Source organism: Agrobacterium pusense, from assembly GCF_900102105.1.
GTDB classification, from domain to species: domain Bacteria; phylum Pseudomonadota; class Alphaproteobacteria; order Rhizobiales; family Rhizobiaceae; genus Agrobacterium; species Agrobacterium pusense.
The window spans coordinates 1-113915 of the sequence record NZ_FNBB01000012.1 but is presented as its reverse complement, the minus strand read 5'-3'; the positions used below and the strand labels follow the sequence as shown (position 1 = coordinate 113915).

Genomic DNA, 113915 nt, shown 5'->3' with positions numbered 1-113915 from the left:
GCGCGGGTCCCACCTTGGGCCTTATGGCCGGAAGATCAGAAATAATTGCGCGAGGGTCGATGACCCCTCTCACCGTCAGGACAAACGCTTCAGCGAGCTGGCTTCCGGCTGGGGGCCGGCATTGGTCTTGTCGTTATTGTCGGCAGACCTGTTACGCAGCGCCGCGTAATAGGCATTTTTCTGCTCGTACATATTCATATCGGCGCGGCGCACCAACGATTCCATCGTCTCGCCTGCCTCGCTGGTCGCCACACCCAACGACAGGCTGAGCGGTGCGCTGGAATAGAACTGGTTGTTGATCTTCAGCAGCTCATAAACGGTTTCGACCATGGCGGCGGCCACCTGCTTGTCGGCGCCGGGAAGAAGAATGGCGAATTCGTCGCCGCCGATGCGGGCTGCGTGGTTCGGCGCGGTCACCACGCCGTTCAGCACCTCGCCCATGCGTCGCAACAGGGCGTCGCCGGCATCGTGCCCAAGCTTGTCATTCGCGTCCTTCAAGCCGTTGAGATCGATCACGATCGCCGATACGGGCCGCAACGCGCTGCGCTCCAGCCTGTTCAACTCGTCGGAATAGAAGGCGCGGTTGTGCAGCTTGGTCAGCACATCGTGCTTGCCGAGATATTCGAGGTACGCTTCGGCTTTCTTGCGCGCGGTAATATCCGTCAGCGCCACCTGCACCAGAGACCAGTCCCGCTCATACCCGGGAAAAACCGAAAAATGCAAAAGCAGATGCCGCTCGGAACCGTCCAGCGCGTAGTTCACCACCTCGCGGTGATGGCTGAGATTACCGTTCCAGAGTTCCATCAGCTGTTCGCGGAACGGCTTTTCCATCTCGTCGCGGAAAATATCGCCTAGTCGCTGCAGCAGAACCTGCCGGTCCGGCGCACAGAACAGGTCGAGCGTCGCGCGATTGACGTCGATGACGCGGATTTCGCTCATGCATTGCCGCACGAATTCCGGATGCACATCCATGAAGACCCGGAAATCGATGATGCCGCGCTCCCTGACCTCCTCGATCAGGCGCCTTACCCGGCTGAAATCCTCCACCCACAGGGACACAGGCGAATGTTTGAACATGCCCTCGGCATAACGGCGGTTGAGCAGCTCCTTGCGGCGGGCCTCCTCCCGCTCCGTCACATCCTCGGTGGTCAGAAGCAGCCGGTCGAGCGTGTCCTCGTGGCCGGGTATCACCGCGCCGCGCAACTGAATGTCCAGCCGCTTGCCACCGATCGAATAATTGACAGCATTGCTGGTGAATTCCGTCTTGCCGGCCCAGAGTTCGGAAAGCTCGTTCACATGGCTCTCTAGCATGTCATCGCGAAATATGCGGTGCAGATTGTCGACGAGATGGTTCTGGTCGTGCGCCTCGAACAGTTCCAGCGTCCTGGCGTTGACCTGGATGACGCGGATCTTCTGCGAACAGGCCGCCACCCTTGTCAGATCGTCCAGAAGAAACGCCCTGAGATCCTCTACGCCCTCCGCCCGCCAGATATCGAACTGGCGCTTTACCTCGCTGAAATCCTCGATCCACATCGCCACGGGCGCAAGATTGAAGACATTGGCATCGATCGTCTCAGTCATACGGGCAAGTCTTCTCAAGGATAGGTGCAGGCGGATCACCAAACGGAGCGGCGCAGCACTAGCCGCCGCCTACGGGAATTTATTAGGGATATTCGATCCAAAGCAAGCATTTATCGCGCAAACCGCCGGATTGCGCGACAATTCATGGTTTTTTGCAGACCGCAGGCCCGTTACCAGAGCTTCACGTGTCGGTTTACATCCTTATAGAGCAGATAGCGGAATCGGCCCGGCCCGCCCGCATAACACGCCTGCGGGCAATAGGCGCGCAGCCACATGAAGTCGCCGGCCTGCACCTCCACCCAGTCCTCGTTCAGCCGGTACACGGCCTTGCCTTCGAGAACATAAAGGCCGTGTTCCATGACATGGGTTTCCATGAAGGGAATGGTCGCGCCCGGCTCGAAGGTGACGATGTTGAGATGCATATCGTAACGCACGTCATCAGGATCGATGAAACGGGTCGTCGCCCATTTGCCGTCGGTGTCCGGCATTGCCGAAAGGGCGGTTTCGTCTTCATGCGTGAAGATCGCCGGCGGTGGCTCCAGCCCGTCCACGGCCTGAAACGCCTTTCGCACCCAGTGGAATTTGACCGGCGCCTCGCCCGAATTACGGATCTGCCAGCGGCTGCCGGCCGGAAGGAAAGCGAAGGAGCCCTCCCGCAGCTCATGCCGGGCGCCCTCGAATTCCACGGTCATCTCGCCATCGACGACGAAGATCGCCGCCTGCGCCCTTGCGTCGGGCTCCGGACGGTCGCTGCCGCCGCCGGGCTGCACTTCAACGATATATTGCGCGAAAGTCTCGGAAAAGCCGGTCATCGGCCGGGCGATGATCCAGGCACGCGTGCCGGTCCAGTGGGGCAGCACGCTTGTCACGATATCGGACATCACGGTCTTGGGGATGACAGCATAGGCGGTCTTGAATACAGCCTTGCTCGACAGGAGTTCCGTCTGCCCGGGCAGACCGCCCATATCCGAATAATATCTCTTCATTTCAGCCATTCCATTCTGCAATGCATTCGGCGCGGATTCTTAGGCCCGCGACGAGGTTTAAGCAAATGGTTATTGGCAGGAAGACGGGCCGAAGGATGTCATGCCTTCTTACGCATCGTCGCGTAGACTATATTGTGGTTCTCGCCAAAGAACACCTCAGCCTCGATGCTGTCGGGATCGGCGCTGGCATTGACGATCCGCCACATATCCGCCTTCGAGCGCAACAGCAGCGCCCAGTTCATGAAGGTTTCCATGTAGCCGTCCACAACGATGTCCTCGGAGAAGTTGGCGAAGAGGAACATGCCGCCGGGTTTCAGCATCTCCATGCAGCGCCGCGTGAGTTTGATCGCCACACGGTCGTTCAGGTAGTCGTATAGACCGGCTGCGTATATCAGATCGAAAGTGCCGAGCTCCTGCGTGCGCAGGACGATATCGCGCACCGAGCCGTCGATCGCCTCGATGCAGGTGCCGGCGAAATCGCGGGCAACGGAACCGACGCTCAAGGGGTCCTGATCGAGCGCCACCCAGCGCCGCAGCCTGCCCTCCTTCAGCGCCGCGGAAGCATCCGCCTCGCGCAGATGTCCGGACGCTATGGTGAGGATTTCGGTATCTTCACCGTGCCGGGCCGCCGCTTCGTCGACAAAGCGCGTCAGCAGATCCCGTCGCTCGCGCACCGCCACGGAAGAACTGGCGTCCTTCGTATAGTCGTAAAGATCACGCCCCAGCGGCGTCGCATTCTTCACCAGACCGGCAACGCTTTCGTGGCCATAGATAAAATCCAGCAATTGCGCATCGCCGGAATAACCCCGCGGCTTGTCGAACGACCAGCGCGTGAACGGATCCTGCAGAAAACGCTCCGACACGGGGTGATTCTGTATGATGGGGATCAGTTCAGCCCACACGCTTGAGTGGAGTTTTTCTCGCAACCCATGCAGCGCCCCCGCCGTTCGATGTATTATGTCATGTGCTGAAATACCATTATCGAACTGCTGCTGTGCCAATTCGAGAATGATGGCAATTTCTGCTTTTGCAACTGCGAACTGCTCATCGAACGTTTTCGTTTTGCGTGCAAAAATCTCTTTTGCGACAGTATCCGGGGTGATCAGACTTGCCCCATCCAGATTTTTCTTCTTTACCCGCACCACTTCAGCCTCCAGTGTTAACACATTGTTAACTATACGTTTCTGGGACACCGAAGGCCACTCGATTTCGATTTTTGCGCGGTGTAGGGATAGATTAGTAAATCAGCGTATTTTTTTGGTCACACTCTCGGGTGGCGGCTGGGAGGATAGGCGGTTTAGTGAAACTTAATGTTGCGAACGTATGATGCGTTCTTCCTTTCCATGGTCTCAATCCGCTTTGGCAGAGATCGACAGGAACCCGAACTGGGTGCGACAGCACACGGAAAAGTGGAATAAGCAGTTACTTAATAAGTATACGCAACACTATGGGAAAGTGCATGAAGCACACATTGGGAGAGGTGAGTGGACAGCAAGACTATCGGCGGCCGGACTCCCGGTTTTCTGATGAACTTCTTGCCCTTTACCAGCAGGAAGGCGAACGCAGCCGCCGGGGTTCTATCCGTCGGGGCCTGTGGACGGCTGTCTTCATTTATCTTCTGTTTGCCGCTTCAGACATCGTTCTGATACCCGACGTCGCGTTTTACACCATTGTCGCACGTTTCGCGGTCGCCGTATCAGCGCTGCTGACACTGGAAATCCAGGTACGCCGGGGAGCCAGCACCGCAGCGCTCGACCTCACCTGTGCGACCGCCCTCGTCATGGGTTATATCGGCTGGCTGTTGCCATCGCTGCTGACCGACAATATCGAAAACATGTCCTATTACATGGTTTTCGGGGCGATCTTCATGATGGGCGCCAATCTGTTTTTCACTTTCAGATTCCATCTGTCGCTGGTGTCATCGGGCATCATTCTCGTCACCTATTTTCTGGCGGCGACGCAGTTTCCTGAAGACGCTTTCTACAAATTCGCTTTCGGCACCTTCTATATCTCCTGCTTCGTCTTCACGTCTTATGTGAACTGGAACCTGAACAGGGAACGCTACCATGTCTTCGTCAACGGGCTGGAAGCGAAGGCCCAGCAGAAGGCGGCGGATGAGCGTGGCCAGGCGCTGCTGCGTCTTTCCAACACCGATTCCCTGACCGGGCTGCAGAACCGCCGCGCCATCGATCACCATCTGCGCCTGTTGTGGGATAACTGGATGAAGAAGGAAGAAGGTTTTTCCGTATTCCTGATCGATGTCGATTTCTTCAAGAAATACAACGACCGTTATGGCCACCAGGAAGGCGACAAGTGTCTCGTGACCGTGGGTAATGCCTTGCAGGATGCAATCATCCAGCACGGCGCCTCGATCGGCCGTTATGGTGGCGAAGAATTCATCGTGCTGGCGCCATTCAAGTCCAAACAGCAGGTTGGCGAGCTCGCCGAAACGATCCGCCATACCGTGGAAAGCCTGTCCCTCGCACATGACCAGCGCCGCGACGGCACCTTCATCGTCACTGTCAGCATCGGCGCCTCCTTCACCCGCCCCAATCCGGACGGCAAGCTGGAGAAGATCATCAACGAGGCCGATCGCGCGCTTTACATCGCCAAGGGCAATGGCCGCAATTGCATGAAGCTGTTTGATCCCGACGATCCGCAGACCAGCGACGAAACGGAAAACATCGCCGCTCTTCTGAAGATCGCAGTTTCGGAGAACCTTGTTTCCCTTGTCTACCAGCCGATCTTGAACATCTCGACCAATGAAACGACAGGCGTCGAGGCGCTGATGCGACTTCGCCTGCTGGATGGCAATTCCGTCGCCCCCAGCATCTTCATCCCGATCGCCGAGCGTACCGGCACGATCATGGAACTGGGCCTGTGGACCATCAAGACGGTCTGCAAGCACATATTGGCCGATGACAGGGTTGATGTCGTCAGCGTCAATGTGTCACCCATGCAATTAAAGAACCCGGGGTTCGCCACGTCCGTCGCGGCCATTCTCGTGGAAGCCGGTATTGCCGGCAACAGGCTCGCCTTCGAAATCACCGAAGGCCTGGACATGGAAATGCATTCGGATGTGCTGCGTTGCCTGAACGACCTGAAGACGCTTGGCATCAAAATCTGGCTGGATGATTTCGGAACGGGTTTCGCCGGCCTGTCATGGCTGCGCATGACGGATTTCGATACCGTCAAGATTGATCGTTCCTTCCTGCATGACAGCAAGACCCCACGCGGACGGGCGATGCTGCAGGACATGATCCGCCTCATTCGCAATCGCGGCCATAAAATTTTGATCGAAGGCGTGGAAACCGAGGAACAGCTGAGGCTCGTGCGCCAGATGGAAATCGATTACGCGCAGGGCTACTACATCGGCCGTCCGGTCGTGGCGGAAAGGCTGGGGCCCGCAAAAGCACTCTATCCGCGCCCCAGCATGCTTCTTCGTCCCGCCTGAGCGGGCGCTGCGACAATCGTGGAAGCTTAGTGATAAGCGGGCGGGCTGACCGAAAACCTTGCCGCCATTTCCGAAAAGGCTGCGCGTGTGACCGGATCGACCGGCGCCCCCTCCCTTTCCCGCTTCGCCGCCACCGCCCATTCGCGATCGCCAGGCGCCATGACCTTGCAATCCTCGCGAACGGGGGAACCCCGCAGCACTTCGAGATAGCGCTTCATGCCCTCGTCAAACGCGTCGCGCTCAAGGAAGGCTTCCGGTTTCAGCGCCAGAACGAAGGCACCAAGCCCGCGCGGCGTGGAGAAATCCGGCCCCCCCATCGGGGCGATATCGAAGCTCAGCTTCATGCCGGTCAGAACCGCACTGAAAATCTCCACCATTCCTGCCAGCGCCGCCCCCTTGAAGCCGAATTCGCCGCCGACGGGGGCAAGCATTTCCGCAGCATTCGGATCCCTTGTATCGACGCCGTCACCATCCGAGGCAACCCCCGCAGGCAATTGCTGCCCGAGGCTACGATAAAGCAGCACGCGATTATAGGGCACCGCGCTGGTCGCCATGTCCAGCAGCCACGGCAGGTCATCCGCTGCAGGAACGCCGACGGCAATCGGGTTGGTGCCGTGAAAGCGCATGGCGCCATCATGCAGGCGCACGAAACTGTCCGAATTGCAGAATGCCAGGCCGATATAGCCCTGACGGGCCGCCTCCAGCGCATAAGCCCCAGCCGGTCCGAAATGCGAGGAATTCCTGATCGCCACCGCGCCGATGCCAAATTTTTCCGCGAGCGCCATGGCGTTTTCCATGGCCGCATAGGTGGCGCGGGCGCCGTGGGCGTTGTCCGCATCCACCGTCTCCACCGCGCCGAAGCCGGAAACGCGGCTGATCTGCGGTCGCGGATTGAGACGCCCGCCTTCAAGTGCGGTGACATAATGAGCGAGCAGGCGCACACCGTGGCTGTCAACGCCAAGCCGCGTACCATGCATCATGGCGCGGGTCGCCGCATCGGCCGTCTCGTCATCCGTACCGGCAGCGAGGAAAACGGCGCGGCAGAACCGATCCAGCTCATCCAGCCTCGCCAGAGCAGGGACGTTTTCATTGCTGTGCGACATGCGGGGAACCCTCCCGATTCCAGAATCCATGCCGCACAGGCTATTCATGGGATAGGTTTTTGCAATCGAATATCACCTGGAAAACGTCGATCGGCGCGGCGGCGGCGGAAAGCGGCCTATTTGCGCGGCGGGGCGATACTGCCCCTCAGCACCAGCCGGCAACCGAGTTCCAGCCGGTGCGCCGGCCGGGTGGGATCGGCCGCCACCAGCCGCTGCTCCAGCAGCGACAGCGCCGCCCCGCCCAGCCTGTCGGCGGGCAACTGGATGGTGCTGAGAGGCGGTGTGCTGAAGGCGGCTGGCATGATGTCATCGAAACCCAGCACCGAGACATCCTCGGGCACCCGGATGCCGGCCTCCCCCAAGGCCTTCAGACAGCCGAGCGCCAGATTATCGGCGGCGCAGAAAATCGCGGTGGCGTTTCGCAGTGGTCGCTGCTCGGCAAGCAGACGGCGGATAGCCACCTCCCCCCATTCCGGTTCGTAGCTCTCGACCTCGATGACCATATCGGCCGGAACGGCAAGGCCCGTTGCAAGGAATGCATCGTTATAGCCATCATGACGACGGCGGATCGTCGTGCGGCCCTTCCAGGTCACATGCACAATATTGCGATGCCCGAGCGACAGCAGATGCTCGATGCCGAGGCGAGCGCCGAACCGGTTCTCCGCCGTTACCGTATCGACGATCATGGCCGGATCTTCGCCATTGATCAGCACCACGGGCTTGCCAAGCGCGGAAAGCGCCTCGACCAGCTGCGGCCTGTCGTCATTCAGAACCACGACACCGTCCACATTATCTGTCCTGACGGCTTCGGCAACCGCCACGGGGTCGAGCCGGCTCGTTGCACTGACATAGGGAACGATGCGGATTCCGCGCCGCTCGCATTCGCGGCGGAAGCCGTTCAACATTGTCCAGCTGACCATGTTGAGGTCGCTCTGCGGTGCCGCGTCATTGGTCATGGCCAGCAGGACGACACGCAAGGTGGCGATGGTCGCCTTCTGGCGCCGGTTTTCGAGATAACCAAGCGACCGGGCGGCTTCCAGAACCCGCTCGCGAACCTGCGTGGTGAGCGGCGCCGTGCCGTTGATCGCATGCGAAGCCGTGCTCAGCGAAACATTCGCCTCCCGCGCGACGTCCTTAAGCGTCGTTTTCCTGTCTATTTTCATAAAAGGGAATTCAACCACTCTTCTTCGGACGGCCCTGGCGGAAAGACTCACGCAATCGATCTGAAGAATAACCGCGCCGGTCTGCTGCTCTCTCGTTAGCGGAGACTACAGCATCATCCGTAAATGCGGAATTGATTTCTCCGGCTTTGGCGATCGTCCGGTTGCCGCCCGCGCTTCACCGCGGGCGGCAGCGCGGTCAGAGCGCGCCGGCGATGTGGTCGATGCTGGCTTTCACGGCAGCAGCCGGGTCCTTCAGGTCATGAACTTCCGTCGCAAAGGGCTCGAAGCTGTAGGGGCCCTTGTAACCGGCGGCCTCCAGCGCCCTGATCTGGGCGATATTCTCCAGCCGGTCGGCGCCATCCACCAGGACGCGGTGGGCATCCAGCATGTCGGCGACGGAGACGGCGGGGTCGGTGACGCCGGAAATGTGGACGAGACCGGTGCGTTCGGGGAAAAACGCCATCTCGCCCGCGAGGTGATGGTGGAAGGTGTCGTGCACCAGCCTGTAGACATCGCCGCCGCCGGCCACATCAATGGCTCTCACCGCCTCGGTCTTGGTGCGCAGCGAGGAGACCGGGAAGCCGAGCGGTTCGACAATACCGGTAAGGCCCCTCTCCTCAAGGATCGGCTTCATGGCCTTCAGCGCCGTCACGAGATCGTCGAAGGAAACCGCCCTGCCGTCATTGAGCGGGCACATGACCAGCGCTTTTGCACCGCTCGCCGCGGCGTAATCGGCCATGGCGACGGCGCGCTGCGGCAGGTCGCCCGACCAGACGTTGAAGGGATAAAGCGCGTTGATGGAGATGATCGTCACGCCGGCCTTGTCGGCCGCCGCCTTCACCTGCGCCGGTGTCACCGTACCGACAATATCCGGCAAGTCGTTGCGGATCTCGACCTCGGTGAGGCCGAGTTCGCGCGCGGTCTGGAAGAAGTCCTCAAGCGAAAGCGCCGGGGCGGTGATGTGGTTGATGGCAAAACGCATGAAAGACCTCACTGATAAAGGGCGGGACGGGCGGGAAGCCTGATTGCGACGGCTGCTCCGTCCGTCTCCTGCGCGGCGACGCAGGCATCGGAAGTGATCGCGGCCACGTAGCCGTCCCAGGAATTGGGGCCGGAGGCTGTTCCCTTCGCCGCCGCATGGATGAAGTCCTGCAATTCGACGTCGTAGCTCGCGATGAAGCGATCCTTCCAGTCGGTGAGAATATCGTTCTGCAGCTTGGCGCCGAGCCGTGTCTGTATCGCCATCGGCTCCGGCAGGCTGGCAATGCCGTCCTCGCCGACCACCTGGCACTGTATGTCGTAACCGTAGTGGCAGTTCACGAAGATTTCGACGTCGATGATCGTGCCCCTGGCCGTTTCCAGAATGACGATCTGCGGGTCCCTCAGCTTTGCATGGCTGCGGGCGGCGGCACGTGGAAAGAGAACCCGGGCCGACACATAGTCGTCATCGAGCAGCCAGCGCAGCACGTCGATCTCATGGATCATCGTGTCGTGGATTGCCATGGGCGTCACATACTGCTTCGGAACGGTCGGGTTGCGATGGGCGGCATGGACCATGATCGGGGCGCCGATCATGGTGTCCACGGTCTTTTTCAGCGCCACGTAACCGGCGTCGTAGCGGCGCATGAAACCCACCTGTACCAGCCGTTTGCCATGCGCCACCTCAGCATCGACGATCCGCTTCGCGCCCTCTGCCGTCGTCGCCAGCGGCTTTTCGCAGAAGCACGGCTTGCCGGCGGCGATGGCCGCCAACACATATTGCTCATGCGTCGCGCCCCAGGAAGTGACAAGCACGGCATCCACATCAGCTGATGCGATGAGCTCCTCGCCGGTGGCGAAAATGGCGGCATCAGGGGCGATGTCTTTTTTGACCGCTTCGGACGAGGCGCGGTTGACGTCGCTCAGCGCAACGACCTTCGCACCGCCCAGAACCTCATTGATACGTCGGGCGTGATCGCGCCCGATGGCACCGGTGCCGATGACACCAATTTTCACAGTCATCTGAAAACCTCATTTCCAGTATTTGGCGACATATCGCCGGGTTTCGCTGAGCATAAAACGCGCGCTTTCATCGACACGATCTTCCCAGGCAAAGACGCAGTTCGACAGCACACCGTCGAATTTCATGTCGGCCAGCGTGGCGAAGAATATCTCCCAGTCGATCTCGCCCTGGCCGAAATCCGTGTGCTGGTGCACCCTGACTTTGGCGCCGGGCGGATTAACGATGTAGCGCAGCTGCGACGATTTGGTGTGGTCATAGGTATCGGCAAGGCGCACATGCACCAGATGACCTTCGGTCGCGCGCAGGTTGGCAACCATGTCCGGACCGTAAAAGAAGGTGTGAGGCGCGATGAAGGAGGCCTTTACCGCCTTGGAATTGATGGTCTTGATGATGTCGATGGCCGGCGCGATTTCCTCGACCCAGTCTTCGGGATGCGCCTCCAGCGACAGCACCAGCCCCTCCCGCTCGAGGATCGGAACCAGAACATCCATGGCGCGGAAGAACTGCGCTTCGCAGGTTTCCGGACGGTGCAGGCCGGACCGGTCGTTGAGGCTGCGCTCCGGCGAGCCTCCACGACCGAATTCCGAAACGAACATCGGGCACTCCATCTCGACTGCAATCTCGATGGCGCGTTTCCAGTTGTCGATCGCTACCTCCCATTCGTCCGGATACGGGCTCGCCCAGCGATACATGGGCTGCAGCGTGGCAAGGCCGACGCCGTGATCCTTCAGGGCCTTTTTGAATTCGGCGACGCGCTCGGGATAGACCTTCGGTCGCGTCCACCAGGACAGAAAATCCGGACGGGGTGAAAGTTCGACATAGTCGTAACCGAGCTCTGCGACCTTGCGGCAGGTCTCGGCCAGCGAAAGATGCCGGAACATGTGGGGATCGAGCGTATGATTCATGGCTGTTTCCAGTCGGTGGGATAAGGGACGGGGCCGAAGCCCCGGCTCATTTGGCATAGGCGGACATGTTTTCCGGCGTGACGAGTTCGAAGGGCACCCAGAGCGTCTTTTCGGTGCTTTGACCGGCAGCGGCCTTCACCGCCGTCTGAACGGAGACCTCGCCCTGCTTCGTCGCATTCTGGTAGACGGTGATATCGAGATCGCCCGCCTGCATCGCGGCAAGTCCATCGGGTGTCGCGTCAATGCCGGCAATGACGACGTCCTTCATGGATACGCCCGCTGCCTTCAGCGCCTGCACGGCGCCAATCGCCATTTCATCGTTGTTGGCGATGACCGCATCGAACTGTATGCCCGCCGTCAGCCAGGAGGAAACGAGGTCCTGTGCCTGCGTGCGGCTCCAGTTCGCCGTCTGCTTTTCAAGGATTTCGATCTTGCAGTCCGGCTTGGAGAACACCGTTTCCACATCCTTGGTGCGCACCAGCGCCGCATGGTTTTCCAAAGGGCCCATCAGAATGACGGCCTTGCCCTTGCCGCCCATCAGCTTGCAGGCGGCTTCGGCTTCCATGGTGCCTGAATCAAGTTCGTTGGAGCCGACAAATGCCGTGCCGTCAGGCAGCCCGGTTTCCAGCTCAGCCGGCGGATGGTTCACATAGACAAGCGGAATTTTCGCAGCGGATGCGGCCTTGGTTATCGCCGAGGTAGCGTCACCGTCGACGGCGTTGACAATGATCGCATCGACGCCATTGGCAATGAAATTCTGCACCTGATTCAGCTGCTTTGAAGGATCGAGCTGGGCATCCTCGACCAGAAGCTCGATGGTCTTGTCGCGCCCGGCCTCGGCCCTTATGCCGTTGAGCAGGATCGTCAGAAACGGATTGTCGAAAGACGTCATAGAGACTGCAATTCGGGTCTCGGCCAGAGCCGGTGTCGCGAAGATACAGAGTGCCGTCGCCATCAATAGTTTTTTCAAGGTTTCCTCCCGCGGAAATCGCTGCTGATTGCATTGTCCAGTTTTTGCCGTAGCCGGTCGTGCCCGGCTGCGGCGCGTTAGGCCCCTCCGGCGGCACTCCCCCGGGGAGCGCAGAAGCCGGCAGGCACGGCCATGGCTCAATTCCCGGCCTGATGGTTTTTGAGATTGGTGGGCGTTACCAGCTCGAAGGGCACGAAGACCCTCCTGTCTGCCGCAGCGTTTCCGGCAGGTTTCAGCGCCATCGAAACTCCAACGGCCTGCACCGGCGCGCCCGTCGTCCGCATGGTCGCGAAGGCTGCATTGGCGAAATGTCTTTTCATCTCGTTCCCCCTCCAAACCTTGAAAAGAACCGGCCGCACCATCGCGCTCGAAGTGCGCCGTCACGGCTTTCCGGAAAAAGCTGCCCCCGCGCCGCGAAGGAATATCCGCGGCGTCAAGCAACCCCGACGTAATCTCATGCTGTGAAGGTCGGCCTCCTGTCCGCTCCACAGGCAGGCAAGATTTCCTAGTCCGGTCACCACGTCAACGCGTCAGCAGCAGGCAAAACCATCAAGCATGATAGAAACGGGCGGACGCGATATGATGTAATCTATCAAACCATCAAAGGCTTTCAGGAACCCAGAGATGGGCAGGAAGGAAACGCTGTCCCGGCGTCTCCGCCATGCCATGTTCGATAGTGTGAACCATGGTTGCGATGAGATCGGCGCACAATTCGCGCAGCGGGGTCTGGAACACGCCGCTGATGCTGCCTTCCAGCAGTGCCTGGCGGGACAAGGGGGTCAGTTCGTTGACAAGGCAGACGATGGGTTCCTGCCGCTTTTCGTGTTGAAGTGCCTCTATCACGCCCTCCATGCCGCCGCCCACGCAATAGATGCCGACGAGATCCCTGTGCTTGGCGATAGAGTCCATCACGAGCTCATAGGTTACGCGTCGCGTTTCCAGCGTGATCAGGGCATCCATAACCTCAAATTCCGGCGCATATTCACGCATGTAGCTGCGAAAGCCGGTTTCGCGCAGCGAGTGACCATGAAACCGGTGACCGCCAAGCAGCAGAAGCACCTTGCCCTTGCTGCGCGCCAGTCGTGAGATCATCCACGCCGCTGTGCGCCCCACCTTCATGCTGTTGACACCGAGATAAGCCTCCCGCACGCCCTGGGCAAAATCGGAAAGCAGCGAGAATGTCGGAATGCCCTTGATCTTCAATGCCTCGACGGCGGCCGTGACATCGTGGTGGTCCGGCCCGGTAGCGGCCACCGCCTGTACCCGGCCCTTCATGCCCATAAGCAGCGCCGCAAGCTCCGCCGGCTCACCGGATTGCGCAAATTCGATGCGCAGATTGACGTGGCGATCCCGGATGTTGCGCGCCGCAAGCTCCAGCTCATCGGCAAAGGTCTGATAAAAGGCATGCCGCTCCTTGCGCAGAATGATGCCAAGGCCATAGGAAGGCATATCCGCCAGCATACGCTGACGAATGATGTTGGTGGCATGAAAGCCGATCTTCTCCGCGGCCTCGAACACACGCCGCGAGGTTTCCTCCCGCACCGGCAGGCGGCCGTTCAGCACCCGGTCGACCGTGGCGACGCTGACGCCGGCGGCCTTTGCAACATCGGTAATGGTCGGACGTTTCATGCGGGTGCCCCGTAGACGGAAAGATTCCTGTCATATCTCGCAAAACATGTCACGGATTATGATGGAATCCAACATGTGCAGAGGGATAAGAGCGTGGAGTACTTTATCAGGGAATAATCGACCGGGGCCTGCATCGCAGGGCCGGCTTGCTTGGCCCAGCACGCCTCCTCCCCTCATCTCTGTGCTTGTCACAGAGACTCAGCCAGCCCAAGTCCCTGGGCTGAGAGGAGTCTTTCCGCCGCGCAGACGCGCGTCGGCTGGATTCCTGTGACAAGCACAGGAATGAGGGGGCTGGGATGTGTCAGAGCGAAAAATCACCTGCCGAGTAACCTGAATGGCCACTGTCACACTAAGGAAGCTGCGGCAGCGGGAATTCGTACCGGTTTACGGCGGCATTAGCACCGTCATCACGATGCTGAAGCCGCTATCCCGTCAGATCCGCTCCAGCGCGACGGCGATACCCTGCCCGACGCCGATACACATGGTGGCGAGCGCCAGCCGCTTGCCCGTCAAGGAAAGTTCGAGCGCCGCCGTGCCGGCGATACGCGCACCGGACATGCCGAGCGGATGGCCGAGCGCGATGGCACCGCCATTCGCATTTACCCGCGCATCGTCATCGGCAATGCCGAGCTGGCGCAACGTTGCAAGGCCCTGACTGGCGAATGCCTCGTTCAGCTCGATCACATCGAGCTGTTCCTGCTTCAGCCCGAGCCGCGCCAGAAGTTTGGCGGAGGCCGGAGCCGGGCCGATGCCCATCACGCGCGGCGGCACGCCGGCAGCGGCGCCACCGAGGATACGGGCGATGGGAGTGAGGCCATATTTCTTCGCAGCCTCGGCTGACGCGATGATAAGCGCGGCCGCGCCATCATTGACGCCAGACGCATTGCCCGCCGTTACCGTAGCGCCCTCGCGCTTGTTCACCGGCTTCAGCTTAGCCAGTGCTTCGAGGCTTGTGGCCCGCGGATGTTCGTCCTTCGAGACGACAAGTGGATCGCCCTTGCGCTGGGGGATCGTTACCGAAACGATTTCCCTGTCGAGCCGGCCATTGGCCTGCGCATCCGCTGCCTTCTGCTGACTGCGTACGGCGAAGGCATCCTGATCCTCGCGCGAGACCTGATAATCGACCGCGACATTGTCACCGGTTTCCGGCATGGAATCGACGCCATATTGCGCCTTCATCAGCGGGTTGACGAAACGCCAGCCGATTGTGGTGTCGTAGATTTCGGCATTGCGCGAAAAAGCGCTCTCCGCCTTGGGCAGAACGAAGGGCGCGCGGCTCATGCTTTCGACACCGCCGGCAATCATCAACTCCGCCTCGCCCGATTTGACGGCGCGGGCGGCAGCAATGACGGCATCCATGCCGGAACCGCACAAACGATTGATGGTCGTTCCGGTTACCGACACCGGCAGGCCGGCGAGCAGCAACGACATGCGCGCCACGTTGCGGTTATCCTCACCCGCCTGATTGGCGCAGCCGAAGATCACATCCTCGACGGCTTCCCAGTCGATGGAAGGATTGCGTTCCATCAGCGCCTTCAGCGGCACCGCGCCGAGGTCATCCGCCCTCACGGAAGAAAACGCACCGCCGAAACGGCCAATGGGCGTGCGGATGTAATCGCAGATATAGGCTTCGGTCATCGGTGTTTCCTCAAAGTTCCGGTGCAACGAGATCAGCAACCGTGCCATCCACATGAAGCGGCGCGCCGGTCATGGCCTGTAGCTCTTCAAACGTCATCGCGGCCAGCTTTTCACGCAGCACGAACCGGCCATCGACCACGTCAATCACCGCATGGCTGGTATAGATGCGGGTGATGCAGCCGACGCCGGTCAGCGGGAAGGCGCATTTCTCCACCAGCTTCGGATCGCCATTCTTGGTCACATGTTCGGTGATGACGAAGACCTGCTTGGCGCCATGAACAAGATCCATGGCCCCACCGACGGCTGGCACACCCTTGGAGCCGACGCGCCAATTGGCGAGATCGCCATTCTGGGCCACCTGATAGGCCCCGAGAATCGCCACATCCAGATGTCCGCCACGCACCATGGCGAAGCTGTCGGCATGGTGGAAGAAGGCGGCGCCCGGTTTCAGCGTCACGGCCTTCTTGCCGGCATTGATGAGGTTCCAGTCCTCCTCGCCTTCCGGCGGCGCTTCGCCGAAATTCAGGATGCCATTTTCGGTGTGGAAGATCGCCTGACGGCCGGGTGGCTGATAGCGCGCCACCATTTCCGGAAAGCCGATGCCGAGATTGACGTAGGCGCCATCCTCGATGTCCTGCGCCGCGCGCCAAGCGATCTGGGCGTTGGAAAGCTTGATGTCTTCGCGGGTGTCGATGGTCGTGGTCATGCGTAGGCTACTCCCGCGCGAATGAGGACTTCTTCCTGTTGCGGATCGGAAATTTCCACGACGCCGTTCACGAAAATACCCGGCGTCACGACATGCTCCGGATCGATCTCGCCGGCGGCGACGATCTTCGAGACCTGCGCAATGGTGGTTTTCGCGGCCATGCACATCAGCGGGTTAAAATTGCGCCCGGCCTTGTTGTAGGTGAGGTTGCCATAGGTGTCGCCAAGCTCGGCCTTGACGATGGCAAAATCGGCCTTCAGCCAGCGCTCCTGCACGTAGGAGCGGCCGTCGAATTCCGCGATTACCTTGCCTTCTGCCAGTTCCGTGCCGAAACCTGTCGGGGTGTAGAAGGCCGGAATACCGGAACCGCCAGCGCGAATGCGCTCGGCAAGCGTGCCCTGCGGCACCAGCTCCAGTTCGATTTCGCCGGCCAGATAGCGATCGGTGAAGGCGCGCGGATCCGAAGAGCGCGGGAAGGAGCAGATCATCTTCTTGACCATGCCCGCATCGATCATCGCGGCGATGCCGATGCGGCCATTGCCGGCGTTGTTGTTGATGACGGTAAGGTCCTTCGGTCCCTTGTCGATCAGTGCGTGGATCAGCTCGATCGGCGCGCCGGAGCCGCCAAAACCGCCGATCATGATCGTCGCACCATCGCCGATGCCAGCAAGCGCCTCTTCCGCGCTCTTGATTGTCTTGTCCATTCTCAAAACCTCCATCCAGCCGAGCGGATGGACCGGCAGGGCTGCTTGGACATGAGGTAAAGCTGAAATTGCCTCGACGGCAAGGATTTTGTGCGTTATATGATTTTTGTTCGTATATCGCACAAATGGAGCGGAGCCATGGCCGTCAATGAAAGAGACATGATGGGCGGTCTCGCCAAGGGATTGCGCGTGATCGAAGCCTTCAGCGCCGAGCGGCCGCGGCTTTCCATCTCCGATGCCGCCGAGATCGCCGGACTGGACCGCGCCACCACACGCCGCTGCCTGCTCACGCTATCGGAGCTTGGTTATGCCGCCTATGACGGCAAGTTCTTTACCGTCACGCCGAAGGTGCTGCGGCTCGGAACCGGCTGCCTCGCCACCATGCCGCTTCCCAAAATCGTCCAGCCGCTCATCGATCGCCTTTCGGAGGAGATCGGCCAGAGCACCTCCGTCTCTATCCTGGACGAAACCGAAATCGTTTATGTGGCCCGCGCCGCCCAGCAGCGGGTCATGTCCATTGCGCTGATGCCGGGGTCGCGCCTGCCCGCCTATTGCACCTCCATGGGCCGTGTTCTTCTTTCCGCTCAGCCGCCCGAACGCCAGCGCGACATTCTCGAAGCCTCCCGGCTGGTCGCCCGCACGGAAAAAACCATTACTGATATTCAGGCCTTGCTCACCGAAATCGAGGTGACCGGCCATCGCGGTTATGCGTTGATCGATCAGGAAGTCGAAATCGGCCTTCGCTCCATCGCCGTGCCGCTGAAAAGCGTGCGTGGCCAAACGGTTGCCGCACTGAATGTCGGGCTCGCCGCCTCGGTCGCTTCGATGGATGATCTGGTGGAGCGATATTTGCCTGCACTTCTGTCCGTTCAGCGGGAACTGGCGAGAATGCTGGTCTGAAGCGGCATCTGCCGCGCGCCGGTATCGCCCATCTTGCGCTGCTCGGCGAGCCGCCAGGCGCGCGGCGTCATGCCGGTTTCCCGCCTGAAGAAGCGGTTGAAATAAGCGGGATCGGCAAATCCAAGACCCTCCGCGATCATCTGTACGCTGGAGACGGTGAAGACCAGTTCCTGCTGGGCGATCTCGATCTGGCGCTTGGCAATCAGCCGCTGCAGGCTGAGCCCGGAAACGGAACGGACAAGCCGGTTGAGGTGCGTTTCCGAAAGGCCGAGCTTCCTCGCATAAAAACCGGCTTTCTGCGGCTCGCGGATATGGCGGGCGATCAGCGACAGCAACCGTTCGAAACGCTGCTCCGCCAGGCCCTCACCGCTTGTTTCCAGAAGCGGCCGCGCCGCCCGTGAAAGAAGCGCGACGACGGTCGCAAGCTGGCCTTCTATCATCGCGTCGCGACCGATCTCACGGGCCTCATATTCCGCGGAAATCCGTTCGAACCCGCTGCGCACTCCTTCTCCATCGGCAAAATCCTGCAAGGGCAGAAGTACCGGTTGGGAGAAATTCCGCAGCAGAAGCGCCTGCACGGATGCCGGCAGCGCGCCCTGCAGCATAGTGACGATCACGCCGCCGATATCGCGGGAAAAACGGAAGCCGTGTTCGAAACCGGGTGGCACGATGATGGCGACCGGCGGGCGGATCGGCTCGATGCGGCCATCCAGCAAGGCATCACCCTCGCCGCCAAAAATGTACAAGATTTGCAAAAAAGCAGAATGGCGATGCAGGCCGATTTCAAAGCGATGCAGGCTGCTCCGCGAAAAAAGCGTTTCGCAATGGAAGCGAAAATCGCTGCCCTGCGCGGCTTCCTCGCCATAGAGCCCTTCATTGGCAGTCACACGCATCTCATCCCCCTCCTGCGCCCAATGGTCGGATTGTGCAATTTACGGACCGGAAAGTCCATTGAGCTTCCGGCAACGCTTGGTCAATTTCTTGACTGGAGACAAGTTCGGGAGGAAACAATGCGTACACAGGTCGTCATCATCGGCTCCGGTCCATCGGGGCTGTTGCTTGGCCAGCTTCTGGCGAAAGCCGGTGTCGAGACCGTCATTCTCGACCGGGTCAGCAAGGAATACATTCTCGGCCGCGTCCGCGCCGGCGTGCTGGAAGAAGGCACGGTACAGCTCATGGAAAAGGCCGGCGCGGATAAACGCCTGCGCCGGGAAGGTCTGCCGCATGACGGTTTTTCGCTGACCTTCGACGGTCGCGACCATCGTATCGATCTCTTCGATCTGACCGGCGGCAAGCGTGTGATGGTCTATGGTCAAACGGAAGTGACCCATGACCTGATGGATGTGCGCGAAGCGGCCGGCCTCTCGACCATCTACGATGCATCTGATGTCGAGCCGCATGATTTCGATGGCGAAAGCCCTTATGTAACCTATGAGAAAGATGGCGTAACCCACCGGATCGATTGCGATTTCATTGCCGGCTGCGATGGTTTCCACGGGGTGAGCCGAAAATCCGTGCCGCAAGGCGCGATCAAGGAATTCGAGAAGGTCTACCCCTTCGGCTGGCTCGGCATTCTGGCCGAAGTGCCGCCGGTCAACCACGAACTCATCTACGCCAATCATCCGCGCGGTTTTGCCCTCTGCTCCATGCGCTCGCACACGCGCAGCCGTTATTACATTCAATGTTCGCTCGAGGACCGGCCTGAAGACTGGAGCGATGAACGTTTCTGGGATGAAATCCGCCGTCGCCTGCCGGAAAACCATGCGGATGCGATGGTGACCGGCCCCTCCTTTGAAAAATCGATCGCGCCGCTCCGTTCATTTGTCAGTGAACCAATGCGGTTCGGTCGGCTGTTTTTAGCGGGAGATGCCGCCCATATCGTGCCGCCAACGGGTGCCAAGGGCCTGAACCTTGCCGCCAGCGATGTACATTATCTGAGCGAGGCGCTGATCGAGTTTTATCGCGACAGGTCTGAAGCTGGCATCGACGCCTATTCGCAGAAGGCGCTTTCCCGCGTGTGGAAGGCGGTGCGCTTCTCCTGGTGGATGACGACGATGATGCATCGTTTTCCCGATACGGGGGATTTCGGTCAGCGCATTCAGGAGGCGGAACTGGATTATCTCGTCCAATCCCGCGCCGCTTCCACCGCGCTTGCGGAAAATTACGTGGGGCTTCCCTATTAGGGCTGCCCCAGACACGCGGCTTTTATCCCTACCGTTTCCATACCCGTCACCCCGGACCTGATCCGGGGTCCAGCGCGATCAAGTCATTGATCGGAAAAAAGGACTCTTTTCACGGCGCAGACGCGCCGTGGCTGGATTCCGGCTCAAGGCCGGAATGACGGAGGAGAGGTTCTCAGACTTTTCCGACCCTCACCCTCATCTCAAGAACCAGCCTCCGCCCTCCCATCCAGCAACTCGCCCGCCGCCTCACGTATGGCCTGCATCAGCAGCGAAAGCGGCAGCGAGGGCTGCGTATCGGCCCGGACCGTCAGTCCCACCGGCCCGCTGGTATCGCCGGTCTCGACCGGCAGAATTTCGAGGATGCCGTCCGCCACATCCGCCGCCACCACGCCCTCCGAGATGATCCAGATCGCGTCGCTGGTGCGCAGAAAGGCGCGGCCGAAGGCGTCGGATACGGTTTCGATGCGAATCGGCAGGGCCGGAACACCGTTGGCGATCAAAAACTGTTCCACGACAGGACCGATGACGGACTGCCGTGTGGGCATCAGCACCGGATATTCATGCAGGTGATCGAACACCGAAACACCGGGCGACAGAAGCGGGTGGCCAGCCCGCACCACGAAGCGCACCCTTTCCGAATAGAGATGCTCGAAGGAAAACCCGGCCATCTTCTGCGGCGCCGCGAGACGGCCGACGACGAGATCGAGATCGCCGACCCGCAGCTGCTCCAGCAGAACGGCGTTTTCGCCCGTCACGATCTTCACCGGGCTGCCGGTCTTTTCCGCCAGAAAACCAGCCATCGCCTTCGGCATGATGCGGACCGAAACCGTGGGCAGAGCACCCACCCGCACCGGGGGACCGGCGCGCGCCGCCTCCTGCGAAACCGAATCGACCGCCTGTCGCAACGCCGTCATCGTCGCGCCGGCGTGGCGCAGGAAAACCTCGCCGTAGCGGCTGATGCGAATGCCGCGACCCTCGCGGTCAAATAGCGAGACACCCAGAATCTCTTCCAGTTCGCGGATCGTTTTTGTCACCGCCGGCTGGCTGACATGCAGGATTTCGGCGGCACGGATGACGCTTTTCTGCCGCGCAACCTCCACGAAGGTCTGCAGGTGGCGGAACTTGATACGCTGGTCGACCATCGCTCGTATAATCCAGTGGTTATGATTTTCATCGATAATGTCATTTTACTTAACCGGAACCCGCTTGCAATATCCCCGGCAGGAGGAGCCATCATGCATTTTCTGCGCTGCGGCGAGACCGTGATCCATTATCGCGTCAAGGGATTGGACAGCGGCAAGCCGGTCATCGCCTTCATCAATTCGCTCGGTACGGATTTCCGCATCTGGGATGCGGTGACCGAGGTGCTTGGCGATGACTATGCCTACGTGCTGCACGACAAGCGTGGCCACGGGCTTTCCGATATCGGTTGCCCACCCTATTCGATCGACGACCATGCCGGTGACCTGATCGCGCTGCTCGATCATCTCGGCGTGAAAAGTGCCGTCATCTGGGGACTGTCCGTCGGCGGCCTGATTGCCCAGGGGCTTTATGCCCGCCGGCCCGATCTCGTCCGCGCACTCGTGCTCAGCAATACCGCTCACAAGATCGGCACGGCCGACATGTGGAACGCCCGCATCGACAAAATCTCTGCCGATGGCCTCGGCTCGCTAGTCGATCCCGTCATGGAGCGCTGGTTCACGCCCGCCTTCCGCACGCCTGACAATGCCGCCTATGCCGGCGCACGCAACATGCTGGCGCAGCAGCCGGAAGCCGGTTACAGCGGCACTTGCGCCGCCATCCGCGATGCGGATTTTACCGCTGCCGCCGGGCGCATTGCCGTGCCGACGCTTTGTGTCGTGGGCGATCAGGACGGCTCGACACCGCCGGAACTGGTAAAATCGCTGGCAGACCTCATTCCCGCAAGCCGCTTTGTAACAATCGCCGGCTGCGGCCACATTCCCTGCCTTGAACAGCCACTCGCCTACGCGCAGGCCGCGTGCATTTTTCTCAAGACCTTGCCGGAGCATTGACCGATGGCGGACCAGAACAACAAGAACGAACGTTTCGAACAGGGCATGAAGACCCGTCGCTCCGTGCTGGGAGATGCCCATGTGGACCGCGCCCAGACCGTGACGACGGGCTTCGACCAGCCTTTTCAGCAGCTCATTACCGAAGGCGCCTGGGGCACCGTCTGGTCCGGCAATCAATGGACGAAACGCGAGCGCTCGATGGTCACCATCGCCCTTCTTGCGGCGCTGGGCCAGGACGAAGAACTTGCCATGCATGTGCGCGCCACCGTCAATACCGGCGCAACCGAGGCGGATATTCGCGAGGCGCTGATGCACGTGGCGATCTATGCCGGCGTGCCTGCCGCCAATCATGCTTTCAAGATTGCCAAGCTTGCCCTGGCCAGCATGAAAGCCGATAGTTCCCTTGATAAAACTGGCGATGGGGAGGAGACGAAATGAGCAACCAGCCACCAGAAACCGGGCCTTTCTTCGCGCGCAACCGCGATATTCACCCGCTGGCCTATGCGCCCGGCTACAAGACCTCGATCCTGCGCTCGCCGCAACGCGCCCTGATTTCGCTTGAAGGAACCAAGAGCGAGATCACCGGTCCCGTTTTTGGCCATGGCATGCTGAATCCGCTGGATAACGATCTCATCCTGAACTATGCCCGCCCCGGTGAAATGCCTGTTGGACCGCGTATTCTCGTTCATGGCCGGGTGCTGGACGAGCGCGGTCGCGGCGTCGGCGGCGCGCTGGTGGAATTCTGGCAGGCCAATGCCGGCGGTCGCTACCGCCACAAGAAGGAAAGCTACCTCGCCGCCATCGATCCGAATTTCGGCGGCGTCGGCCGCACGATCACCGACGAGAACGGCTATTACTGGTTCAAGACCATCCAGCCGGGCGCCTATCCCTGGCCGAACGGCGTCAATGACTGGCGGCCGGCCCATATCCATTTCTCCATCTTCGGTCACGGTTTCGCGCAGCGCCTCATCACCCAGATGTATTTCGAGGGCGATCCGCTGATCTGGAAATGTCCGATCGTCAAAACCATTCCGGACGAGGATGCGATACGGAGACTGATCGCGCCGCTGGACATGAATGCGACGCTGCCGATGGACATGCTGGCCTATAAGTTCGATATCGTGCTGCGCGGTCGCCGCTCCACCCTTTTCGAAAACCGCATGGAGGGCAACTGACCATGGTTCAGCCGCTCAACTATTTCAAGGAAACCGCCTCACAGACGGCAGGGCCCTATGTGCATATCGGCTGCACACCGAATTTCGTCGGCATCGAAGGCGTGTTCGAGAAGGATCTCGGTTCCGGCCCGCTTTATAACGACAAGGCCCGCGGCGAGCGCATCAGCGTGCGCGGCACGGTCTATGACGGCGCCGGCATGCCGCTCAAGGATGCGCTGATCGAGATATGGCAGGCCGATACCGACGGCTATTACAACAGCCCGAGCGAAACGCGCGGCAAGGCCGATCCGAATTTCATCGGCTGGGGCCGCTCGCCCGGTGACATGGATACGGGCGAATTCGTCTTCGAAACCATCAAGCCCGGCTCGGTGCCGTTCCGCGACGGTCGGCCGATGGCGCCGCACATCACCTTCTGGATCGTCGCGCGCGGCATCAATATCGGCCTGCAGACCCGTATGTATTTCCCGGAAGAACAGGAGGCCAATGCCGCCGATCCCGTTCTCGCCCGCATCGAGCAGAAAAGCCGCATCGCCACGCTTGTCGCCAAAAAGGAAGAAGGCAACGTCTATCGTTTCGATATCCGTCTGCAGGGCGAAGGCGAAACCGTGTTTTTCGATATCTGACGCATATCGCGCAAAAGTGTGCAGCGGTTTTGCGACAACGATATGCGCAAAAGAAAGCGAGACGGACGATGAGCCTTTCCCCCTTCGAGCACCCTTTCCTCTCAGGCCTTTTCGGCGACAGCGAAATCGTCGAGCTGTTTTCGGCAAGGGCGGATATCGACGCCATGATCCGTTTCGAAGCGGCGCTGGCGGAGGCGGAGGCGGAGGCTGGCATCCTTGCGGATGAGGTGGCACAAGCGATTGTCTCAGGCCTGTCGGACTTTGCCGCCGACATCACCGCCCTTCGCCACGGCGTCGCAAAGGACGGCGTTGTGGTTCCCGAACTCATCCGGCAGATGCGGGCGGCGGTCGCCGGCAAGGCAGCGGACAAGGTGCATTTCGGCGCGACCAGCCAGGATGTCATCGATACCAGCCTGATGCTGCGGCTGAAAATGGCGGCGGAAATCATCGCCATGCGGCTCGGGCGTCTCGTCGATACGCTGGGAGATCTCGCCTCCCGCGACGGCCATAATCCGTTGACGGGCTATACCCGCATGCAGGCCGCGATCGGCATCACGGTCGCCGATCGGGCGGCAAGCTGGATTTCACCGCTGGAGCGCCATTTGCTGCGGCTCCAGAGCTTCGCGCAGACCGGTTTCGCCCTGCAATTCGGCGGCGCGGCCGGCACGCTCGAAAAGCTCGGTGACAATGCCGCAGCCGTGCGCATCGATCTGGCAAGGCGCCTCGGCCTTGCGGATCGGCCACAATGGCAAAGCCAGCGCGACGGCATCGCCGAATTTTCCGGTCTGCTTTCGCTGATCACGGGCACGCTCGGCAAGTTCGGGCAGGACATCGCGCTCATGGCCGAACTTGGCACGGAAATCCGCCTCTCCGGAGGCGGCGGTTCCTCGGCCATGCCGCACAAACAAAACCCGGTCAATGCCGAAACGCTGGTGACGCTCGCGCGCTTCAATGCCGTGCACATATCGGCGTTGCACCAGTCGCTTGTGCACGAACAGGAAAGGTCCGGCGCGGGCTGGATGCTGGAATGGCTGTCGCTCCCACAAATGGTGACGGCAACGGGAGCCTCGCTGCTGATCGCCGAGCGGTTGGCGGGACAGATAGACAGGTTGGGCGCAGGCGAAAACGAGCCTCAGGGCGATCGCCATCTTCCATAGACCAGGGCTTCCAGGAACTGCCAGACGGGCGACCGGTGGCGACATGGTGACGTGCGGAAAGCGCTTGCGCTCCTTTGCATTAGCCATTGATAAAAAAGACTTTATCGGGAATTTCAAAAAACAAAAAAACAGCGGCAACGCCGCTTTTTAACCGGATATGGCGCTTGACACAAAAATGAACTAACTGGTACAAACATTAAGATTAACGAGACGCCGCCGACGAGGGTTCGAAGCCCGCAGCGGCAAAAATCGACAAATGGAGGGCTTTGGCGCCGCACGGTTCCAGAGCGATGCGGACAAGGCGCAAAGCCTGTCCGGACCCGAAGGGGTTGGGAGGAAGAATGTCTTACAGTCTCGATTTCTCAGCGGTCATAGACCGGCTGCCCGAGCTGCTTTTAGCCTGTCTGGCGACGATCGGCCTTGCCATTGCCGGCATGTCGCTTGCCACCGTCATCGGGGTTCTCGGGGTTGTCGCCCGACGCTCGCGTTTCAGGCTGCTGCGCGGCATCGTCATCGGCTTTGTGGAAGCCATCCGCAATACGCCGTTTCTGGTGCAGATATTCTTCATCTTCTTCGCCCTGCCGCAGATCGGCATCAAGCTCAATCCCACCGTCACCGCCATCATTGCGCTGGCCCTGAACGGTGGCGCCTACGCCATTGAAATCATTCGAGGCGGGGTCGATTCCATCCCCAAGGGCCAGGTGGAAGCGGGCCTCGCGCTCGGCCTGCACCGGGCGCAGATCTTCCGCCATATTATCCTGAAGCCGGCGTTGCGCGCGGTCTATCCGTCACTCACCAGCCAGTTCATCATGCTGACGCTGACGACGTCTGTCTGCACTTCGATCGCCGCTTACGAGCTGACTTCGGTCGCGCAGAAGATCGAGGCGGATACGTTCCGATCCTTCGAGGTCTATTTCTCGATCACGCTGCTTTATCTCGTCATTTCCTCGCTGATGATGGCCGTCTTCTCGCTCATCTCCCGCCTTTCCTTCAGCTATCCGGTCAAGTGAGGAGAAAAGACAATGGCATCCATCGGTCCCAACGAACTCTTCTTCCTGCTGCAGGGTCTGAAATGGACCCTTGCGCTGACCATCATCGGCTTTATCGGCGGCGGCATTTTCGGCCTTTGCGTGGCGCTCGCCCGCGTTGCGGACAGCCCGGCAATCCAGCGGGCAAGCACGGCCTACATCGCCATCTTCCAGGGCACGCCGCTCCTGATGCAGCTTTTCGTCGTTTATTACGGCGTGGCGCTCGCCGGCCTCAATGTCGATGCCTGGATCGCCGTTGCCATCGCCTTCACGCTGCATGCCAGCGCCTTTCTGGGTGAAATCTGGCGCGGCGGCATCCAGGCTGTGCCGAAGGGGCAGACGGAAGCGGCCAATGCGCTCGGCCTGCATTACGTCTCACGCATGAAGGATGTGATCCTGCCGCAGGCCCTCAAGATTTCACTGCCAGCCACCATCGGTTTCCTCGTGCAGCTCATCAAGGGCACCTCGCTTGCGGCGATCGTGGGTTTCGTCGAGCTCTCCCGCGCCGGACAGATCGTCTCCAACCAGACGTTCCGCCCGCTCACCGTCTTCGCCCTCGTCGGCATCATCTATTTCCTGATCTGCTGGCCGCTCTCCCTGTGGGGCGCCGGCGTCGAAAAGCGGCTGCAGGCCGCGTCCCGTTAAACGTCAAAACCATCTCATCAGCTTTGTAAGGAGGAGCAAAAGATGAAAACCACCAGCATGAAATTCTCGCGTCGCGCCCTGCTCGCGCTCGCCGCGGCAACGGTTGCGCTGCCTTTCGTGACACCGGGCGATGCTTTCGCCGGGACCGTTGAAGAGGCAAAGGCCAAGGGCAAGGTCGTCATCGGCATTCAGGGTGATAATTCGCCCTGGGGCTTCGTGAATTCCAGCGGCGTGCAGGATGGTCTCGATGCCGATATCGGCAAGGCCTTCGCGGACTATCTCGGCGTCAAGGCCGAGTTCGTGCCGCTCGCCGTCGCAAACCGCATCCCGGCGCTGCTGACCGGCAAGGTCGACGTGCTCTTCGCCACCATGGCCATGACCGCCGAGCGCGCCAAGAGCATCCAGTATTCGAAGCCCTATGTCGGCAACGTGTTTTCCGTCTATGCCCCCAAGGACAAGAAGATCGCCGGTTACGATGATCTGACCGGCATCAATGTCGGCGTGCCGAAGTCGAGCGCCATGGACACGGCGATTACTGCCGGTGCCGGCTCCAAAGCCAATATCCTGCGCTTCGATGACGACGCCGCCAATATTCAGGCGCTGATATCGGGCCAGGTCGAAGCCGTGGGCGGCAACATGTTCTACGGCGACCGGCTGAACAAGGCCGCCGAGGGCAAGTACGAATCAAAGTTCGAACTGACGACCATGTATAACGGCGCCGGCACCCGCCCAGGCGAGAAGGACTGGAACGAAACCGTCAACGCCTTCCTCGACAAGATCAAGTCGGACGGTCAGCTCGCCAAGATTTACGACAAATGGATGAAGCGCGAAGTGCCGGCCTTCCCGGACAGCCTTCCCGACATCCCCTTCACCGTGAAGTAATCTGGAGGTTTCCATGCCGCAATCCGCCGCCGCACAGGTTCCGCTTATCGCCCTTGAAGGGGTCGGAAAGTGGTATGGAGCCTACCACGCGCTTAAAAATGTCAACATGACGGTTCGCAAGGGCGAGAAGATCGTTCTTTGCGGCCCGTCCGGTTCGGGCAAATCCACCCTCATTCGCTGCATCAACCATCTGGAGGAGATTCAGGAGGGCAAGATTACAGTGGAGGGAACCATGCTTTCGGATTCCAGCCGCGCCATCGATGCGGTTCGGCGCGAAGTGGGAATGGTGTTCCAGAGCTTCAATCTCTTCCCGCACAAGACCATCATGGAAAACTGCACGCTGGCGCCCATGCGGGTGAAAGGCCTGTCGAAGGCCGATGCGGAGGCGACGGCACGCAAATATCTGGAGCGCGTGCGCATTCTCAACCAGGCCGACAAGTACCCCGCCCAGCTTTCCGGCGGCCAGCAGCAGCGCGCGGCGATTGCGCGGGCGCTGTGTATGGAACCGAAGGCGATGCTGTTCGACGAACCGACCTCGGCCCTCGATCCGGAAATGGTGAAGGAAGTGCTCGACACCATGATCGGTCTTGCCCGCGACGGCATGACGATGATCTGCGTGACGCATGAAATGGGTTTCGCCCGGCAGGTGGCCGACCGCGTGGTCTTCATGTCGGAAGGCGAGATCATCGAGGAAGGCCCCCCGGAGGAATTCTTCCGCGATCCCAAGCACCAGCGTACCCGCACGTTCCTTGGCGAAATTCTCGCCCATCATTGAGGTTCGCGCTCCGCGGGGAACTCTTGGCGACCTCCCCCGCAGAGACAGCGTCATCCCCGGGACAGGCCCGGGGATCAATGGAGCCAGCGGATGACAGATCCCCGGGATCAGGCCCGAGGATGACGACGGCGAGGTTTCATCACCTCGCCAGCAACCCGAAGGCAGGCGATGCCCGCCGCCGAACAGATGAACGACCCGAGATCATGACAGACAAAACCGCATTCAAGGTCGGCCTGATAGGCGCCGATATCCAGCTATCCAAGTCACCCGCGCTGCATATGCGCGAGGGAGCAGCCCATGGTCTCGACTATTCTTATGAGCTGGTGGATGTCTCCGCCCGCAAATTGCCCCTGAGCGCCCTTCCCGATCTGCTCGATGAGCTGGAGGCGCGCCGTTTTGCCGGCACCAATATCACCCATCCGTTCAAACAGGCCGTCATCGCGCATCTGCACGAACTTTCTGACGACGCCCGCATGCTTGGAGCGGTCAATACCGTCGTCTTCCGCGACGGCCGCCGCATTGGCCATAACACCGACTGGTACGGCTTTTACGAAAGCTTCGTGCGCGGCCTGCCGGATGCAAAGCGTGATCGGGCGCTGCTGGTCGGCGCAGGCGGCGCCGGTGTGGCTGTCGCCCATGCCGCCCTGAAGCTCGATATTATGAGACTCGATATTTTCGATCGCGATTTGCCCCGGGCCGAGCGCCTGGCGAGCGAACTCAACGACCGGTTCGGAGAAGGGCGCGCCTTTGCCGTTGGCGACCCGGCCGCTTCCCTGCCCTTTGCCGATGGCCTGATCCACGCCACGCCAATGGGCATGCCCGCCCATCCCGGCATGCCGGTTTCGGCCGCCCTGATCGAACAACGACACTGGGTGGCCGATATCGTCTACATGCCGCTCGTGACCGAGTTGCTGGCGACGGCGGCGAAAAAGGGCTGTCGCACCCTGCCCGGCGGCGGCATGACGGTGTTTCAGGCCGTTGGCGCATTCCGCCTCTTCTGCGGCCGCGAGCCGGACGCTGCGCGTATGACCGCACATTTCACCGAGCTGTGCATGGCGGAGGGGGTGGCATGAGTCTTTTCACCATCCTCAACGGCCCGAACCTCAACCTGCTCGGCCAGCGCCAGCCGGAAATCTACGGCTATGAAACGCTCGCTGACATCGAGTCCCGTTGCCGCGGGATCGCAGAAACCGCCGGCCACGAACTGTTTTTTGCCCAGAGCAACCGGGAATATGAGCTGATCGACTGGGTTCACGAAGCCCGCGGCAAATCCGCAGGCATCGCCATCAACCCCGGCGCCTTTACCCATACGTCGGTGGCCATCCTCGATGCGCTCAATGCCTTTGAGGGGCCGGTGATCGAGGTTCACATTTCCAACATCCACAAGCGCGAGGTCTTCCGGCACCACTCCTATGTCTCGACCCGCGCCGAAGGCGTGATCGCCGGCCTCGGCATCGAAGGTTATGAAGTGGCGCTGCGCCACCTCATTGGCCGTCTTTCGCGCTCGTCGTGATATGGGCGGGCGTCAGCACATAACGCAGCACCATGTCGCTGACATGCCGCGACAATGTCTCCTGTCCCGCATCGGTGAACAGGCTGTCGCCGAAGATGAACGAGAACGTCGTGACATTCGAGACGTTGAAAAAGGACAGCGCGCTGATCTGCCAGTGCAATTCCAGCGCATCGATGCCCTCGCGGAAGACGCCGCTCTGCTGGCCTCGCAGCAGCACGCTTTCCAGCGCATCGATGGCCGGACGGTTGAGCTGGCGGATCGTTTCGGAGGACTGCATGTGCCGGCCGTGATGGATGTTCTCGATCATCACCATGCGAATGAAAGCGGGATTGCGCCGGTGGTGATCGAAGGTGAACCGACAGAGCTTGTCGAGCGCCGCAGCCGGTTCCAAATCATCGAGCTCCAGATCGCTCTCGCCGCCGCGCACCTTGGCATAAGCCTCCTCCAGAACGCGCTGGTAAAGGCTCTCCTTGTCGGTGAAATAATAATAGATCATGCGCTTGGACGTGCGCGTGCGCGCCGCTATTTCATCGATGCGGGCGCCGGAGAGGCCGTTTTGCGAAAACTCTTCCATGGCCACCGAAAGAATGTCGCGGCGAACCCCTTCCGGATCACGCTTCGCCTGCCGGCTTTCTCGGGTCGCGTTCAAAGTCGCAGTTTTGGTCATCATCCATTCCATCGGTGGGGCGGCGGCCTGCGGTCACGCCCTGCTTATTAACCAATCAGTACATAAGGCTGAAAAGGAAGGCAATATGGCGAGCTATGACACAGCAGGACACGGCATGCCAATGCGCACATCCATTGCAACCGTATCGATCAGTGGCGAATTCCCCGAAAAGCTGGCGGCGATCGCCAAGGCCGGCTTTTCCGGCGTGGAGATTTTCGAAAACGATTTCCTGACCTATGACGCCTCCCCGCGCGAGGTAAAGGCACTGGCTGCCGACCACGGACTTGATATCACCCTGTTTCAGCCGTTCCGCGATTTCGAGGGCATGCCGGAGCCGCACCGCGCCCGCGCCTTCGAGAGAGCGCAGCGGAAATTCGACATCATGGGCGAACTCGGCACAGATCTGATGCTGATCTGCTCGAATGTCTCGCCGGTCTCGCTCGGCGGCATAGACCGCGCCGCCGCCGACTTCCATCAGCTGGGCGAACTTGCCGCAAAACATGGCGTGCGCGTGGGTTACGAGGCGCTTGCCTGGGGCCGTCACATCAGCGATCACCGCGATGCCTGGGAAGTGGTGCGCCGTGCTGACCACGCCAATGTCGGCATCATTCTCGACAGTTTCCACACGCTGTCGCGCAAGATCGATCCCAATTCCATCCGTTCCATTCCCGGCGACAAGATTTTCATCGTCCAGCTGGCCGATGCGCCGCTGATCGACATGGACCTGCTCTACTGGAGCCGCCATTTCCGCAACATGCCGGGAGAAGGCGATCTGCCTGTCGTGGATTTCATGCGCGCCGTGGCTGCAACCGGTTATAGCGGCCCGCTGTCGCTCGAGATCTTCAATGACCAGTTCCGCGGCGGCTCGGCCCGGCTGCTCGCGGAGGACGGCCACCGCTCGCTCGTCAACCTGATGGATCAGGTGCGCCGTCTTGAGCCGGATATCAGAATCGACGTGCCCGCCATGCCGGACCGGGTTGAGACGCGGGGCGTGGAGTTCGTGGAATTCACCACGGCGCCGGAAGAAAAGATCAATCTGGAGGCGCTGCTCGCCACGCTCGGTTTCGAGAAAACCGCACATCACCGCAATCGCGATGTCGACCTCTACACCCAGGGCGATATCCGCATCGTCATCAATACCAGTGATGGCGGCGACAGTTTCGCCGGGGCGTCCTATTCCATCCACGGCACCAATGCCTATGCATTCGGCCTGAAGGTCGATGACGCCAAAGCGGCGCTGGCGCGTGCTGAAGCGCTGGGTGCGCCCACCTTCGCCGAGCCGCGCAAGACGGGCGAAGTCGCCGTCCCGGCCATTCAGGGCGTGGGCAACGGTGTCATTTATTTCCTCGACGATTCGCCGGCGCTTGCTTCCATCTGGGACAATGAGTTTGCGACAGTCGGCGACAATAAACCAGCTGGCGATGCCGGGCTGAAGAGGATCGATCATCTTGCGCAAACAACGCATTACGATGAAATGCTGACGTGGCTTCTGTTCTACACCTCGCTGTTTTCTACCCGCCGCACACCGATGGTCGATGTGGTCGATCCGGGCGGGCTGGTGCGCAGCCAGGCGATTGAAAGCGTACCCTCGCCGCATTTTCGCCTGACCATGAACGGTGCCGACAATCGCAAGACCTTCGCCGGCAAATTCCTGGCTGAAGGTTTCGGCACCAGCATCCAGCACATCGCCTTCGCCACCCACGATATTTTCGCAACGGCCAAGGCGATGCAGGCGCGCGGTTTTCAGGCGCTGCCGATCTCGCGCAATTATTACGACGATCTGGAAGCGCGTTTCGGTCTGGAGCCGGAATTTTCCGATGCTCTCCGGGCTGCCAGCATCCTTTATGACCGCGACGACAATGGCGAATATTTCCAGATCTACAGCCGCACCTTCGGCGAAGGTTTCTTCTTCGAAATCATCGAAAGACGCGGGGCTTACGGCGGTTATGGTGCCATGAACGCCCCCTTCCGCATTGCCGCGCAACGACGCCTTGCGCCGCCGGTTGGCATGCCGAAGGAATAGGTCTCGGCAGCGAAATCCGAACAGGCTGCAGCCGGCAGGAATGCCGCTGCGGCCTATTCTCATTTATTCCAATGTCGTTATCTCGTAATCGCGTGGAATGACGGAGGTCGCCATAAACCACTCCGACGCCCGCGTCCGCTGCTGATGAAAATCAAAGGCGGCACGATCGGCAAAAAGCTCCTCAACCCGCCAGATCAGGGGATCGTCTGTCTCGGATACCTCGAAGGAAATGCAGCCGGGTTCCTCTCTCGTCAGACGAAGATGTTCAGGAAGGTGGCGCCGGACCAGTTCGACATCATCCTTGGACAAGCATCGTAGAAAACCCCTCAGCCTGACTGCACCTGCCCTATTGTTCATGCACGGCATTCCTATTCCTCTTCGTTCTTCTCAGCGTTTTTAGTGGCGCTACAGGCGGAATACACGCCTCTTTGCGAAGCATTGTGCAGGAACACGCGCTCAAAATCGGTGCATATGCGTATTTGTAGAGCAGTACACAAAAATTGTTCAACACTATGGACATGATTGTTCTGTTTTGTTAGCTTTTTCCATAAAACAAGGGCGGGGGAGAATAAGGTTTCATGCGCATTGTCGAATTGGCATCCGGCGTTTCGCGTCGGGTGGCTGCCATGGATGTAACCGGCACGGCTGCGGCGGCACTGCGGCTATTAATGCGGGGCATCGATTGTCGCGCGGCTCCCCGTGAAAAAGCATCCTGAAGATGCGATCTCACCCGACATTTTCGACATTCCCGCCTGGCGTTGCGCCAAGCTCGCCTGCCCATCGCCCTTTTCCTTTTCCAGACCACCGCGCCGCTTCACCGGCGCAGGCCACGCCGGAGACACTGACATGACTGCCGCAAACGCAAACGCCCTGCTGTCCGTCGAAGGCCTGAGCGTCGAGTTTGGCAACAGCCGCGTCGTGGACGATATTTCCTTTCGCGTCGAGCCCGGCCGCACAGTGGCGATCGTCGGCGAATCCGGATCGGGAAAATCGGTCACGTCGCTCTCCACCATGCGCCTTGCGGACATGATGGGCGCGACCTATCCGACAGGCAAAATCCTGTTTGAAGGCAGGGACTTGCTGAAGGCCTCTCAGAAAGAGATGCGCTCGATCCGCGGCAAGGAGATCGCCATGATCTTCCAGGAGCCGATGACCTCGCTCAACCCCGTCTTCACCATCGGCGACCAGATCTGCGAAGTGCTTGTGCTGCATGAGAAGATGGGTAAGCAGGCAGCGATGGCAGAAGCACAGAAGCTTCTCGAAATGGTGCGCCTGCCCGATGCAGCCGAGCTTCTGAAGCGATACCCGCACCAGCTTTCCGGCGGCATGCGCCAGCGTGTGATGATTGCCATGGCGCTCGCCTGTCGCCCGAAGCTTCTCATTGCCGACGAACCGACGACGGCGCTCGACGTGACCATTCAGGCGCAGATCCTCAACATCATGCGCGACCTGCAAAAGAAGCTCGGCATGGGCATGGTCTTCATCACCCATGACATGGGCGTGGTGGCGGAAATGGCCGATGACGTCGTCGTCATGTGGAAGGGCAAAAAGGTCGAGGAAGGTCCGGTCAAGGATATCTTCGCCAATCCGCAGCACCCTTACACGCGCGCCCTGCTTTCCGCCGTTCCGCGCCTTGGCAGCATGGAAGGTGAAGCCTTCCCGAAGCGCCTGCCGCTCACGGTGCTGCAGGATGGCCAGCCGGTCGTGATCGGTGAAGAGCGCGTGCAAAATACCGCGAAATACGACCAGAAACCGCTTCTGTCGGTCAAGGACCTGTTCGTGCGCTTCGATATCCGCAAGAACCTGTTCGGCAAGGCAACGCACCGGTGCAGCGCCGTGCAGAAGGTCAGTTTCGATATTCATGCCGGCGAAACGCTGGCGCTGGTGGGAGAATCCGGCTCTGGCAAATCCACCATCGGCCGCACCATCCAGCAGTTGCAGTCGGCCATCTCGGGCGAAATAACCTTCAACGGCCGCAGCTTTGCACAGATGTCGGCGGCGGAACGCTTCCGCATGCGTCAGGAAGTGCAATATATCTTCCAGGACCCCTTCGCCTCGCTCGATCCACGCAAGACGGTTGGTTTTTCGATTGCCGAGCCGATCAACACCCATGGTTTGATCAATGATCAGAAAGCCGTAAAGCGGCGGGTGGATGAATTGCTGGAGCGTGTGGGCCTCTCCTCCGAGCACGCCGCGCGGTATCCGCACGAGTTTTCCGGTGGCCAGCGCCAGCGTGTCTGCATTGCCCGCGCGCTCGCTTCCGATCCGAAGCTCATCATTGCCGACGAGGCGCTGTCGGCGCTCGATGTTTCCATTCAGGCGCAGATCATCAATCTGTTCATGGATTTGCAGGCCGAGCGCGGGCTCGCCTATCTCTTCATCAGCCATGACATGGCTGTCGTGGAAAAGATGAGCCACCGCGTCGCCGTGCTTTATCTCGGCCAGATCATGGAAATGGGCAGCCGCCGCCAGGTCTTCGAAACGCCGACCCATGATTATACCCGCCGCCTGCTATCGGCCGTGCCGGTGGCCGATCCGACCATCGAGCGCCGCATCGCCATGATCGAGGGCGAAATTCCCAATCCCGTGCGCCGTGTCGGCGATGAGCCGGCCATTCTCGCCCATGAGGAAATCAATCCGGGCCACTTCATCGCGAAGAGCGCCTGAATAACAACCAGAACCACAACCATCTGAAGAGGAACAGGTAGATGACAATGATCAAGAAGGGGATGACGACAACGTTCGTCGCGCTTGCCATGGCCGCAACGGCCTTGACCGCCGCACCGGCTCTTGCCGCCGGCAAGATGACCATTTCCAGCCCGCAGGATCCGGGCAGCTGGGATCCGATCGACACCTTCCTCGTTCAATGGGCGGCTGTCGCCACCAACATCTTCGATGGCCTCACCTATCGCGGCCCGGACCTGAAGGTCGTGCCCGGCCTCGCCGAATCCTGGGAAGAGCTGGATGAAGGCAAGCGCATCCGCTTCAAGCTGCGCCAGAACGTCAAGTTCCACAATGGCGAGCCCTTCAACGCCGCCGCCGTCAAGTTCACCTTCGAGCGCCTTCTTGGCGAACAGGGTGCCAAGGGCCCGCAGCGCTCCAACTATGTCGCCATCGAAAGCGTCGATGTCATCGACGACTACACCGTCGACATGAAGCTGAAGGCGCCGGATCCGGTTCTGCTCACCAAGCTTGCCGGTTATGGCGGCATGATCGTGCCGCCGAAATATATCCAGGAAAAGGGTGAGGACAACTTCAACCTCAACCCAATCGGCACCGGCGCGTTCAAATTCGTATCCTATGCACCGAAGACCAACATCAAGCTTGAAGCCAACCCGGATTACTGGGGCGGCGCACCGAAGCTTTCCGAACTGGAATACCGCTTCATTTCAGAGCCGGCGACCGCCGTTGCCGAATTGCAGGCAGGCCGCGTCGATCTCGTCATTCCGCCCACCATCCCGATCGGCATGATCCCGGTCATCGAAGGCGATTCCAAGCTTCAGATCGTCAGCGTTCCCGGCCCGACGGTCGACGCGCTGCGTTTCAACACCCGTGACGGCATCACCGCCGATCCGAAGGTCCGCAAGGCCATCATCATGGCCGTCGACCGCGGCACCATCGTCAAGTCGATCCTTGCCGGCCAGGCATCGGAAATCGCAAGCTTCCAGAGCGCGCTGTCCTTCGGTTACGATCCGGAACTAAAGCCGCTGCCTTACGATCCTGAAGGCGCGAAAAAGCTGCTCGCAGAAGCCGGCGTCAAGCCGGGTGCGGCGCTGCAGATCGACATCCGCGGCAATGACGCGACGATGAACGAGGTGGCGCAGGTCATTTCCAGCTACCTCTCCATGGTTGGCATCACCGCTACCATCAAGCCCTATGAAACCAACGTTCTCCTGAACGACATCATTCCGCAGGGCAAGACCGGCGCGATGTTCCAGCAGAAATGGGGCGGCTGGACCTTCGATTACGATAACACCGCCTATTCCATGTATCACTCGGGTGAAAAGTGGAACCCCTATGACAAGGACGAAAAGCTGGACAAGCTCTTGGAATCCCAGCGTCCGCTGACGGACCGCGCCGAGCGCGAAAAGATTCTCAAGGAAATCGGCAGCTACACCGCCGAACGCGCGCTGGAAATCCCGCTCTACAACACCAATGCCATTTACGGCATCAACAAACGGGTCAAGGGTTTTGTCGCACCGCCTGACAATCGCCTGAAACTGACCGACGTTACCGTCGAATAATCAGGCTGGTTTCTGATCAACACACCTTGCCCGCCGCAATGCGGGCAAGGCCGGGTCTCTCTTCAAGGTAAAAAACGTGGCCGGTTTCCTCATCAAGCGATTGCTGCAGGCGATTTTTGTCGTCATCGCCATCACCCTTCTCGTTTCTTTCGCCATCCGCCTGACGGGTGACCCCGCCGTCACCATGTTCCAGGGCGGCGGCAGCATGACTGAAGATGATCTGGCGCGCATCCGTGCGGCGCTCGGCACCGACCGGCCGTTCTTCGTGCAATATTTCAGCTTCCTGAAGGGCCTTCTGACGCTCGATTTCGGCCGCAGCTTCACCGGCAGCACGCCGGTCTCGCGCCTGATCGCCGATGCCCTGCCCGCCACGCTGCTCTTGGCCTTCATCTCCATGGCGGTGTCGATTGCGCTGTCCATCCCGCTCGGCATCAAGGCCGCAACATCGCGCGGGAAGACGGCCGATCAGGTGATCCGCATCTTCTCGCTTATCGGCCTTTCCTTCCCGAATTTCTGGCTGGCCACCATGCTGGTGCTGCTGTTCTCCATCACGCTCGGCTGGCTGCCGCCAAGCGGCATGGGCGGTTTTGCGAGCTACATCATGCCCGCGGTCACCATGGGTGTGATCCTTACTGCCACCAATGTACGCCTTGTGCGCACGGCAATGCTCGATACGCTGCGTTCTCAATACGTCATGGTGGCGCGCGCCAAGGGGCTCAGTGAAAGCAAGGTTCTCTACAAACATGCGCTGCGCAACTGCGCCATTCCGCTCATCACCTATTTCGGCCTGCAATTTGGCGGGCTGCTGGGCGGTATCGTCGTTATCGAGCGTGTCTTCAACTGGCCGGGCCTCGGCACGCTCGCCTTCGACGCGGTCGGCGCGCGCGATTATCCCGTGCTTCAGGCCGTCATCACCGTGCTGTCGCTGATGATCGTCGGCATCAACCTTCTGGTCGATATCGCCTATGGGCTTGTCGATCCGCGCATCCGCACGGAGTAAGTGACGATGGCTGCCAAAACCTCGCGTCTCGCGCGCTTCACCAATCTCGAATTCGTCCTCGGCGCGTCGCTGACGACAATCATCTGCCTTGCCGTCATCTTTTCCGATGTGCTGTTTCCTGGCGGGGCCGACAAGATCGACCTGATGGCGCGCCTTGCCAAACCCTTCGCCAATGCCGCCCATCCCCTCGGCACCGATCCGCTCGGGCGTGATGTGCTCGCCCGCGTCGTCGCAGGTGGCAAGATTTCGCTGCTGGTCGGTTTCACCTCGGTCATCGGTGCTGTCATCTTCGGCGTCGCGGTTGGGCTTGTCGCCGGTTACTATCGCGGCTTCTGGGATATGCTGGTCATGCGCTTTGCCGATATCCAGCTCGCCATGCCCTTCATCCTGCTCGCCATCACCTTCATCGCAATTGTCGGCGGCAGTCTCACCAACACCATCATCCTCCTGATCGTCTCGCAATGGGTGCAATATGCCCGTCTCGTGCGCGGATCGGTGCTGACGCTCAGGGAGCGGGAATTCATTCTTTCCGCCCGCGCCATCGGCGTGAAAGACTGGCGCATCATCCTTCAGCACCTGCTGCCGAACCTCATCGGCCCGGTCATCGTGCTGATGACGCTCAACGTCGCCAACAACATCCTGCTGGAAAGCAGCCTCACCTTCCTCGGTCTCGGCGTTGATCCGACAATTCCGAGCTGGGGCGGCATGCTGGCGGATGGGCGTACCTATCTGCAGACGGCATGGTGGGTTAGCGTCTTTCCCGGCCTTGCGATTCTTCTGACCGTGCTTGGCCTCAACCTTCTCGGCGACTGGCTGCGCGACAGCCTCGACCCAACAGGCAGAACCTCGAGGTAACCGTGATGAGCCAGATTTTCGACCAGACCTTCGAACGCACGCTGGACGCGCTTGTCGCCAAAGCCGAGCCCGGCCAGTCCTTCGAGGCATGGACCTTCGATGACGCCAAAAGCCGCCGCGAGACTGAAGAGAGGCTGAAGAAAAAAGGCATCTGCGCCCGCATCCGCAGCGCCTACAAGCCGCTTCTCTTCACCTTTCTGGAAGAGATCAATCTGGATGGCGTCGACGCCATCGAAGTGCGTTACCCGGTGCACGAAAACGCCCCCTCCAACCGTTTCCGGCTGGAGGCCTATCCGCTGGCGGCGCTGGTGGGCGACGCGAAGCTGGATTTCATCGCCCGCGAGGACGGCAGTTTCCATTATGAGGTGACGCTGAGCCGCCGTGGCAAGACGGAAACTCTGAAGGTTCTGGCTCCGAACCGGGTTCATACCGATATCGTCGGCGAAACCAATGTCTCGCCAACCGGCTGGTTCCGGCTTGCCGGTGATGCCTCGGGCGAGCGACTGGAGACGGATTACGAACAGCTTTTTGAAGCGGCAATCAGTGCCGTCGCCAACCACGGCTGGGGCGATGAAGAGCCCTATTTCGAGGAACTGAACATCCGTGTTACCCATCCGGCAGAAGATCTGCCTCTTTCCGTTGGTGATGAGGTCGTCAGCCTGCGCGAAGCGCTGCACGAGGATTTCTATTTCTCGCTGCTGGAGTTCTTTCAGAAAAAATCCGGCCGACCGCTGGGTGACCGTGGCCTCAAGCCCGGCCAGATCGTACCGGAAATCGTCAAAAGCGAAGGCGAGATCACCCTTCACATCGAGACCCGCCCGCTCACAACCGCCTTCCTCGATGGCGGCGAGCAACCGATCGATGAGGCGCGCGAACCGGTTGCGGCAGGCCAGCTCGCAGGGCTGCTTGAGGAAATCGGCGGCGAGGCATTCCAGGCGCGCTCCCGCTCCGGCCGCATCCTTTCCGCCCGTTATCTCGCCGGCAGCGATGCCGCGGTGATGATCAGCGGCGGCCAGCACCCCAACGAGACGACGGGCATCGTCGGCGCCATCCGCGCCGCCCGCAAACTCGCTGATCGCAAGGGCGCGCATTTCACCATCTCGCCGCTGGAAAATCCTGACGGTTACGCCCTGCATCAGCGTCTGCGCGTCGATAATCCGCGCCACATGCATCATGCGGCGCGGTACACCGCCCTTGGCGATGACCTCGAATATCGCACGCCGGAAAATTCGGCTGCGCATCTGAACGAGAAGGAAATCCGTTTCAAGGCGCAGGAAATGAGCGGCGCCAGTTTGCATGTGAACCTGCACGGGTATCCTTCACATGAGTGGACCCGGCCTCTGTCCGGTTATGTGCCGCGCAATTTCGCCATGTGGACGCTGCCGAAGGGTTTCTTCCTCATCATCCGCCACCATGCGGACTGGGAAAGCCGAGCGGAAGCCCTGCTGGACAAGGTAACCCGCCATCTCGGCGCCATTCCCGGCCTGCTCGACTACAATAACCGCCAGATCGCGCTTTATGAAATCCACGCCGGCGAAACCGGTTTCCGCATCATCAACGGCTTTCCGTGCCTGTCGTCCATCGATGACCGCCACACCGTGCCGATGACGCTGATCACCGAATATCCCGACGAAACCATCTATGGCACGGATTTCATCACCGGCCACACGGCGCAAATGGAAACGGTGCTGTCCGCCTACGATGCCTGGCAGGAAATCCTGTCGCCGCAAGTGGCCTGATACGGCAACCGCCCCGGGCGGGCGGTTCACTTCCCCGGCGTTGTCGCAGCCAGTTTCTGATCGCGCTGTTTTTGCAGCAGCTTCTTGCCCTTGCTGAGAATATGCAGGTTGGCGGCATCAAGCTTGTTATATCCCGCCTGGATAATATCGAGATCGGCCACATGGCCGATGGCGGCCAGCTTGTACATCACGTCGCCAACGGCCACGTCGATGGTCGGTGCAGGTGATGACACGGCGTCCTTGACGGCCGCTTCCACATCCTCCATCGCACCACCCATGGCATGATAAAGCGTCAGCGCCTTGCGCAGAAATGCTTCACGACGCTCGATCCGGTTGTTGAGCCTGTTTTCTCCAACGCGATTGCGCATCAGCTCAACAGCTTTATTCTGATATTCGCCCATCAAGACACCAAATAACGTTCTAAATATGCTTGGGGAGACTACGAAAAATCCCCTTAGAACTGGTTAAAGCTCTGGTTGCGGGACGGCCGGTCGCGCGGTTGCAGGCGACATTTGCCCCGAACTGTTAGACCGCGAAGACCAAGGCGATGTGGAGCTGAAAAAGGGGCAGGCGCCGGGCTGATTTCCCGATCCGATATGGGCAAGGCGTCAAAGACGCGGTATTGATAACCGTCAGGTTATTTATTACCCCCCTTATTTCATTTTACTTTGATATTCTTAATCATCAATCTGGCAGCCTGGACCGGTGGATGGGAGCCACAGGCGAATTTGGAGGAAACCATGAAATTTCGGATCACCGTGGCGATAGCGGCCATCTGTTTCAGCTCTGCCGCTTATGCAGAAACGATCAAGGTGGGCGTTGTCGGCCCGTTCTCCGGCCCGTTTGCGCTGCAGGGCAAGAACTTCAAGGCCGGCATCGATGCCTGGTTTGCCCTTCACGGCAACAAGGTCGGCAATGACACGGTGGAGGTCGTCTATCGCGATGTGCCGCAGGCCGATCCGGCGCAATCCAAGGCACTGGCGCAGGATCTGGTGGTGAAGGAAGGCGTGCAATATCTTGCCGGCTTCTATTTTACCCCTGACGCCATGGCCGTCACACCCCTGCTGAAGCAGGGCAACGTGCCGATGGTGGTCATGAATGCCGCCACCTCGGCCATCGTGACCAAGAGCCCCTATGTGGTGCGCACGTCGTTCACCACCTGGCAGACTTCCACCCCCATCGCCAAGGTGGCCTTTGACGGCGGCGTGAAGAAGGTCATCTCACTGGTCAGCGATTATGGCCCGGGCGTCGATGCCGAAAATGCTTTCAAGGCGGCCTTCACCGCTGCCGGCGGCGAAGTGGTTGAAACCATCCGCATGCCGCTTTCCACCAATGATTTCAGTCCCATCATGCAACGTGTGAAGGATTCCGGCGCACAGGGTGTTTTCGCCTTCCTGCCATCGGGCCCGACCACGCTCGGTTTCGTCAAGGCCTTCAACGACAACGGCCTGAAATCCGCAGGCGTCAAGCTCTTCGCGCCGGGTGATCTGACGCAGGAATCCGACCTGCCGGCGCTCGGGGAAGCCGCACTCGGCATGCAGACGACCTTCCATTATGCCATCTCGCATGATTCACCCGAGAACAAGACCTTCGTGGAAGCCGCAACCAAGGCAATCGGCAATCCGAAGGAACTCTCCTTCCCTTCCGTCGGCGCCTTTGACGGCATGTATGTCATCAGCAAGATGATCGAGGCCACTGGCGGCAAGCAGGATGCGGAAAAGGCGGTTGAGGCAGTCAAGGGCCTTTCCTGGACAAGCCCGCGCGGCCCGGTCAGCATCGACCCGGAAAGCCGCCACATCACGCAGAACATCTATCTGCGCGAAGTAGCCAAGGCCGATGACGGCAGCTATTACAACAAGGAAGTCCAGACCTTCGAAAAACAGGGCGATCCGGGTCTCGCCGCCGCGAAGTAACGGCCAGACAGGACAATATTGCCGGGCCGCCAGTGGCGGCCCGTTTCCGGCCCGGACGGGCATTGCAGCACCGGGAGGAGTTTCTTCATCATGCAGACGGTCTTCAGCATCCTCATCGATGCGCTTGCCTATGGCATGGTCCTGTTCATCATATCCATCGGCCTTTCGGTCACCATGGGGCTGATGCGCGTGGTCAATCTGGCGCACGGCGCTTTCGCCATGATCGGCGGTTATCTCGCCTCCTATGCCGCCCACGGACTGGGTCTCGGTTATGCGGCTGCGATCCTCGTCGCGATCGTCGGCACCATCGTCATCGCCATACCGCTCGAACGTTTCCTTTATCGCCGCATCTATGGCGCGCCGGAACTGACACAGGTGCTGATGACCATCGGCATCACCTTCTGCATCATTGGCATCGCAAACTTCGTTTTCGGCCCGACGCTGAAGACCATTCCGCTGCCGCAGCAGCTGGCCGGCCCCACCGATCTTGGCTTCCGCACCATCGCCACCCACCGCATCTTCGCCATTGTCTGCGGTCTTGCCGTGGCCGGCGCGCTGTGGTTCACCTTTGAAAAGACCGCCTTCGGCATCAAGCTGCGCGCGGCGGTCGATAATGCCGCCATGGCCGCAGCCCTCGGCGTGCGCACCGAAATCATCTATGCCGTCAGCTTCGCCATCGCCGTCGGACTAGCCGCCATGGGCGGCGTCATCGGCGCGGAACTGCTGCCGGTGGAACCCTATTATGCCCTGCGCTACATGGTCACCTTTCTGGTCGTGGTTTCCGTTGGTGGCGCGGGCTCCATTCCCGGCGCGTTGATCGCCTGTCTGCTGCTCGGCGCCATCGATACGACCGGGCGATATCTTGCGCCCGAATATGGCGAATTCTTCTTTTATCTGGCGGTCATCGTGATCATCACGCTGTTCCCGCGCGGCCTTCTTGGAAGGGCGAAATGAGATGGCGGTGCTCATGAACGACGTGACTGAAACGGCAGACATTCCGAAGGCGCGCTCACCGCTGCGCACGCTCGCGGGGCCGCTCCTCATCATCGCCGCCGCTGTTGCCGGTTATTACCTGTTTCCGGATAATCTGGCGCTTCTGACACGCATCATAGCCATTGCGCTTCTGGTGCTGTCGATCGATCTCGTCACCGGTTATTGCGGCGTCGCCACGCTTGGCCATGCCGCCCTCTTCGGCGCCGGCGCTTATGCCGCCGGCATCGCCGCCGCCCATTTTGAAATCACCGACCCGCTTCTCATGACCGTCATCGGCGCGGCAGCGGGCGGCGTGGCCGGGCTGCTTTCCGGCGCGGTGCTGCTGCGTGCCCACGGGCTTCCACAGCTTGTGCTATCCATCGCCGTCATCCACCTGTTCCACGAGGCGGCGAACAAGGCTTCAGGCTGGACCGGCGGCAGCGACGGTCTTGCCGGCGTTTCGCCGGACGCGCTGTTCGGCACCTTCGAATTCGACCTCTTCGGCCGCACCGCCTATATCTATGGTGTCTGCCTGCTGCTTGTCGTCTTCCTCGCCCTAAAGGTGGTCGTCAATTCACCCTTCGGCATGTTGTGCCGCGGCGTCAAACAGGACAGCATCCGCATTCAGGCCATGGGCGGCGCCGTCAATGGCACAATCCTGAAGATGTTCGTTATCTCAGGCATCGTCGCCGGCATTGGTGGTGCGCTTAACGCCATCTCCACGCAGGTCGTCGGCCTGGACAGCCTCAGCTTCACGCTATCGGCCGAGGGGCTGGTCATGCTGGTGCTCGGTGGCGCGGGTTCCCTTTACGGCGCGCTGATCGGCACCGTCACCTTCATGTGGTTTGAAGACGTGGTTTCCGCCGCCAACCCGTTTCACTGGCTCACCATTGTCGGCCTGCTGCTGATCGCCGTCGTGCTCTTCGCGCCGCGCGGCCTTTATGGCGCAGGCGAACAAATCATCGCGCGTCTCCGGGGAGGTCGCAAATGAGCGCCATTTTCGAAGTCTCCGGCCTGCAGAAAAATTTCGGCGGCCTCGTCGTCACCAACAACGTCTCGCTGTCGCTTTCGCCGGGAGACCGGACGGTACTCATCGGCCCCAATGGCGCCGGCAAGACGACCTTTGTCAATCTCGTCACCGGCAATATCAAACCGTCAGCCGGTACGGTGCGCATCGCCGGCGAGGATGTGACGGGCCTCAGCGCCAGCCAGCGCGTGAAACGCGGGCTCGTACGTTCCTTCCAGGTTACCAGGCTGTTTCAGGACATGACGCCAGAGGAGCACGTGGCGCTCGCCATTCTCCAGCGTGAGGGCAAGACCGGCCGGATTTTCGGCCGTTACCGTGCCATGCCTGCCGTGATGGGCGAAGCCCGCGACATTCTCGGCACGCTTGGCCTCACGGCCCTCGCCGAAACAAAGGTGCGCGAAATCGCTTATGGCCAGCAGCGGCTGATCGAGATCGCGCTTGCCATGGCGCTTCGCCCGAAAATCCTCTTGCTCGACGAACCTGCCGCCGGCGTGCCTTCCACAGAAACCGCGCGCATCGAACAGGCGCTTGACCGGCTGCCATCCGACCTCGCGATCCTGATGATCGAACACGACATGGATCTGGTCTTCCGTTTTGCCAAGCGCGTCGTCGTTTTGGCCGCCGGCGCCGTCATTTTCGACGGCTCGCCTGATGATGTCACCAGCAATGCGGAAGTCCGCCAAGCCTATCTGGGAAGTTACGCCGATGCCCGCAGCGCCGCTTGAAATCGTCAACCTCACGGCCGGTTATGGCCCGACAAGGGTCATCGAGGGCCTGTCGCTTTCCGTGCCATCGGGCTCGCGTTTCGCCGTGCTCGGCCGCAACGGCGTCGGCAAGACAAGCCTCTTCGCCACGCTGGCCGGCCAGACGAAGCGTTTTTCCGGCGATATCCGCATCGGGGGGCAGGAGATTGGCACCCTGCCAAGTGCTGCGCGCGCCAAGGCCGGCCTCGGTTACGTGCCACAGACCCGTGACGTGTTTCCGACGCTGACGGTGGAGGAAAACCTGTTCGTGGGCCTCAAGGGGCGACCGAAATCGGCGATCGAGGAAGCCTACACGCTGTTTCCGCGCCTCAAGGAGCGCCGCCGCAATCTCGGCTCGCAACTTTCCGGTGGCGAACAGCAGATGCTGTCCACCGCCCGCACCATTCTCGGCCAGCCGCGGGTGCTGCTGCTCGATGAACCGCTCGAAGGCCTCGCCCCCGTCATCTGCGAAGAGCTGATGGCCGCCTTCTCCAAGCTCGCGCAATCCGGCGAAATGACCATTCTTCTCGTCGAACAACGCATCCAGATGGCCATCGACTTCGCCGACCACGCCATCATCATGGAACGCGGCCGCATCGTCTGGGACGGACCGTCGAGCGAACTGGTGGAGAACCCGGATATTATCGATACGCATCTAGGCGTGGGTGGGCTGCACTAAGCCAACGTATCGCCATTGCGCGTTCATATATAATCTCCGTCATACCGGCCTTGAGCCGGCATCCAGGCACCCCAAGTCTTTGGGGTGAAGAGACCCTTCGCGCCGCGCCGACGCGCGTCGGCTGGATTCCGGCTCGAGGCCGGAGCGACGGAGGGTGACCGATCACACAAAGCCCCGCCGTCTCATCTGCCCTTCCTCCGAAAAACCCAATGGAATAAAAATTCCATTGCAGTTAAAGTGCACACGATTTCAATCTGCACCAGGGAACGACAATGACGGCAATCGAGGCGCCAGACTCCGTAAAGGCTTTTGAGGAGCGGCTGCTCCAGGTGGCGGAGGGTTTGCCGAAACGATTGCGGCAATGTGCCGATTATGTCGCCTCCAATCAGGATCGAATCGCCGTTTCCACCGTCGCCGAAATGGCTGAAGGCGCCGGCGTGCAACCCTCGGCCTTCATGCGTTTCTGCCAGATCATGGGTTTTTCCGGATTTTCGGAAATGCAGCGTCTGTTCCGTGATTCCTATGTCGGCGGCTGGCCGGATTATGCCACGCGGCTCGATCATCTGCGCGAAAAGGGTGATGAAAGCGCGTCCGGCCTGCTTGCCGAATTCGTGGAAGCCGGCCGCTCGTCGCTGGAAATGCTGCTGAAATCGGTCGACACCCGACAGCTCGATGAGGCGGTTTCCGTGCTGGCCAAGGCGCGCACCGTGCATATCGTCGGCCTGCGGCGGTCCTTCCCCATTGCCAGCTATCTGGCCTATGCCTTCGAGAAGATGAAGGTGCCGGCGGTTCTGCATAGCGCCGTGGGCGGGCTCGGCAATATCAGTGCGATTTCCCGCGACGACGCGCTGATCGCAATCACCTTTTCCCCCTACTCTACCGAGACGCTGGAACTGGCGGAAACGGCCCGCGCCAAGGGCGTTCCGGTTGTCGCCATGTCCGATTCCGCCGTCAATCCGCTAAGGAAATCCGGCGCAACGCTGCTGACGGTTACAGAGATCGATTTCGGCGCTTTCCGCTCCCTTTCGGCCACGCTCTGTCTCGCCATCACGCTGGCCGTGGCTGTGGGAACACGTAAGACGGCCTGAATATTTTTATTGAAAACGGAAAAAATAGAATTTATGATCCAAATTCATGAAACGGACATTCCACGACTGTCTTTCTCGTGACGGACATGTGAGCGGAGGAGGCTCACCGGAGCGGGGATGGCAATAGCTGGCGGCATGGTTGCCTGATCCGCTCGACACATATGAGGCAGACCGCGCCAGCGTGCGGTGCTAAGGAGGAACCTTTTGAAAAAACTTGATCTCATCACGATCGGGCGCTCGTCTGTTGACCTTTATGGGTCGCAGGTCGGTGGCCGTCTGGAGGACATGGCCTCCTTTGCCAAATATATTGGCGGCTCTCCCACGAACATCGCAGCCGGTGCTGCGCGGCTTGGCCTTAACAGCGCCGTCATCACCCGTGTCGGCGACGAGCACATGGGCCGCTTCATCCGCGAACAGCTGGTGCGCGAAGGCGTTGACGTGCGCGGCGTGAAAACCGACCCGGAGCGCCTGACCGCGCTGGTGCTGCTCGGCATTCGTGACCAGAACCAGTTTCCGCTGATTTTCTACCGCGAAAACTGTGCCGACATGGCGCTGAGCGAAGACGATATCGATCCCGCCTTCATTGCCGAGGCGGCCTGCGTCTGCGCCACCGGCACGCATCTGTCGCATCCAAGAACGGAAGCGGCCGTGCTGAAGGCCCTGAAACTTGCCCGCGAAAATGGTGCGAAAACCGCGCTCGATATCGATTACCGCCCCAATCTCTGGGGTGTGGCCGGCCATGGCGATGGCGAGAGCCGTTTCGTGGAATCGCAGAAGGTCACCGCCAAGCTGCAATCCACCCTGCATCTCTTCGATCTGATCGTCGGCACGGAAGAAGAATTCCACATTGCCGGCGGCTCGACAGATACGCTGGCCGCACTGAATGCCGTGCGCAAGGTTTCGAATGCCACGCTGGTGTGCAAGCGCGGCCCGATGGGTGCTTCGGTCTTCACCGGCGATATTCCCGCAAGCCTCGATGACGGGCAGACGGGCGAAGGTTTCCCGATCGAGGTCTTCAATGTTCTGGGCGCTGGTGACGGCTTCATGGCCGGACTGTTCCGCGGCTGGCTGCGCGGCGAAGACTGGCCGACGACGCTGAAATACGCCAATGCCTGCGGCGCCTTCGCGGTCTCCCGCCATGGCTGCACGCCTGCCTATCCAAGCTGGGAAGAGCTGCAATATTTCTTCAAGGCCGGCATTCGCAACAAGGCGCTGCGCAAGGACGAGGCGCTGGAGCAGGTGCACTGGTCCACCAACCGCAAGGGCGATTGGGAGACCATGCGCGTCTTCGCTTTCGACCATCGCATGCAGCTGGAAGCGATCGCCGACGAGCTTGGCGTCAAGCATGAGCAGATCGGCGCCTTCAAGAAGCTTTGCCTCCAGGCCGCGCAAAAAGTTTCCGGTGGTGAGCCGGGCTATGGCATTCTCTGCGACGGACGCCTTGGACGTGACGCGCTGTTTGCCGCCAGCGGCTCCGGCCTCTGGATCGGCCGTCCGGTGGAATGGCCGGGTTCCCGTCCGCTGACACTGGAACCCGATCTCGGCAAGGACTTTGGCGGGCTCGCCGAATGGCCGCTCGAAAATGTCGTCAAGGTACTTTGTTTCTATCACCCCGATGACACGGATGAGATGCGCGCTGCGCAGGAAGAGACCGTGATACGGCTGTTTGAAGCCGCACGGCGCAACCGCTTGGAAATGCTGCTGGAGATCATTCCCTCCAAGGTCGGCCCGACCGACGATCTGACCGCCGCCCGCATCATCGAGCGCTTTTACGAGATCGGCGTTTACCCGGACTGGTGGAAGCTGGAGCCGATGAAAACCACCGCGGCATGGAAGAATGCCTGCGACGCCGTTAACCGCAACGACCCTTACGTGAGGGGCATCGTCGTTCTCGGTCTCGACGCACCGCAGAGCGAACTGGAAGAAAGCTTCCGCCTTGCGGCCGGTTTCGATCTGGTCAAGGGTTTCGCGGTTGGCCGCACGATTTTTGCCGACGCCGCCCGCGGCTGGCTCTCGGGCAAGATGACCGACGAGGAAGCGGTCAAGGATATGGCGCAGCGCTATACCAGCCTGTGCCGTATTTGGGATGAGGCGCGCGCCAAAAAGGGAGAGGCAGCGTGAAGACAGCAAGATTGACGGCTGCGCAGGCCATGGTTCGTTACCTGGCAGCGCAGATGAATGAACATGGCGAAACCTATATCGCCGGCATGTGGGCGATTTTCGGCCATGGCAATGTCGCCGGCATCGGCGAAGCGCTTTACGGCATCAGGGACGAGCTGCCGACCTATCGCGGCCAGAACGAGCAGTCCATGGCCCACGCGGCCATCGCCTATTCCAAGCAGCTGCGCCGCCGCCGCGCCATGGCGGTCACCTCGTCCATCGGCCCGGGTGCCGCCAATATGGTGACGGCGGCAGCGCTGGCGCATGTCAACCGCCTGCCCGTCCTGCTCATCCCCGGCGATGTCTTCGCCAATCGTGGCCCGGACCCAGTGCTGCAACAGCTCGAAGATTTCGGCGATGGCACCATGACGGTGAATGACTGCTTCCGTCCTGTCAGCCGCTATTTCGACCGCATCATGCGCCCGGAACAGTTGCTCACCGCCCTCCCCCGCGCCATGCGCACCATGACGGACCCTGCCGATTGCGGCCCCGTCACGCTCGCCTTCTGCCAGGATGTACAGGCGGAAGCCTATGATTATCCCGAAAGCTTCTTCGAAAAGCGGGTCTGGCGCCAGCGCCGCCCCGAGCCCGACGTGGTGGAATTCGAAGAGGCCGTCGCGGCGCTGAAGGCCGCGAAGAACCCCATCATCGTTGCTGGCGGCGGCGTTCATTTCGCCGGCGCAACGGAGACGCTGAAGCGCTTTGCCGAAACCCACTCCATCCCCGTCGTCGAAACGCAGGCCGGTAAATCAGCATTGGCTTGGGATCACGATCTCAATTTCGGCCCCGTTGGCGTTACCGGTGCCGAAAGCGCCAACATCATCAGCGAAAAGGCCGATCTGGTCTTTGGTGTCGGCACCCGTTTTCAGGACTTCACCACCGGCTCCTGGGCGCTGTTCAAGAACCCGAACCGCAAGATCCTGGCGCTCAACGTCCAGCCCTATGACAGCGCCAAGCATGATGCGATCAGCCTGACGGCGGATGCCAAAATCGGGCTTGAAAAACTCTCCGCAGCCCTCGGCGCTCACCGTTTTGCAGCGCCGGATGCGGGCCTCAAGGCAGCATGGTTCGAAAAGGCCGATGCCGATACGGCGGCGCCGGGCGAAGAGCACGCAAACAGCCTGCCGACCGACATGCAGGTCATCGGTGCTGTCCAGCGCCAGTCGCGCGACAATACCGTCGTCATGTGCGCGGCCGGCACCATGCCGGGCGAGTTGCACCAGCTCTGGAAATCCAAGCTGCCGCTTTCCTATCACATGGAATACGGCTTCTCCTGCATGGGTTACGAGGTCGCCGGCGGTCTCGGCATCAAGATGGCGGAACCGGACCGGGACGTGATCGTCATGGTCGGCGATGGCTCTTACATGATGATGAATTCCGAGCTTGCCACATCGGTCGCCATGGGCGTGAAGATCACGCTCGTCATTACCGACAACAGGGGTTACGGCTGCATCAACCGTCTGCAGATGGAAACCGGCGGCGCGGAGTTCAACAACCTCTACGCCCATACCAACGTCAATCCCATCGCCATCGACTTCGTCGCCCATGCCGGCTCGATGGGCGCGGATGCACGCAAGGTTTCGACCATAACCGAACTGGAAGAGGCCCTCGCCGCCGCCCGCGCCTCCACCCGCACGACCGTCATCGTCATCGATACCGACCCCTATCCGACCCCGAGAGCCGGTGGCCACTGGTGGGATGTCGCGGTGCCTGAAGTCTCAGACCGCGCCGAAATCGGCCCGGCGCGCGCCCGTTATGAAAACCATGTCAAGGAAAGACAGTAAGATGATCCGTTACGGCACCAACCCCATCGCCTGGTCCAATGACGACGACCGCACGCTGGGCGCCCATATCAGCCTTGAACAATGCCTTGATGAAACCGCCAAGATCGGCTTCGACGGCATCGAAAAGGGTCACAAATTCCCGACCGACCCGGAAGGCCTGAAGGGCGTGCTTTCGCCACGCGGCCTCTCCTTCGTCTCGGGCTGGCATTCGCTGAACCTTCTGACCGACGATATCGAATCCGAAAAGAAGGCGATGCAGCCGGCGCTTGACCTCCTGAAGGCCATGGGCTCGAAGGTCATCATCGTCTGCGAGACCTCCAACGCCATCCACGGCGCGGACAACACGGCGCTGGTCGACCGTCCGCGCCTTGCGGCCGATGACTGGGCGAAATTCGGCGCAGGCGTGGAAGCGCTGGCCGCCTTTGCCGCAGAACAGGGCGTCACCCTCGTTTATCACCACCACATGGGCACGGTGGTCGAGAGCGAAGACGAGATCGACCTGTTGATGAAGCACACCGGCCCGAAGACGCATCTGCTGCTCGATACCGGCCATTGCTTGTTCGGCGGCGGCGACCCTGTTCGCGTTGCGCAGAAATACATGGGCCGCGTTGGCCATATCCATGCCAAGAACGTGCGCCCGGTCATTGCCGATCAGGTCCGCAATGAACGGCTTTCCTTCCTCGAAGGCGTTCGCCGCGGTGTCTTCACCGTGCCGGGCGATAGCGAAGGCGGTGTAAACTTCCCGCCCGTGCTGAAAGTGGCGGCCGAGCATGGCTATAGCGGCTGGCTGGTGATCGAGGCCGAGCAGGATCCTGACGTGCGCAACCCGTTCGAATATCAGAGCCTTGGGCTGAAATCGCTGAAGGCGTTTGCGCGGGAAGTGGGGCTGGATAAGGCTGAGGCTGCTTGAGCTGAGCCAAGGAAGGCGGGTGACCTATCCCACCCGTCATACCGGCCTTGAGCCGGTATCCAGCCAGCCCAAGTCCTTGGGCTGAAAAAGTCTTCACGCCGCGCAGACGCGCGTCAGCTGGATTCCGGCTCAAGGCCGGAATGGGTAGGGCGCGAAACTACCGAACGACATGTTTGTGCTACACACGAAAAAGGAACGACACCATGACCTCACTTCTGCGCAAGCCGGTCGCGACAAGCGGCAAGGTGCACGATATCACGCCCCAAAGCGCGGATTGGGGTTATGTCGGTTTCGGCCTTTACCGACTGAAGCCGGGCGAGACGGCAGCCGAAAGCACCGGCGACACGGAAGTCATCCTCGTCCTTGTCGAAGGCAAGGCAACGATTTCCGCTGGCGGCAAGGATTTCGGTGAACTCGGTGACCGCATGAATGTGTTCGAGCGCAAGCCCCCGCATTGCGTTTATGTTCCGGCCGGTTCCGAATGGTCGCTGACGGCCACAACGGATTGCACCGTCGGCGTCTGCACTGCTCCCGGCGAAAAAGGCAGCCGCGAGGCGCAGCAGATCGGACCTGACGGCGTGCAGCTGACGGAACGCGGCAAGGGCGCCAATACGCGATACATCTTCCCCATCGCCATGGAAGAACGCGACGTCGCCGACAGCCTGCTGGTAACGGAAGTCTTCACACCCTCGGGCAACTGGTCTTCCTATCCGCCGCACCGGCATGACGAGGATAACTACCCCGACATGACCTATCTCGAAGAGACGTATTATCATCGCCTCAACCCGGCGCAGGGTTTCGGTTTCCAGCGCGTCTTCACCGAAGACGGTTCGCTTGATGAGACCATGGCGGTATCCGATGGGGATGTCGTGCTGGTGCCAAAGGGCCACCACCCCTGCGGCGCGCCCTATGGTTACGAGATGTATTATCTGAACGTGATGGCGGGGCCGATGCGCAAATGGCGCTTCAAGAACCACCCGGATCATGACTGGATTTTCAAGCGCGATAATCCGTAAGGCATTTAGGGCAAACATCGCCGCCTCCCTCATCCCTGTGCCTGTCACAGGGATGAGGGAGTGCGCGAAGACACGTCTTGAGACTGTCTTGGCACACAACAAACGCAATTAACGAATTGTATTAATTCAAATAATTTCGGGAGGAGAACACCATGACCGCTCTTGGCGTGGGCCTTATCGGCACCGGTTACATGGGCAAATGCCACGCGCTGGCGTGGAACAACGTCACGAGCGTCTTCGGCGATGTGGAACGCCCTCGCCTCGTGACGCTGGCGGAAGTCAACCCTGAGCTTGCCGCGAAGAAAGCCGCAGAGTTCGGTTTTGCCCGCTCGACAGGCAACTGGCGCGACTTGCTTTCCGATCCCGAGATCGACGTGATCTCCGTCACCACGCCTAACGCCTTCCACCCGGAAATGGCGATTGCCGCGCTTGAGGCGGGCAAGCATGTCTGGTGTGAAAAGCCGATGGCGCCCGCCTTTGCTGACGCGGTGAAGATGCGTGATGCCGCCCGCCGGTCCGGCAAGGCGGCGGCGATGGGTTACAACTACATCCAGAACCCCGTCATCCGCCACATCCGCCGCCTGATCGACGAAGGTGCGATCGGCAGGGTCTATCATGTACGTGCCGAAATGGACGAGGACTTCATGGCCGATGCCACCCAGCCCTTCTACTGGAAGAGCGAGGCGTCCTCCGGTTACGGCGCGCTGGACGATTTCGCCGTGCACCCGCTATCGCTGCTTTACGCCCTGTTCGGCCACGCACAAAGCGCCATTACCGACATGGTCAAACCGTACGAGACCCGTCCGCTTGCCGGCGGCGGCGAACGCGCGGTTGAGACTCATGATCTCGCGAGCGTTCTCCTGAAACTTGAAGGCGGCATTTCCGCCGTGCTCATCGCCAACCGTTCCGCCTGGGGCCGCAAGGGGCGCATCGCCATCCAGATTTATGGCTCTACCGGCTCGATCCTGTTCGATCAGGAACGGATGAACGAGTTCCAGCTTTACACCACGGATGGACGCCCGGAAGAACAGGGGTTCCGAACCATCCTCACCGCCCCCCACCACAAGCCCTACGACCGCTTCATCCCCGCCCCCGGCCACGGTCTCGGCTTCAATGACCTGAAGGTCATCGAATGCCGGGAGCTGATCGCGGCGATCGAAGGGAAAAAGGCGCATATCATCGACTTCGAGGAGGGGCTGAAGATCGAGCGCAGCATTCACGCCATGGCACGGTCTTTTGCCGAAGGGCGCTGGGTGACGGCGGAGGAGATTGCGGAGTAGGACGGCGTGCACGCACGAGGCCGACCGCCGTCGTCACAAACTTCTCTTCCGTCATGCCGGACTAGATCCGGCATCCAGCCACGGCGCGTCTGCGCCGTGAGAAACAAGTCTTTTGCGATCAAAGAGTTTATCGCGCTGGACCCCGGATCAAGTCTGGGGTGACGGTGCGCGGGATTTGCGAGGGGGCAAAGCCATTCACCTCAACAGAGGATATTGTTCAAGGCTTGCCAACAGGCCTCAACCCTTGACCGGCGTCTCCGGCACCGGCGTCAGCACCTTGCCATCCCGGAACCAGCCGAGAATATTGTCGGCCACCAGATCGGCCATCACATTGCGCGTTGGGATGGACGCAGAAGCGACATGCGGCAACAGGGAAACATTCGGCAGCGACAGGAAGGCCTCCGGCACTTTCGGTTCGGCATAAAACACGTCGAGACCGGCAGCACCCAGCGCACCGCTTTTGAGCGCCTCAAGAAGCGCGTCCTCATCGACGCTGGAGCCACGACCGACATTGATGAAAACGCCCTCAGGCCCGAGCGCGGTCAGGATGTCGGCATTGATCGCCTTGTGCGTCTCCGGCGTGCCCGGCACGATGGAGATCAGCGTATCGACGGCCTCAGCCATCTCCTTCAGCGAAGCGTAATAGGTGTAGGAGAGTTCGTCGCGCTTGCTGCGGGTGTGATAGCCGATCTCCACCTTGAAAGGCTCCAGCCGCTTGGCGATTTCCTGGCCGATGCGGCCCATGCCGAACAGGCCAACCTTGCGGCCGCGCAGCGAAAACGGCGACAGCGCGAACGGGCCTTCGCCGACCCACTTGCCAGCCCGTAGCCAGGTTTCGGCCTGATAGAGACGTCGCACGGTATTGATCAACAGAGCAATCGTCGTATCGGCCACTTCGTCATTCAGCACATCAGGCGTGTTCGTCACCACGATGCCACGCGTGGCGGCGTGTTTGGCATCAACGCCATCGTAACCCACGCCGAAATTGGCGATGATCTCGAGCTTCGGCAGCGCGTCGATCCATCTGGCGTTGACGGCGCCGGAAACGGCAATGGCATTTATGCGCTCCGCCGCGCCGTCAGGCAGAACCGGCTCTGCGCCGGCGGGTGCCGTGACAATCTCGACCTTGCCTTCGAGGCGTTCGAGAACGCGCGGATTGATCTTGCCGGGAACGAGAACGACGGCCTTTTTGTCAGACATAAGCGGATATTCCTCCTGATAACATTCCAATAGCCGGAGAGGGTTGCGGGCAAACTACCCGCCATCCTGCTCCTCTGGGCGGCGATCTTTTCAAACAAAGACGGCCGTGAAAAGGGCAATAAGGGGATGCTATGGGGGCAGACGGAAGTTTCATGCCGATTTTTTTAAGCGCCCCTCACCGTCATGCCGGACTTGATCCGGCATCCAGCCAGCCCAAGTCCTTGGGCTGAGAGAGGCTTTTCACCGCGTAGACATGCGGTGGCTGGATTCCGGCTCAAGGCCGGAATGACGGAAAGCTGCAATGCACAGAACGCGCACCATTTCCCATCGTCTGAAGCCTCACACCCGCGGCCGCACCGGCCCGGTCGATTGCCGGATACGCATTTCCGGCTTGATGAGGTGAATGCCGTCAGGTTCATGGCTGCCCGCCAGCCTGTCCAGCAGTGCGCGGGCCGCCAGGCGCCCGACCTCGGCCTGGCCGTTGGAAACGGTGGTCAGCGCCGGGGTGGCGATGGCCGCTTCCTCCAGGTCGTCGTAGCCCGTTACCGAGATATCGACACCCGGCACCAGACCGGCGCGGGAAATACCGTTCATGAGGCCGATGGCGACGAGATCGTTCCAGCACACGGCGGCGGTCGGCTTCTGCGGCAGCGACAGGAAATGCACCGCCGCCTCGAAACCACCCTGCTTGGAGCGCGGGCCGGGAATGCGCAGGTTCGGATCAACCTCGATGCCGGCCTTGCGCAGCGCATTGACGTAACCCTGGTAACGGTCACGGCCCGTGGAAGTCTGGTCCGTGCCGCCAACCATGGCGATGGTGCGGTGGCCGAGGCTGATCAGATGGTTGGTGGCGAGCGAAATGCCGTAGCTGTCGTCGCCGCGATAGGTCGGCATATCAACTCCATCCATCGAACGGGCCACCAGAATGGCAGGCATGCCGTTTTCTTCGGCGAGCGTCATGTCCTCGATCGGCGTGCCGATGGCCGGCGACATGATGATGCCGTCGGAGCCGAGTTGCAGCAGCGTCTCGATGAAGGTGCGCTGCTTTTCAACCGAATCATAATGGTTGGACAGGATGAAGGTCTGGCGGCTGCGGTCCAGCTCGCTTTCAATGGCTTTCAGGATTTCGCCATAGAAGGGGTTCATCACGTCATGGAACACGACACCAACAATGCCGGAGCGCGAGGTGCGCAGGCTGGCGGCGCGGCGGTTGTAGATGTAGCCCAGCGCCCGCGCCTGTTCCTTGATCTTGTCCCGCGTGTCGGCGGCAACCAGCGGACTGTCGCGCAATGCAAGGGAAATGGTGGCGGTTGAAAGGCCGAGACTTTCGGCGATGGTAGACAGTTTGACCTTTTGGGCCACGGCATTCCTCCCCAAACGCGTGTCAGTGACGGATGGCTCCGTTTAAATCGCAATTAAACAATTTAAACAAAATCCGCAACCCGTTTAAGGAATAACCGCAAAACAGATGGTTCTTTTAAAAATTTCAGCAAAAATTATTGAAGATTGGCGTCTATGGCTTTCAAGAGTTTAACAATGTTGCGAATATCCTTGGCCGAAAGGCCTTCGATAGCTCTCGCGCCACAATTGGCGATGGAAACGTTGATGTGCTCGACGCTTTTCAGGCCCGCTTCGGTCAGCTTCACCAGCGTCACACGACCGTCCCCGTCGTCACCGCTGCGTTCCACGAAACCCTGGGCTTCCATGCGGCCAATGGTGCGCGTCATGGTCGGCGCCTTGACACCCAGCTTCTGCGCGATTTGCCCCGGCGTCAGGCTGCCTTCCTGCGCCAGCGCCAGGATGACGCCGTCCTGTCCGGCATAAAGCCCGCTTTCGGCGAGGCTGTGGCTGAGCGCGGTACGCATGGAGCGGGCGGCCTGGGTTATCGATTGCGCCAACTCCTCCGGGTTGAAGTTTTCATCCCTCTTTTTGGCGTCCTTGACCTTCTTGCCGCCCTTATCCTTCTTGGCGCTTTTGTCCTTGTTCCCGGATTTGTCCTTGCTCATACGCGAGTGCCTTTTACCCTGTGGCGGAACCGATATATGTTGCTGGAAATCCTTACCGAATGCTCGCGCGGACTGCCAGATGCCAAACTCATACACGCATTATCACGACGAAAACGTAACAGACCCTCATCTTCACGCAACAGGCGCAATTTCCGTGCTGCCGCTCGGCGCGCATGAACAGCATGGCCCCCACCTGCCCTTCGAGACCGATACGCTGATTGCCGAAGGCATCGTCGCCCGCCTTGCCGCCGCCTTGCCCGGTCATCTGCCCGTCTCCTTCCTGCCAGCGGAGCCGGTCGGATATTCCATCGAACACATGAATGTGCCGGGCACGAAGACGCTGCGATACGATGAGGCCATCGAGCGCTGGCTCGGCATCGCCGAGTTGGAACATAAAAGAGGTGTGCGCAAATTCGTGATGCTGAACGCCCATGGCGGCAATTCACCGCTGATGACCATCGTCGCCACCGAGGCCCGCGCCCGTTTCGGCATGCTGGCGGTCGCCACAAGCTGGACCCGTTTTGGCGTGCCGGCCGATATCGTGAAGCCGGAGGACAAGGCGGTCGATATTCACGGCGGCGATATCGAGACATCGGTCATGCTCGCACTTCACCCCGAATGCGTGGCAATGGAAAAGGCCGCGAATTTCCCCTCCCGCCAGAGCGATTTCGCCAGCCGCTTCAAACACCTGCGCGCCTATGGTCCGCACGCATTCGGCTGGCTGATGAGCGACCTCAACCCTGATGGCGTTGCCGGAAACGCCGCCGCCGCGACAGCGGAAAAGGGCGAAAGGCTGATTTCCCACGCCGTCAACGGCCTTGTCGAACTGCTTGAAGATATCCACGCTTTTGACATAACGTTATTTCATAACAAAATTTGAGTGAGATGGCCGGATTCGGCCAAAATCTCTTTGAACTGCCGGAGCGTCGCGCCTATATGGACGACGACACATCTTCCTGAGGCCATCGGGCCTCTCTCCACGCGGGGTTTTCCATGACCGAAACAGCAACAGCCAAGCCCATTCCAGTCACCGTCCTGACGGGTTATCTCGGCGCCGGCAAGACGACGCTTCTCAACCGCATTCTCTCCGAGAACCACGGCAAGAAATACGCTGTCATCGTCAATGAATTCGGCGAGATTGGCATCGACAACGATCTGATCGTCGAATCCGACGAGGAAATCTACGAAATGAACAATGGCTGCGTGTGCTGCACGGTGCGCGGCGACCTGATCCGCGTCGTGGAAGGTCTGATGCGCCGCCCCGGCCGCTTCGACGGTATCATCGTCGAGACGACGGGCCTCGCCGATCCGGTGCCCGTCGCGCAGACTTTCTTCATGGATGACGACGTGCGCGCCAAGACCGAGCTTGATGCGGTCGTCGCCCTCGTTGACGCCAAGCACCTGCCGCTACGCCTGAAGGACAGCCGCGAGGCCGAAGACCAGATCGCCTTTGCCGATGTCGTTGTCGTCAACAAGACCGATCTCGTTTCGCCGGAGGAAGTTGCCCGCATCGAGGATATCGTGCGCGCCATTAATCCTTCCGCCCGCATCTACAAGACCACCCGTTCCGGCGTCGATCTCGCCCGGGTTCTCGATCAGGGCGCCTTCAATCTGGAACGCGCGCTGGAAAACGACCCGCATTTCCTAGAGCACGGCCATGACGACCACGTCTGCGGCCCTGATTGCGATCATCATCATCACGATCACGACCATCATCATCATGACCATGACCACGGGCATCATCACCACGATCATGACCATGGCCACGATCATCACCACCATGGCGCGGTCTCGCCGATCCATGACGTGACGGTCCAGTCAGTTTCGCTGCGCGGCGGCGAGATGAACCCCGAACGGTTCTTCCCGTGGATCCAGAAGGTCACCCAGACCGACGGCCCGAACATTCTGCGCCTCAAGGGTATCATCGCCTTCAAGGGCGATGCCGAGCGTTACGTGGTGCAGGGCGTGCACATGATCATCGAGGGCGATCACCAGCGTCCGTGGAAGGAAGATGAAAGACGCGAAAGCCGCCTCGTCTTCATCGGCCGCGAGCTGGACCGCGAGAAGCTGGAAAAGAGTTTTAACGCCTGCCTCGCCACGGCTTGATCTTATCCTTCCGCTACCCCGGTCCTGAGCCGGGGTACGGCTACGTTCGTCATCCGCCGACGCGCGTTCTTCGACACCGTACACGGCAGTTGAAATCATTGACGCTCCGGTGCTCTCGGCTCACCCCCCTCTGTCCTGCCGGACATCTCCCCCTCAAGGGGGGAGACCGGCAAGACGCACTTTTCTCACTTCATTCTCGACCGTCGAGAGGTGCGAAACCTCGCCACGGAACGATCTCCCCCCTTGAGGGGGAGATGTCCGGCAGGACAGAGGGGGGTGAGCCCGGAGCGCAGAACATCAATGATTTTCAACCGCTGTGCAGGGATGATTCCTCTACCGCAAAGAATTCTATCTCCTTGATTTCGCGAATCGTCCGAACGTAAAAGCGGTTCCGCTTTTGCCGGAAATGCTCTAGAACCATGCCAGCCGGCGGGAATGACGCCCCGCCAATCAGACACAGATACGAAAGACCAATACCCCATGCCGACTGTTGCCCCGCTTGATATCGAAGGCCACGTGGTCTCGACCCATTTTCTCGGCGACATTCCCCTGTTTGCCACCGCCGCCGGCACCATTCACCGGCTCGATGGCGGCGAGAAGGTGACTGAGGCGCATGACGGGCTCTTGACCTGCATTCGCGACCCCTACAGCGCCACGCTGCTTTCCGGCGGCGAAGACGGGCGTGTGCTGCGCATCGGCCATGATGGCAGCCTCAGCGAAATTGCCAACGTGCCGCGCAAATGGGTGGGCGTCGTTGCCGGCGGGCCACAGAAGGCGGTTGCTTATGGTGTCGGCAAATCCAGCTTCGTGCGGCTGCCGGACGGTACGGTCAAGGAATTCAAGGAAGAGCGCACGGTGGAGGCGATCGCGTTTGCGCCCAAGGGCCTGCGCATTGCTGTTGCCCGGTATAACGGCGTGACATTGCATTGGGTCGCCACAGCAGGCGACCCGGTGGATCTCGAATGGAAGGGCGCGCATACCGGCGTCACCTTCTCGCCCGACGGCAAGTTCCTCGTCACCACCATGCAGGAAAATGCTCTGCACGGCTGGAAGATGGAAGCCACCAAGGGCGGCATGGAGGCCCGCCATATGCGCATGACGGGTTATCCCGCCAAGGTCAAATCCGTTTCCTGGTCGGCAAAGGGCAAATGGCTCGCCTCATCGGGCGCACCGGCCGCCATCGTCTGGCCCTTCTCCGGCAAGGATGGTCCGATGGGCAAGGCCCCGGAGGAACTCGGCACCCGCGCCAACATCATGGTCACCAATGTCGCCTTCCACCCCGTGGAAGATGTGCTCGCCATCGGGTTCATCGACGGCATGATCCTTGGCGTGCGCCTCGCGGACGGCAAGGAAGCCCTGCTGCGTCGTCCCGGCAAGGGTGCGATCACATCCATGGACTGGAGCGCCACCGGCAAGCTGCTCGCCTTCGCTTCAGAAGCGGGTGATTGCGGGATTATCGACATTTCGGCTTGAGGGCTGGCCGCCCGCTAGGCGGCCGCTTATCCCACGGCCAATCTCGCTGCCTTATTCCTGTGCTTGTCACAGGTATCCAGCCAGCCCAAGTCCCTGGGCTGAAAAGAGCCTCCCGTCGCGCAGACGCGCGTCGACCGGAATCCTGTGACAGGCACAGGAACGAGGGTCGTCCGCAATGTCGCCGCCAAGCCTTTGTGCAGGATTGCTGCCCCCGGCAATACCCTACTCTCCCACCTGCCGCCGCGTGAGGAACAAGAGCAGCAAAGCCGCGCCCGCACCGACCGAGGCGAGCCGGATCGAGGCCCCAAAGCTGGCATATTGCGATACGAACCCCATTAGCGGCACCGCAAACAGCGCAGCGAGAAAAATCGAATTCATATAGAGCGCCGTCGCCCGCGCCGTGCGTCCACGGGCAAAGCCCTGCACGAAGGTCAGACAGGTGCCGGCGAAAAGGCCGTAATAGGCACCCTCCATCGCAGCCCCCACCAGCATTGCGGGCAGGGTCGTGACCGAAGCGATGATGTTGAAGGCGATTATCGCCGTTATCGCCGCGCCGCTCAGCAGCAGCCGTGCGCTGATCCGGCGCATGATGCGCGGCGCAAGAAGAATAAGCAGAACTTCCATGGCGCATTTGACGCTGAGCGACAGGCCCGGCGCATAGTCCGGCAACCCCACTTCACGCACCAGAAACACCGGCAATGCCGAAGCGCAGAGCGCATGGGCGAAAGACATGCAGAAACTGGCCGCGGCGGCGAGAAGCAGCGGCATATTGCGCCGTGTGTCGCCCTCGCCCTGCGGGCGCCGTTCCATGGGGCTTGTCTGGTTCAACGGCACGACGACGAGCGCAAGACCGCCCCAGATGACGGCCATCAGCATGGCATTCACGAATACCGCCTTCGCACCCGCAAGGTCGAAGATCAGATAGGCGGCGGCGGGGACCAGCATCCATGCCAGCGACACCATCGTCCGCAGGAAGGCATTATAGGCGGCCGTGTCCAGCCCCTTCACCCGGCCATGATACCGGCCGTAACTGAAAATGAGCGTGCTTGCGGCGTTGGAAAGCCCCATGCCGGTCGCCGTTACGGCCACCAGCAGCGCCATATGCCCAAAGCTTGCCGCCGCGGCCGCGACAAGAGCGCCGCACACCGAAAGCAACAAAAGCGGCCTCACCCGCATCCCGGCATCAACGCGCTCACCATAAACACGGCTTGCGACAATCGAAGCCAGCGCCGCCGTCACACTGTAAAATCCGACGGTGGCCGGCGGATGACCAAGCACCTGAATGATGTAGAAGCCGATAAATGGCACAACGGCGGCATTGGTGCTGCCGGCAATGAAGACCAGCAACGCGATCATATAGGCCTGGCGATCAAAAGCGCCCGGCAAAGTGCTTTTTTGTTGCATGGGAATCGTCTGAAGGCTGGCAAGCGGGGGTGGCACCCACCATCACATCAAAACGCTCCGCTGTTCAAGCCTGAGCCAAAGGCAATGTGCGTTTTCGTTTTCGGCGCAATACCTTCAAGGTTCGCCGGAACAACCTCAGGACCGCCGCATGAGATAAGTGGGGCGTCGCGACGGTGCGGCGCCCCCTGTCGAAAACGAAATATAGGTCAGAACTTCACACCAAGGCCAACCTTGACGACGTGTTCGCTGACATCACCGGTCGAAGTGATAGGGCCGGTATGGTAGGTTTCCTTGCCGAAGTCGTTGTAACGATATTCGACACGTCCAAACAGGTTGTTGGTGAACGCGTAGTCTACGCCTGCACCAACCGTCCAGCCGTGCAATACCTTGCTGTCCTCACCAAAGGGTGCCTTAACCTTGCTGTCCGTCGCGGTATAACCGGCGGCGGTATAGATCAGTGCGCGGTCGATCGCATAACCGGCGCGCAGGCGCGCAGAGCCGTTCAGGCCTGCCGAAACTTCGCTGGTGACGATGGTCTTGTCGCCCCAGGCGTAACCAAGATCACCCTCGACGCCGAGAATGACAGAGGGAGCAACCTCGGCATTATAGCCTGCAAAACCGGAAAAACGGCCGCCGTCAAATTCATGCTTCGTGGTGACACCGAAAGTCGTCGACTTGACCCGGTTCCAGCCGTAACCCGCAGACGCGCCGAGATAAACGCCATCCCAGGAAAAGGCGGGCGCAACGTCGTTGACGACAGGCGCGGACGGAATGTCGCTGACCGCGTCGGCAGCAGCAGCAGCAGTGGCGAGACCGCCGAGCAGGCCGAGCGCGAGAAGAGATTGTTTCAACATGCGATAGCTCCTTGAAAATAACATCCCGTCACCTGCGGGCTGCGAGTATTTCGCGACCAGAAGCGCAGCATCTTGACGGGCTTAGCGCACCCCCAGATTGAAGAACATCGTGGTTAAAATCGCGTAAATGACCTTGATAAATATGCTGCGATGAGACGTATTCCTATTAATATTCGCAATATTTACTAAACATAAATTAGAGGTCGCGCGGTTATTCATCGAATGTTCGCACCCGGTCAACACGGCTCTGGCCACACTGAAAAACCATCACAGGTAGTGGACATTACGTTTTTTTGTGCACGTTGTTCCCGCCAGCAACCTAGACAAAAAAAGGGAGCCCGAGGGCCCCCTTTCAGTCATGCGATGCGCCGTTTGTTCTTGCCGGAAATGCCATGCGTCAAACACACGCAACTCGAGGTGCATCGCCGGCTTATGCGCTTCGCGCATCGTCTGCGTCGAAAATCCCTGATGATCTTCGAGCTGTCCCGTCAGAGCGGGATGGCGAAAGACAATGGTTTCGCCATCCCTCTCTTCATTCCTTAGTGCCGGCGCTTCTTGCCGCCGTCATTCTTGTTGTCGATGACATCGACGGACGTCTTGTTGCCATTCAGCACGCCGTTCAGGATGCCGGTCTTGTTGCCATTCAAAATCCCGTTATTGGACAGGATGCCACTGACACCGAGATCGATGCTCGGCGAAACCACGACAAGGGCGCCGCCCTTGTTGCTGTTGCCGGACAGGATGCCACCCAGAAGACCGCCCGCATTGGCCTGACCAACGGAAGCGACAGTAAGAATAGCGGCTACACAAGCGAACTTTGCAATCATTTCTCTCTCCTCTTTTGTTTGATCACGCCATCTGGCGTAACTGAACTGTATATTTAGAGGATTCTAATTCAAGCAAAGGCTAATATTACAATAAACGATTAACACTAATACTGGCGATTTTAATCAAATACTACATATCTCGCCTCCGCCCTTTCGCTCCTTTTCCTGACAGTATCGGCAGGCACCTTTGGCGGAGACAGTAAAACCGGGCAGGAAACTTTATTAACCATCCAAATATAAGATATTGCTTAATTAGCGACCGGAGATGCAAATGCGGCTGGGGGGATATATCGCGCTTGTTCTCGGGCTTGCCTGCGCCTGCCGCGGGTGGGCGGGAGAAAAGGCCGATGAGCACACCATCACCTACAAATCCGGCATCTCCTATGACAGCAATTATTTCGCCGACACCAATCGCTTGAGCGCCATTTCGTTGCGCGCCGGCTTCGGGCTCACGGGCAAGATCACGCTTGAAGGAGCGGAACTGCGTTACTCGCTTGAGCAGGAAGAGGTTCGCCTTCCCCGTTACCGTTTTGCCAATGAGCATAACACCATCGCGTCGCTGGGTTTGACCAGACGCTTTTCCGAAAAGCTGGAATGGGCTCTTGAGTTGCGCGGCACCCGCAGCGATGCCGGCGATATTTTCCTGCACCTGCCGGAAGAAAATATCGGATACAGGCAGCTGGATCACAAGCTTGAAGCCTCCTCCCAGCTTGGCATCGTCGCCCTTGGCGGCAAGAACAAGCTGACGGCCAGCCTTGCCAGCCTGATGAAAGGCGAGGCGCGTTTCCGCCCGGCCTATTTCATCCCCACGCGTCTGGAGGCCAATGAGGCGCTCCTGTCGCTGAAGGCGGAACATGAACGGCCACTCGCCGGCGGTGAGGCTGGCATCACGATCGCCTATGACCGCATTCTCGTTCCGGAAGGGCAGCAGGAAAAATATGAGCGGTTTCCGGCCCAAACGCTGCGCGGCTCGCTTGCTTACGGCTACAGGTTCTCGAACCGTCTCGCAGTGCTTGCCGAAGCTGGGCTGACCTCCATTTCCGGAGACGAGATCAGCGACAAGGTGAAGCGCACCCGGCCTTATCTCCGGGCGGAAGCCGAGTTGAAGGCCACGGACCGCATCGCCTTCGGCGTGGGCTTCTCGCAGGATTACGCCCTGTTCGATCCCGACGACCCGATCGCCGAATTTCAACGTCGCTGGCAGTTCGTCGTGAAAAGCAGGCTGGCCGAGAAGGTCGGCCTGGACCTCGCGCTGCAGCAGGTCCACAAGGACTGGATCTATTACAATTACGATACCAGCGAGCGCCGGCTGGTCGCCACCCTCTCTTTCGATACCGGCAAGAACAGCAAGCTGGAGGTGGAGTTCAACCGCCTGCTGCATGACGAGCGCGATACCGACCTTGCCTATGATGGCTCGAGCGTCACCTCGCGTTTCAGCGGCACCTTCTGAACTCCGTCTCAACCTTCGCGAAGGTTCGGACGCATCGGGTCGAAATTCGGTCCCAATTTCTGCTAGAGTCAGACCTTCCAGATTCGACGGCAGGACAGACCGGATAATGTACAGACGATTTTTGCTTCTCGCGGCCGGCCTCGCCTGCATCCCCGTCGCCGCCTCCTCCCATCCGCATATCTTTGCCGAAGCCCGGATGGAAATCGTCGAGGGACCGAACCGGACCATCCAGGAAGTGCGCAACATCTGGCGTTTCGACGAGATGTTCTCAGCAAGCGTTGTGATGGATTACGACAAGAACAGCGATCTGAAACTCGACAAGGACGAGCTGGCCGAAATCGGCAATACCGTGCTGGAATCGCTGGCCGAATATTCCTACTACACCTTCATCACCGCTGACGGGAAACCGGTGGAGTTCGGTAAACCCGACGCCATTCATGTGGATTACAAGGACCAGCAGATTCTGATGTTCTTTTCCGTGAAACCGCTCAAACCTCTGGCGGTGAAGGGCAGGCTCAGCTTTGGCGCGTGGGATCCGACGATGTATACGGCGATCGATTTCGCCAAGGACGGCGATATCGCCACCGAGGGCAAGGATTTGAAGGCCTGCAAGCAGCATGTGGTGCGCCCTGATCCGGACGAGGTGATCTCCCAGAACCAGAATACGCTCACCGATGCCTTTTTCAACGATCCCACCGGTACAGACATGACCAAGCTCTTTGCCACGCGGCTGGAGGTCACATGCTGAGCCGCCGGGTCGGCCTGCTTGCCGTCGTCATCGGCTTCATTGCCGTGGCCGGCGCGGCCCATGCGCAATCGCCGCTCGGCATAGGCTCGGCCGAACCGTCCTTTTCCGTCGGCGGGCCTTTTGCCCCGTTGATGCAGTGGATCAACGTGCACCAGCAGATGTTCTACCGGGCGCTGACCGGCGCGCTGAAGGCGATGCGCGAGGACAGCTGGGCGCTCGGTTCGCTGATCGGCCTCTCCTTTGCTTATGGCGTGTTCCATGCGGCCGGTCCCGGCCACGGTAAGGCGGTCATCTCCTCCTACATGATCGCCAATGAAACGCAGCTGAGACGTGGCATCGTCATCTCCTTCGTCTCGGCGCTCATTCAGGGCGCTGTCGCGATCGGCCTTGTCGGCGCGGCCTGGCTGGTGCTGCGCGGCACCTCAATCACCATGACGAAAGCGACACAGGCGATGGAAATCGCCAGTTTCGCCATGGTTGCCCTGTTCGGCGCATGGCTCCTGGTGCGAAAACTCTGGTCGCTGCGAATCCGGCGCGAGCCGGCCACCGTTTTCGCTGTGGCGGGTGAGGCACCGGCAGCAAGAACCACCGGCATGGGCACGGGGCTGCGGTTTCAGGGCAAACCGGTTTTTGCCGATCACGCCCATGACGGCTCGGGCGACCTCTGCACCGCCTGCGGCAAATCCCATGCGCCCGATCCGATGCTGCTGAGGGCAAAGAACTTCAGTCTTCACGAGGCATGGTCAGCCATCATCGCTGTAGGGCTCAGGCCTTGCTCGGGGGCTATCATCGTCATGAGCTTCGCGCTTTTGAACGGGCTTTATCTTGGCGGTGTGCTCTCCGTCCTTGCCATGTCGCTCGGCACCGCCATCACGGTCTCGGTCCTCGCCATCATGGCGGTCTCCGCCAAGGGTCTGGCCGTGCGTTTCGCCGGCCCCGGCAGCCGCAGGGCGGCCGGTATCAGCCACGCGATCGAAATCGCCGGTGCGCTCTTCGTCTTGCTGATGGGCCTGATGCTGCTCGGGGCGTCGCTTCAGTTCTGATCGTTATGGCGTCGCTGGTAACGCGCCCGCAGCCAGAACAGCAGGAAAAAACAGAGCACCGCCACCGTGCCGAAGGCGGCCGCCAGCCAGGGCGAATAATCGCCAAGCCACAACATGATTTTAGGCATGATGAAGAATATCAGCCCGAAGCCGAGGATGATGAGCACCGCGGCAATGGCAGGCGACCAATCCTTCCTGGCGGTTGGCGTCTCGGACTTTGGCTTTTCAGGCGTTGGCATGGGCAAGCTCCGCGCGAATATCCTCAAGCTTGCGCTTCTGCGTGCCGTCAGCTGTAAAATTGTCCGGTGAAAGCCAGGCCTCGAAGGCCCTGCCGATCAGTGGCCATTCGCCGTCGATCATGGAAAACCACGCCGTATCGCGATTTTGCCCCTTCGAGATCATATGCTGGCGGAAGACGCCTTCGAAGGTGAAGCCATAACGCTTCGCCGTCGTCTTGGAGGGCTCATTTTCGTTGTGGCATTTCCACTCGTAACGGCGATACCCCAGATCCTCGAACACATGCTTCGCCATAAGGTAATGCGCCTCGGTGGCAAGCGGGGAACGTTTCATTTTCGCCCCATGGGCGACGGAGCCGACTTCTACCACGCCATTGGCGGGATCGGGCCGCATGTAACTCGCCATGCCGACGATTTCGCCCGTTGTGTTTTCGACGAAGACCAGCGTCACCCAGTTAAGCTTTTCGCCAGCGCCAACAAGCCAGTCGCCAAAGGCATCCGCATCGGGAAAGGCGCTTTGCGGGAAATATCTGAGCAGCGCATTGGTGCCCTCGCCGCCAAGCGCAGCCCAGAGTTTTTCCAGATGTTTGTCGCGATCGAACGGTTCCGCCGTTACATAACGGCCCTTCAGCACCACCGGCTGCGGCGCCGGACATCCCTTGAATTCACTCAGATCGCGCATTCTCTTCCCCATTTGCTGGGAGAAGGATTAGGGCAAGCGGGGCGGGATGACAACAGTGGATGTGGGGGTGGGATGCGGTGATCTCGGCGGGGCGCTTATCATCCTCGGTGGGCGTGGCTCACCCCCCTCTGCCGGCAGGGCAGAGGGGGGGAAGCCACACGCTCAAACCTTCACGCCCAAGTCCAAACGCCAACCTAAACCTTCGCCGCCACCACCGTCGCCTCGATGTGATCCACCAGCGCATCCGGCAACCCAAGCCGCCCGGCAAGAAGATCGAGATACCCCCGCTCCGCCCGAGTATCGGCCTCGATGGCAAGCCGCGAGGCGGTATAAAGCTCCACCTTCTGCTCTTCCGTGCGGGCAGCGGCCACCAGCGCGTCGATGTCGAGCGGATCGGCCAGTTCCTTTTCGAGGAAACGCTCGGCTTCGCTATCGAGGCCGGAAACCTGCACCTTGTCCATGATATTGGCGCGCTCTTTCTCATCGATATGCCCGTCGGCCTTGGCCGCCGCGATCATGGCCTGGATGAGCTTCAGCGCGAAATCATTGGAAAGCGCCGGCGACTGCGGATGGAAAGCGGAATCGGCGGGCGGAGCGAGAAGTTCCGGCTCTGGTTTCGGCGCGGCTTCCGGCGCCTGTCCTGACTTGTAATTCTTGTAGGCGAGGTAACCGAGGCCAGCGATGGCGGCGACACCGCCGATGGTGGCGACGTTGCCGGCGAGCTTGCGGCCGGTTTTGGTGCCCAGGATTGCGGCGGCGAGAGCACCGGCCTTGAGGGGATTGTTCTTGGCGATATCGGCGGCCTGCCCGGCTCTGTCACGGACGCTTCCCGAAAGGCCCGGCACCTGCGAGCCGAGGAATTGTTCAAGAAGCTTCTTGGCGTCGAACATCAAAATCTCCTGTAGAGGTCAAATCTACAGGGGAGATAGGAAGCCGTGGGCCGATTATAAATGTCAAACCCGCTCACGCCTTCGTGAACGGGTTTGACAGGAGATAAATCAGCCGCGCAGCGCAGCAGCTTCGGCGGCAAGCTTGGTGATGCCCGCCCAGTCACCCGTCGCCACCAGTTCGCGTGGGGCAACCCAGGAGCCGCCGACGCAGACGACGTTCGGCAGGGAGAGATAGTCGTTGGCGTTCTTGAGCGATACGCTGCCGGTCGGGCAGAAGACGGTGCCGGCGAGCGGCGAAGACAGCGCCTTGAGGTAAGGTGCGCCGCCAGCCTGTTCGGCCGGGAAGAACTTCAGCACCTTGTAACCCTCGTCGCGCAGCGCCATGACTTCGCTGGCAGTGGCGGCGCCCGGAAGCAGCGGCACCCTGGAGCTGCGCGCAGCTTCCAGCACGCTCTTGTTGATGCCCGGGCTGACGATGAAGGTGGAACCGGCTTCGGCAGCCGCCTCGAAATCCTTCGCATTGAGAATGGTGCCGGCGCCGACATTGGCGCCTTCCACTTCCGCCGCAACAGCACGGATGGCGTCCAGCGCGGCCGGCGTGCGCATGGTGATCTCGATTGCCTTCAGACCGCCAGCGACCAAAGCACGCGCAAGCGGCACGGCGGAGGCGGCGTCATCCACGATCAGCACCGGCACGACCGGCTGAAGTTTCAGGATGGAGAGAAGTTTTTCGGAGTCCTGGGCCAAGATGAGCCTCCTTGCGCGATTGAAACGATTGAAATCCCGTTTATCGATTAGCCTGCCCCGGCTTTGATGTCGAGGCATGGCAAGGCCATTTTTTGCCCTGATACTTCAATCAATTCGCTTCTTCATCAAGCTGTCTTGCGATAGTCTGGCGCACCAGTTTGCGGAGACAGCATGGCCAAGGAAATCGAACGGAAGTTTCTTGTTGCAGGCGGTGAATGGCGCGATGAGGTAACGCATAGCATGGCTTTCCGGCAGGCCTATGTCGCCTCCATGGAAAATCGTTCGGTCAGGGTGAGGATCGTCGACGGGCGTGACGCGACACTCACCATCAAGATCGGCGCAAGCGCGCTCGTCCGTGACGAATATGAATATCCCATCCCGCTGGAAGATGCCGAGGAACTGATGGCCAGCGCGCCCGGCGTGGTGATCGAGAAGACGCGGCACACGGTTGATCACGGCGGCTTCACCTGGGAGATCGATGTTTTCGAAGGCCGATATAAGGGGCTTATCGTGGCGGAAGTGGAGATGGATGACGAAAATGCCGATCCGGATCTTCCTGCCTGGCTCGGCAGGGAGGTAACGGGCGACAGGCGCTTTTCCAACCAGTCCCTCGCCACGGACGACCAGAGCGGAGACCTGTCGGATGCCTTTCAGAATTGATCCGAAAAAGCCCTTTGACGATGAAATCCGCCGCGCCGGCCTGGAATTGATCGAAGACACAGTCACCATCCTGCGTGACCGTCCGTCCGGCCCGCACGAGGCCGTGCACGATGCGCGCAAGCGCTTCAAGCGGCTGCGAGCCCTCTACCGCCTCATCCGAAAGGCGGCGCCGGATTTCAGCCGAGAGGAAAATGTCCGCTTCCGGGATATTGCCCGTTCGCTCGCCTTCGCACGTGATGCGACGGCATTGGTGGAAACGGCGGAATATCTGGAGGCTTTCGCGCTCTCCGATACACAGGGTGAGGCGCTGCGGTCCATCACGGCGATGCTGCGCGCGCGTCGGGATCATGCGGCGAAATACGAGGCCGCTCTCGACGAGGCGATTTCTGCGGCCATCACCGGCTGCGAGGCGGGACGTGAACGGCTGAAGACGCTATCGCTGCCGGATGAGCTCAAGGACAGCGGCCGGCTGCTGAGGACAAGCTGGGCGCGGCAGAGGAAACGGGCGCGACAGGCGCTGGCCGATTGCCACGAGCGGGCCGATGTCGAGCATTTTCATGAGTTGCGCAAGGCCGGCCAGACCTACTGGATGCATCTTGGTCTGATGAGGCGTATCTGGCCATCCGCCATGCGCGCCAAGCGCGCCGATACCAAGCGACTGGTCGACATTCTCGGCCACGAACACGATCTCTCGGTTCTCGCCGCCGTGGCCGACCGCGAGCCCGACCGCTTTGGCAACGGCGAACGGCTGGCGCTGCTGCTCGACGCCATCATCGAAAGGCAGCAGGCGCTGCGTGCCGAAGGCCTTGAACTGGCAGATGAGGTCTTTTCCGAATCTGCCCGCACGGAAAGCCGCATCGTCGGCCTGCTGTGGCGGCAGGCGGCGAAGTAGGCCAAACGCCACTTTCGGCGCTCGCTCACCTCCGTCATTGCGACATCCCGTTGCCTGCACACGGCAGCAGGAATGACAGGAAGCCTACAAATCCTCCCGATTGACGATTTTCAAAATGCCCGAACCCACCGATAAATATTGCTTTGCGGCCGCCGTCGCTGTATTTCACCGGCCATGACCGACACGACCATTCTCCCCCGCCCGGAAGTCTCTGGCGATTTCCTTGTGGCCGCGCTTTATCATTTCGCCCGCCTGCCGCGGTTCGAGAGCCTGCGTGAGCCATTGTTCGAGCTCTGCCAGAAGAACGGCGTGAAGGGCACGCTGCTGCTGGCCGCCGAGGGCATCAATGGCACGATCGCCGGCCCGGATGCAGGCGTTCACGCCGTGCTTTCCTTCCTGCGCGCCCAGCCGGAATTTTCGGCATTGGAGCACAAGGAAAGCCGCGCCTCGCACATGCCTTTCGTGCGGCTGAAGGTGAAGCTCAAGAAAGAGATCGTCACGATGGGCGTGCCTGATATCGATCCGAACCGGATCGTCGGCACCTATGTCGACCCGCGCGATTGGAACGAATTGATCTCCGACCCGGACACGATCGTCATCGATACCCGCAACGATTACGAAACCGCCATCGGCGTCTTCAAGGGTGCAGTCGATCCGAAGACGAAAACCTTCCGCGAGTTTCCGGACTGGGTGAAGAACAACCCCGGCCTGCACAACAAGCCGAAGATCGCCATGTATTGCACCGGCGGCATCCGCTGCGAAAAGGCCACGGCCTTCATGAAGGAGCAGGGCTTCGACGAGGTCTATCACCTCAAGGGCGGCATCCTGAAATATCTGGAAGAAGTGCCGGAAGAAGAAAGCCTGTGGGAGGGCGCCTGCTTCGTTTTCGACGAGCGTGTGTCGGTGGTGCATGGCCTGGCCGAAGGCGACCACCAGCTGTGCCACGCCTGCCGCAACCCGATCACCCCGGAAGTGCGCCTGTCACCCAAGTTCGAGGAAGGCGTCTCCTGCCCGAGCTGCTACGATGAGCGCAGCGAAGAAGACCGCCAGCGCTTCCGCGACCGGCAACAGCAGATCGACCTCGCAAAGAAGCGCGGCGAGCGGCATCTGGGGCGGTAAGCCCAGGTAGCTACAGGACTGTATCTAAATTTGGATAGAGCGGCGCCGCGTGTTTCTTCTCCCCGCCGGGGAGAAGAAACGAGAAGCGACACGTCGAGAACCTCACGCCCCCGCCCGCAGCGCAAAGAGCGGCGCATCCTGCCCGTCCAGCATGGCGGTGATCTCTTCCGCCGCGACCGGTTTTGAGAACAGGTAACCCTGCAATTCGTCGCAGCCGCACAGATGCAGTATGGCCGCCTGCTCTTCCGTTTCCACGCCTTCGGCCGTGACCGGAATGTCGAGTGATTTCGCCAGCGCCACGGTCGCCTGCAGCATTTCCAGCGAGCGGCCTCCCTTGTCGAGCGCCACGATGAGCGAACGGTCGATCTTCATCCTGTCGAAGCCGAAGCGACGCAGATAGCCGACGCTGGCAAAGCCGGCGCCGAAATCGTCGAGCGCGATATGCAGGCCGAGCTGTTTCAGCTTGTCTATTGCCGCACTTGCCCGCTCCGGGTGCTGGATGAAATAACCTTCCGTCATTTCCAGCCGCAGCCTTTCCGGCGGCGTCTTCGTTGCATCCAGAATATCCGCGACATGGCCGGAAAAGGCCGGATTGCGGAACTGCACGGGTGAAATATTGACCGACAGTTTGATGGACGGCCATTGCTGTGCTGTCTCGCAGGCCTTGCGCAGCACCAGCAGGCCGAGCCGGTCGATGAGACCGCTCGTCTCGGCAGCGGCGATGAATATGTCGGGCGGGACGAAGCCATATCCCGGCCTCTGCCAGCGGGCCAGCGCTTCCACCCCGGTGATGCAGCGCGTGGCGGCGCTGACGACCGGCTGATAAACCACCTGTATCTCGTCGTTCAAAATGGCGGAGCGAAGATCGGCCTCGAGCTGCAGTTTTTCCTCGCGCAGCGCATCCATTTTCAATTCGTAGGACACGTAACGACCGCGGCCGTTTTCCTTGGCCTGATACATGGCCATATCCGCGCGGCGCAGCAATTCCTCACCATTGATGTCCCCCGCCCGCGAAATCGACGTGCCGATGCTGCAGCCTATACTTGCCACACGCTCGCCTATGCTGAAGGGTTCGGTGAAGAGTTCCAGCAGTGACATACAGAGCTTGCGGCCTTCCACCCACACGTCGTCGCCCTGAATGGCGATGGCGAATTCGTCGCCGCCGAGCCGCGCCAGAACCGCGCCTTCCGGCACCAGCACCCTGAGCGCCGCCGCCACGCCCTTGATGAGCCGGTCACCCGCCGCGTGGCCGTAGGAATCGTTGATTTCCTTGAAGCCGTCGAGATCGAGATAAAGCAGCTTGATATCCGTCTTGTCGTGGCTTGCCCTGGCGACCATGCGGTCCAGCCTCGCGAAGAGACCGGCGCGATTATTGAGGCCGCTCAGCCGATCGCGCAGAGCTTCTTCCCGCGCCGCCGCCTCATCCGCCTTCAGACGATCGAGCGTGGCCGAACCGATAATGAGCAGCACCAGAAAGAACGTGCCGGCGATACCGAGCGCGGTAAAGACGACCGGCCGCGCCTCATGAAAACTGACATCTCCGGGCAGGTGCGACCGCCAGACGAGCCGTGCCAGCACCTGCCCCAGCGGATTGACGATATCCACGTGGTTGGCGGCCGTTCCCTCGCCATATTGCAGCTCCAGGCCCTCGATCACGTAGTTGCGGGCGAGTTTGTGCACCGTCGCCTGGGTGAGATGACGGGCAAAAACCAGATAGCGCCGCTCCGCGCCGACCGGCGGCAGCGCTCCCGATTTGAGCCGCACCAGCGCAACACCGGCAGCGGCGATACCATCCCCGGTTTTGACGAAACCCGTGACCTGCGAGGTGACGCCGGGACGCATGGACCGCACCCGTTCGATCATTTCCGGAAGGCCGGCGGCGAAATAGGTGCCGGGCACCCATTTCGCCGGCTTGCCATTCTGATAAGCCATACGGACCCTGTCATCCTCGTCGATGATAACGGCAGTATCGAAAAGATCGTTATTGGCCGTCATGTCGCCGTAATTGCTGGCCACCCAGTCGAAGCGATCAGGAGCATAGACATATTCGGCGGCATCGTCCCAGGCGGCGTAATCGTTGAGCGTCGCACCAAGCTGTTCGCGAAAAGTGACGAGAGCTCCCGCCGTCGTCTCGCGTGAACGGGCACTGTCGAGCAGGTTGGCCTTTTCCCGGACCTGACTGAGAGCGGAGAGGACGAGCGCCGTAACGATGAGAAGCACCAGCGCGAAGGTGGACAGCACAACGCCGACGGCGGTTCTGCGCCCGACCGGCAAATAGTCCCCAATGTTGCGCGGCGCAATCCGCATAAAATCCCCTTCGAAAGCATCATCTTGCGAAGGAAACATTCAAAAGCCGTTAAGCCGCGCCGTAACACCGACCCAAAAAACAACGGGTACAAAACGACAGTCCGACCGGAAATCTGAAAAATCCTTTCTGAAAGAACGGAAGTTTTTCAGGAAAAGTGGATTTGCGCCCGTCCGTAAAACAAAAACCTCCCCCGCGCGCGGGAGAGGTCATCATTTTCATCGTGATGGAGCGATTACCAGGACGGGATAACCGTGCCGTTATACTTCTCCAGAATGAAGGCCTTCACTTCCGGGCTGTGGTAGGATTCCACCAGCGTCTTCACCCAGGGCTTGTCCTTGTCCTGCGTGCGAACGGCGATGACGTTCGCGTAAGGGGACTTTTCGCTTTCGATGGCGATGGAGTCCTTCTTCGGGTTCAGGCCGGCTGCCGTGGCATAGTTGGTGTTGATGACCGAAGCGTCGGTATCGTCAAGCGAGCGCGGCAGCTGTGCGGCGTCGAGTTCGACGATCTGGATGTTCTTCGGGTTTTCGGTGATGTCGGCAGGGGTTACCTTGAGGCCAGCTTCTTCCTTGACCTTGATCAGGCCCTTGGAAGCAAGAACCAGAAGGGCTCGGCCGCCATTGGTGGGATCGTTCGGAATACCGACCGTCGCGCCATCCTTCAGCTCGTCAAGGCTCTTCACCTTCTTCGAATAAACGCCCATCGGGGTGGTGATGGTGGTGCCGACGCTGACGAGATCGAACTTGCGGTCAGCGATCTGGTTGTCGAGGTAAGGCTGGTGCTGGAAGGAGTTGGCCTGCAGCTCGCCGTCGTTCAGCGCCTGGTTCGGCACGACATAATCGGAGAACTCGACGATATCGATATCGAGGCCCTTGGCGGCCGCGATCTTCTTCACCTGTTCCATGATCTGCGCGTGTTCGGCGGGGGTGACGCCGATCTTGATCGTCTCGGCCAGCGCCTGACCGGCAGTGAAGAGAGCGGCGAGCGATGCCGCGAGAATAAGTTTCTTCATGGGTGTCTCCTTGGGTTGTTATTATGAACGCAGTTAATTCTTCCGTGTACGCTTGTCGAAGCTGCGCGCCAGCCTGTCGCCGGCGCTCTGCACCAGTTGCACCAGCACGATCAGCACCAGAACCACGGCCAGCATCACGTCTGGCATGAAGCGCTGGTAACCGTAGCGGATGCCGAGATCGCCCAGCCCGCCGCCGCCAACCGCGCCCACCATGGCCGAATAACCGATGAGGCTGACCAGCGTAAGCGTGAGCGCCAGCGTGATGCCGGGCTTAGCCTCAGCCAGCAGAACCTTGGTGACGATTTGCAACGGCGTCGCACCCATGGCGCGGGCAGCCTCGATCAGACCCTTGTCCACCTCGCGGATCGCCGCTTCCACCAGCCTGGCGATGAAAGGCACGGTCGCGACCGTCAGCGGCACGATGGCGGCACTGGTGCCGATCGACGTGCCCGCCACGAGACGGGTGAAGGGAATGATCGCCACGACAAGAATGATGAAGGGCGTGGAGCGCGCCGCATTCACGATGAGGCCGAGGATGCGGTTGGTCATGGGCGCGGGAAACAGTTCGCCCTTGCCGCTGGTGGCGAGGAAAACGCCCATCGGCACGCCGATGATGGACCCAACGATGCCGGAAACAGCAACCATGTGAAGGGTTTGCAACAGCCCTTTCAGCAGAAGGCTGAAGATCATATCAGGCGACATAACCGAGCACCTCCGTGTGAAGACCGGTTTCAGCATAAAAGCGATCGGCGCGCGCCGTAACCTCAGCCGAGGCCGGATAGGAGACGACAAGCGAACCGAAGGGCTCCCCGGAAATTTCCTCGATGGTGCCGGCGAGGATGTTCACATCGGGGCCGATTTCGGCGACGAGACGGGCCGTCAGCGGCTGGAAGGCCGTTTCGCCGAAGAACACCAGACGCACCAGAACACGATCGCCTTCCGCTGCCTGCGGCTTGAGACCAGAGGTAACCCAGTGCGGCAGCTTCACGCCGACAGAGGAGGACAGCAGGCTGCGGGTGGTCTCGTGTTTCGGCGCCGTGAAGATATCGAAGGTGCTGCCTTGCTCAACGATCAGTCCCCTGTCGATGACGGCCACCTGCGACGCGATGGTCTTTACCACTTCCATCTCATGGGTGATGAGCAGCACGGTCAGACCGAGTTCAGCATTGATGCGCTTCAGCAGTTCGAGAATGGATTGTGTCGTTTCCGGATCGAGCGCAGACGTTGCTTCGTCGGACAGCAGCAGCTTCGGCTGGGTGGCGAGCGCGCGGGCAATGCCGACACGCTGCTTCTGGCCGCCGGAAAGTTCCGCCGGATAACGCTTTGCCTTATCGGACAGGCCAACAAGATCGAGCAGCGGCGCAACCCGGGTCTCGATTTCCCTCTTGCCCATGCCTGATATTTCGAGCGGCAGCGCCACATTGTCGAAGGCTGTGCGCGAGGACAGGAGATTGAAGTGCTGGAAGATCATGCCGACGGAACGACGCAGCGTGCGCAGGCTCTTTTCATCGAGCGCCGCAACATCGACGCCATCAACGATCACACGACCGGTCGAAGGCTTTTCAAGGCCGTTGGCGAGGCGGATGAGCGTGGACTTGCCGGCACCGGAGCGACCGATGATGCCGGTGATTGAGCCTTTCGGCACGGCGTAATCGATACCGGCTAGAGCTGCGAAGCCGGGCTTGCCGCCCGTGCCGCCAAAGGTCTTGGTCACGCCTTCGAACGTGACCATCGGCTCCTTTGCCGCCCCTTCAGGGACCGCCTGTTCTTGGCGCGCGGGCGAGGCCGCACTGGATGGAAAACTCATTGTGAACTCTGGGAATGCGTGACGGATCGGGTCTCAAAAAATCCTGTTGCGGTGCTGAACCGCTCTCTTCATGCAGCCTTCGGGCACATTCGATGACAGCTGATTTTCCGGGTCATTTCGTCAGGCTTTCACTCAGAAATGCCGGGGATCGGCAATTCGATGGCGCATACTTGCCCGCACACGCCACCTTTTAACAGGGATGTTTTTTCAATTATCTGAAAAGAGAGGAAAAATCTACCGCAAAGCCGCGTGTGCAGCCCTGCGGCAGTCAAGATTTTGCGAGTACCTTGAATCAGACGCGGCTGACGAATTCTTCAGCGGGGCGGCGCACCTTCTTCAGGTTCACCAGCCAGTCGCCTTCCGGCTGGCGATAACCGAGCGGCAGGATGGTGACGGAGCGCAGGCCCTTCTCACGCAGGCCAAGGATTTCATCGAGCTTGGCAGGATCGAAACCTTCCATCGGAGTGGAATCCACACCCTCAAAGGCGGCCTGCGCCACAGCCATGCCGAAACCGATATAGGCCTGACGGGCGGCGTGCTCGAAATTCACCTGCTGATCGCGCTGCGGATAGGTGTTAAGCAGCATCTGGCGATAGGCTTCCCAGCCTTCATTCTTGATGCCGCGCTCTTCATTGACCAGATCGAACATATGGTTGATCCGCTCTTCGGTGTAATTATCCCACGCCGCAAAGACCAGCAGATGCGAGCCTTCGGTCACCTGCGCCTGGTTCCAGGCGATCTCGCGGATCTTGGCGCGCACTTCCGGATCGGTGACGACGATGACTTCAAAGGGCTGAAGACCGCTGGAGGTGGGCGCCAGCCGCGCTGCCTCGACAATGCGCTCAACCTTGTCTTCGGACACCGTCTTGGAAGGGTCCATTTTCTTGGTGGCATAACGCCAGTTAAGTTTTTCGATAAGCATGTTCGTTTTCCCTGGGAGGACCAGCCCGCCCTGCCCCTTGACGGCAGGATGGGCGCTACGCTTCGTAGCCCGTCTCACATAGGAGCCGGGACGGCAGGCGCAAGCAGGCACCGTGGGGTAACCGATAAAAAAGTTTGGAAAACTGATAATAAGGGGAGAGAACTTTTTGGCGTGCCCGCGATACATCCTCTCGACGTCATCCTCGGCCCTGTGCCGAGGATCTAATCACATTGAATAAAATCAGCAGGTTGCAGATCCTCGGGACAAGCCCGAGGATGACGTTGGAGAGGTTTCACCCCTTCACCACCCCATGGTTCCCCTTCGGAAAACCCGAAGCCAGCGCGCTGTACCACTTGCCGCTATTCTTCACCGTCCGCACCTGCGTTTCGTAATCAACATGCACGAGCCCGAAACGCATGCGGTAACCCTCGGCCCATTCGAAATTATCCATCAGGCTCCAGGCGAAATAACCGCGCATCGGGTAACCGTCACGGATGAGATCGGCGACGATGCCGAGGTGTTCGGCGTAATAATCGAGACGCGGCTGGTCATTCACCTCGCCGTTTTCGACGCCCATATTATAGCAGGCGCCGTTTTCGGTGATGTAGCACTCCGGCAGATCGTAACGCCTGTAGAGCGTCTCAACCAACGACTTCAGCGCCGGAGCGTAAACCTCCCAGCCGATATCGGTCTTCACATCGCTGACCGCCGGTGCGGGCATAGTCGCGGGGAATTCCGCGCCCGGTGTCGCGTCGTCGGCAACGCGCATCGGCGTGTAATAATTCAGGCCCCACCAGTCGAGCTTCTGGCTGATGATGCCGAGGTCTTCCGCCTCCACGACGGGCATACGATCACCCAGCGCCTCCATCATCTCGGCGGGATATTCGCCCTTGAAGACCGGGTCAAAGAACGCGCCATTGTGGAACTGGAAGGCCCGCTCGGCTGCCTTCAGATCAGCCTCGCCATCGGAAGCGGGAATGACGGAATGGGCGTTCAATACCAGCCCCACCGGCACTTTCGGCGCGACATGGCGGGAAGCTTCCACGCCAAAACCATGGGCGAGGTTGATATGGTGCATGGCGGCAAGGGCCGCCTCCATGTTGCGCTCACCCGGCGCGTGGATACCATAGAGATGGCTGAGCCACACCGCGCACCAAGGCTCGTTGAAGGTCGCAACCGCATCCAGCCGGTCGCCGAGGCGGGCCATGACGGTCTTGGCGTAACGCTGGAAGGCATGTGCCGTGGAGCGGGAAGCCCAGCCGCCATCCCCCATCAGGGTCAGCGGCAGATCCCAATGGTACAGCGTCGCATAGGTCTTGATCCCGCGTGCCTTGCAGCCATCAACGAGACGGTCGTAGAAATCCAGACCCTTCTCGTTGATCGGCCCGAAACCATCGGGAATGATGCGCGGCCAGGCGATCGAGAAACGATAGGCCTCCACCCCCATCTCCTCGATGAGATCGAGGTCTTCCTCCCAGCGATTGTAATGATCGCAGGCGATATCGCCATTGTGACGCCCGAAGACATGGCCTGGCATATTGCAGAAGGCATCCCAGATGGAGGGCTTGCGGCCATCCGCCTTGGTGGAACCTTCGATCTGGAACGAGGCAGTTGCGACGCCAAACAGGAAATCGCCGGGGAAACGGGCTGCGAGCGTTTTGGGATCGGTCATCGGAGAGTCCATCGGATGTGAAAGATCAGCAGCGGTTTAGACCATGTCGCCTGCGAGGTACAGTCGGGCTCGGCGGAATCTACAACGTTTCAGGATGCGCGGTGAACAGGCCCAAAGCGCTTTGCATGCGCAAACGTCACCGCAGCGAGTAGCGGCGGCATGGGAGGCAGGCCCGGTGAATGCGTGTGGAATGAGAAGTGGTGGAAGTATTTGCATGCACCGGGCCGCATCATGAAGACCATGATCATGGCCTCTCACCTAAAGCCTTTTCACGACATCTATCCGATCAGCCCTTCCCGCCTCTGGCCGTGCGGGACGCCTCTCCGAAACACGGTCTACCAGACCCATGCTTGTCGATGCCGGCAACCGGTTCGCAAAAGGCGCCGCGCGTATCGCCCTTCCGTTCCGGTTGCGGGAGGAATGATGCAGCCAACGGAGGCAATGGGGACGGGAGAGGAAGAATTTTTTCGGAAGTGACTGAAAAGGATGGAGGGGTGGCGCAGAGTTGTCAGCTTCTTCTGGAGCTGAACTGAGAGCGCCCCCCCGGCCCTTTGGGCTCCCCCGGCGGAGAGAAGAAATGTGCCGAGCCCGCCGCGTTTGGCAAGGAGCGTGAAGCTTGTTCTTCTCCCCGCCGGGGAGAAGTGCCGGAGCGCAGCGAGGCGATGAGGGGGCAACGTTGCCGTCACCCCCATCACGTCAAACGTAACGATTGACCACGTTTTCGAGATATTCCTGACGACCCGATTTCGGCTCGGGGTTGATATCCTCGCGCTCGACCAATGCCGCGATCTCGTCGAGCTTCAGCTCGCCGCGCAGCATCTTCTGGGCTTCCGGCGAATCCCACTTGGCGTAGCGCTCCTTGAGTGGCTTCGACAATGCGCCGTCCTCGATCATCTTCGCCGCCGCCTTGAGGCCACGGGCGCAGCAATCCATGCCACCGATATGGCCGATCAGCAGGTCCTGCGGATCGAGCGACTGGCGACGCAGCTTGGAATCGAAGTTGGTACCGCCATTCTTGAAGCCGCCGCCGGCGAGAACATGGTAATAGGCGAGCGCCATTTCCGGCACGTTGTTGGGGAACTGGTCCGTATCCCAGCCGGACTGGTAATCGTTGCGGTTCATGTCGATGGAGCCGAAAATGCCGAAGGCGTTCGCCATGGCAAGCTCGTGCTCGAAAGAGTGGCCGGCGAGGATGGCGTGGCCCTGCTCGATATTGACCTTCACTTCCTTGTCGAGACCGTTCTTCTGCAGGAAGGCATAAACGGTGGCGACGTCATAGTCGTACTGGTGCTTGGTCGGCTCCTGCGGCTTCGGCTCGATCAGGATCGTGCCTTCAAAACCGATCTTGTATTTGTATTCCACCACCAGATTGAGGAAGCGGCCAAGCTGGTCGAGCTCGCGCGACAGATCGGTGTTGAGCAGGGTTTCGTAGCCTTCGCGGCCGCCCCACAGAACGTAGTTCGCGCCGCCGAGCTTCTTGGTGGCGTCCATGCAGGTCTTCACCGTTGCGGCGGAGAAAGCGAAGACGTCAGGATCGGGATTGGTCGCGGCACCCGACATGAAGCGGCGGTTGGAGAAGAGGTTGGCCGTGCCCCAAAGGAGCTTCACGCCGGTATCGGCCTGCTTCTGCGCGAAATAATCAACGATCTCGTTGAGGTTCTTGGTGTTTTCCGCGAAGTTCTCGCCTTCCGGCCGTACGTCGGCATCGTGGAAGCAGTAGAACGGCGAACCGAGCAGCGAGAAGAATTCGAACGCCACGTCGGCCTTCAGTTTCGCGGCCTGCATGCTGTCTTCAAACCATGGACGCTCGAACGTCTGGCCGCCAAAGGGGTCACCGCCCGGCCAGGTGAAGGTGTGCCAGTAGGCCACCGCAAAACGCAGATGGTCTTCCATGCGCTTGCCCGCGACGATTTCATCAGGGTTGTAGTGGCGGAAGGCCAGCGGATTGGTGCTGTCGGGGCCTTCATATTTGATCTTGGCGATATCGCCGAAGAAGCCTGTGCTCATTGGGTGGTTCCTCCTTGGTGGGTTAGGTTTAATTGATGGAGGGTGTGGCTACCCCCCTCTGTCCTGCCGGACATCTCCCCCTCAAGGGGGGAGATCGGCAAGACGTTAACTTCGGCGCATCCTCCGCTGCGTTAGAGATGGCCGGGACGGTGCGGCGATTCGATCTCCCTCCTTGTGGGGGAGATGCCCGGCAGGGCAGAGGGGGGTGAAGCCCCACACGCCGTGTCTCAATGCGAAAGCCCCCTAATCGCCGGATAAACCGCGTGATACCGCCGGTAAGCCTCCTCATAGGCACCGGCCAGATCAGCCACCGGCTCAATCGTCCGCGCCGTCTCCGGCTGCGAGCACACCGCCACCGGATCAGCTCCGGTCGCGGCAATCAGGCCGAGACGCGCGGCACCGAAGGCCGCACCGAAATCGCCCTCGGCGGGAATATCCACTGGCACACCAAGCGACGTAGCAATCGACGCCAGCCAATAGGCCGAACGCGAGCCGCCGCCGATGGCGGTGACACGAGAGATCGAGGTGCCGGCGGATTTCAGGGCTTCGAGATTGTCTCTGATCGCGAAGGTCACGCCCTCAAGCACGGCCTGCGTCAGCGCCTTGCGGTCGCTCTCATGCGAAAGGCCGATGAAGGAGCCGCGGATGGCAGCATCATTGTGCGGTGTGCGCTCGCCGGAAAGGTAGGGAGCGAAAGTGACGCCAGTCGGTGCAAGCAGCGTGTCGCCGAGTTCGCCGGTCAGATCGGCGGCAGATTGGCCTGTCAGCCGCGAATACCAGTTCAGCGCATCCGTGGCGGAGAGAATGACGCCCATCTGGTGCCAGGTATTGGGCAACGCGTGGCAGAAAGCATGCACGGCGCTTTCCGGCTTCGGCAGATAAGAGGCATTGGCGGCAAAAAGCACGCCAGAGGTTCCGAGCGACACGAAGGCATGACCTTCCTTCACCGTGCCCATGCCACAGGCCGAGGCGGCATTGTCGCCCGCTCCGCCGGCAACCACGGCCCGGCCGGAAATGCCCCATTCGGAGGCAAGCTCGGCGCGCAGAACGCCCGCCTCATCCGTGCCTTCCACCAGAGACGGCATGTGTTTTTCATCGAGCCCGGTGGCGGCAAGCAGGTCGGAAGACCATTTGCGCGCGCCGGTATCGAGCCAGGAAGTGCCGGCGGAATCGGACATTTCCGAGATATATTCACCGGTCAGCCACAGCCGCAGATAATCCTTCGGCAGCAATACCTTGGCGACTTTTGCGAAGACTTCAGGTTCGTTCTTTGCCACCCAGGCGAGCTTCGGCGCGGTGAAGCCGGGGAAGACGATATTGCCGGTTATCTTGCGGAAGCGCGGATCAGCGTCGAGTGCGGCTGCTTCGGCATGGGAGCGGGTGTCATTCCAGAGAATGCAGGGGCGCAGCACCTTGCCATCGGCATCGACAAGTGTGGCGCCGTGCATCTGGCCGGAAAGGCCGATGCCCTTCACCGCGGCAAGCTCTTTCGGAAATTTCTGCTTCAGGCCGGCAACTGCGGTTTTCGTCGCGGCGATCCAGTCCGCCGGGTCCTGTTCCGACCAGCCATGATGCGGGCGCGAGACATCCAGCGAGCCGTTGGCCGAGCCGATGATTTTCTGATCGCCGTCCATCAGCAGGGCTTTGACGCCTGAAGTGCCAAGATCGAGACCGAGATACATGTATTTCTCCATTCCGGCGCGCCATGCGCCAAAGTTCATGCGGTTTTTTAAAGCCGCCGCCAGAGGGAAAACCGGCGGCCACTTGTCCTTCGGAAGAGTTTCTTCAGGGAAGATTGTCCCTGAGGAAGATATCGATACGAATACGTTCCTGCGCGGCGATGACGGGCAGGCCATCGGCGCGCGCCTTCAGGACGCGGATGGCGCTGCGCACCTCGTGACCCGCGTCCTGGTTGAGCACGGCATCCAGCAGCCCTTGCCGCAGCGCATTGGCGGTGGTTTCGGTGAGCTCATGGGCGATGACCGAAAGCGGTCTTTCGTCATCTACCGCTCCAAGCGCGCGGATGAGACCTCGATTACCGGCACCGAGACTGTAAATGCCGGCGAGGGTTGCATTGCCGAGCGCCTCGCGCACCAGCGCCTCGACGGTCAGCGGATCGTCCCTGCCCTCCAGCACCGGCAGCAGCCGCGCCTGGGGAAACTCTGCCTCGATGACGGCGCGAAACCCTTCCAGACGCTCGCGATGGTCGCGCACCAGCATGGAGCCGGCCACAACGGCGACATCTCCGCCGCGCCCGGAAAGAAAACGTCCCATCAGGCTCGCCGCCGTGCGCCCGGCGGCGACGTTGTCTACGCCGGCATAATGGTCGCGCCTCGAACCCGAGAGGTCCGACACCAGCGTCACCGTGGCGATGCCGTCTTCCGCCAGCCGGTCGGCGGCCTCCGCCACATCTTCGGAATCGGTGGCGACGAAGGCCACCCCGGATGGCTTTTCCCGGCGCGCAACTTCCAGAGCCTCGGTCAGAGCCGCAGCATTAAACGGCGGCACCTCGATGACGCGGATCGCCGTCCGCTCCAGATGCGAGCGGCTGGCCGCAGCCCGTACCTCGGCGCGCAGTGTCGCCATGAAGGAATTGTCGTTGCCGGGCAGGATGAAGATCATCGAGTAATTGCGCCCCTTGGCCAGATTGGCGGCGGCGATGTCGCGCACATAACCCAGTTCGGCAATGGCCGCTTCCACCCGCGCCCGCGTTGCGGCATGCACGCCGGGACGCATGTTCAGCACCCGGTCTATGGTGGCGAGGCTGACGCCCGCCCGCTCGGCGATATCGTGAACTGTCGGCTTCATGGCTCCTCCCGCCTCCTGCATATCCAGCTTTGCGGCCGCCGTAAATCGAAAAATGATGTACGTACCTCATAATTCATCAAATGGCTGCGGAATATCAATCCCGGCATGGGCTGAGGCTAATAGAGGGTCCGGCGGTAGTCCTGCTCCAGCTGCTCATCCATCTTCCGCAGGTCATCCCCATTTGTCGGAGTGCGCGACGTTTCATCCAAGATGATCTTGATAAGCGAGGGCATTTCCGACCGGGACTGGTGATGCGCGGGATCCCACAGGTGGGAGCGCCGGAACGCCTTGGCGCAATGCATGAAGACCTCATCCACCTTCAAGACGATGGCAAGTTTGGGGATACGATCCGCAACGCTCATCAGCTTCAGTAGTTCTGGATCGGTGCTCAGTGTCGCTCGCCCGTTCACCCGCAGGGTGTCGTCGAAACCGGGCACGATAAACAAGAGACCGACAATGGGGTTGGCGATGATATTGCTGAGCGTATCAAGGCGATTGTTGCCCGGCCGGTCCGGGATCGCCAGCGTGCGCGCGTCGAGAACCCTTACAAAGCCCGGCGGATCGCCGCGGGGGCTGACATCGGCCTTTCCCTCAAGGTTTTGGGTGCCGATGCAGAGAAAGGGCGAACGCCGAATGAATTCCTGCGCATGTTCGCCGAGCCTGTCCTGACACTTCTGTAGCGCGAGGGCATGTGTCGGCTCGAACAGGCCGCGAAGCGACTGCTCATCCGTGATTGCGAAGTCTGGATTGAGTTCCAAGGCCGCCATGATCTCCCCTCTGAACCGCCCTGCCCAAGGGGCCAAAATACCGGTCAGCCGTCCTCCCGGCCCCGTTTTCGCTACCCTTGCGCCTTTTTGAGGTACGTACCTCATAAATTGATATACATGGCTTGCCCGTCGCGATCAACAGTCGAAATCTGGCAACAGGCGAAATGGGGATTTTGGCCGGATATAAAAAAGGGGCCGTCATTTCCGACGGCCCCAGCTCTGCGGTGGATGGGAGGGGATTGTTATCAGTGCGCCGCGTCTGGCGGCGGCGCTGCCTTGGGTTTCTGGATCAGGATCGTCATGAAGATCAGGCTGGAAAACAGCAGCGTCAGCGCGAAGAACACATCGGCGAAGGCTAGAATCCATGCCTGCTGCGAGACCATGCCGACCATTTTCTTGACCGCGACGGATGCGCCGTCCAGCCCGTAGGAATCATAGTTGGCGCCGACACTGTTCAGCCATTCCAGCGCCTTGGGGTTGGAATAGCTGATATGTTCGGCCAGACGCACATAATGGTCGTCCGTGCGCTGCGACAGCATGGTGTTGATGACGGCAAGACCAACGGCGCCGCCGAGGTTACGCGTGAGGTTGAACAGGCCGGAGGCGTTGCGGATACGGGCGGGCGGCAGGGTGCCGAGCGCGATGTTGTTGATCGGCACCATGCACATCATCAGGCCGAAACCGCGCAGGATCTGCGGGATCAGCAGCTCGTAGAAATCCCAGTCGGTCGTCACGTGCGTCATGATCCAGGTGCCGCAGCCGAAGCTGATGAAGCCGATGGCCATCATCGCCCGCGGATCGAGCTTGGTGGAGACCTTGCCGGCAATCGGCGCGGTGAAGAACATCGCAAGGCCGGACACGAACATGGTCTCGCCGATCATCAGCGCGTCATATCCCCTCACCCGGCCGAGATAGAGCGGGTAGAGATAGGTCAACCCGTAAAGCCCGATTCCCATGACGAAGGAGAACAGCGAGCCGATGGAAAAGTTGCGGTCCGCAAAGGCGCGGATATCAACCACGGGGAACTCCACCTTGAAGGCGCGCCAGAAAAAGACGACCGCGCCGATAACCATGGCGACCGTTCCCATGACGATGTGTTCGTCGTTAAACCAGTCCTTGTTGTTACCCTCTTCCAGCACATATTCCAGCGAGCCGAGGAAGACGGCCATAGAGATCAGCCCCCACCAGTCGAACTTCTTCCAGAGCGACCGCTCCGGCTTGTCGAAATCGATCAGGCTCCATGTCAGGATGGTGACGATGATGCCGGGGATGATGTTGACGAGGAACAGCCAGTGCCAGGAAAAGGCGTTGGAAAGATAACCGCCGACCGTCGGGCCGATGGTGGGCGCGAGCGTGGCGACCAGACCGATGATCGGTGAGACGACCGACCGTTTCGACGGCGGGAAGATGGTAAAGGCGGCCGCAAAGACCGACGGGATCATGCCGCCGCCGATAAAGCCCTGGATCGCGCGGTAAACGATCATCTGGTCGATATTGGTGGCAGTGGCGCAGAGCGCGCTCGAGATCGTGAAGCCCGCAGCACAGGTGGCGAAGAGCACGCGCGTGGAGAGAATGCGCGCCAGCGTGCCCGACAGCGGGATCATAATGACTTCCGCGATCAGATAGGACGTCTGCACCCAGGCGATCTCATCCGAGCCGGCGCCGAGGCCGGCCTGGATTTCCGCAAGCGAGGCGGAGACGATCTGAATGTCGAGAATAGACATGAACATGCCGAAGACCATCGCGAAGAATGCGATGAGCCTGCGCCTGTCCATCGGAGGATCGGCGGGGATGGACGCCCCGCCCGTACCGACAACCGTAGCCGCCATGATCTTGCCCTCAACGGTGCGTCAAAGACGCGCCTTACTTGGCCTGCGGATTAGCTTGCGCCGTTCTGGTGGTTTCCGGCGCCGTGCGGGTATCGACATCGACAACAACGCTGAGGCCCGCGCGCAGATTATGCTTTTCGAGGTCTTCCTTGGAGAAGACGATCCGAACCGGCACGCGCTGGATGACCTTGGTGAAATTGCCCGTCGCATTTTCCGGCGGCAGCATCGAGAAGACCGAGCCGGAACCCGGCGAGATCGACTGGACCGTGCCTTCGATCGTCGCGTCGTCAAAGGCGTCGACATGCACGCGCACCTTCGAACCGGGTACGACGCGGGCGAGCTGCGTTTCCTTGAAATTGGCGTCGATATAAAGCTCGTTCATCGGCACCAGCGAAGCCAGACGCTTGCCGACAGACACCAGATCGCCATTCTGTACCGCGAGATTGCCGATAACGCCGTCATAAGGCGCCTTCAGAACCGTGAAGGACAGATCGCGGGCCGCCTTGTCGCGGGACAGCTGCAGCGAACGGATGGTGCTTTCCGCCTCCTGACGCTGGGCGCGCAGGAGCTCCACATTGGCCTTGGCCGAGGCGATGGCGGCATCGCCGGCCACGACATTCGCCTTGGCCTGATCGAGCGCGACCTGCGCATTATCGGACGCGGCAACCGTGCCGACATCCTTTGCCTGCAGCTGGCTTGCGCGCTTCTGGGTGATTTCCGCACCACGAAGGGCTGCATCCAGCGCGCCCTTCTGGGCAACGGCCTGCTCGAGCGCCGCTTCGCCGCCGATGATCTGCGCATCGATACGCTTCAGAGACAGTTCCTCGGTGCGGATCTGCGCTTCGGCCTGGTCAAGCGCGATACGATAATCGCCGTCGTCAAGCGTCACCAGCGGGTCGCCCGCCTTGACTTCCTGGTTCTCGACCACGTTCACCCTGGCGACGTAACCGGAAACCTTCGGCGCGATGACCGCGATGTCACCTTCGATATAGGCGTCGTCCGTCGACACCAGGAAGCGACCATCGATCCACCAGTTGTAACCGTACCAGCCAGCACCGGCCAGCAGTGCAATGGCAATGACAGGCAGAAGCTTCGAGCGCTTCTTCTGCTTTGGTGCCGGCGCTGCCTGCGGCTGCTGGGAAGGCGCCTCCGCCGGCTTTGCGGGAGAGGTCTCGGCCTTGGCGGAGATATCCGCCTCTTCCGCATCGTTGACGGCGCGAACCGCATTATTCTTCTGGGCCGACATGAGAGAGCTTACCGTGATAGATTGAAGAAAGTTTTTCGAACTGAACCGTTCGGTTCGATTGACATAATCTCTTTCCTGACACATATCAAGTGTTATCGAACCGATTGGTTCGACGTTCGGTTAATTTTTTTTACGCCGTTGTGATGCTATGAGGGCGGTAGCGATGGCAGGTGAAGACAGGGATATGGAGACGGAAACGGAAACGGGCTGTCCGGGCAATGCCGCCGGGCGTTTTGCGGCGGGCGAAGACCCGGCCAAACGCGAGCAGATTCTGGCAGGTGCGTGGCGTGTGTTCAAGCGCAAGGGCTTCGATGCGGCCAGCATGAACGACATCACGCGTGAAGCGGGCGTTTCCAAGGGCACGATCTACGTCTATTTCTCCAACAAGGAGGATCTGTTCGTTGCGCTCGTCGACCACCATCGCAACGAATTCGCCACCTCCATGCGCCATATCCTTGAGGGCACCGAGGAGGTGCGCGAGGGGCTGGAGCAGTTCGGCAAGGCCTTTGCCAACAAGATGATCTGTTCGGACATGATCCCCGCCATGCGTTCGGTGCTCGGCGTCATCGATCGCATGCCAAAACTGGCGCAGCGCTTTTTCCTGTCGGCTCCGAACAACGTACGCACCGTGCTCCTGGATTTCATCCAACATCAGGTCGAGATCGGCCATCTGAAAGTGGACGATCCTGAACTGGCCGCCCGGCAATATATCGAGCTTTCCACCGGCACCTTCTTCAAGCTGCGGCTGTTCGGCGAACTGGAAGGCCCGGTTCCCGACGAGGAACTGGACCGGGTTATCAGCAGCGCCATCAACGTATTCATGGCGGCTTACGGAACAGACAAGGCCTGAGACCATTCAGCAAGGGACGGCCTGACCGGCATCGGGCCGGCAAGGCAATGGCGTCCGATACGCGGTTTGCGCGAAATTTCGATGAAATCTTGCCAAACACAGGAGCTATCTCCTTGTTTCTCGCGTATTGCGCTATAAATTCCACCCACCGAATATATCGGCTGGCCTTGTTGCTGAAAGGAAAACATACCTGATGGAGTCCATTCTCCCTCTTCTGTCGGACCCCGCCGCCTGGGTGGCGCTCGTCACACTGATCGTCATGGAGGTCGTGCTTGGCATCGACAACCTGATCTTCATCTCCATTCTCACCAACAAGCTGCCGCCTGAACAGCGCGAAAAAGCCCGCAAGATCGGCATAGGCCTCGCGCTCGTCATGCGCCTTGGCCTGCTTGGTACCGTCGCCTGGATCGTGCAGCTCACCACACCGGTCTTCGAAGCCTTCGGCCACCCATTCTCGTGGAAGGACATGATCCTCATCGCCGGCGGTCTCTTCCTCGTCTGGAAGGCGACCAAGGAAATTCACCACAATGTCGACCCGGAAGACCACAAGGAAGACCTGGTGGGCGGCCCTGTGGGCATGAATTTCGGCGCCGCCATCGGCCAGATCCTGCTGCTCGACCTCGTCTTCTCGGTGGACAGCATCATCACCGCCGTCGGCATGACCCCTCACCTGCCGATCATGATCGTCGCCGTCATCGTGGCCGTGACAGTCATGCTGCTGGCCGCAACGCCGCTCGCCAATTTCATCGAGCGTAACCCCACCATCGTCATGCTGGCGCTCGCCTTCCTGATGATGATCGGCACGACACTGATCGCCGAAGGCATGGGCTTCCATGTTCCCAAGGGCTACGTCTATGCCGCCATGGCGTTCTCGGCACTGGTGGAACTGCTCAACATGCTGGCGCGCAATGCAAGGCGAAAGAAGAAGGCGGGTGCGGAAGAGGCGCATTGACCGCACTTCCTTCCGTCGTGCCGGACTTGATCCGGCATCCAGCCGATGCGCGTCTGCGCATCGTAAAGAGTCCCTTCAGCCCAAGGACTTGGGCTGGCTGGATACCGGATCAAGTCCGGTATGACGGAAATGATTTCTGCCTATTGCCAAAATAGTTGGCGCTGCGCATGCTTTTCTCATGCGCCAAGGTTACGTTTATATTCTTGCATCGAAAAGAAACGGAACGCTCTATACTGGCGTTACCAGCAATCTTTCTCAGCGACTATATGAGCATCAGAACAATCTGACACCCGGTTTCACAACCCGTTATGGCGTCAAGACTCTCGTTTGGTTCGAGACATACGATCTCGTCACGGACGCGATTGCTAGAGAAAAGAATATAAAAAACTGGCCACGCGCTTGGAAGATCAAGTTGATTGAAGATCTCAATCCGGAATGGGACGATATCGCTCATTATCTTCTCTAACGAAACCTCACCTCCGTCATGCCGGACTTGATCCGGCATCCAGCCGACGCGCGTCTGCGCGTTGGAGAGAGTCCTTTCAGCCCAAAGACTTGGGCTGGCTGGATGCCGGATCAAGTCCGGCATGACGGAGGGGCGTGAATCCTCAGTTCACGCCAGGAACCGCCTCACCCCGGCTTGCGTTCTTCGATATCCTCATCGATAGGTGCGACTTCCGCCGCCTCTCCTTCGAAAGCATAAGCCAGCATGACGACAGACCAGATCCTCGCCTTCACCGTCATCGCCGGCATGATGGTGGCCTTCATCTGGGACAGGTTTCGTTATGACGTCGTCGCCTGCAGCGCGCTGCTGGTGGCTGTAGCACTCGGCGTCGTGCCTTTCGACAAGGCATTTTCCGGCTTTTCGGATGATATCGTCATCATCGTCGGCAGCGCGCTGGTTGTCAGTTCGGCGGTGGCGCGTTCAGGCATCGTCGACATGACGATCAAGAAATATTTCCCCGAGATGCATTCAAAAGGCCTGCAGCTCGCCTTCCTGATGATCGTCGTCGCCGTCATGTCGGCCTTCATCAAGAACATTGGCGCACTCGCCATCATGATGCCTGTCGCGTTCCAGTTCGCCCGCAAATCCGGAAGCCCGGTTTCCTATTACCTGATGCCAATGGCGTTTGCCGCCTTGCTGGGCGGGCTGATGACGCAGATTGGCACGTCGCCGAACATCGTCGTCTCGCGCCTGCGTGAGGAGATGACCGGTGAGAGCTTCTCGATGTTCGATTTCACGCCCGTTGGGGCTGGCCTCACCGTCATCGGCATCATCTTCCTGACCTTCGGTTATCGGTTGCTTCCGGTGCGTAACCGGGAAAAGGCCTCTGTCGAGGATATTCTCGACCAGTCCGCCTATACCGCCGAAGCGACGCTGCCTGCAGACAATACCTTTGCGGACAAGCCGCTGCGCGAACTTCTCAAGCAGGCCGATGGCGATGTCATCGCCAGCACCATCCTGCGCGGACCGCGGCGCATTTCCCCCTTTCCCGACGTGACGCTGAAGGCCGGAGACACGGTTCTGCTCGAAGGCAGCCCGGAAGGGCTCGACCGCATCGTCTCCCAGGCAAAGTTGCTGCTTTCCGGCAAGCCCCTGATGGAGAACGGCCAAAAAACCGCCGATCTCATTTCCATGGAGGCCGTCATCAGCAACGAATCCGTTCTGAACGGCATTTCGGCGCGGGAACTCGCGCTGTCCTATACGCGTGGCGTCAACCTGATCGCGGTGAGCCGGCGCGGCCAGCGTGTCAGCCAGCGGCTCTCGGAACTGACATTGCAGGCGGGTGACGTCATCCTTTTACAGGGCAGCCGCAAGAACCTGCCGCAGGTGCTGCAGGAATTTTCGCTGCTGCCGCTGGCGCAGCGGGAGATTCTGCTCGGCGTACAGCGCCGCGCGCTTTTGCCGGTCATCGTACTCGCCGCCGCCATGATCGCGGCCGGCAGCGGTCTGGTCCCGGTCTCGGTCGCCTTTTTCGCAGCCGCCTTCATGATGATCGTCGTCGGCGCGATTCCGCTGACCGAAGTCTACAAATCCGTCGATGGCCCGATCCTCGTCATGCTCGCCGCCCTCATTCCCGTCAGCGACTCGCTGCGCACCAGCGGCGCCAGCGAGTTGATCGCCGCCTGGCTCGGCAACGCGGCTCAGGGCCTGCCGCCCTTTGCCGCGCTCGGCATGATCCTGCTCACCGCCATGGCGGTTACGCCCTTTCTCAACAATGCCGCAACGGTGCTGGTCATGGCGCCGATTGCAGCGGGTTTTGCCACCATGCTCGGTTTCCGGCCGGAGGCCTTCCTGATGGCGGTGGCGATCGGCGCGGGCTGCGATTTCCTCACCCCCATCGGGCACCAGTGCAATACGCTGGTCATGGGTCCTGGCGGTTATCGTTTCAGCGACTATCCGCGGCTTGGCCTGCCGCTATCGATCATGATCGTCCTCGCCAGCATTCCCATGCTGCTTTACGTCTGGCCGGTCAACTGAAGCCAGCCGGCAGGACCGGCCGACCTCTGGAGGCTCCATATTTCCTTGACGCCTGCGGCAGAATATGGCCTAAGCCCAAGCCGAACGGGAATATGAAAAAGGCACTTTCTTTTCGCCTTTCGACATGATGTCCTGCCGCATCCAAACGAAAACTCCGTGGTATCAGGGTGGAACCGCCCCGATGTCACCGCCACGTCACGACGAGTGAAATTCATGACCACTTCCGGCGTTCGCGTCCGCATCGCACCTTCCCCCACCGGCGAGCCGCATGTCGGCACCGCTTATATCGCGCTGTTCAACTATCTCTTCGCCAAGAAACACGGCGGCGAGTTCATCCTGCGCATCGAGGATACCGACGCCACCCGCTCGACCCTCGAATATGAGCAGAAGGTGCTGGAAGCCCTGCGCTGGACCGGCCTTACCTGGTCGGAAGGCCCCGATGTCGGCGGCCCTTACGGTCCCTACCGCCAGTCAGAGCGCAAGGCGATGTACTGGCCCTATGCCGAAGAACTTCTGGAAAAGGGCCATGCCTTCCGCTGTTTCTGCACGCCCGAGCGGCTGGAGCAGATGCGCGAAGCCCAGCGCGCCGCCGGCAAGCCGCCGAAATACGATGGTCACTGCCTCAACCTGAAGGCCGAGGAAGTAACCGCCCGCGTCGCCGCCGGTGAAGCGAACGTCGTGCGCATGAAAATCCCGACCGAAGGCTCGTGCGATTTCCATGACGGCGTTTATGGCGATGTCTCGATCCCGTGGGATTCCGTCGACATGCAGGTGCTGATCAAGGCCGACGGCATGCCGACCTATCACATGGCCAACGTCATCGACGACCATCTGATGAAGATCAGCCATGTGGCGCGCGGCGAAGAATGGCTGGCTTCGGTGCCCAAGCACATTCTGCTGTACCGTTATTTCGGCTGGCAGGAGCCGGTGTTCATGCATCTCTCGCTGATGCGCAATGCCGACAAGTCGAAGCTTTCCAAGCGCAAGAACCCGACCTCGATCTCCTATTATTCCGCGCTCGGCTACCTGCCGGAAGCGTTGATGAACTTCCTCGGCCTGTTCTTCATCCAGATCGCAGAGGGCGAAGAGCTTCTGACCATGGACGAGCTCGCCGCGAAGTTCGACCCGGAAGCGCTTTCCAAGGCCGGCGCCATTTTCGACATTCAGAAGCTGGACTGGCTGAACGGCCGCTGGCTGCGCGAAAAGCTTTCGCCGGAAGAGTTCATTGCCCGCACACTGGAATGGGCGATGGAGAATTCCCGCCTGACCGAGGGCCTGAAGCTTGCGCAGAGCCGCGTTTCCAAACTCGGCGAGCTGCCTAACCTTGCTGGCTTCCTGCTCGCAAGCGATGCTGGCCTGACGCCCGCCTCCTTTGCCGGGCTGAAGAGCAAGCCGGAAGAAATCCACGAAATCCTCACCACGGTTGCGGCAGACCTCGAAAAGATGCCCGACTGGAATGTGGAAGCCATCGAGGCCGAGCTGCGCGATGTGGCCGAACGCACCGGCAAGAAGCTGCGCGTCGTCACGCCGCCGCTTTTTGTCGCCATGTCCGGATCGTCGCGCTCGCTGCCGCTGTTTGACTCGATGGCGCTGCTTGGCCGCTCCGTCGTGCGCCAGCGCCTGAAGGCTGCGATCGCCGTTGTGGCCACGATGGTTGGCAGCGGAAGCTGATGATGACGTGCTGGCGGTGACGGCAGCATTTTAGAATACGCCCTTTGCCTGGGGCTCACCCCCCTCTGCCCTGCCGGGCATCTCCCCCTCAAGGGGGGGAGATCGACAAGCGGCTGACACCTTGCCCATGGAACGGGCGGGCGCGGCATCTGATCTGCCCCCTTGTGGGGGAGATGTCCGGCAGGACAGAGGGGGGTAACCCAGAGCGCCAAGGGTAACCGCAACGAACAAGCCCGCTAAAGGCGAACACGATGACCGACACCAAGACCGAAACCACCGCCCTCTCCTCCGACGCGACAGAAGTGCGCCGCCAGAAACTTGCGCTGCTGCGCGAGCAGATCGGCGACGTCTATCCGGCGCATTTCCACCGCACGATGAGCAATGCCGAGCTGGCGGAAAAATATGCCGATATCGAAGCCGACGTCGAGACCGGTGATACGGTGACGGTGGCGGGGCGCGTTTATTCCTCGCGCAATTCCGGCATGTTCATGGATATTCATGACGCCTCGGGCAAGGTGCAGATCTTCTCGCACAAGGATACGACGCCGGAAGCGGCGCGCAACCTGCTGCCGATGATCGATATCGGCGACATCATCGGCGTGACTGGCAAGGTGCGCCGCACCAAGCGCGGTGAGCTGACGATCAACGCCGAAGAAATCACCATGCTGACGAAGTCGCTGCTGCCGATGCCCGAGAAGTGGCACGGCGTCTCCGACATCGAGCTGCGTTACCGCAAGCGCCACCTCGACATTCTCTCCAACGAGGAATCCAAGCTGCGATTCCTGCAGCGCTCGAAGATTCTCTCCGGCATCCGCCGCTTCATGGAGGCCGAAGGCTTCCTCGAAGTCGAGACGCCGATGCTGCAGACCGTCTATGGCGGCGCGACCGCCGATCCGTTCAAGACCTTCCACAACACGCTGAAGATGGACATGTATCTGCGCATCGCGCCGGAACTTTTCCTGAAGCGCACGCTGGTATCAGGCCTTTCCGACAAGGTTTTTGAAATCAACCGCAACTTCCGCAACGAAGGCGTCTCCACACGGCACAATCCTGAATTCACCATGATGGAGTGCTATTGGGCCTATGCCGACTACGAGGACATCATGGGTCTCGTTGAGCGGCTGTTCGAGACGCTGGCGATCTCGCTCCACGGCACCACAGAGGTGGAATTCCAGGGCCAGACGATCTCGTTCAAGGGTCCGTTCAAGCGCGTGCCGATGCCTGATGCGGTGAAGGAAGCAACCGCTATCGACTTCCTCGCCATCAAGACCGACGAAGAAGCCCGAGCTGCCGCCAAGGCCGCCGGTTTTGCTGTCGAGAAGGACTGGACCTGGGGCGAATGCCTTGCCTTCATCTTCGAAGAGAAGGTGGAAGGCACGCTGATCCAGCCGAGCCACGTCACGCACTTTCCGAAAGACATCTCGCCCTTCGCCAAGGAAGTGCCGGGCGAACCCCGCCTCGTCGAGCGTTTCGAAAGCTATTGCAACGCCTGGGAAGTGGGCAACGCCTTCTCGGAACTCAACGATCCGGAAGAACAGCGCCGCCGCATGGTGGAGCAGCTGGAACAGGCGCATGCGCGTGGCGAAAAGGACAAGCAGCTGGACGACGAGTTCCTCGACGCCATCGACCAGGGCATGCCACCCGCCGGCGGCCTCGGCATCGGCGTCGACCGCCTGATCATGCTTTTGACCAACGCCCCGTCAATCCGCGACGTCATTCTCTTCCCGGCCCGCCGCAACAAGGCGGATTGAGGCACCAGGAGCGCTGCCCGGTTCGAATTTCCGGGCAAGCTGCAATCCCCTTGAAGTTGGCGCTCAAAGGTGAATATTCACTCAACCTCATCCTCGGGCTTGTCCCGAGGATTTGCTAACTTAACGATTTTGTTGACGTGCTTAGAGGCGTGGGACAAGCCCAAGGATGACGTCGCGCAAGCATGACAAGGCAGCGTCGGCGGAACATGCCGCCGGCATGAAACAGGAACGCATCGGCAACAGCCGAATCCCTCTCAATGCCCCGCCTTGGCCTTTTCGCCAGCAGCTTCCTCTGCCACCGCCGCCTCTCCGTCCATCGGTTTTTCCTCCGCCGCCTGCGCGGTGGTCGAGCCTTTTCCGAAGATCAGTGACTTCAGATAGGACAGGCTGAAGATGCTGCTGCCCTCGGCTTCCGGTGTCGAGGTCAGAAGCTCGTCGGTCACGGTCTCACCATGCGCTTCGGGAGACGGAGTTTCGTCATGTGCTTCCGGAGCAGTTTCGCCATGGCCGGGCTCCGTTGGCGCAGCGTCATGTTCGCCGCTGGCCCCGCCCTTGCTTTCGCCGTGACCTTTGGCGGACTTGCCCTCGTGGCCGCCCGCTTCCGGCTCCGCAACCGGCGTCGCACAATCGGCGAAGTCGCTGAGGCTGGCAGCCATGGCTTCGGTATCTTCAAGCGGCAGATCGATGCGCAGACCGTAAAACTGGCCGCTGCCATTTGCTGCGCCGTCATAATAGAAGGCTGAATAACGGCGGGCCTCGGCGCCCTCGGGAATTTTCGCCGGATCCGGAATGAAGACCACCTGTGCGGCAATGGCCCGGCCACGCATTTCCGAGCGCAGCTGCGGGCCGTTCCTGTCAAGCACGGAGACCTGAACCAGATCGGGCTTCTGTTTGTCATAAACCGCTTTGGCGACGCGCAGGGCGGTTTTCAACCGCTCCGTGCCGTCTCCGCCTTCGGTGCGAATGAACTTGCGTACCCATAGCGAGCCGTTCTTGCGGATATTCACTGTCTGGACTGCGTCGCAGGAAAGCCCGTTGGTGGAGGCATAGGATGGGCCAAGCAGCCGCTCGCTGCCGATGAACACGGCAGCGGAACCGGTCGCGCCTGCCAAAAGCAGGATCCCGCCTCCAATCATAACGAGCTTGCGCGAAAACCGCATTCGTCCGAATACAGCTTTCACCCGCAACATCCTGACATCAAGTACCCCGCCTCTCGCCCTCACCCCGGAAACGTGGCTCGAAGGATGAGGAACACACGCGGGATAAGCTTCGGACCACGCTGTCCGAGCCTTCCGATAGTGCCGCTTTCTCATTGAAAAAAGTTTAATCCCGCAGGCAAGATACCCGCAAAAGCGCATCATTTTCGGACATTTCAGAAATCTCAAGATTTGCGAATGATTTGCAATAGCGTTGACAAAGGTGATTTTATAACAGATGGTATTGCGAATTAGTCGCAACAAAATCTGGTGAGCACGTGAACGTCCAAAAATTCCGCCACGCCATTTTCGCTTTCTCGCTTTTTCTTCCGGGCGTCGCCCTTGCCCAGGAAAAACCTGTTGTCGTGACCACCTTCACCATCATCGCCGATATGGCGCGCAACGTAGCGGGTGACGCGGCCGAGGTGGAAAGCATCACCAAGCCCGGCGCGGAAATCCACAATTACCAGCCGACGCCCCGCGACATTCTGAAGGCCCGCAAGGCCGATCTGGTGCTGCGCAACGGACTCAATCTGGAATTGTGGTTCGAGAAATTCCTGACTAACCTCTCCGGCGTGCCTGATGTGACGGTGAGCGATGGTGTGAAGCCGATGGCGATCAGCGGCGGCGCCTATCAGGGCAAGCCCAATCCGCACGCCTGGATGTCTCCCGATAACGCCTTGATCTACGTCGAAAATATTCGCAAGGGCCTGAGCGAGATCGACCCCGCCCACGCCGATGTCTACGCCGCCAATGCCAAGGCTTATTCGGACAGGATCAGGGCCACGGTGCAGCCGATCCGCAATGAACTTTCGGCCCTTCCGGAAAACAAGCGCTGGTTGGTGACGAGTGAAGGCGCCTTTTCTTATCTCGCCCGCGATTTCGGCCTGAAGGAATTGTTCCTCTGGCCGGTCAACGCCGACAGTCAGGGCACGCCCCAGCAGGTTCGGGGTGTGATCGACGCCATGCGCGAGCATAATATCCACGTCATCTTCAGCGAAAGCACCGTTTCCGCCGATCCCGCCCAGCAGGTGGCCAAGGAAACCGGTGCGGCCTATGGCGGCATTCTCTATGTGGATTCGCTGAGCGAGGCTGATGGTCCCGTCCCGACTTACCTGGACCTGCTGCGTGTGACGAGCGAAACCATCGCCAAGGGACTGTCTTCATGAGAATGGGGAGTAAAAAATCAGGCGGCGGCCTGACGGTTCAAAATGCGACAGTGACCTATCGCAACGGCCACACCGCATTAAAAGATGCCAGCTTCTCCATTCCCCGCGGAACGATCACGGCACTTGTCGGCGTCAACGGCGCCGGCAAGTCCACGATTTTCAAGGCGATCATGGGTTTCGTTCCTTTGGCCGCCGGTTCCGTCTCGATCTTCGATCTGCCGGTGAAGGAGGCGCTGAAGAAAAACCTCGTCGCTTACGTGCCGCAGGCGGAAGAGGTGGACTGGAGCTTTCCGGTGCTGGTGGAGGACGTGGTGATGATGGGCCGTTATGGCCACATGAATTTCCTGCGCATCCCCTCGAAGCGCGATCACCAGATGGTGGAAGAGGCGCTGAAACGCGTCAACATGCTCGATTATCGCAAGCGCCAGATCGGCGAACTCTCCGGCGGGCAGAAGAAGCGAGTGTTTCTGGCTCGCGCGCTGGCGCAGGAAGGGCAGGTGATTCTGCTGGACGAACCTTTCACCGGTGTCGACGTGACGACGGAGGAGCAGATCGTCGCGCTTTTGAAGGCACTGCGCGACGAGGGCCGCGTCATGCTGGTCTCCACCCACAATCTTGGCAGCGTTCCGGAATTCTGCGACCGCGCCGTCTTCGTCAAGGGTACGGTTCTGGCGTCGGGCAAAACAAGCGACACCTTTACAGAGGAAAACCTGCAAAGGGCTTTCGGCGGCAGCCTGCGCCACTTCGTTCTCGGCGGGGCAGACCTGCATAGCGACGCCGATCCGCGCCGCCTGAAGGTCATAACCGATGACGAGCGGCCCTTCGTGATCTACGGCAAAAATGGCCAGGACAGGCGCGATTCTGAGGCTCCGAAAGAGAAAGCCGATGATTGACACCCTTCTTGAGCCTTTCACCTATGGTTACATGTTGAACGCCATCTGGGTCAGCGCACTGGTGGGTGGTGTCTGCGGCTTTCTCTCGGCCTATCTGATGCTGAAGGGCTGGTCATTGATCGGCGATGCGCTTTCCCATGCCATCGTTCCCGGGGTTGCCGGAGCCTATATGCTTGGCCTGCCCTTTTCGCTCGGCGCGTTTCTCTCCGGCGGGTTGGCGGCCGGGTCCATGCTGTTTCTGAACCAGAAGACACGGCTCAAGGAAGATGCGATCATCGGCCTGATCTTCACCTCGTTTTTCGGGCTTGGCCTGTTCATGGTATCGCTCTCGCCGACCTCGGTGAATATCCAGACCATCGTGCTAGGCAATATCCTCGCCATCACTGCTGAAGACACCATCCAGCTGGCTTTGATCGGCGGTATCAGCCTCCTTGTGCTTTCGCTGAAATGGCGCGACTTCATGGTGGTGTTCTTCGATGAGAACCACGCCCGCACCGTGGGGCTGAAACCGGAAGTGCTGAAGGTGATCTTCTTCACCCTGCTGGCCGCTTCCACGGTTGCCGCCCTACAGACTGTCGGCGCTTTCCTCGTCGTCGCCATGGTGGTGACGCCGGGCGCTACTGCCTATCTCCTGACCGACCGTTTCGAGCGGCTGATCCTGATGAGCCTCATCATCGGCGCGGCCACCAGCTTCATCGGCGCCTATCTCAGCTATTTTCTCGACGGCGCGACCGGCGGCGTCATCGTGGTGCTACAGACGGCGATCTTCCTTGCCGCCTTCGTCTTTGCACCCAAACACGGCCTGCTCGCCTCGCGCGCCAAGGCGCGCAGGGCGCTGGAGGAAACGCCATGAGTGAATATCTCGAACTGGCCATACTGCCGTTTCAACTGCCTTTCATGCAATATGCCTTCCTGATCACGCTGATGATCGCGATGCCCATGGCAATGCTCTCCTGTTTTCTGGTGCTGAAGGGCTGGTCGCTGATGGGGGACGCCGTTTCCCATGCCGTGCTGCCTGGCGTGGTGGTGGCCTATATCGTTGGCATCCCGCTTTCCATCGGAGCCTTCATCGCGGGCATGATATGTGCCCTCGGCACCGGTTTCATCAAGGAAAACAGCCGCATCAAGGAGGATACGGTGCTCGGCATCGTCTTTTCCGGCATGTTCGGGCTGGGACTGGTGCTTTACGTGAAGGTGCAGAGCGACGTACATCTCGACCATATCCTCTTCGGCGACATGCTCGGCATCGCGCCCTTGGACATGCTGGAGACGGGCGTGATCGCGCTTTTCGCCACCCTGTTTCTCGGCATCCTGCGCAAGGACCTGCTGGTCAACGCCTTCGATGCGCAACATGCAAGAGCCATCGGCCTGCCCGTGCGTGTGCTGCATTATGGCCTGCTGATGGTGCTGTCGCTCACCGTCGTCGGCGCGCTGAAGGCGGTTGGCATCATTCTCTCCGTCGCCATGCTCGTCGCACCGGGCGCAATCGCCTTCCTGCTGACCCGGCGTTTTTCCGCCATGCTGCTGGTGGCCATTGCGGTGGCGGTCGCCTCGTCGCTTGCGGGCATATGGCTGAGTTTCCTGATCGACAGCGCTCCCGCCCCCACGATCGTGCTCTTCATGAGCGTCACCTTCGTCGCGACATTCGTCCGCACCATCTGGAAAACCCGCCGTACCGACACGGCCCGTGAGACGGCAATATAAAAGAACGATTTTTACGGGCGCGTGGAACATTTTCTCCTTTTGCGCGTCATTTTATCGAGCCTGTCGCGGGGCGGCGGCTCGGGAAAATTTCGCAAAAGGGGAAGCGCCATGCTTAAATGGGCTCTTATTTTCTTTGTCATTTCTTTGATCGCAGGCGTGTTCGGCTTTACCGGCATTTCGGCAGCCGCAGCCGGCGTGGCCCGCATTCTGTTCTTCATCGCCGTGGTGATCTTCCTGGTCTTCCTCGTGCTTGCACTGATGGCCGGAAGCGCCGTCGTCTGAATGAAAAAGGCGACCGGTTGTCACGCCGGTCGCCCTCCTCTCTCCCTTGAAATCCGTCAGCCCGTCCAGCCGCCATCAATGACATGGATCTGGCCGGTGGTGAAACCTGCTTCGTCTGACGCGAGGTAGGTGACGAGCGCTGCGATCTCTTCCGGCGTGGCGATGCGGCCCATAGGCTGGCGCGCGATGAAATCTGCAAGAGCCTGTTCGTAATTGCCGGTGGCGCGCAGACGATCGTGCAGCGAAGGGCTATCCACCGTTCCGGGGCAGATGGCGTTGCAACGAATGCCCTTTGTCACGAAGTCCGCCGCGATCGCCTTGGTCAGGCCCACAACGGCGGCCTTGGAAGCGGTGTAGGCAAACCGGTTTGGCACGCCCTTTACGCTGGAAGCAACCGAGGACATGTTGACGATTGCGCCCTTGCCCTTCTCCAGCATGCTGGGCAGGAAAGCGCGGCAGGTACGGTACATGGCCTTTGTGTTGAGGTCGAAGGAGAAATCCCAGTCCTTCTCCTCACACTCGAGGATGGTGCCGGAATGAACAAAACCGGCGCAGTTGAACAGCACATCCGCATGGCCGATATCGGCGGCAAAATCTTTTACGCCATCGCCGTCGAGCACGTTCAGGACCCGCGTCTCTGCCCCCTTGAGCGTAGAAAGCGCCTGCTCATTGATATCGGTGGCGATGACGCGCGCCCCGAGCGACACGAACCGCTCTGCCGCCGCCCGCCCGATACCCTGACCGGCCGCGGTGATCACCACTGTCCGGCCGTTAAAATCCTGCACCATGAATAGCCTCCCGCTAAGGCACGCCCGCCTGCCGGGGCCGAGCCGTTGAATTTCAGTGATCTCAAATATGGATCGACAATTCATATGTAAACGCGGTACTCATATGGCGTCAAGCAAACTTGCGTGGACGGCCGGTATAGGGCAAGCCTATTTTCAGGCCCAGCCCGGCGCCGGCGACCATACACACCATCATCATCGAGGCCAGATGACTGACGACGACAGCGAAAGATATCGCGCTCCCGCCCTCGACAAGGGCCTGGACATTCTCGAACTTCTGGCCCGCACCGATGGCGGGCTGACACAGATCGAGATCGCCAAGTCCATCGGAAAGAGCCCCAACGAGCTTTACCGCATGCTGGACCGGCTGGTGCGCCGGGGTTATGTGCAGCGGCTTGACGGCGATCGATTCTCTTTGACGCTGAAAATGTTCGGGCTGGCGCATTTCCATGCGCCGATCCGCCGGCTGGTTTCCTTCGCGGCCCCTGTCATGCGCGATTTTTCGGCGAGTGCGGAGCAGGCCTGCCATCTGGCGGTCCATGATCGCGGCAGCGTTGTGGTCATCGCCCAACAGGAATCATCCACCTACTGGGCCATGTCCATGCGTGTCGGCGCGCAGATGAGCCTGTTCCACACCGGCTCGGGCCACGTGCTTCTGGCCTTCCAGACAGAAGCGCAGCGCCAGATCATGATAACCGAACAGGTGCGCGGCAGCGGCGAGACCATACCGCACGGTCTTGCCGATCGGCTGGCAGAGGTGCGCAAGAACGGCTTCGAATCCATGGACAGCCTCCAAACCGCCGGTGTCCGCAATATTTCCGCTCCGGTGCTGACGCTCGATGGCACCGCGCTGGCCGTGATCACCTGCCCCTATATTACCCCTCTTGGCGGCAAGGCGCCCACACGCGAGGCCTGCGAGGTGTTGATCCGCGAGGCAGCAAAACGTATCTCCGAGATCGTGACGGGCACCATCTGAGCACAAAAAAACGCGACCGGCAGGGACCCGATCGCGTTTCAGTTGACTGGAGATTTATGTCTCGTAAACGTCGGGGGAACGCGGATGGTTCCCCCTTTTTTCGTCAGGCGGCGGCGGCCGTCAGTTCCTTGCGCACCATTTCGCGCAGCGTCACCAGATCCTTGGCGAAGAGGCGGATACCTTCCGAGAGCTTCTCGGTAGCCATTGCGTCTTCGTTCAGCGCCCAGCGGAATGCCTTCTCGTCCAGCGACTGCAGCGGCTCGGCCTTGACGTTTTCTGCCGAAAGCTTGCGCTCCAGCTTGCCGGTATCCTTGTCCAGCTCTTCCAGCAGCGCCGGGCTGATCGTCAGGCGGTCGCAACCGGCAAGCGCTTCGATTTCGCCGACGTTGCGGAAGGACGCGCCCATGACGACGGTGCTGATGCCATTGGCCTTGTAGTAGTTGTAGATGCTGCGCACGGAAACGACGCCCGGATCGGTCTCGGCGGTGTAGTTTTCGCCGGTCGACTTCTTGTACCAGTCAAGGATACGGCCGACGAAGGGCGAAATGAGGAAGACCTTGGCTTCGGCGCAGGCAATCGCCTGAGCCTGCGAGAAAAGGAGCGTCAGGTTGCAGTCGATGCCTTCGGACTGCAGCACTTCGGCAGCCTTGATGCCTTCCCAGGTGGAAGCAAGCTTGATGAGGATGCGTTCACGCTCGATGCCGCGCTCCTTGTAGGCGGCAATGATGTGGCGGGCCTTCGTGATGGAGGCTTCGGTATCGAATGAAAGGTCGGCATCGACTTCGGTCGATACGCGGCCCGGCACGAGGCCGGCAAGCGCTGCACCCACGGAGATGGCCAGTCGATCGGCAACGGCGGCAACAACGGCGTCGGACTGACCGCCCTGCTTCTTGCCCCAGGCGACGGCTTCCTTGACCGCATCGGCAAATGCCGGCGTGCCAAGCGCCTTCAGAACGATGGTCGGGTTGGTGGTGCAATCCACCGGCTTCAGGCGGGCAACCGCCTCGATATCGCCGGTGTCGGCAACGACCGTGGTGATGGCGCGAAGTTGTTCGAGTTTGGATGTCATATCGAATGATCCTTCATGATCTCTTGAAAACTTGCTCAGCCGTCATTTCGTTCCCGCACCATGGGTGCGCCCAAGGCCGAAATCGCGGTTTCGTCGGCTCCGACTATCGCAAGCGGCACGGTCGAAAGTCAAGACATTTGCGCATCGCAATTGACATAAGTTTCATGCCTGCGATACTCGGCGAACACAATGAATGGCGGAAACCGTGGCAAAACTGAGAAGAGAAACCCATACGGCCTATTCGGAAGCGGCTTCGCTGCGGCTGCGGGCGGCATGGCTCTATTATAATCAGGGCATGACGCAGAAGGACGTCGCCGAAAGACTGGGTATCAGCCGCTCCACCGTCATACGCCTGCTGGACGAAGCGATGAAGCGCTCCGAAGTGCAGATATGGATCAATGAGGGTATCGAAGATTTCGTCTCGCTGGCCGGCCAGCTTGAGGCGGCTTACGGGCTGGACGAGGCCGTGATCATCCCCTCTCCAGACAAAGCCAGTGCCGAAGGCACCGCCAAGGCCGTCGGGCTGGCGCTCGGGCAGTTCCTCTCCGAAGCGGTGCCGAATGGCGCCACCATCGGCGTTGGCTGGGGTCGCACCATGACCGCCTCGCTTTCCAGCTTCCGCCCGCCGCGCCGGGAGAACTGCAAGGTCGTTTCGCTGCTCGGCGGTATCGTCGCCGTGCACCAGACCAACCCGCTCGATTACACCTGGCGGCTGGCGAGCGCGCTCGGCGCTGAATGTTACATGTTCCTCGCACCGCTGCTGGTGGATTCGGTTGAGACCAAACGGGCGCTGATCGAAAAATGCGGGCTTGCAACGCTGTACGATCTCGCCGAAACGCTCGATCTTGCCATCGTCTCCTGCGGCGATATCGGCCCGCACTCCACATCTTTGTCGGAAGGTTTCATCTCCAGGGAGACGCTGCGCGAACTCATTGACGCCGGCTGCGTCTGCGACACCATGTTCAACTTCATCGATGCCGAGGGCCGCTCGGTCGACCACCCAATCAACCAGCGCGCCATGGCGATCGATCTCGACACGCTGCGCAAGGCCAAACACATCGTGCTTGCCTCCGGCGGCGCCCACCGCGCCATCGCCATCCGCGCCACGATCAAGCGGATCGGCTGCAATACGCTGATAACGGACGAGGCGGCGGCGCGGGCGTTGATGGAGCTGGTTTAGGCGTTGTCAGGCAGCCTACTCAGACACCCCTCTTTCCTGTGACAAGCACAGGGATGAGAGAGACAGCCTCACACCTTCCCCGTTTCCCAACCCAGCATCGCCCGCTTGCGGGTGAGGCCCCAATGGTAACCCGTTAGAGCCCCGCTTTTGCCGACAGCGCGATGGCAGGGAACGACGAAGGACACCGGGTTTGCCCCCACTGCGGCACCCACGGCACGGGAGGCGGTGGGCTGGCCGATATCACAGGCGATGTGCGAATAGGTGACCGCGCGGCCCATCGGGATTTTGAGGAGGCTTTCCCATACCCGCACCTGAAAATCCGTGCCAAGCAGCACAACACGCAGCGGCCTGTCCGCCGACCACATGGACGGATCGAAGATACGGGCGGCATAAGGCGCGGTCGCTTCGCGATCCTCGACATAATCCGCATTCGGCCAGCGGCCGGCCATGTCCTCAAAACAGGCCCTCTCCTCACCCGGATCGGCAAAAGCGCAGCCGGCAAGGCCACGATCGGTCACCATGACCAGCGCAAGACCGAAGGGCGAGGCGTGGAACCCGTAACGGATCGTCAGCCCGCCGCCCTTCGCCTTCCATTCGCCGGGCGACATGGCTTCATGCGTGACGAAGAGGTCGTGCAGGCGTCCCGGCCCCGACATGCCGACCTCGATCGAGGTTTCGAGCAGCGGCAGATCCTCCTCGCGCAAAAGCCGCTTGGCATGATCGAGCGTTACAGCCTGAAGGAATGCCTTGGGCGAAAGGCCGGCCCAGCGGGTGAAAGTCTTCTGCAATTGCGTCGGTGACTGGCCGAGCCTTGCGGCAATGGCTTCGAGGGAGGGCTGCTCGCGATAATCCAGCGTCAAAAGCTCGATGACCCCGCGCACCGTGTCGTAATCGGATCCGATGGGGGTGATGTCTTCGTTCAGCGCAATATTGGCGTTCATCGCAAATCTCCTAACGCACAAGAGAAAACCATTAAAGTGTGGTCGTCTCCACCCGTTTCTTGCGCCCTGCTCCATTTCTACCGTCATACCGGCCTCGAGCCGATATCCAGCCAGCCCAAGTCCTTGGGCTGAAAGGAGTCTTTTCCGCCGCGCCGACGCGCGTCGGCTGGATTCCGGCTCAGGCCGGAATGACGGAGGGAGAGCTGGATTATCCTCTTACATCCGCCGCCGCACCGTCGCCAGCGCACCGCCAAACGCCTTGGCAAAGCTTTCCCGATCATCCGGATTGAGGAACGAGCCGATGTCGGTCGCCCGGCCCTCGCCCGTCACATGCATCGAGACGATGCCGATCTCGTCATGCCGCCTCACCCTGAAACGCGCCCAGAACGGATTGAAGCGATGCTCCACCATTCGTCCGGCAGGGGAGAATTTTCGGATCGACAGGCTGGTGCGCGAGACGCTGACCTCCTCCCGCGCCTTGGCCGCCCGGTAATTGGCGCGGAAAGCGATATAAAGCAGCAGAAAATCCAGTCCGAAAAACAGGCCGATCGGCCACGCTCCAGTGGCGAAGAAAAAGCCGCCATAGATCAGGCAGGCAAATCCCGACAGGATGAGAAGCAGCCGGAAACCGCGGCGGCCAAGCGAACGGTGCGGAACGAGTTCCGCCGCGAAAATCGGCTGGTCGTTGAGCGTATCCACGTTGCTTTCCTTTGAGCGGGCTGGCTATAGATAATCCATGACAATCGCCAAGAAACGATCCAGCACCCAAACCTTGAAAAAGTCAAATCCGGCAGCCGCGCGCAGGCCGGCGCGGGTGAAGACGGCCTATTCCAGGGAGGAGCTCAGCGAAATCTTCCGCCGCTTTTCCATCCAGCGGCCGGAACCGAAAGGCGAGCTGGAACATACCAATCCCTTCACCCTGCTGGTGGCTGTGGCGCTGTCCGCACAGGCGACCGATGTGGGCGTGAACCGGGCCACCCGCGCGCTGTTCAGGGTGGCCGATACGCCGGAAAAGATGCTGGCGCTCGGCGAGGAAGAACTGATCGGTTACATCAAGACCATCGGGCTTTACCGTAACAAGGCGAAGAACGTCATTGCCCTGTCGCAGATGCTGATCGACAATTTCGGCGGCGAGGTGCCGAAGACCCGCGACGAACTGGTGACGCTTCCCGGTGTGGGCCGCAAGACGGCCAATGTGGTGATGTCGATGGCCTTCGGCGTGCCCACGCTTGCGGTGGACACACATGTGTTCCGCATCGCCAACCGGCTCTGTCTTGCGCCGGGCAAGACCCCTGACGAGGTTGAAGACCGGCTGATCCGCATCATTCCTAAAGAATATCTGTTCCATGCGCATCACTGGCTGATCCTGCACGGGCGTTACTGCTGCAAGGCACGCAAGCCGGAATGCGAGCGTTGCGTGATTGCCGATATCTGCAAATCGCCGGAAAAGACCTTCGATATTCCGGCGCCGCTGGTGGAATTACCCGCGCAGCTGTTCGGTTCGGCTGGCGGCGAATGAAGGGTCGCGGCGGCTGACAGCCTTGTGCAGATGCACCATCATGGAGGCCGCAAAAAGCGGCGTCAGCAGGTTGAGGAATGGAACCGCCAGAAAGGCCGCAATGACCAGCCCGGCCATGAAGACGGTGGTGCGGTGTTTTACCCGGAACAGCCGGGCGTCAGCGGGCGAGCGGAAACGCATCGCCGCGAATTCGAAGAATTCCCGGCCGAGCAGGTAACCGTTCACTAGAAAAAACGCGATGAGGTTGATACCGGGAACAAGCAGCAGAAAAAGCGCAATGAGGTTGCCGGCAATGACAACGCCGAAAAACTTGATGGAGGAGAGCACGGCCTCGCCCATCGGCATCGCCTTGCCGGGCGGATCGTCCGGATAGCTCTTTTTTTCAACCACTTCGGCGACATCGTCGAGAAACAGGCCGGCGATGACGGCAGTGACCGGCGAGATGAGCAGCGCCAGTGCCAAAGCCAGCCCTATTCCGGCGAAAATGGCGAAAACGAAGCTCAGCCAGCCCGCCCAGTCCGGCACGCCGGGAATCAGCGCGTCTATCCATGGCAGGGCGAAATAGATGAAGATCGAGCGGATGGCGAACCACAGGGCCGCGAGCACGAGAAGGGTGAGCCCCAGTACCTTCCAGAATACCGACCGGGTTTCGGCGGCAAAGAGATTTTGGAAGGCGAGCCGCGCCGCATCAAAAATCATTCGGAACTCCTTGAAGCTTCTCGGGTTGGGGCACTCTCTCAGGAGGAGATAGGCAATGACCCCATCCTGCGCAAGACTGGGACCCAAAAGGTAGATTAGCGCGATCTAAACCGGAGATGGAATTTCTCTTGAATAAAAGGTATCTCTAAAATATAATAATATACCTATCATAATTCGCATTCCGGTCCGGTGGAGGACAAGGCCGGAAAAGCTATCCCCCACCGTCAAATTGCGGTTCGCACGCTTGTTTGCGCGCGCGCATGCATCATCGTTCAATAAAGATAAGAATGAGGCGTTGGTGGAAAAGCTGCTGTTGAACCTTACGCGCGCCATGAAGGCAGGCACCCCTTCCGAGCGCAAGATCGCCAAATATCTGATCGAACATCTCGACGAATTACCGTTCGAGACGGCGCAGACGCTGGCTGCGAAGCTCGGCCTCAGCCCGATGACGGTCGGACGTTTCCTGCGCTCGCTGGGATACCGGCAGTTCAGCGATATCCGCGCCGATCTGCGCCATGCCGAAGAAACCGCCGGCGCGGACCAGCCCGCAACGGCGGAAGGCGGCGAACGCCAGTCCAACCCGTTTTCACAGCTTCTTTCGCAGCAGATCCAGGCCGTCCAGACCGCCTTCGACATGACGTCCCAGTCAATCTGGCGGCTTGCCATGAACGAGATCGCCACGGCGGGCGATGTCTTTCTGGCAACCTCGCCGGAAGGTCTCGATGCCGGGCGGCATTTCTACGCGCGTCTTCTCGAAAGCCGGGGGCACATCCATTATCTCGGCAGCGACAGCGCCGCCTATGTTGCCCTGTGGGATTTCGACGCCGCGAAGACCCTGCTCGTCATCATGGATTGCGGCGGCAGCCTGTCACCGCTGCAGCGGCTTTCTGCAATGGCGCGCAAGAGCGGCTACCGCACGTTGCTGATCACCACGCGCTTTTACGAATGGGGCCCGGAAAGTGCCGACCTCTGTCTCGCCATGCCGCAGGCGCAAAATGGCGGCCAAGGCTTGCTGCAACTGGTTTCCCTGCTGGAATTCACCCTCTGCGCACTAAGCGCCGGGGCCGATGACGCAACAAAAGCGCGGGCGAAAAACTTTGCCGCGCTGAAGCGCTCGCTACGCGGCTGATCTGCGCTTGGCAGGCGGCAGGATCGAGTGGCCACCACCTGTTTTTTCTCCCGCAGGAGAAGAATCGCGCGGCATCCGTCAGCAAAAATTCCGCGCTGATAAGTCAAAGACTTTCCAGCTCCTGACGATGCCGGTACATGGCGAGAAAACGGCGATAATCCCGCTCATAACGTGGTCCCCGCGCCGGATCGCCTGATATTTCCGCGTTGCCGGGATACATGGCGGCGCCAGCAGCCGCGAGGCTTGCATGCACCCCGCCGGCGGTTGCCGCTGTCATTGCCGTGCCCAGTAACACCGCATCGGCGGTGGCGGGAACCACGATGCGCTTGCCGGTCACATCGGCATAAAGCTCCATCAGCAGCGGGTTTTTCACATGTCCGCCAGTGACATGCAGGCTCTCCACGGCATAACCAAAACGCTCCATCGCATCGAGCACATGGCGCGCGCCGAGCGCAATCGCGACGGCGGTGCGCCAATAGAGACGGCAGAGACTGTCGAAAGACGTATCCAATGTCAGCCCGCTGATGACGCCGACGGCGTGCGGATCGGCAAGCGGGGAGCGGTTGCCGTGAAAATCCGGCAGCACATGCAGCCGCTCGGCAAAGGCCTCGCCCTCAAGCGCCCGCAATTCCGTTACCCGCGCAACGATGCGGGCATGCAGCGCCGTATCCGGCTCCCCGCCCGCTGCATGCATGCGTACCATATGATCGAGCAGCGCGCCGGTGGCCGATTGCCCGCCCTCCACCAGCCAGTGCCCGGGCAGGATCGCCTGCCAATAGGGGCCCCAGAGGCTATGGCCGGGCATCTGCCGCTCCGACACCGCAACAAGGCAGCTCGAAGTCCCGGCGATCAGCGCAACATGGCGGCCAACATCGGCAGACAGGCATCCGCCCAGCGCCCCCAGCGCGCCGGCATAGGCGTCGATCATGCCCGCAGCGACCTGACAACCGGTGTCGAGACCAAGCTCGGCTGCAGCTTCGGGCGAAAGCGGGCCGATGCTTTCTCCCGGCATCACGGTGGTTTCGGGGAGCCCTGCCCGCTCTCTCAAGTCGGCAAGCCCCGCCAGTTCGAGATAATCCGCCTGCCAGCCGGGATTTTCCTGCGCAAGAAAATTCCACTTCGCCGTCTGCGTGCAATTTGAACGTTTTGCTGAACCGGTCGCTTTCCACGTCAGGAAATCCGCCAGATCGAAGGCGAAGGATATGCGCGACCAGCTCTCGGGCATATGCTGCTTCAGCCACATCAGCTTCGGCATCTGCATTTCCGGCGAGACGCTGTTGCCGGCGAAATCCAGCACCCGGTGTCCCGATGCCGTCAGCCGGTCGGCCTCCGATATCGCCCGGTGATCGAGCCAGACGATGGTGTCGAACCGGTCTTCCCCGGTCACGGATACCGAAACCGGCTCACCCCGCCCATCGCGGATGACGAGCGAGCAGGTGGCATCGAAACCGATTGCAGCAATGCTTTCCGGCGGAACACCCGCCTCGGCAAGCGCTGCCCTTACCACGATGCAGACCGCCTTCCATATGTCGGTGGAATCATGTTCGGCGTGGTTTTCCTGCGGTCTCTGCATCAGGATCGGATGGGTGGCGCGGGCAAGCAGCCGGCCGGCCGCATCGAAAATGCCGGCCCGGGCGCTGGCGGTGCCGACATCGACAGCGACGAGATTTTGACGCTTCAAGACTGCAATTCCATCCCTTGCGCAACGGCCCGGCGACAGCGGCGGCAGGCGAAATCCGTTTTAGCCTGCATCACGTTCCGCTTGGCCGCCCAAACCGCCCTTCCCCACATAGCTGCCGACAAGTTGGACCAAATCCGGCATCGCGTCAAACACGGCATCCGCGCCAAGCCCGGCGATCTTTTCACGGAATGCGGGAAAACGGGCATGCGAACCACCGGTAAAAGCAAAAACGCCCATGCCGGCGGCCTTTGCCGCGGCAATACCGGCCGGGCTGTCCTCGATCACGATGCAGTGACGCGGATCGACGCCCATCTGGCGCGCCGCGTGCAGGAAGAGATCAGGCGCCGGCTTGCCGTTCTTCACCATGGTGGCGCTGAAGACATGCGGTTCGAATTTGTCGATCAGGCCGGCCAGCCCCAGTGAATAACGGATACGTTCCGGCTGACTGGAGGAAGCAACACAGCGCCTGAATGGCACAAGCCTGTCGAGCGTCTGCGCAATGCCGTCGATCGGCTGCAACTCGCTTTTGAAGCGCTCGAACAGCGTCGCCCGCATATGATCGAGAAAATCGATATCCGTCTCGACACCGTAGTCCTCGAACAACGTCCTTGTCATGCTGGCGACGCTTCGGCCGAGAAAGCGCTCATAGGCTTCCTCCTCCCCCATCGTCACACCCAGATGGGAGAGCATGTCGAGGAGGACGGAGATGGAAACCGGCTCGCTGTCGACAAGAACGCCGTCGCAGTCGAAAATCAAAAGGGGGCCGGTGTCGTCTTCCATCTCATCGTCACTTTTCAGCCAGCTTGTCATCCAGATAAAGCTGCAAGGTCTTCGCTGTACCCTCTTGCCACAGCGTCTTCAGCGCGTGGGCGAAGCGTTTACGGAAAAGTTCCGATTCGGCAACTGCTCCGAAAATATCGTTAAGCGCGAGGAAGGCCATGGGATCGTCCTTGGCCTTGATGGCCGCCGCCTGCAGGCGCTCGGCGCTGGCATCGTTGAAGACGATTTCCTTGCCGCTGTCCGAGGTGCCCTGAAAATAACGGCACCACAAGGCCGAGACAAGGGATAGACCGATGATATCCTCTCCGCGCTCCAGCCGGTCGGCGGTGGAAGGCAGGATGAATTTCGGCTGGCGGTTGGAACCGTCCTGCGCCAGACGCGGAATGGTGTCGCCAATCTTCGGATTGAGAAAGCGCCGCTCGATCAGCGAGAAATACTCATTGAGGTCCGTATCCGGCACCGGCGGAATGACCGGTATGATCTCTTCCTTTTCGAGCTTTGCCAGAAACGCCCGGATCAGCGGATGCTCCATCGCCTCGTGGACAAAGTGGATGTCGAGCAGCGCCGCAGGATAGGCGATTGCCGCATGGCCGCCATTGAGGATGCGGATTTTCATATGCTCATAGGGCGCAACATCGGATACGAACTGCACGCCCGCCTTCTCGAGCGCCGGGCGGCCCGCCGGGAAATTATCCTCCATCACCCATTGCTTGAATTCTTCGCAGAAGACCGGCCAGTTGTCGTCGATGTTGAAGTCATCCCGGGCGATGTTGCGTTCGCGCTCGCCGGTGGCTGGCGTGATGCGGTCGACCATCGAATTGGGGAAGGCAACGTTTTCGCCAATCCAGTTGGCAAAGGCCGGATCGGACAGGGCCGCCAGCCCGACCACGGCATTTTTCGTGACCTTGCCATTATGCGGAATGTTGTCGCAGGACATGACGGTGAAAGGCTGCACGCCTCTGTCGCGCCGCACCTTCAGCCCGGCGACGATCAGCCCGAACACGGTTTTCGGCGAAGCCGGATTTCTGCCGTCTTCGGCAATCGCCGGATGCTGCGGATTGAAGGAGCCGGAGGCGTCAATGAAATAACCGCCTTCCGTGATCGTCATGGAGACGATGCGGATCTTCGGATCGGCCAGTTTTTCGACGATCGCCGCGCTGTCGCCGACCGGCAGAATATCGATCATCGGCCCGGTGACACGCGCACCGGTGCGGTTATTGTCCTGCTCTACAACGGTCGTCAGGAAATCCTGTGCGGCGAGTTTTTCGCGCATCACCGTATCCGACGGCAGGACACCCGCGCCGATGATCGCGAAGTCATGGTCCGCTCCGGTGTTGAACAGGTCGTCGAGATAAACCGCCTGATGGGCGCGGTGGAAATTGCCAACGCCGAAATGCACGATGCCGGCAGAAAGATCGTCCCGGCTGTAGGACGGAACGGCCGCGGTCTTTTTTGCGTCGTCAAGCGTTGTGAGGGAAAGTTTGCATGTCATGTCATGATCCTCGAAGGGAAAACGGTGGTCTTGCCAATCGCCCTGTCGCGGGCATTCGGACTATCTGCAAACGGCCGCCACCGAATGGCGAGCCGCTGCGTCTTTAGGGCCAGCCCCGCCTAGATTGCTTTGCCCTTGTCATCG

105 protein-coding genes are annotated in these 113915 nt (G+C 60.4%); 55 read left to right on the top strand and 50 right to left on the bottom strand.

All coding sequences use genetic code 11. The annotated features are described in order from the left end of the window. Positions 1-75: 75 nt before the first annotated feature. The 3 genes from BLU28_RS21885 to BLU28_RS21875 form a co-directional block, all read right to left on the bottom strand. Positions 76-1581: a sensor domain-containing diguanylate cyclase gene (locus BLU28_RS21885; protein WP_004445093.1), complete on the bottom strand. Its 1506-nt coding sequence runs from the start codon at positions 1579-1581 to the stop codon at positions 76-78. 170 nt (positions 1582-1751) lie between these two features. Next, positions 1752-2576, bottom strand: coding sequence for a bifunctional allantoicase/(S)-ureidoglycine aminohydrolase (locus tag BLU28_RS21880; protein WP_077986946.1), 825 nt, complete (start codon positions 2574-2576; stop codon positions 1752-1754). 89 nt (positions 2577-2665) lie between these two features. Continuing rightward, the gene (locus BLU28_RS21875; protein ID WP_006700367.1) at positions 2666-3712 is read right to left on the bottom strand and encodes a class I SAM-dependent methyltransferase; all 1047 of its coding nucleotides are present in this window, start codon (positions 3710-3712) and stop codon (positions 2666-2668) included. 314 nt (positions 3713-4026) lie between these two features. Between BLU28_RS21875 and BLU28_RS21870 the strand changes: the two genes are divergently transcribed. After that, positions 4027-6021, top strand: a complete 1995-nt coding sequence (locus tag BLU28_RS21870) for a putative bifunctional diguanylate cyclase/phosphodiesterase (protein ID WP_077986945.1) — start codon at positions 4027-4029, stop codon at positions 6019-6021. 26 nt (positions 6022-6047) lie between these two features. Here the strand turns inward: BLU28_RS21870 and BLU28_RS21865 are convergent, their stop codons facing one another. From BLU28_RS21865 to BLU28_RS21810, 11 genes are all read right to left on the bottom strand, one after another. Then, a complete protein-coding gene (locus tag BLU28_RS21865) occupies positions 6048-7124 on the bottom strand; it encodes an Ldh family oxidoreductase (RefSeq protein WP_006700206.1) in 1077 nt (358 codons plus the stop codon). A 116-nt stretch (positions 7125-7240) separates the two neighbouring features. After that, the gene (locus tag BLU28_RS21860) at positions 7241-8287 is read right to left on the bottom strand and encodes a LacI family DNA-binding transcriptional regulator (RefSeq protein WP_004445099.1); all 1047 of its coding nucleotides are present in this window, start codon (positions 8285-8287) and stop codon (positions 7241-7243) included. A 196-nt stretch (positions 8288-8483) separates the two neighbouring features. Next, entirely contained in the window at positions 8484-9269 is a 786-nt protein-coding gene (locus tag BLU28_RS21855; RefSeq protein WP_077986944.1) for a TIM barrel protein, read from the bottom strand. An 8-nt stretch (positions 9270-9277) separates the two neighbouring features. Next, positions 9278-10288 carry a Gfo/Idh/MocA family protein gene (locus BLU28_RS21850; protein WP_077986943.1) on the bottom strand — a complete coding sequence of 337 codons (1011 nt, stop codon included), beginning with the start codon at positions 10286-10288 and terminating at the stop codon, positions 9278-9280. Positions 10289-10297: 9 nt separating this feature from the next. Next, complete coding sequence (locus BLU28_RS21845) at positions 10298-11194, bottom strand: sugar phosphate isomerase/epimerase family protein (protein WP_077986942.1); 897 nt, start codon at positions 11192-11194, stop codon at positions 10298-10300. Between the two features lie 46 nt (positions 11195-11240). Continuing rightward, positions 11241-12149 carry a sugar ABC transporter substrate-binding protein gene (locus BLU28_RS21840; protein WP_034496704.1) on the bottom strand — a complete coding sequence of 303 codons (909 nt, stop codon included), beginning with the start codon at positions 12147-12149 and terminating at the stop codon, positions 11241-11243. A 152-nt stretch (positions 12150-12301) separates the two neighbouring features. Then, a complete protein-coding gene (locus tag BLU28_RS21835; RefSeq protein WP_131258881.1) occupies positions 12302-12484 on the bottom strand; it encodes a hypothetical protein in 183 nt (60 codons plus the stop codon). 280 nt (positions 12485-12764) lie between these two features. Beyond that, complete coding sequence (locus tag BLU28_RS21830; RefSeq protein WP_077986941.1) at positions 12765-13793, bottom strand: LacI family DNA-binding transcriptional regulator; 1029 nt, start codon at positions 13791-13793, stop codon at positions 12765-12767. A gap of 432 nt (positions 13794-14225) precedes the next feature. Continuing rightward, on the bottom strand, positions 14226-15431 hold the full coding sequence (pcaF, locus tag BLU28_RS21820) for a 3-oxoadipyl-CoA thiolase (protein WP_077986939.1): 1206 nt from the start codon (positions 15429-15431) through the stop codon (positions 14226-14228). Positions 15432-15441: 10 nt separating this feature from the next. Then, positions 15442-16137, bottom strand: a complete 696-nt coding sequence (locus BLU28_RS21815) for a CoA transferase subunit B (protein WP_077986938.1) — start codon at positions 16135-16137, stop codon at positions 15442-15444. After that, positions 16134-16841, bottom strand: a complete 708-nt coding sequence (locus tag BLU28_RS21810; protein WP_004445108.1) for a 3-oxoacid CoA-transferase subunit A — start codon at positions 16839-16841, stop codon at positions 16134-16136. Before BLU28_RS21810 ends, BLU28_RS21815 begins: the two co-directional genes overlap by 4 nt. 138 nt (positions 16842-16979) lie before the next feature. Here BLU28_RS21810 and BLU28_RS21805 point away from each other — a divergent pair, with 138 nt between their 5' ends. After that, positions 16980-17741, top strand: coding sequence for an IclR family transcriptional regulator (locus BLU28_RS21805; RefSeq protein WP_077986937.1), 762 nt, complete (start codon positions 16980-16982; stop codon positions 17739-17741). Here BLU28_RS21805 and BLU28_RS21800 read toward each other — a convergent pair. Then, a complete protein-coding gene (locus BLU28_RS21800; RefSeq protein WP_022562713.1) occupies positions 17711-18634 on the bottom strand; it encodes a helix-turn-helix domain-containing protein in 924 nt (307 codons plus the stop codon). The two genes, BLU28_RS21805 and BLU28_RS21800, sit on opposite strands and share 31 nt — an antisense overlap. Before the next feature lie 117 nt (positions 18635-18751). Here BLU28_RS21800 and pobA point away from each other — a divergent pair, with 117 nt between their 5' ends. After that, positions 18752-19924, top strand: a complete 1173-nt coding sequence (gene pobA, locus BLU28_RS21795; RefSeq protein ID WP_077986936.1) for a 4-hydroxybenzoate 3-monooxygenase — start codon at positions 18752-18754, stop codon at positions 19922-19924. A gap of 200 nt (positions 19925-20124) precedes the next feature. Here the strand turns inward: pobA and pcaQ are convergent, their stop codons facing one another. Continuing rightward, positions 20125-21066, bottom strand: a complete 942-nt coding sequence (gene pcaQ, locus BLU28_RS21790; RefSeq protein WP_072493010.1) for a pca operon transcription factor PcaQ — start codon at positions 21064-21066, stop codon at positions 20125-20127. A 93-nt stretch (positions 21067-21159) separates the two neighbouring features. Between pcaQ and pcaD the strand changes: the two genes are divergently transcribed. The 11 genes from pcaD to aroQ all read left to right on the top strand — a co-directional run bounded on the left by pcaD (position 21160) and on the right by aroQ (position 29755). Then, positions 21160-21957 (top strand): 3-oxoadipate enol-lactonase, encoded by a 798-nt coding sequence (pcaD, locus tag BLU28_RS21785; protein ID WP_077986935.1) that lies wholly within the window; start codon positions 21160-21162, stop codon positions 21955-21957. Between the two features lie 3 nt (positions 21958-21960). Further along, entirely contained in the window at positions 21961-22395 is a 435-nt protein-coding gene (pcaC, locus tag BLU28_RS21780) for a 4-carboxymuconolactone decarboxylase (RefSeq protein ID WP_004445114.1), read from the top strand. Next, entirely contained in the window at positions 22392-23132 is a 741-nt protein-coding gene (gene pcaH, locus BLU28_RS21775; RefSeq protein WP_004445116.1) for a protocatechuate 3,4-dioxygenase subunit beta, read from the top strand. Before pcaC ends, pcaH begins: the two co-directional genes overlap by 4 nt. Positions 23133-23134: 2 nt before the next feature. Further along, positions 23135-23755 carry a protocatechuate 3,4-dioxygenase subunit alpha gene (pcaG, locus tag BLU28_RS21770; protein ID WP_004445117.1) on the top strand — a complete coding sequence of 207 codons (621 nt, stop codon included), beginning with the start codon at positions 23135-23137 and terminating at the stop codon, positions 23753-23755. 68 nt (positions 23756-23823) lie between these two features. Next, complete coding sequence (locus BLU28_RS21765; protein ID WP_045531628.1) at positions 23824-24912, top strand: 3-carboxy-cis,cis-muconate cycloisomerase; 1089 nt, start codon at positions 23824-23826, stop codon at positions 24910-24912. 341 nt (positions 24913-25253) lie between these two features. After that, the gene (locus BLU28_RS21760; protein ID WP_004445120.1) at positions 25254-25922 is read left to right on the top strand and encodes an amino acid ABC transporter permease; all 669 of its coding nucleotides are present in this window, start codon (positions 25254-25256) and stop codon (positions 25920-25922) included. A 12-nt stretch (positions 25923-25934) separates the two neighbouring features. Then, positions 25935-26585: an amino acid ABC transporter permease gene (locus tag BLU28_RS21755; RefSeq protein WP_004445121.1), complete on the top strand. Its 651-nt coding sequence runs from the start codon at positions 25935-25937 to the stop codon at positions 26583-26585. Positions 26586-26627: 42 nt separating this feature from the next. Next, complete coding sequence (locus BLU28_RS21750; protein ID WP_004445123.1) at positions 26628-27467, top strand: transporter substrate-binding domain-containing protein; 840 nt, start codon at positions 26628-26630, stop codon at positions 27465-27467. Positions 27468-27480: 13 nt separating this feature from the next. Continuing rightward, positions 27481-28242: an amino acid ABC transporter ATP-binding protein gene (locus tag BLU28_RS21745; RefSeq protein ID WP_004445125.1), complete on the top strand. Its 762-nt coding sequence runs from the start codon at positions 27481-27483 to the stop codon at positions 28240-28242. Between the two features lie 203 nt (positions 28243-28445). Beyond that, the gene (locus BLU28_RS21740) at positions 28446-29315 is read left to right on the top strand and encodes a shikimate dehydrogenase (RefSeq protein ID WP_077986969.1); all 870 of its coding nucleotides are present in this window, start codon (positions 28446-28448) and stop codon (positions 29313-29315) included. Continuing rightward, a complete protein-coding gene (aroQ, locus tag BLU28_RS21735; RefSeq protein ID WP_077986934.1) occupies positions 29312-29755 on the top strand; it encodes a type II 3-dehydroquinate dehydratase in 444 nt (147 codons plus the stop codon). The genes BLU28_RS21740 and aroQ overlap by 4 nt, the downstream gene beginning before the upstream one ends. Here the strand turns inward: aroQ and BLU28_RS21730 are convergent. Continuing rightward, the gene (locus BLU28_RS21730) at positions 29727-30422 is read right to left on the bottom strand and encodes a TetR/AcrR family transcriptional regulator (RefSeq protein ID WP_042936849.1); all 696 of its coding nucleotides are present in this window, start codon (positions 30420-30422) and stop codon (positions 29727-29729) included. The two genes, aroQ and BLU28_RS21730, sit on opposite strands and share 29 nt — an antisense overlap. A gap of 121 nt (positions 30423-30543) precedes the next feature. On the opposite strand from BLU28_RS21730, the gene BLU28_RS21725 reads away from it, so the two are divergent. Continuing rightward, complete coding sequence (locus BLU28_RS21725) at positions 30544-32445, top strand: bifunctional sugar phosphate isomerase/epimerase/4-hydroxyphenylpyruvate dioxygenase family protein (RefSeq protein ID WP_077986968.1); 1902 nt, start codon at positions 30544-30546, stop codon at positions 32443-32445. Positions 32446-32508: 63 nt separating this feature from the next. Here BLU28_RS21725 and BLU28_RS21720 read toward each other — a convergent pair whose 3' ends face one another. Then, a complete protein-coding gene (locus tag BLU28_RS21720; protein ID WP_077986933.1) occupies positions 32509-32811 on the bottom strand; it encodes a putative quinol monooxygenase in 303 nt (100 codons plus the stop codon). A 480-nt stretch (positions 32812-33291) separates the two neighbouring features. On the opposite strand from BLU28_RS21720, the gene BLU28_RS21710 reads away from it, so the two are divergent. From BLU28_RS21710 to BLU28_RS21690, 5 genes are all read left to right on the top strand, one after another. Further along, positions 33292-35112 (top strand): ABC transporter ATP-binding protein, encoded by a 1821-nt coding sequence (locus BLU28_RS21710; protein WP_004445135.1) that lies wholly within the window; start codon positions 33292-33294, stop codon positions 35110-35112. A gap of 41 nt (positions 35113-35153) precedes the next feature. Next, positions 35154-36689, top strand: coding sequence for an ABC transporter substrate-binding protein (locus BLU28_RS21705; RefSeq protein ID WP_022562725.1), 1536 nt, complete (start codon positions 35154-35156; stop codon positions 36687-36689). 76 nt (positions 36690-36765) lie between these two features. After that, complete coding sequence (locus BLU28_RS21700) at positions 36766-37689, top strand: ABC transporter permease (RefSeq protein WP_004445138.1); 924 nt, start codon at positions 36766-36768, stop codon at positions 37687-37689. 6 nt (positions 37690-37695) lie between these two features. Further along, positions 37696-38544, top strand: coding sequence for an ABC transporter permease (locus tag BLU28_RS21695; protein ID WP_004445140.1), 849 nt, complete (start codon positions 37696-37698; stop codon positions 38542-38544). Positions 38545-38549: 5 nt separating this feature from the next. Continuing rightward, positions 38550-40283: a M14 family metallopeptidase gene (locus BLU28_RS21690; RefSeq protein WP_077986932.1), complete on the top strand. Its 1734-nt coding sequence runs from the start codon at positions 38550-38552 to the stop codon at positions 40281-40283. Positions 40284-40309: 26 nt separating this feature from the next. Here the strand turns inward: BLU28_RS21690 and BLU28_RS21685 are convergent, their stop codons facing one another. Beyond that, entirely contained in the window at positions 40310-40684 is a 375-nt protein-coding gene (locus BLU28_RS21685; RefSeq protein WP_006700227.1) for a hypothetical protein, read from the bottom strand. 339 nt (positions 40685-41023) lie between these two features. On the opposite strand from BLU28_RS21685, the gene BLU28_RS21680 reads away from it, so the two are divergent. From BLU28_RS21680 to BLU28_RS21630, 11 genes are all read left to right on the top strand, one after another. Continuing rightward, entirely contained in the window at positions 41024-42196 is a 1173-nt protein-coding gene (locus BLU28_RS21680) for an ABC transporter substrate-binding protein (protein WP_077986931.1), read from the top strand. 90 nt (positions 42197-42286) lie between these two features. Beyond that, positions 42287-43150, top strand: coding sequence for a branched-chain amino acid ABC transporter permease (locus tag BLU28_RS21675; RefSeq protein ID WP_077986930.1), 864 nt, complete (start codon positions 42287-42289; stop codon positions 43148-43150). Between the two features lies 1 nt (position 43151). Then, a complete protein-coding gene (locus BLU28_RS21670) occupies positions 43152-44159 on the top strand; it encodes a branched-chain amino acid ABC transporter permease (RefSeq protein ID WP_077986929.1) in 1008 nt (335 codons plus the stop codon). Continuing rightward, positions 44156-44920: an ABC transporter ATP-binding protein gene (locus tag BLU28_RS21665; protein ID WP_004445150.1), complete on the top strand. Its 765-nt coding sequence runs from the start codon at positions 44156-44158 to the stop codon at positions 44918-44920. The genes BLU28_RS21670 and BLU28_RS21665 overlap by 4 nt, the downstream gene beginning before the upstream one ends. Next, a complete protein-coding gene (locus BLU28_RS21660) occupies positions 44901-45617 on the top strand; it encodes an ABC transporter ATP-binding protein (RefSeq protein WP_004445152.1) in 717 nt (238 codons plus the stop codon). The genes BLU28_RS21665 and BLU28_RS21660 overlap by 20 nt, the downstream gene beginning before the upstream one ends. Before the next feature lie 272 nt (positions 45618-45889). After that, entirely contained in the window at positions 45890-46705 is an 816-nt protein-coding gene (locus BLU28_RS21655; protein WP_004445154.1) for a MurR/RpiR family transcriptional regulator, read from the top strand. Between the two features lie 204 nt (positions 46706-46909). Continuing rightward, positions 46910-48826: a bifunctional 5-dehydro-2-deoxygluconokinase/5-dehydro-2-deoxyphosphogluconate aldolase gene (locus tag BLU28_RS21650; protein WP_035207171.1), complete on the top strand. Its 1917-nt coding sequence runs from the start codon at positions 46910-46912 to the stop codon at positions 48824-48826. Beyond that, positions 48823-50649 (top strand): 3D-(3,5/4)-trihydroxycyclohexane-1,2-dione acylhydrolase (decyclizing), encoded by a 1827-nt coding sequence (iolD, locus tag BLU28_RS21645; RefSeq protein WP_077986928.1) that lies wholly within the window; start codon positions 48823-48825, stop codon positions 50647-50649. The genes BLU28_RS21650 and iolD overlap by 4 nt, the downstream gene beginning before the upstream one ends. Before the next feature lies 1 nt (position 50650). Beyond that, positions 50651-51559 carry a myo-inosose-2 dehydratase gene (gene iolE, locus BLU28_RS21640; RefSeq protein ID WP_077986927.1) on the top strand — a complete coding sequence of 303 codons (909 nt, stop codon included), beginning with the start codon at positions 50651-50653 and terminating at the stop codon, positions 51557-51559. A 203-nt stretch (positions 51560-51762) separates the two neighbouring features. After that, on the top strand, positions 51763-52575 hold the full coding sequence (iolB, locus tag BLU28_RS21635) for a 5-deoxy-glucuronate isomerase (RefSeq protein WP_004445159.1): 813 nt from the start codon (positions 51763-51765) through the stop codon (positions 52573-52575). A gap of 152 nt (positions 52576-52727) precedes the next feature. Next, positions 52728-53855: a Gfo/Idh/MocA family protein gene (locus BLU28_RS21630; protein WP_004445160.1), complete on the top strand. Its 1128-nt coding sequence runs from the start codon at positions 52728-52730 to the stop codon at positions 53853-53855. A 237-nt stretch (positions 53856-54092) separates the two neighbouring features. On the opposite strand, the gene BLU28_RS21625 is transcribed toward BLU28_RS21630, so the two are convergent. From BLU28_RS21625 to BLU28_RS21615, 3 genes are all read right to left on the bottom strand, one after another. Continuing rightward, complete coding sequence (locus tag BLU28_RS21625) at positions 54093-55055, bottom strand: 2-hydroxyacid dehydrogenase (protein ID WP_077986926.1); 963 nt, start codon at positions 55053-55055, stop codon at positions 54093-54095. A 339-nt stretch (positions 55056-55394) separates the two neighbouring features. After that, a complete protein-coding gene (locus tag BLU28_RS21620; RefSeq protein WP_003505469.1) occupies positions 55395-56417 on the bottom strand; it encodes a LacI family DNA-binding transcriptional regulator in 1023 nt (340 codons plus the stop codon). Positions 56418-56551: 134 nt separating this feature from the next. Beyond that, a complete protein-coding gene (locus BLU28_RS21615; RefSeq protein ID WP_037092284.1) occupies positions 56552-57061 on the bottom strand; it encodes a MarR family winged helix-turn-helix transcriptional regulator in 510 nt (169 codons plus the stop codon). Between the two features lie 79 nt (positions 57062-57140). On the opposite strand from BLU28_RS21615, the gene BLU28_RS21610 reads away from it, so the two are divergent. The 3 genes from BLU28_RS21610 to BLU28_RS21595 all read left to right on the top strand — a co-directional run bounded on the left by BLU28_RS21610 (position 57141) and on the right by BLU28_RS21595 (position 60640). Beyond that, positions 57141-57941: a creatininase family protein gene (locus tag BLU28_RS21610; RefSeq protein WP_034496756.1), complete on the top strand. Its 801-nt coding sequence runs from the start codon at positions 57141-57143 to the stop codon at positions 57939-57941. A gap of 113 nt (positions 57942-58054) precedes the next feature. Next, positions 58055-59167 (top strand): CobW family GTP-binding protein, encoded by a 1113-nt coding sequence (locus BLU28_RS21605; RefSeq protein ID WP_077986925.1) that lies wholly within the window; start codon positions 58055-58057, stop codon positions 59165-59167. Positions 59168-59647: 480 nt separating this feature from the next. Beyond that, positions 59648-60640: a WD40 repeat domain-containing protein gene (locus tag BLU28_RS21595; protein ID WP_034496759.1), complete on the top strand. Its 993-nt coding sequence runs from the start codon at positions 59648-59650 to the stop codon at positions 60638-60640. A gap of 222 nt (positions 60641-60862) precedes the next feature. On the opposite strand, the gene BLU28_RS21585 is transcribed toward BLU28_RS21595, so the two are convergent. From BLU28_RS21585 to BLU28_RS21570, 3 genes are all read right to left on the bottom strand, one after another. Further along, positions 60863-62044: an MFS transporter gene (locus BLU28_RS21585; RefSeq protein WP_037092287.1), complete on the bottom strand. Its 1182-nt coding sequence runs from the start codon at positions 62042-62044 to the stop codon at positions 60863-60865. A 206-nt stretch (positions 62045-62250) separates the two neighbouring features. Then, positions 62251-62898: an outer membrane protein gene (locus BLU28_RS21580; protein WP_077986924.1), complete on the bottom strand. Its 648-nt coding sequence runs from the start codon at positions 62896-62898 to the stop codon at positions 62251-62253. 539 nt (positions 62899-63437) lie between these two features. After that, positions 63438-63725, bottom strand: a complete 288-nt coding sequence (locus BLU28_RS21570) for a hypothetical protein (protein ID WP_004433441.1) — start codon at positions 63723-63725, stop codon at positions 63438-63440. A gap of 271 nt (positions 63726-63996) precedes the next feature. On the opposite strand from BLU28_RS21570, the gene BLU28_RS21565 reads away from it, so the two are divergent. The 3 genes from BLU28_RS21565 to BLU28_RS21555 all read left to right on the top strand — a co-directional run bounded on the left by BLU28_RS21565 (position 63997) and on the right by BLU28_RS21555 (position 66966). Further along, positions 63997-65175 (top strand): hypothetical protein, encoded by a 1179-nt coding sequence (locus tag BLU28_RS21565; RefSeq protein WP_077986922.1) that lies wholly within the window; start codon positions 63997-63999, stop codon positions 65173-65175. A 106-nt stretch (positions 65176-65281) separates the two neighbouring features. Then, positions 65282-65923: a DUF1007 family protein gene (locus tag BLU28_RS21560; protein ID WP_077986921.1), complete on the top strand. Its 642-nt coding sequence runs from the start codon at positions 65282-65284 to the stop codon at positions 65921-65923. Then, the gene (locus BLU28_RS21555) at positions 65917-66966 is read left to right on the top strand and encodes a nickel/cobalt transporter (protein ID WP_004445176.1); all 1050 of its coding nucleotides are present in this window, start codon (positions 65917-65919) and stop codon (positions 66964-66966) included. The genes BLU28_RS21560 and BLU28_RS21555 overlap by 7 nt, the downstream gene beginning before the upstream one ends. Here the strand turns inward: BLU28_RS21555 and BLU28_RS21550 are convergent. From BLU28_RS21550 to BLU28_RS21535, 4 genes are all read right to left on the bottom strand, one after another. Beyond that, entirely contained in the window at positions 66957-67205 is a 249-nt protein-coding gene (locus BLU28_RS21550; RefSeq protein ID WP_006700244.1) for a hypothetical protein, read from the bottom strand. The genes BLU28_RS21555 and BLU28_RS21550 overlap by 10 nt on opposite strands. Then, the gene (locus BLU28_RS21545) at positions 67192-67884 is read right to left on the bottom strand and encodes a GNAT family N-acetyltransferase (protein ID WP_004445180.1); all 693 of its coding nucleotides are present in this window, start codon (positions 67882-67884) and stop codon (positions 67192-67194) included. Before BLU28_RS21545 ends, BLU28_RS21550 begins: the two co-directional genes overlap by 14 nt. A gap of 194 nt (positions 67885-68078) precedes the next feature. Further along, entirely contained in the window at positions 68079-68774 is a 696-nt protein-coding gene (locus BLU28_RS21540) for a tellurite resistance TerB family protein (protein ID WP_004445183.1), read from the bottom strand. 108 nt (positions 68775-68882) lie between these two features. After that, a complete protein-coding gene (locus BLU28_RS21535) occupies positions 68883-69521 on the bottom strand; it encodes a 2-dehydro-3-deoxy-phosphogluconate aldolase (RefSeq protein WP_006700245.1) in 639 nt (212 codons plus the stop codon). 171 nt (positions 69522-69692) lie between these two features. On the opposite strand from BLU28_RS21535, the gene BLU28_RS21530 reads away from it, so the two are divergent. The 3 genes from BLU28_RS21530 to trhO all read left to right on the top strand — a co-directional run bounded on the left by BLU28_RS21530 (position 69693) and on the right by trhO (position 72192). Further along, complete coding sequence (locus BLU28_RS21530) at positions 69693-70181, top strand: CYTH domain-containing protein (RefSeq protein WP_006700246.1); 489 nt, start codon at positions 69693-69695, stop codon at positions 70179-70181. Further along, the gene (locus BLU28_RS21525; RefSeq protein ID WP_077986920.1) at positions 70165-71073 is read left to right on the top strand and encodes a CHAD domain-containing protein; all 909 of its coding nucleotides are present in this window, start codon (positions 70165-70167) and stop codon (positions 71071-71073) included. Before BLU28_RS21530 ends, BLU28_RS21525 begins: the two co-directional genes overlap by 17 nt. Positions 71074-71247: 174 nt before the next feature. Continuing rightward, positions 71248-72192, top strand: a complete 945-nt coding sequence (gene trhO / locus BLU28_RS21520; RefSeq protein ID WP_004445192.1) for an oxygen-dependent tRNA uridine(34) hydroxylase TrhO — start codon at positions 71248-71250, stop codon at positions 72190-72192. A gap of 102 nt (positions 72193-72294) precedes the next feature. On the opposite strand, the gene BLU28_RS21515 is transcribed toward trhO, so the two are convergent. The 12 genes from BLU28_RS21515 to BLU28_RS21450 all read right to left on the bottom strand — a co-directional run bounded on the left by BLU28_RS21515 (position 72295) and on the right by BLU28_RS21450 (position 88570). Continuing rightward, a complete protein-coding gene (locus BLU28_RS21515; protein ID WP_175477720.1) occupies positions 72295-74538 on the bottom strand; it encodes a bifunctional diguanylate cyclase/phosphodiesterase in 2244 nt (747 codons plus the stop codon). Between the two features lie 194 nt (positions 74539-74732). Further along, the gene (locus BLU28_RS21510) at positions 74733-75512 is read right to left on the bottom strand and encodes a MetQ/NlpA family ABC transporter substrate-binding protein (RefSeq protein WP_006699526.1); all 780 of its coding nucleotides are present in this window, start codon (positions 75510-75512) and stop codon (positions 74733-74735) included. A 33-nt stretch (positions 75513-75545) separates the two neighbouring features. Continuing rightward, positions 75546-76214, bottom strand: a complete 669-nt coding sequence (locus BLU28_RS21505) for a methionine ABC transporter permease (protein ID WP_004445202.1) — start codon at positions 76212-76214, stop codon at positions 75546-75548. Further along, the gene (locus BLU28_RS21500; protein WP_077986919.1) at positions 76204-77244 is read right to left on the bottom strand and encodes a methionine ABC transporter ATP-binding protein; all 1041 of its coding nucleotides are present in this window, start codon (positions 77242-77244) and stop codon (positions 76204-76206) included. Before BLU28_RS21500 ends, BLU28_RS21505 begins: the two co-directional genes overlap by 11 nt. Positions 77245-77611: 367 nt before the next feature. Then, positions 77612-78241, bottom strand: a complete 630-nt coding sequence (locus BLU28_RS21495) for an NAD(P)H-dependent oxidoreductase (protein WP_004445205.1) — start codon at positions 78239-78241, stop codon at positions 77612-77614. Positions 78242-78533: 292 nt separating this feature from the next. Continuing rightward, positions 78534-79913, bottom strand: a complete 1380-nt coding sequence (locus tag BLU28_RS21485; protein ID WP_077986965.1) for a GH1 family beta-glucosidase — start codon at positions 79911-79913, stop codon at positions 78534-78536. Positions 79914-80609: 696 nt separating this feature from the next. Continuing rightward, positions 80610-81920 (bottom strand): xylose isomerase, encoded by a 1311-nt coding sequence (gene xylA / locus BLU28_RS21475; protein WP_077986918.1) that lies wholly within the window; start codon positions 81918-81920, stop codon positions 80610-80612. Between the two features lie 227 nt (positions 81921-82147). Next, positions 82148-83602 (bottom strand): xylulokinase, encoded by a 1455-nt coding sequence (gene xylB, locus BLU28_RS21470; protein ID WP_072493040.1) that lies wholly within the window; start codon positions 83600-83602, stop codon positions 82148-82150. 103 nt (positions 83603-83705) lie between these two features. Continuing rightward, entirely contained in the window at positions 83706-84728 is a 1023-nt protein-coding gene (locus BLU28_RS21465) for a LacI family DNA-binding transcriptional regulator (protein ID WP_035207134.1), read from the bottom strand. Positions 84729-84844: 116 nt separating this feature from the next. Continuing rightward, positions 84845-85495, bottom strand: coding sequence for a pyridoxamine 5'-phosphate oxidase family protein (locus tag BLU28_RS21460; RefSeq protein WP_037092303.1), 651 nt, complete (start codon positions 85493-85495; stop codon positions 84845-84847). Between the two features lie 245 nt (positions 85496-85740). Continuing rightward, positions 85741-87324, bottom strand: coding sequence for a DHA2 family efflux MFS transporter permease subunit (locus tag BLU28_RS21455; protein WP_077986917.1), 1584 nt, complete (start codon positions 87322-87324; stop codon positions 85741-85743). 34 nt (positions 87325-87358) lie between these two features. Continuing rightward, the gene (locus tag BLU28_RS21450; RefSeq protein WP_004445212.1) at positions 87359-88570 is read right to left on the bottom strand and encodes an HlyD family secretion protein; all 1212 of its coding nucleotides are present in this window, start codon (positions 88568-88570) and stop codon (positions 87359-87361) included. A 163-nt stretch (positions 88571-88733) separates the two neighbouring features. Between BLU28_RS21450 and BLU28_RS21445 the strand changes: the two genes are divergently transcribed. The 6 genes from BLU28_RS21445 (at position 88734) to lysS (ending at position 96276) form a co-directional block, all read left to right on the top strand. Then, positions 88734-89420 (top strand): TetR/AcrR family transcriptional regulator, encoded by a 687-nt coding sequence (locus tag BLU28_RS21445; protein WP_004445213.1) that lies wholly within the window; start codon positions 88734-88736, stop codon positions 89418-89420. A gap of 193 nt (positions 89421-89613) precedes the next feature. Continuing rightward, positions 89614-90372 (top strand): TerC family protein, encoded by a 759-nt coding sequence (locus BLU28_RS21440; RefSeq protein WP_077986915.1) that lies wholly within the window; start codon positions 89614-89616, stop codon positions 90370-90372. A 178-nt stretch (positions 90373-90550) separates the two neighbouring features. Beyond that, positions 90551-90838 (top strand): GIY-YIG nuclease family protein, encoded by a 288-nt coding sequence (locus BLU28_RS21435; protein ID WP_077986914.1) that lies wholly within the window; start codon positions 90551-90553, stop codon positions 90836-90838. A gap of 243 nt (positions 90839-91081) precedes the next feature. Further along, on the top strand, positions 91082-92854 hold the full coding sequence (locus BLU28_RS21430; RefSeq protein WP_077986913.1) for an SLC13 family permease: 1773 nt from the start codon (positions 91082-91084) through the stop codon (positions 92852-92854). A gap of 213 nt (positions 92855-93067) precedes the next feature. Next, the gene (gene gltX / locus BLU28_RS21425) at positions 93068-94525 is read left to right on the top strand and encodes a glutamate--tRNA ligase (RefSeq protein ID WP_022562751.1); all 1458 of its coding nucleotides are present in this window, start codon (positions 93068-93070) and stop codon (positions 94523-94525) included. A 251-nt stretch (positions 94526-94776) separates the two neighbouring features. Further along, positions 94777-96276 (top strand): lysine--tRNA ligase, encoded by a 1500-nt coding sequence (gene lysS, locus BLU28_RS21420; protein WP_077986912.1) that lies wholly within the window; start codon positions 94777-94779, stop codon positions 96274-96276. A 254-nt stretch (positions 96277-96530) separates the two neighbouring features. On the opposite strand, the gene BLU28_RS21415 is transcribed toward lysS, so the two are convergent. Further along, a complete protein-coding gene (locus BLU28_RS21415; RefSeq protein ID WP_153775763.1) occupies positions 96531-97466 on the bottom strand; it encodes a hypothetical protein in 936 nt (311 codons plus the stop codon). Between the two features lie 284 nt (positions 97467-97750). On the opposite strand from BLU28_RS21415, the gene BLU28_RS21410 reads away from it, so the two are divergent. From BLU28_RS21410 to BLU28_RS21390, 5 genes are all read left to right on the top strand, one after another. Next, the gene (locus BLU28_RS21410; RefSeq protein WP_022562754.1) at positions 97751-98641 is read left to right on the top strand and encodes a metal ABC transporter substrate-binding protein; all 891 of its coding nucleotides are present in this window, start codon (positions 97751-97753) and stop codon (positions 98639-98641) included. Further along, a complete protein-coding gene (locus tag BLU28_RS21405) occupies positions 98638-99534 on the top strand; it encodes a manganese/iron ABC transporter ATP-binding protein (protein ID WP_034496801.1) in 897 nt (298 codons plus the stop codon). Before BLU28_RS21410 ends, BLU28_RS21405 begins: the two co-directional genes overlap by 4 nt. Beyond that, positions 99527-100387 (top strand): metal ABC transporter permease, encoded by an 861-nt coding sequence (locus tag BLU28_RS21400; protein ID WP_034496805.1) that lies wholly within the window; start codon positions 99527-99529, stop codon positions 100385-100387. The genes BLU28_RS21405 and BLU28_RS21400 overlap by 8 nt, the downstream gene beginning before the upstream one ends. After that, positions 100384-101238, top strand: coding sequence for a metal ABC transporter permease (locus BLU28_RS21395; RefSeq protein WP_077986910.1), 855 nt, complete (start codon positions 100384-100386; stop codon positions 101236-101238). The genes BLU28_RS21400 and BLU28_RS21395 overlap by 4 nt, the downstream gene beginning before the upstream one ends. A 108-nt stretch (positions 101239-101346) precedes the next feature. Further along, positions 101347-101520 (top strand): DUF1328 domain-containing protein, encoded by a 174-nt coding sequence (locus BLU28_RS21390; RefSeq protein WP_003499086.1) that lies wholly within the window; start codon positions 101347-101349, stop codon positions 101518-101520. A 56-nt stretch (positions 101521-101576) separates the two neighbouring features. On the opposite strand, the gene BLU28_RS21385 is transcribed toward BLU28_RS21390, so the two are convergent. Next, positions 101577-102308, bottom strand: coding sequence for an SDR family oxidoreductase (locus tag BLU28_RS21385; RefSeq protein ID WP_077986909.1), 732 nt, complete (start codon positions 102306-102308; stop codon positions 101577-101579). Positions 102309-102513: 205 nt separating this feature from the next. On the opposite strand from BLU28_RS21385, the gene BLU28_RS21380 reads away from it, so the two are divergent. Then, positions 102514-103281 carry an IclR family transcriptional regulator gene (locus BLU28_RS21380; protein WP_004445233.1) on the top strand — a complete coding sequence of 256 codons (768 nt, stop codon included), beginning with the start codon at positions 102514-102516 and terminating at the stop codon, positions 103279-103281. A 103-nt stretch (positions 103282-103384) separates the two neighbouring features. Here the strand turns inward: BLU28_RS21380 and tal are convergent, their stop codons facing one another. After that, complete coding sequence (tal, locus tag BLU28_RS21375) at positions 103385-104350, bottom strand: transaldolase (RefSeq protein WP_034496814.1); 966 nt, start codon at positions 104348-104350, stop codon at positions 103385-103387. 205 nt (positions 104351-104555) lie between these two features. Between tal and BLU28_RS21370 the strand changes: the two genes are divergently transcribed. After that, positions 104556-105530: a sugar-binding transcriptional regulator gene (locus BLU28_RS21370; RefSeq protein WP_175477719.1), complete on the top strand. Its 975-nt coding sequence runs from the start codon at positions 104556-104558 to the stop codon at positions 105528-105530. A 68-nt stretch (positions 105531-105598) separates the two neighbouring features. Here BLU28_RS21370 and BLU28_RS21365 read toward each other — a convergent pair whose 3' ends face one another. Together BLU28_RS21365 and BLU28_RS21360 are read right to left on the bottom strand one after the other, a co-directional pair. Then, positions 105599-106471, bottom strand: a complete 873-nt coding sequence (locus tag BLU28_RS21365) for a methylated-DNA--[protein]-cysteine S-methyltransferase (RefSeq protein ID WP_034496818.1) — start codon at positions 106469-106471, stop codon at positions 105599-105601. A 216-nt stretch (positions 106472-106687) separates the two neighbouring features. Then, positions 106688-107170 carry a DUF2244 domain-containing protein gene (locus BLU28_RS21360; protein WP_022562762.1) on the bottom strand — a complete coding sequence of 161 codons (483 nt, stop codon included), beginning with the start codon at positions 107168-107170 and terminating at the stop codon, positions 106688-106690. 37 nt (positions 107171-107207) lie between these two features. Here BLU28_RS21360 and nth point away from each other — a divergent pair, with 37 nt between their 5' ends. Further along, a complete protein-coding gene (gene nth, locus BLU28_RS21355) occupies positions 107208-107990 on the top strand; it encodes an endonuclease III (protein ID WP_077986907.1) in 783 nt (260 codons plus the stop codon). Here the strand turns inward: nth and BLU28_RS21350 are convergent. Next, positions 107952-108689, bottom strand: a complete 738-nt coding sequence (locus BLU28_RS21350) for a sulfate transporter family protein (RefSeq protein ID WP_004445244.1) — start codon at positions 108687-108689, stop codon at positions 107952-107954. The genes nth and BLU28_RS21350 overlap by 39 nt on opposite strands. A gap of 295 nt (positions 108690-108984) precedes the next feature. On the opposite strand from BLU28_RS21350, the gene BLU28_RS21345 reads away from it, so the two are divergent. Beyond that, entirely contained in the window at positions 108985-109818 is an 834-nt protein-coding gene (locus BLU28_RS21345) for a MurR/RpiR family transcriptional regulator (protein ID WP_077986964.1), read from the top strand. A 103-nt stretch (positions 109819-109921) separates the two neighbouring features. Here the strand turns inward: BLU28_RS21345 and BLU28_RS21340 are convergent, their stop codons facing one another. Genes BLU28_RS21340 through BLU28_RS21330 form a run of 3 tightly spaced genes read right to left on the bottom strand, consistent with a single transcriptional unit; the run spans position 109922 to position 113771 of the window. Next, on the bottom strand, positions 109922-111499 hold the full coding sequence (locus BLU28_RS21340; RefSeq protein ID WP_077986906.1) for an FGGY-family carbohydrate kinase: 1578 nt from the start codon (positions 111497-111499) through the stop codon (positions 109922-109924). Between the two features lie 60 nt (positions 111500-111559). Next, positions 111560-112279 (bottom strand): HAD family hydrolase, encoded by a 720-nt coding sequence (locus BLU28_RS21335; RefSeq protein ID WP_077986905.1) that lies wholly within the window; start codon positions 112277-112279, stop codon positions 111560-111562. A gap of 7 nt (positions 112280-112286) precedes the next feature. After that, positions 112287-113771 carry a mannitol dehydrogenase family protein gene (locus BLU28_RS21330; RefSeq protein ID WP_077986904.1) on the bottom strand — a complete coding sequence of 495 codons (1485 nt, stop codon included), beginning with the start codon at positions 113769-113771 and terminating at the stop codon, positions 112287-112289. Positions 113772-113915: the final 144 nt, after the last annotated feature.

What these genes read in the sequence shown, in the direction of transcription:
- BLU28_RS21450 (WP_004445212.1), bottom strand. Translation starts at nt 88,570, where the DNA reads ATGTCGGCCCAGAAGAATAATGCGGTTCGCGCCGTCAACGATGCGGAA.
- BLU28_RS21440 (WP_077986915.1), top strand. Translation starts at nt 89,614, where the DNA reads ATGGAGTCCATTCTCCCTCTTCTGTCGGACCCCGCCGCCTGGGTGGCG.
- BLU28_RS21625 (WP_077986926.1), bottom strand. Translation starts at nt 55,055, where the DNA reads ATGTCTGACAAAAAGGCCGTCGTTCTCGTTCCCGGCAAGATCAATCCG.
- BLU28_RS21850 (WP_077986943.1), bottom strand. Translation starts at nt 10,288, where the DNA reads ATGACTGTGAAAATTGGTGTCATCGGCACCGGTGCCATCGGGCGCGAT.
- BLU28_RS21595 (WP_034496759.1), top strand. Translation starts at nt 59,648, where the DNA reads ATGCCGACTGTTGCCCCGCTTGATATCGAAGGCCACGTGGTCTCGACC.
- pcaG (WP_004445117.1), top strand. Translation starts at nt 23,135, where the DNA reads ATGGTTCAGCCGCTCAACTATTTCAAGGAAACCGCCTCACAGACGGCA.
- xylA (WP_077986918.1), bottom strand. Translation starts at nt 81,920, where the DNA reads ATGAGCACAGGCTTCTTCGGCGATATCGCCAAGATCAAATATGAAGGC.
- lysS (WP_077986912.1), top strand. Translation starts at nt 94,777, where the DNA reads ATGACCGACACCAAGACCGAAACCACCGCCCTCTCCTCCGACGCGACA.
- BLU28_RS21385 (WP_077986909.1), bottom strand. Translation starts at nt 102,308, where the DNA reads ATGGTGCAGGATTTTAACGGCCGGACAGTGGTGATCACCGCGGCCGGT.
- BLU28_RS21610 (WP_034496756.1), top strand. Translation starts at nt 57,141, where the DNA reads ATGCCAAACTCATACACGCATTATCACGACGAAAACGTAACAGACCCT.
- BLU28_RS21835 (WP_131258881.1), bottom strand. Translation starts at nt 12,484, where the DNA reads ATGAAAAGACATTTCGCCAATGCAGCCTTCGCGACCATGCGGACGACG.
- BLU28_RS21350 (WP_004445244.1), bottom strand. Translation starts at nt 108,689, where the DNA reads ATGATTTTTGATGCGGCGCGGCTCGCCTTCCAAAATCTCTTTGCCGCC.
- BLU28_RS21730 (WP_042936849.1), bottom strand. Translation starts at nt 30,422, where the DNA reads ATGACCAAAACTGCGACTTTGAACGCGACCCGAGAAAGCCGGCAGGCG.
- BLU28_RS21550 (WP_006700244.1), bottom strand. Translation starts at nt 67,205, where the DNA reads ATGCCAACGCCTGAAAAGCCAAAGTCCGAGACGCCAACCGCCAGGAAG.
- BLU28_RS21510 (WP_006699526.1), bottom strand. Translation starts at nt 75,512, where the DNA reads ATGAAGAAACTTATTCTCGCGGCATCGCTCGCCGCTCTCTTCACTGCC.
- BLU28_RS21860 (WP_004445099.1), bottom strand. Translation starts at nt 8,287, where the DNA reads ATGAAAATAGACAGGAAAACGACGCTTAAGGACGTCGCGCGGGAGGCG.
- BLU28_RS21565 (WP_077986922.1), top strand. Translation starts at nt 63,997, where the DNA reads ATGCGGCTGGGGGGATATATCGCGCTTGTTCTCGGGCTTGCCTGCGCC.
- BLU28_RS21380 (WP_004445233.1), top strand. Translation starts at nt 102,514, where the DNA reads ATGACTGACGACGACAGCGAAAGATATCGCGCTCCCGCCCTCGACAAG.
- BLU28_RS21405 (WP_034496801.1), top strand. Translation starts at nt 98,638, where the DNA reads ATGAGAATGGGGAGTAAAAAATCAGGCGGCGGCCTGACGGTTCAAAAT.
- BLU28_RS21745 (WP_004445125.1), top strand. Translation starts at nt 27,481, where the DNA reads ATGCCGCAATCCGCCGCCGCACAGGTTCCGCTTATCGCCCTTGAAGGG.
- BLU28_RS21845 (WP_077986942.1), bottom strand. Translation starts at nt 11,194, where the DNA reads ATGAATCATACGCTCGATCCCCACATGTTCCGGCATCTTTCGCTGGCC.
- BLU28_RS21630 (WP_004445160.1), top strand. Translation starts at nt 52,728, where the DNA reads ATGACCGCTCTTGGCGTGGGCCTTATCGGCACCGGTTACATGGGCAAA.
- BLU28_RS21720 (WP_077986933.1), bottom strand. Translation starts at nt 32,811, where the DNA reads ATGCCGTGCATGAACAATAGGGCAGGTGCAGTCAGGCTGAGGGGTTTT.
- BLU28_RS21495 (WP_004445205.1), bottom strand. Translation starts at nt 78,241, where the DNA reads ATGCTTATCGAAAAACTTAACTGGCGTTATGCCACCAAGAAAATGGAC.
- BLU28_RS21750 (WP_004445123.1), top strand. Translation starts at nt 26,628, where the DNA reads ATGAAAACCACCAGCATGAAATTCTCGCGTCGCGCCCTGCTCGCGCTC.
- BLU28_RS21855 (WP_077986944.1), bottom strand. Translation starts at nt 9,269, where the DNA reads ATGCGTTTTGCCATCAACCACATCACCGCCCCGGCGCTTTCGCTTGAG.
- BLU28_RS21400 (WP_034496805.1), top strand. Translation starts at nt 99,527, where the DNA reads ATGATTGACACCCTTCTTGAGCCTTTCACCTATGGTTACATGTTGAAC.
- BLU28_RS21580 (WP_077986924.1), bottom strand. Translation starts at nt 62,898, where the DNA reads ATGTTGAAACAATCTCTTCTCGCGCTCGGCCTGCTCGGCGGTCTCGCC.
- BLU28_RS21665 (WP_004445150.1), top strand. Translation starts at nt 44,156, where the DNA reads ATGAGCGCCATTTTCGAAGTCTCCGGCCTGCAGAAAAATTTCGGCGGC.
- BLU28_RS21710 (WP_004445135.1), top strand. Translation starts at nt 33,292, where the DNA reads ATGACTGCCGCAAACGCAAACGCCCTGCTGTCCGTCGAAGGCCTGAGC.
- BLU28_RS21810 (WP_004445108.1), bottom strand. Translation starts at nt 16,841, where the DNA reads ATGGACAAGACAATCAAGAGCGCGGAAGAGGCGCTTGCTGGCATCGGC.
- BLU28_RS21435 (WP_077986914.1), top strand. Translation starts at nt 90,551, where the DNA reads ATGCGCCAAGGTTACGTTTATATTCTTGCATCGAAAAGAAACGGAACG.
- BLU28_RS21485 (WP_077986965.1), bottom strand. Translation starts at nt 79,913, where the DNA reads ATGACCGATCCCAAAACGCTCGCAGCCCGTTTCCCCGGCGATTTCCTG.
- pcaD (WP_077986935.1), top strand. Translation starts at nt 21,160, where the DNA reads ATGCATTTTCTGCGCTGCGGCGAGACCGTGATCCATTATCGCGTCAAG.
- xylB (WP_072493040.1), bottom strand. Translation starts at nt 83,602, where the DNA reads ATGTATCTCGGTCTCGATCTTGGCACTTCAGGCGTCAAAGCCCTGCTG.
- BLU28_RS21680 (WP_077986931.1), top strand. Translation starts at nt 41,024, where the DNA reads ATGAAATTTCGGATCACCGTGGCGATAGCGGCCATCTGTTTCAGCTCT.
- trhO (WP_004445192.1), top strand. Translation starts at nt 71,248, where the DNA reads ATGACCGACACGACCATTCTCCCCCGCCCGGAAGTCTCTGGCGATTTC.
- BLU28_RS21430 (WP_077986913.1), top strand. Translation starts at nt 91,082, where the DNA reads ATGACGACAGACCAGATCCTCGCCTTCACCGTCATCGCCGGCATGATG.
- iolB (WP_004445159.1), top strand. Translation starts at nt 51,763, where the DNA reads ATGACCTCACTTCTGCGCAAGCCGGTCGCGACAAGCGGCAAGGTGCAC.
- pobA (WP_077986936.1), top strand. Translation starts at nt 18,752, where the DNA reads ATGCGTACACAGGTCGTCATCATCGGCTCCGGTCCATCGGGGCTGTTG.
- pcaF (WP_077986939.1), bottom strand. Translation starts at nt 15,431, where the DNA reads ATGACCGAAGCCTATATCTGCGATTACATCCGCACGCCCATTGGCCGT.
- BLU28_RS21560 (WP_077986921.1), top strand. Translation starts at nt 65,282, where the DNA reads ATGTACAGACGATTTTTGCTTCTCGCGGCCGGCCTCGCCTGCATCCCC.
- BLU28_RS21670 (WP_077986929.1), top strand. Translation starts at nt 43,152, where the DNA reads ATGGCGGTGCTCATGAACGACGTGACTGAAACGGCAGACATTCCGAAG.
- BLU28_RS21530 (WP_006700246.1), top strand. Translation starts at nt 69,693, where the DNA reads ATGGCCAAGGAAATCGAACGGAAGTTTCTTGTTGCAGGCGGTGAATGG.
- BLU28_RS21805 (WP_077986937.1), top strand. Translation starts at nt 16,980, where the DNA reads ATGGCCGTCAATGAAAGAGACATGATGGGCGGTCTCGCCAAGGGATTG.
- BLU28_RS21690 (WP_077986932.1), top strand. Translation starts at nt 38,550, where the DNA reads ATGAGCCAGATTTTCGACCAGACCTTCGAACGCACGCTGGACGCGCTT.
- BLU28_RS21760 (WP_004445120.1), top strand. Translation starts at nt 25,254, where the DNA reads ATGTCTTACAGTCTCGATTTCTCAGCGGTCATAGACCGGCTGCCCGAG.
- BLU28_RS21865 (WP_006700206.1), bottom strand. Translation starts at nt 7,124, where the DNA reads ATGTCGCACAGCAATGAAAACGTCCCTGCTCTGGCGAGGCTGGATGAG.
- BLU28_RS21725 (WP_077986968.1), top strand. Translation starts at nt 30,544, where the DNA reads ATGCGCACATCCATTGCAACCGTATCGATCAGTGGCGAATTCCCCGAA.
- nth (WP_077986907.1), top strand. Translation starts at nt 107,208, where the DNA reads ATGACAATCGCCAAGAAACGATCCAGCACCCAAACCTTGAAAAAGTCA.
- BLU28_RS21415 (WP_153775763.1), bottom strand. Translation starts at nt 97,466, where the DNA reads ATGTTGCGGGTGAAAGCTGTATTCGGACGAATGCGGTTTTCGCGCAAG.
- BLU28_RS21880 (WP_077986946.1), bottom strand. Translation starts at nt 2,576, where the DNA reads ATGGCTGAAATGAAGAGATATTATTCGGATATGGGCGGTCTGCCCGGG.
- BLU28_RS21395 (WP_077986910.1), top strand. Translation starts at nt 100,384, where the DNA reads ATGAGTGAATATCTCGAACTGGCCATACTGCCGTTTCAACTGCCTTTC.
- iolE (WP_077986927.1), top strand. Translation starts at nt 50,651, where the DNA reads ATGATCCGTTACGGCACCAACCCCATCGCCTGGTCCAATGACGACGAC.
- BLU28_RS21500 (WP_077986919.1), bottom strand. Translation starts at nt 77,244, where the DNA reads ATGGTCACGTTCGAAGGCGTGACCAAGACCTTTGGCGGCACGGGCGGC.
- BLU28_RS21335 (WP_077986905.1), bottom strand. Translation starts at nt 112,279, where the DNA reads ATGGAAGACGACACCGGCCCCCTTTTGATTTTCGACTGCGACGGCGTT.
- gltX (WP_022562751.1), top strand. Translation starts at nt 93,068, where the DNA reads ATGACCACTTCCGGCGTTCGCGTCCGCATCGCACCTTCCCCCACCGGC.
- BLU28_RS21605 (WP_077986925.1), top strand. Translation starts at nt 58,055, where the DNA reads ATGACCGAAACAGCAACAGCCAAGCCCATTCCAGTCACCGTCCTGACG.
- BLU28_RS21330 (WP_077986904.1), bottom strand. Translation starts at nt 113,771, where the DNA reads ATGACATGCAAACTTTCCCTCACAACGCTTGACGACGCAAAAAAGACC.
- BLU28_RS21695 (WP_004445140.1), top strand. Translation starts at nt 37,696, where the DNA reads ATGGCTGCCAAAACCTCGCGTCTCGCGCGCTTCACCAATCTCGAATTC.
- BLU28_RS21830 (WP_077986941.1), bottom strand. Translation starts at nt 13,793, where the DNA reads ATGAAACGTCCGACCATTACCGATGTTGCAAAGGCCGCCGGCGTCAGC.
- BLU28_RS21465 (WP_035207134.1), bottom strand. Translation starts at nt 84,728, where the DNA reads ATGAAGCCGACAGTTCACGATATCGCCGAGCGGGCGGGCGTCAGCCTC.
- BLU28_RS21570 (WP_004433441.1), bottom strand. Translation starts at nt 63,725, where the DNA reads ATGATTGCAAAGTTCGCTTGTGTAGCCGCTATTCTTACTGTCGCTTCC.
- BLU28_RS21660 (WP_004445152.1), top strand. Translation starts at nt 44,901, where the DNA reads ATGCCCGCAGCGCCGCTTGAAATCGTCAACCTCACGGCCGGTTATGGC.
- BLU28_RS21685 (WP_006700227.1), bottom strand. Translation starts at nt 40,684, where the DNA reads ATGGGCGAATATCAGAATAAAGCTGTTGAGCTGATGCGCAATCGCGTT.
- BLU28_RS21800 (WP_022562713.1), bottom strand. Translation starts at nt 18,634, where the DNA reads ATGCGTGTGACTGCCAATGAAGGGCTCTATGGCGAGGAAGCCGCGCAG.
- BLU28_RS21815 (WP_077986938.1), bottom strand. Translation starts at nt 16,137, where the DNA reads ATGACCACGACCATCGACACCCGCGAAGACATCAAGCTTTCCAACGCC.
- pcaQ (WP_072493010.1), bottom strand. Translation starts at nt 21,066, where the DNA reads ATGGTCGACCAGCGTATCAAGTTCCGCCACCTGCAGACCTTCGTGGAG.
- BLU28_RS21505 (WP_004445202.1), bottom strand. Translation starts at nt 76,214, where the DNA reads ATGTCGCCTGATATGATCTTCAGCCTTCTGCTGAAAGGGCTGTTGCAA.
- BLU28_RS21455 (WP_077986917.1), bottom strand. Translation starts at nt 87,324, where the DNA reads ATGGCGGCTACGGTTGTCGGTACGGGCGGGGCGTCCATCCCCGCCGAT.
- BLU28_RS21540 (WP_004445183.1), bottom strand. Translation starts at nt 68,774, where the DNA reads ATGTTCGACGCCAAGAAGCTTCTTGAACAATTCCTCGGCTCGCAGGTG.
- BLU28_RS21655 (WP_004445154.1), top strand. Translation starts at nt 45,890, where the DNA reads ATGACGGCAATCGAGGCGCCAGACTCCGTAAAGGCTTTTGAGGAGCGG.
- BLU28_RS21555 (WP_004445176.1), top strand. Translation starts at nt 65,917, where the DNA reads ATGCTGAGCCGCCGGGTCGGCCTGCTTGCCGTCGTCATCGGCTTCATT.
- BLU28_RS21545 (WP_004445180.1), bottom strand. Translation starts at nt 67,884, where the DNA reads ATGCGCGATCTGAGTGAATTCAAGGGATGTCCGGCGCCGCAGCCGGTG.
- pcaC (WP_004445114.1), top strand. Translation starts at nt 21,961, where the DNA reads ATGGCGGACCAGAACAACAAGAACGAACGTTTCGAACAGGGCATGAAG.
- BLU28_RS21740 (WP_077986969.1), top strand. Translation starts at nt 28,446, where the DNA reads ATGACAGACAAAACCGCATTCAAGGTCGGCCTGATAGGCGCCGATATC.
- BLU28_RS21615 (WP_037092284.1), bottom strand. Translation starts at nt 57,061, where the DNA reads ATGAGCAAGGACAAATCCGGGAACAAGGACAAAAGCGCCAAGAAGGAT.
- BLU28_RS21515 (WP_175477720.1), bottom strand. Translation starts at nt 74,538, where the DNA reads ATGTTTCCTTCGCAAGATGATGCTTTCGAAGGGGATTTTATGCGGATT.
- BLU28_RS21445 (WP_004445213.1), top strand. Translation starts at nt 88,734, where the DNA reads ATGGCAGGTGAAGACAGGGATATGGAGACGGAAACGGAAACGGGCTGT.
- aroQ (WP_077986934.1), top strand. Translation starts at nt 29,312, where the DNA reads ATGAGTCTTTTCACCATCCTCAACGGCCCGAACCTCAACCTGCTCGGC.
- BLU28_RS21885 (WP_004445093.1), bottom strand. Translation starts at nt 1,581, where the DNA reads ATGACTGAGACGATCGATGCCAATGTCTTCAATCTTGCGCCCGTGGCG.
- BLU28_RS21765 (WP_045531628.1), top strand. Translation starts at nt 23,824, where the DNA reads ATGAGCCTTTCCCCCTTCGAGCACCCTTTCCTCTCAGGCCTTTTCGGC.
- BLU28_RS21390 (WP_003499086.1), top strand. Translation starts at nt 101,347, where the DNA reads ATGCTTAAATGGGCTCTTATTTTCTTTGTCATTTCTTTGATCGCAGGC.
- tal (WP_034496814.1), bottom strand. Translation starts at nt 104,350, where the DNA reads ATGACATCCAAACTCGAACAACTTCGCGCCATCACCACGGTCGTTGCC.
- pcaH (WP_004445116.1), top strand. Translation starts at nt 22,392, where the DNA reads ATGAGCAACCAGCCACCAGAAACCGGGCCTTTCTTCGCGCGCAACCGC.
- BLU28_RS21460 (WP_037092303.1), bottom strand. Translation starts at nt 85,495, where the DNA reads ATGGCGGCCTTGGAACTCAATCCAGACTTCGCAATCACGGATGAGCAG.
- BLU28_RS21705 (WP_022562725.1), top strand. Translation starts at nt 35,154, where the DNA reads ATGACAATGATCAAGAAGGGGATGACGACAACGTTCGTCGCGCTTGCC.
- BLU28_RS21585 (WP_037092287.1), bottom strand. Translation starts at nt 62,044, where the DNA reads ATGCAACAAAAAAGCACTTTGCCGGGCGCTTTTGATCGCCAGGCCTAT.
- BLU28_RS21840 (WP_034496704.1), bottom strand. Translation starts at nt 12,149, where the DNA reads ATGGCGACGGCACTCTGTATCTTCGCGACACCGGCTCTGGCCGAGACC.
- BLU28_RS21870 (WP_077986945.1), top strand. Translation starts at nt 4,027, where the DNA reads ATGAAGCACACATTGGGAGAGGTGAGTGGACAGCAAGACTATCGGCGG.
- BLU28_RS21525 (WP_077986920.1), top strand. Translation starts at nt 70,165, where the DNA reads ATGCCTTTCAGAATTGATCCGAAAAAGCCCTTTGACGATGAAATCCGC.
- BLU28_RS21755 (WP_004445121.1), top strand. Translation starts at nt 25,935, where the DNA reads ATGGCATCCATCGGTCCCAACGAACTCTTCTTCCTGCTGCAGGGTCTG.
- BLU28_RS21365 (WP_034496818.1), bottom strand. Translation starts at nt 106,471, where the DNA reads ATGAACGCCAATATTGCGCTGAACGAAGACATCACCCCCATCGGATCC.
- BLU28_RS21675 (WP_077986930.1), top strand. Translation starts at nt 42,287, where the DNA reads ATGCAGACGGTCTTCAGCATCCTCATCGATGCGCTTGCCTATGGCATG.